This window comes from Aggregatibacter sp. 2125159857, from assembly GCF_017798005.1.
Lineage (GTDB): Bacteria > Pseudomonadota > Gammaproteobacteria > Enterobacterales > Pasteurellaceae > Aggregatibacter.
The window spans coordinates 1,323,879-1,439,221 of the sequence record NZ_CP072548.1 but is presented as its reverse complement, the minus strand read 5'-3'; the positions used below and the strand labels follow the sequence as shown (position 1 = coordinate 1,439,221).

Annotated in this window: 103 protein-coding genes, 3 tRNA genes, 5 pseudogenes and 1 CRISPR repeat array (1 of these 112 only partly in view); of the genes and pseudogenes, 68 read left to right on the top strand and 43 right to left on the bottom strand. The window is 41.8% G+C overall.

The features are described from left to right. The 4 genes in view from J5X96_RS07155 to dapD are tightly spaced (at most 38 nt apart) and all read left to right on the top strand, a layout consistent with a single transcriptional unit that may run on beyond the window. Positions 1-368, top strand: the 3' portion of a protein-coding gene (locus J5X96_RS07155) for an L-threonylcarbamoyladenylate synthase (RefSeq protein ID WP_021616807.1). Its footprint begins 256 nt before the window's first position; only the last 368 of its 624 coding nucleotides appear in the window; the start codon falls outside the window, past its left edge; it ends in the stop codon at positions 366-368. Positions 369-406: 38 nt separating this feature from the next. Next, positions 407-1,387 (top strand): 23S rRNA pseudouridine(2605) synthase RluB, encoded by a 981-nt coding sequence (gene rluB / locus J5X96_RS07150; protein WP_209362650.1) that lies wholly within the window; start codon positions 407-409, stop codon positions 1,385-1,387. Positions 1,388-1,412: 25 nt separating this feature from the next. Continuing rightward, a complete protein-coding gene (gene cysB / locus J5X96_RS07145) occupies positions 1,413-2,384 on the top strand; it encodes an HTH-type transcriptional regulator CysB (RefSeq protein ID WP_209362648.1) in 972 nt (323 codons plus the stop codon). Between the two features lie 34 nt (positions 2,385-2,418). Continuing rightward, positions 2,419-3,246: a 2,3,4,5-tetrahydropyridine-2,6-dicarboxylate N-succinyltransferase gene (dapD, locus tag J5X96_RS07140; RefSeq protein ID WP_209362646.1), complete on the top strand. Its 828-nt coding sequence runs from the start codon at positions 2,419-2,421 to the stop codon at positions 3,244-3,246. A gap of 715 nt (positions 3,247-3,961) precedes the next feature. Here the strand turns inward: dapD and lysM are convergent. Then, positions 3,962-4,405 (bottom strand): peptidoglycan-binding protein LysM, encoded by a 444-nt coding sequence (lysM, locus tag J5X96_RS07135; protein ID WP_209362644.1) that lies wholly within the window; start codon positions 4,403-4,405, stop codon positions 3,962-3,964. A gap of 137 nt (positions 4,406-4,542) precedes the next feature. Here lysM and J5X96_RS07130 point away from each other — a divergent pair, with 137 nt between their 5' ends. After that, a complete protein-coding gene (locus tag J5X96_RS07130) occupies positions 4,543-5,370 on the top strand; it encodes a neutral zinc metallopeptidase (protein WP_209362642.1) in 828 nt (275 codons plus the stop codon). A gap of 1,079 nt (positions 5,371-6,449) precedes the next feature. Here J5X96_RS07130 and J5X96_RS07125 read toward each other — a convergent pair. The 3 genes from J5X96_RS07125 to J5X96_RS07115 are packed head-to-tail and all read right to left on the bottom strand — an operon-like array spanning position 6,450 to position 8,210. Continuing rightward, positions 6,450-7,124 (bottom strand): DUF799 domain-containing protein, encoded by a 675-nt coding sequence (locus tag J5X96_RS07125; RefSeq protein ID WP_109432359.1) that lies wholly within the window; start codon positions 7,122-7,124, stop codon positions 6,450-6,452. Then, positions 7,121-7,531, bottom strand: a complete 411-nt coding sequence (locus tag J5X96_RS07120) for a DUF4810 domain-containing protein (RefSeq protein WP_006718155.1) — start codon at positions 7,529-7,531, stop codon at positions 7,121-7,123. Before J5X96_RS07120 ends, J5X96_RS07125 begins: the two co-directional genes overlap by 4 nt. A gap of 10 nt (positions 7,532-7,541) precedes the next feature. Beyond that, complete coding sequence (locus J5X96_RS07115) at positions 7,542-8,210, bottom strand: CsgG/HfaB family protein (RefSeq protein ID WP_032997867.1); 669 nt, start codon at positions 8,208-8,210, stop codon at positions 7,542-7,544. A gap of 200 nt (positions 8,211-8,410) precedes the next feature. Between J5X96_RS07115 and J5X96_RS07110 the strand changes: the two genes are divergently transcribed. The 11 genes from J5X96_RS07110 (at position 8,411) to truA (ending at position 21,849) form a co-directional block, all read left to right on the top strand. Further along, positions 8,411-9,115 carry a DUF6882 domain-containing protein gene (locus J5X96_RS07110; protein WP_209362640.1) on the top strand — a complete coding sequence of 235 codons (705 nt, stop codon included), beginning with the start codon at positions 8,411-8,413 and terminating at the stop codon, positions 9,113-9,115. A gap of 160 nt (positions 9,116-9,275) precedes the next feature. Next, on the top strand, positions 9,276-10,502 hold the full coding sequence (gene codB, locus J5X96_RS07105; RefSeq protein ID WP_209362638.1) for a cytosine permease: 1,227 nt from the start codon (positions 9,276-9,278) through the stop codon (positions 10,500-10,502). A 9-nt stretch (positions 10,503-10,511) separates the two neighbouring features. Next, a complete protein-coding gene (locus J5X96_RS07100; protein ID WP_209362636.1) occupies positions 10,512-11,774 on the top strand; it encodes a cytosine deaminase in 1,263 nt (420 codons plus the stop codon). A gap of 174 nt (positions 11,775-11,948) precedes the next feature. After that, positions 11,949-12,398 (top strand): YcgN family cysteine cluster protein, encoded by a 450-nt coding sequence (locus tag J5X96_RS07095; protein ID WP_209362634.1) that lies wholly within the window; start codon positions 11,949-11,951, stop codon positions 12,396-12,398. 128 nt (positions 12,399-12,526) lie between these two features. Beyond that, a complete protein-coding gene (locus J5X96_RS07090; protein WP_209362632.1) occupies positions 12,527-13,837 on the top strand; it encodes an NCS2 family permease in 1,311 nt (436 codons plus the stop codon). Positions 13,838-13,839: 2 nt separating this feature from the next. Beyond that, positions 13,840-14,196 carry a DsrE/DsrF/TusD sulfur relay family protein gene (locus tag J5X96_RS07085; RefSeq protein ID WP_209364789.1) on the top strand — a complete coding sequence of 119 codons (357 nt, stop codon included), beginning with the start codon at positions 13,840-13,842 and terminating at the stop codon, positions 14,194-14,196. A gap of 69 nt (positions 14,197-14,265) precedes the next feature. Next, entirely contained in the window at positions 14,266-17,928 is a 3,663-nt protein-coding gene (recB, locus tag J5X96_RS07080) for an exodeoxyribonuclease V subunit beta (protein WP_209362629.1), read from the top strand. After that, positions 17,928-19,910 (top strand): exodeoxyribonuclease V subunit alpha, encoded by a 1,983-nt coding sequence (recD, locus tag J5X96_RS07075; RefSeq protein WP_209362627.1) that lies wholly within the window; start codon positions 17,928-17,930, stop codon positions 19,908-19,910. Before recB ends, recD begins: the two co-directional genes overlap by 1 nt. Before the next feature lie 164 nt (positions 19,911-20,074). Beyond that, entirely contained in the window at positions 20,075-20,503 is a 429-nt protein-coding gene (gene rplM, locus J5X96_RS07070) for a 50S ribosomal protein L13 (RefSeq protein WP_006718336.1), read from the top strand. 17 nt (positions 20,504-20,520) lie between these two features. Next, entirely contained in the window at positions 20,521-20,913 is a 393-nt protein-coding gene (rpsI, locus tag J5X96_RS07065; protein ID WP_005557091.1) for a 30S ribosomal protein S9, read from the top strand. Positions 20,914-21,063: 150 nt separating this feature from the next. Next, the gene (gene truA / locus J5X96_RS07060) at positions 21,064-21,849 is read left to right on the top strand and encodes a tRNA pseudouridine(38-40) synthase TruA (RefSeq protein ID WP_209362625.1); all 786 of its coding nucleotides are present in this window, start codon (positions 21,064-21,066) and stop codon (positions 21,847-21,849) included. A gap of 101 nt (positions 21,850-21,950) precedes the next feature. Here the strand turns inward: truA and J5X96_RS07055 are convergent, their stop codons facing one another. Continuing rightward, positions 21,951-23,408 (bottom strand): DASS family sodium-coupled anion symporter, encoded by a 1,458-nt coding sequence (locus J5X96_RS07055; protein WP_209362623.1) that lies wholly within the window; start codon positions 23,406-23,408, stop codon positions 21,951-21,953. Positions 23,409-23,617: 209 nt separating this feature from the next. Between J5X96_RS07055 and J5X96_RS07050 the strand changes: the two genes are divergently transcribed. Continuing rightward, the gene (locus J5X96_RS07050; protein ID WP_209362621.1) at positions 23,618-24,394 is read left to right on the top strand and encodes an MmcQ/YjbR family DNA-binding protein; all 777 of its coding nucleotides are present in this window, start codon (positions 23,618-23,620) and stop codon (positions 24,392-24,394) included. Between the two features lie 83 nt (positions 24,395-24,477). Here the strand turns inward: J5X96_RS07050 and J5X96_RS07045 are convergent, their stop codons facing one another. From J5X96_RS07045 to J5X96_RS07015, 7 genes are all read right to left on the bottom strand, one after another. Then, complete coding sequence (locus J5X96_RS07045) at positions 24,478-25,899, bottom strand: surface lipoprotein assembly modifier (RefSeq protein ID WP_209362620.1); 1,422 nt, start codon at positions 25,897-25,899, stop codon at positions 24,478-24,480. 66 nt (positions 25,900-25,965) lie between these two features. After that, entirely contained in the window at positions 25,966-27,036 is a 1,071-nt protein-coding gene (locus J5X96_RS07040; RefSeq protein ID WP_209362618.1) for a Slam-dependent surface lipoprotein, read from the bottom strand. Between the two features lie 338 nt (positions 27,037-27,374). Continuing rightward, positions 27,375-28,214 (bottom strand): NADPH-dependent 7-cyano-7-deazaguanine reductase QueF, encoded by an 840-nt coding sequence (queF, locus tag J5X96_RS07035; protein ID WP_209362616.1) that lies wholly within the window; start codon positions 28,212-28,214, stop codon positions 27,375-27,377. Between the two features lie 90 nt (positions 28,215-28,304). After that, entirely contained in the window at positions 28,305-29,144 is an 840-nt protein-coding gene (locus tag J5X96_RS07030; RefSeq protein ID WP_209362614.1) for a DNA ligase, read from the bottom strand. A 161-nt stretch (positions 29,145-29,305) separates the two neighbouring features. Next, complete coding sequence (locus J5X96_RS07025; RefSeq protein WP_209362613.1) at positions 29,306-30,049, bottom strand: YdcF family protein; 744 nt, start codon at positions 30,047-30,049, stop codon at positions 29,306-29,308. A gap of 31 nt (positions 30,050-30,080) precedes the next feature. Continuing rightward, positions 30,081-31,046, bottom strand: coding sequence for a polysaccharide pyruvyl transferase family protein (locus J5X96_RS07020; protein ID WP_209362611.1), 966 nt, complete (start codon positions 31,044-31,046; stop codon positions 30,081-30,083). After that, positions 31,043-32,566, bottom strand: a complete 1,524-nt coding sequence (locus tag J5X96_RS07015; protein ID WP_209362609.1) for an oligosaccharide flippase family protein — start codon at positions 32,564-32,566, stop codon at positions 31,043-31,045. Before J5X96_RS07015 ends, J5X96_RS07020 begins: the two co-directional genes overlap by 4 nt. A gap of 136 nt (positions 32,567-32,702) precedes the next feature. Here J5X96_RS07015 and J5X96_RS07010 point away from each other — a divergent pair, with 136 nt between their 5' ends. The 20 genes from J5X96_RS07010 to J5X96_RS06915 all read left to right on the top strand — a co-directional run bounded on the left by J5X96_RS07010 (position 32,703) and on the right by J5X96_RS06915 (position 52,849). After that, positions 32,703-33,473, top strand: a complete 771-nt coding sequence (locus J5X96_RS07010; RefSeq protein WP_305852106.1) for a glycosyltransferase family 25 protein — start codon at positions 32,703-32,705, stop codon at positions 33,471-33,473. Positions 33,474-33,481: 8 nt separating this feature from the next. After that, a complete protein-coding gene (locus J5X96_RS07005) occupies positions 33,482-34,681 on the top strand; it encodes a hypothetical protein (protein WP_209362608.1) in 1,200 nt (399 codons plus the stop codon). Then, complete coding sequence (locus J5X96_RS07000; protein ID WP_209362606.1) at positions 34,674-35,555, top strand: glycosyltransferase family A protein; 882 nt, start codon at positions 34,674-34,676, stop codon at positions 35,553-35,555. The genes J5X96_RS07005 and J5X96_RS07000 overlap by 8 nt, the downstream gene beginning before the upstream one ends. A gap of 77 nt (positions 35,556-35,632) precedes the next feature. After that, positions 35,633-36,436, top strand: a complete 804-nt coding sequence (locus J5X96_RS06995) for a glycosyltransferase (protein ID WP_209362604.1) — start codon at positions 35,633-35,635, stop codon at positions 36,434-36,436. A gap of 1 nt (position 36,437) precedes the next feature. Next, complete coding sequence (locus tag J5X96_RS06990) at positions 36,438-37,556, top strand: lytic murein transglycosylase (protein WP_209362603.1); 1,119 nt, start codon at positions 36,438-36,440, stop codon at positions 37,554-37,556. A 22-nt stretch (positions 37,557-37,578) separates the two neighbouring features. Continuing rightward, positions 37,579-38,382, top strand: coding sequence for an exodeoxyribonuclease III (gene xthA / locus J5X96_RS06985; protein WP_209362601.1), 804 nt, complete (start codon positions 37,579-37,581; stop codon positions 38,380-38,382). Beyond that, on the top strand, positions 38,382-39,170 hold the full coding sequence (locus J5X96_RS06980; protein ID WP_209362599.1) for a TIGR01619 family protein: 789 nt from the start codon (positions 38,382-38,384) through the stop codon (positions 39,168-39,170). The genes xthA and J5X96_RS06980 overlap by 1 nt, the downstream gene beginning before the upstream one ends. A gap of 106 nt (positions 39,171-39,276) precedes the next feature. Further along, positions 39,277-40,338: a dTDP-glucose 4,6-dehydratase gene (gene rffG, locus J5X96_RS06975; protein WP_209362598.1), complete on the top strand. Its 1,062-nt coding sequence runs from the start codon at positions 39,277-39,279 to the stop codon at positions 40,336-40,338. Positions 40,339-40,418: 80 nt separating this feature from the next. Next, positions 40,419-41,291: a glucose-1-phosphate thymidylyltransferase RfbA gene (rfbA, locus tag J5X96_RS06970; protein ID WP_209362596.1), complete on the top strand. Its 873-nt coding sequence runs from the start codon at positions 40,419-40,421 to the stop codon at positions 41,289-41,291. After that, entirely contained in the window at positions 41,291-42,169 is an 879-nt protein-coding gene (gene rfbD / locus J5X96_RS06965) for a dTDP-4-dehydrorhamnose reductase (RefSeq protein ID WP_209362594.1), read from the top strand. Before rfbA ends, rfbD begins: the two co-directional genes overlap by 1 nt. 12 nt (positions 42,170-42,181) lie before the next feature. Further along, positions 42,182-42,757 carry a GTP pyrophosphokinase gene (locus J5X96_RS06960; protein WP_209362593.1) on the top strand — a complete coding sequence of 192 codons (576 nt, stop codon included), beginning with the start codon at positions 42,182-42,184 and terminating at the stop codon, positions 42,755-42,757. Continuing rightward, complete coding sequence (gene rfbC / locus J5X96_RS06955) at positions 42,754-43,299, top strand: dTDP-4-dehydrorhamnose 3,5-epimerase (protein WP_209362591.1); 546 nt, start codon at positions 42,754-42,756, stop codon at positions 43,297-43,299. Before J5X96_RS06960 ends, rfbC begins: the two co-directional genes overlap by 4 nt. Beyond that, positions 43,292-44,071 (top strand): ABC transporter permease, encoded by a 780-nt coding sequence (locus J5X96_RS06950; protein WP_209362589.1) that lies wholly within the window; start codon positions 43,292-43,294, stop codon positions 44,069-44,071. Before rfbC ends, J5X96_RS06950 begins: the two co-directional genes overlap by 8 nt. Continuing rightward, entirely contained in the window at positions 44,071-44,814 is a 744-nt protein-coding gene (locus tag J5X96_RS06945) for an ABC transporter ATP-binding protein (RefSeq protein WP_209362587.1), read from the top strand. The genes J5X96_RS06950 and J5X96_RS06945 overlap by 1 nt, the downstream gene beginning before the upstream one ends. Positions 44,815-44,822: 8 nt before the next feature. Continuing rightward, positions 44,823-47,282, top strand: coding sequence for a glycosyltransferase (locus J5X96_RS06940; RefSeq protein ID WP_209362585.1), 2,460 nt, complete (start codon positions 44,823-44,825; stop codon positions 47,280-47,282). 4 nt (positions 47,283-47,286) lie between these two features. Continuing rightward, complete coding sequence (locus tag J5X96_RS06935) at positions 47,287-48,240, top strand: glycosyltransferase (RefSeq protein WP_209362583.1); 954 nt, start codon at positions 47,287-47,289, stop codon at positions 48,238-48,240. Next, positions 48,233-49,108 (top strand): glycosyltransferase family 2 protein, encoded by an 876-nt coding sequence (locus J5X96_RS06930; protein ID WP_209362574.1) that lies wholly within the window; start codon positions 48,233-48,235, stop codon positions 49,106-49,108. Before J5X96_RS06935 ends, J5X96_RS06930 begins: the two co-directional genes overlap by 8 nt. A 9-nt stretch (positions 49,109-49,117) precedes the next feature. Further along, the gene (locus J5X96_RS06925; RefSeq protein ID WP_209362572.1) at positions 49,118-50,041 is read left to right on the top strand and encodes a glycosyltransferase family 2 protein; all 924 of its coding nucleotides are present in this window, start codon (positions 49,118-49,120) and stop codon (positions 50,039-50,041) included. After that, positions 50,038-51,456 carry an undecaprenyl-phosphate galactose phosphotransferase WbaP gene (wbaP, locus tag J5X96_RS06920; protein WP_209362571.1) on the top strand — a complete coding sequence of 473 codons (1,419 nt, stop codon included), beginning with the start codon at positions 50,038-50,040 and terminating at the stop codon, positions 51,454-51,456. The genes J5X96_RS06925 and wbaP overlap by 4 nt, the downstream gene beginning before the upstream one ends. Positions 51,457-51,511: 55 nt before the next feature. After that, positions 51,512-52,849, top strand: coding sequence for an NAD(P)/FAD-dependent oxidoreductase (locus J5X96_RS06915; protein ID WP_209362569.1), 1,338 nt, complete (start codon positions 51,512-51,514; stop codon positions 52,847-52,849). 41 nt (positions 52,850-52,890) lie between these two features. Here the strand turns inward: J5X96_RS06915 and J5X96_RS06910 are convergent, their stop codons facing one another. From J5X96_RS06910 to J5X96_RS06900, 3 genes are all read right to left on the bottom strand, one after another. Then, positions 52,891-54,204: a hemolysin family protein gene (locus J5X96_RS06910; protein WP_209362561.1), complete on the bottom strand. Its 1,314-nt coding sequence runs from the start codon at positions 54,202-54,204 to the stop codon at positions 52,891-52,893. A 597-nt stretch (positions 54,205-54,801) separates the two neighbouring features. Then, complete coding sequence (locus J5X96_RS06905; RefSeq protein WP_209362560.1) at positions 54,802-55,752, bottom strand: alpha/beta hydrolase; 951 nt, start codon at positions 55,750-55,752, stop codon at positions 54,802-54,804. Between the two features lie 71 nt (positions 55,753-55,823). Then, positions 55,824-56,159 carry an IS3 family transposase gene (locus J5X96_RS06900; protein WP_209362558.1) on the bottom strand — a complete coding sequence of 112 codons (336 nt, stop codon included), beginning with the start codon at positions 56,157-56,159 and terminating at the stop codon, positions 55,824-55,826. 277 nt (positions 56,160-56,436) lie between these two features. Between J5X96_RS06900 and J5X96_RS06895 the strand changes: the two genes are divergently transcribed. Beyond that, positions 56,437-58,464 (top strand): BCCT family transporter, encoded by a 2,028-nt coding sequence (locus tag J5X96_RS06895; RefSeq protein ID WP_209362091.1) that lies wholly within the window; start codon positions 56,437-56,439, stop codon positions 58,462-58,464. 78 nt (positions 58,465-58,542) lie between these two features. On the opposite strand, the gene J5X96_RS06890 is transcribed toward J5X96_RS06895, so the two are convergent. After that, positions 58,543-59,058, bottom strand: a complete 516-nt coding sequence (locus J5X96_RS06890) for an IS3 family transposase (protein ID WP_209362556.1) — start codon at positions 59,056-59,058, stop codon at positions 58,543-58,545. 212 nt (positions 59,059-59,270) lie between these two features. Next, positions 59,271-59,444 (bottom strand): annotated as a pseudogene (locus J5X96_RS06885) (transposase); the annotation flags it as partial. Positions 59,445-59,700: 256 nt separating this feature from the next. Here J5X96_RS06885 and J5X96_RS09785 point away from each other — a divergent pair. Next, positions 59,701-59,859 (top strand): annotated as a pseudogene (locus J5X96_RS09785) (IS200/IS605 family transposase); the annotation flags it as partial. Between the two features lie 112 nt (positions 59,860-59,971). On the opposite strand, the pseudogene J5X96_RS06880 reads toward J5X96_RS09785, so the two are convergent. The 4 genes and pseudogenes from J5X96_RS06880 to J5X96_RS06865 form a co-directional block, all read right to left on the bottom strand. Next, positions 59,972-60,175 (bottom strand): annotated as a pseudogene (locus J5X96_RS06880) (transposase); the annotation flags it as partial. Between the two features lie 55 nt (positions 60,176-60,230). Beyond that, positions 60,231-62,186 carry a site-specific recombinase gene (locus J5X96_RS06875; RefSeq protein ID WP_209362552.1) on the bottom strand — a complete coding sequence of 652 codons (1,956 nt, stop codon included), beginning with the start codon at positions 62,184-62,186 and terminating at the stop codon, positions 60,231-60,233. Positions 62,187-62,300: 114 nt separating this feature from the next. After that, complete coding sequence (locus tag J5X96_RS06870; protein WP_256436789.1) at positions 62,301-63,059, bottom strand: IS3 family transposase; 759 nt, start codon at positions 63,057-63,059, stop codon at positions 62,301-62,303. Further along, positions 63,056-63,436 carry a transposase gene (locus J5X96_RS06865; RefSeq protein WP_209362549.1) on the bottom strand — a complete coding sequence of 127 codons (381 nt, stop codon included), beginning with the start codon at positions 63,434-63,436 and terminating at the stop codon, positions 63,056-63,058. Before J5X96_RS06865 ends, J5X96_RS06870 begins: the two co-directional genes overlap by 4 nt. A gap of 205 nt (positions 63,437-63,641) precedes the next feature. On the opposite strand from J5X96_RS06865, the gene accD reads away from it, so the two are divergent. Both accD and folC read left to right on the top strand, forming a co-directional pair. Further along, positions 63,642-64,529 (top strand): acetyl-CoA carboxylase, carboxyltransferase subunit beta, encoded by an 888-nt coding sequence (accD, locus tag J5X96_RS06860; RefSeq protein WP_209362547.1) that lies wholly within the window; start codon positions 63,642-63,644, stop codon positions 64,527-64,529. A 2-nt stretch (positions 64,530-64,531) separates the two neighbouring features. Further along, entirely contained in the window at positions 64,532-65,890 is a 1,359-nt protein-coding gene (gene folC, locus J5X96_RS06855; RefSeq protein ID WP_209362545.1) for a bifunctional tetrahydrofolate synthase/dihydrofolate synthase, read from the top strand. Positions 65,891-65,950: 60 nt separating this feature from the next. Here the strand turns inward: folC and ttcA are convergent, their stop codons facing one another. Beyond that, positions 65,951-66,883 (bottom strand): tRNA 2-thiocytidine(32) synthetase TtcA, encoded by a 933-nt coding sequence (gene ttcA, locus J5X96_RS06850; protein WP_245193456.1) that lies wholly within the window; start codon positions 66,881-66,883, stop codon positions 65,951-65,953. Positions 66,884-67,071: 188 nt separating this feature from the next. On the opposite strand from ttcA, the gene J5X96_RS06845 reads away from it, so the two are divergent. Further along, positions 67,072-67,380: an HI1450 family dsDNA-mimic protein gene (locus tag J5X96_RS06845; RefSeq protein ID WP_209362541.1), complete on the top strand. Its 309-nt coding sequence runs from the start codon at positions 67,072-67,074 to the stop codon at positions 67,378-67,380. 82 nt (positions 67,381-67,462) lie between these two features. On the opposite strand, the gene J5X96_RS06840 is transcribed toward J5X96_RS06845, so the two are convergent. The 3 genes from J5X96_RS06840 to J5X96_RS06830 all read right to left on the bottom strand — a co-directional run bounded on the left by J5X96_RS06840 (position 67,463) and on the right by J5X96_RS06830 (position 70,447). Continuing rightward, positions 67,463-67,999, bottom strand: a complete 537-nt coding sequence (locus J5X96_RS06840) for an elongation factor P hydroxylase (RefSeq protein ID WP_021615240.1) — start codon at positions 67,997-67,999, stop codon at positions 67,463-67,465. An 18-nt stretch (positions 68,000-68,017) separates the two neighbouring features. Next, positions 68,018-69,019, bottom strand: a complete 1,002-nt coding sequence (gene purR, locus J5X96_RS06835) for an HTH-type transcriptional repressor PurR (RefSeq protein WP_209362539.1) — start codon at positions 69,017-69,019, stop codon at positions 68,018-68,020. Between the two features lie 333 nt (positions 69,020-69,352). Then, a complete protein-coding gene (locus J5X96_RS06830; RefSeq protein ID WP_209364787.1) occupies positions 69,353-70,447 on the bottom strand; it encodes a homoserine O-acetyltransferase in 1,095 nt (364 codons plus the stop codon). A 181-nt stretch (positions 70,448-70,628) separates the two neighbouring features. Here J5X96_RS06830 and J5X96_RS06825 point away from each other — a divergent pair, with 181 nt between their 5' ends. Next, positions 70,629-71,342 (top strand): vancomycin high temperature exclusion protein, encoded by a 714-nt coding sequence (locus tag J5X96_RS06825; RefSeq protein WP_209362538.1) that lies wholly within the window; start codon positions 70,629-70,631, stop codon positions 71,340-71,342. On the opposite strand, the gene cra is transcribed toward J5X96_RS06825, so the two are convergent. Beyond that, positions 71,326-72,312 (bottom strand): catabolite repressor/activator, encoded by a 987-nt coding sequence (gene cra, locus J5X96_RS06820; RefSeq protein WP_209362536.1) that lies wholly within the window; start codon positions 72,310-72,312, stop codon positions 71,326-71,328. The genes J5X96_RS06825 and cra overlap by 17 nt on opposite strands. A 474-nt stretch (positions 72,313-72,786) precedes the next feature. Beyond that, on the bottom strand, positions 72,787-73,266 hold the full coding sequence (gene ybaK / locus J5X96_RS06815) for a Cys-tRNA(Pro) deacylase (protein ID WP_021615247.1): 480 nt from the start codon (positions 73,264-73,266) through the stop codon (positions 72,787-72,789). A gap of 59 nt (positions 73,267-73,325) precedes the next feature. Here ybaK and J5X96_RS06810 point away from each other — a divergent pair, with 59 nt between their 5' ends. The 6 genes from J5X96_RS06810 to J5X96_RS06785 all read left to right on the top strand — a co-directional run bounded on the left by J5X96_RS06810 (position 73,326) and on the right by J5X96_RS06785 (position 79,265). Beyond that, complete coding sequence (locus J5X96_RS06810; protein ID WP_209362533.1) at positions 73,326-74,297, top strand: oxidoreductase; 972 nt, start codon at positions 73,326-73,328, stop codon at positions 74,295-74,297. Positions 74,298-74,415: 118 nt separating this feature from the next. Then, a complete protein-coding gene (locus J5X96_RS06805; protein WP_245193455.1) occupies positions 74,416-74,664 on the top strand; it encodes an ABC transporter ATP-binding protein in 249 nt (82 codons plus the stop codon). Positions 74,665-74,771: 107 nt separating this feature from the next. Continuing rightward, the gene (locus J5X96_RS06800; protein WP_209362531.1) at positions 74,772-75,497 is read left to right on the top strand and encodes a substrate-binding domain-containing protein; all 726 of its coding nucleotides are present in this window, start codon (positions 74,772-74,774) and stop codon (positions 75,495-75,497) included. Between the two features lie 187 nt (positions 75,498-75,684). Continuing rightward, positions 75,685-77,091: a YcjX family protein gene (locus J5X96_RS06795; RefSeq protein WP_209362529.1), complete on the top strand. Its 1,407-nt coding sequence runs from the start codon at positions 75,685-75,687 to the stop codon at positions 77,089-77,091. Between the two features lie 10 nt (positions 77,092-77,101). Further along, positions 77,102-78,196 carry a TIGR01620 family protein gene (locus tag J5X96_RS06790; RefSeq protein ID WP_209362527.1) on the top strand — a complete coding sequence of 365 codons (1,095 nt, stop codon included), beginning with the start codon at positions 77,102-77,104 and terminating at the stop codon, positions 78,194-78,196. Between the two features lie 97 nt (positions 78,197-78,293). After that, positions 78,294-79,265 (top strand): sigma 54-interacting transcriptional regulator, encoded by a 972-nt coding sequence (locus J5X96_RS06785; protein ID WP_209362525.1) that lies wholly within the window; start codon positions 78,294-78,296, stop codon positions 79,263-79,265. 156 nt (positions 79,266-79,421) lie between these two features. Here J5X96_RS06785 and hfq read toward each other — a convergent pair whose 3' ends face one another. From hfq to J5X96_RS06730, 11 genes are all read right to left on the bottom strand, one after another. Continuing rightward, positions 79,422-79,709 carry an RNA chaperone Hfq gene (gene hfq, locus J5X96_RS06780; RefSeq protein WP_209362523.1) on the bottom strand — a complete coding sequence of 96 codons (288 nt, stop codon included), beginning with the start codon at positions 79,707-79,709 and terminating at the stop codon, positions 79,422-79,424. A 115-nt stretch (positions 79,710-79,824) separates the two neighbouring features. Continuing rightward, the gene (miaA, locus tag J5X96_RS06775; protein WP_209362515.1) at positions 79,825-80,769 is read right to left on the bottom strand and encodes a tRNA (adenosine(37)-N6)-dimethylallyltransferase MiaA; all 945 of its coding nucleotides are present in this window, start codon (positions 80,767-80,769) and stop codon (positions 79,825-79,827) included. A gap of 2 nt (positions 80,770-80,771) precedes the next feature. Next, positions 80,772-82,619, bottom strand: a complete 1,848-nt coding sequence (gene mutL, locus J5X96_RS06770) for a DNA mismatch repair endonuclease MutL (RefSeq protein ID WP_209362513.1) — start codon at positions 82,617-82,619, stop codon at positions 80,772-80,774. After that, on the bottom strand, positions 82,619-83,929 hold the full coding sequence (locus J5X96_RS06765; RefSeq protein WP_209362511.1) for an N-acetylmuramoyl-L-alanine amidase: 1,311 nt from the start codon (positions 83,927-83,929) through the stop codon (positions 82,619-82,621). The genes mutL and J5X96_RS06765 overlap by 1 nt, the downstream gene beginning before the upstream one ends. A 14-nt stretch (positions 83,930-83,943) precedes the next feature. After that, entirely contained in the window at positions 83,944-84,420 is a 477-nt protein-coding gene (tsaE, locus tag J5X96_RS06760; RefSeq protein WP_209362509.1) for a tRNA (adenosine(37)-N6)-threonylcarbamoyltransferase complex ATPase subunit type 1 TsaE, read from the bottom strand. A 265-nt stretch (positions 84,421-84,685) separates the two neighbouring features. After that, on the bottom strand, positions 84,686-85,990 hold the full coding sequence (locus J5X96_RS06755; RefSeq protein WP_209362504.1) for a sodium ion-translocating decarboxylase subunit beta: 1,305 nt from the start codon (positions 85,988-85,990) through the stop codon (positions 84,686-84,688). Positions 85,991-86,000: 10 nt separating this feature from the next. Beyond that, positions 86,001-87,782 carry a sodium-extruding oxaloacetate decarboxylase subunit alpha gene (oadA, locus tag J5X96_RS06750; protein ID WP_209362502.1) on the bottom strand — a complete coding sequence of 594 codons (1,782 nt, stop codon included), beginning with the start codon at positions 87,780-87,782 and terminating at the stop codon, positions 86,001-86,003. A gap of 16 nt (positions 87,783-87,798) precedes the next feature. Continuing rightward, positions 87,799-88,065 (bottom strand): oxaloacetate decarboxylase subunit gamma, encoded by a 267-nt coding sequence (locus J5X96_RS06745; RefSeq protein ID WP_209362500.1) that lies wholly within the window; start codon positions 88,063-88,065, stop codon positions 87,799-87,801. A 230-nt stretch (positions 88,066-88,295) separates the two neighbouring features. After that, positions 88,296-88,371 (bottom strand) — tRNA-Lys (locus J5X96_RS06740). 49 nt (positions 88,372-88,420) lie between these two features. After that, positions 88,421-88,507, bottom strand: a tRNA-Leu gene (locus tag J5X96_RS06735). 1 nt (position 88,508) lies between these two features. Further along, a tRNA-Gly gene (locus tag J5X96_RS06730) sits at positions 88,509-88,584 on the bottom strand. Between the two features lie 293 nt (positions 88,585-88,877). Between J5X96_RS06730 and metF the strand changes: the two genes are divergently transcribed. After that, on the top strand, positions 88,878-89,762 hold the full coding sequence (metF, locus tag J5X96_RS06725; RefSeq protein WP_209362499.1) for a methylenetetrahydrofolate reductase: 885 nt from the start codon (positions 88,878-88,880) through the stop codon (positions 89,760-89,762). 62 nt (positions 89,763-89,824) lie between these two features. On the opposite strand, the gene rnd is transcribed toward metF, so the two are convergent. Next, positions 89,825-90,976: a ribonuclease D gene (rnd, locus tag J5X96_RS06720; RefSeq protein ID WP_209362497.1), complete on the bottom strand. Its 1,152-nt coding sequence runs from the start codon at positions 90,974-90,976 to the stop codon at positions 89,825-89,827. 308 nt (positions 90,977-91,284) lie between these two features. On the opposite strand from rnd, the gene pyk reads away from it, so the two are divergent. After that, on the top strand, positions 91,285-92,724 hold the full coding sequence (gene pyk / locus J5X96_RS06715) for a pyruvate kinase (RefSeq protein WP_033002350.1): 1,440 nt from the start codon (positions 91,285-91,287) through the stop codon (positions 92,722-92,724). Positions 92,725-92,889: 165 nt separating this feature from the next. On the opposite strand, the gene bioD is transcribed toward pyk, so the two are convergent. Next, complete coding sequence (bioD, locus tag J5X96_RS06710; protein WP_209362495.1) at positions 92,890-93,618, bottom strand: dethiobiotin synthase; 729 nt, start codon at positions 93,616-93,618, stop codon at positions 92,890-92,892. A gap of 307 nt (positions 93,619-93,925) precedes the next feature. Between bioD and asnS the strand changes: the two genes are divergently transcribed. Continuing rightward, entirely contained in the window at positions 93,926-95,329 is a 1,404-nt protein-coding gene (gene asnS / locus J5X96_RS06705) for an asparagine--tRNA ligase (RefSeq protein ID WP_209362493.1), read from the top strand. Between the two features lie 74 nt (positions 95,330-95,403). On the opposite strand, the gene J5X96_RS06700 is transcribed toward asnS, so the two are convergent. Continuing rightward, positions 95,404-95,907: a hypothetical protein gene (locus J5X96_RS06700; RefSeq protein WP_021615268.1), complete on the bottom strand. Its 504-nt coding sequence runs from the start codon at positions 95,905-95,907 to the stop codon at positions 95,404-95,406. A 66-nt stretch (positions 95,908-95,973) separates the two neighbouring features. Then, complete coding sequence (rplY, locus tag J5X96_RS06695; protein ID WP_021615269.1) at positions 95,974-96,261, bottom strand: 50S ribosomal protein L25; 288 nt, start codon at positions 96,259-96,261, stop codon at positions 95,974-95,976. Between the two features lie 213 nt (positions 96,262-96,474). Here rplY and J5X96_RS06690 point away from each other — a divergent pair, with 213 nt between their 5' ends. Continuing rightward, positions 96,475-97,080 (top strand): DedA family protein, encoded by a 606-nt coding sequence (locus J5X96_RS06690; RefSeq protein WP_209362491.1) that lies wholly within the window; start codon positions 96,475-96,477, stop codon positions 97,078-97,080. 183 nt (positions 97,081-97,263) lie between these two features. Here J5X96_RS06690 and glnE read toward each other — a convergent pair whose 3' ends face one another. Beyond that, positions 97,264-100,197: a bifunctional [glutamate--ammonia ligase]-adenylyl-L-tyrosine phosphorylase/[glutamate--ammonia-ligase] adenylyltransferase gene (gene glnE / locus J5X96_RS06685; RefSeq protein ID WP_209362489.1), complete on the bottom strand. Its 2,934-nt coding sequence runs from the start codon at positions 100,195-100,197 to the stop codon at positions 97,264-97,266. 241 nt (positions 100,198-100,438) lie between these two features. Here glnE and cas3 point away from each other — a divergent pair, with 241 nt between their 5' ends. The 15 genes and pseudogenes from cas3 to J5X96_RS06615 all read left to right on the top strand — a co-directional run bounded on the left by cas3 (position 100,439) and on the right by J5X96_RS06615 (position 115,227). Beyond that, a complete protein-coding gene (cas3, locus tag J5X96_RS06680; protein ID WP_209362487.1) occupies positions 100,439-102,730 on the top strand; it encodes a CRISPR-associated helicase Cas3' in 2,292 nt (763 codons plus the stop codon). 104 nt (positions 102,731-102,834) lie between these two features. Further along, positions 102,835-103,113, top strand: a pseudogene (locus J5X96_RS06675) (ATP-dependent helicase); the annotation flags it as partial. A gap of 115 nt (positions 103,114-103,228) precedes the next feature. Further along, positions 103,229-103,810, top strand: coding sequence for a hypothetical protein (locus tag J5X96_RS06670; RefSeq protein WP_204100896.1), 582 nt, complete (start codon positions 103,229-103,231; stop codon positions 103,808-103,810). Continuing rightward, positions 103,807-104,244, top strand: a complete 438-nt coding sequence (locus tag J5X96_RS09780) for a hypothetical protein (RefSeq protein ID WP_245193454.1) — start codon at positions 103,807-103,809, stop codon at positions 104,242-104,244. The genes J5X96_RS06670 and J5X96_RS09780 overlap by 4 nt, the downstream gene beginning before the upstream one ends. Continuing rightward, positions 104,207-104,752, top strand: a complete 546-nt coding sequence (locus J5X96_RS09775; RefSeq protein WP_245193453.1) for a Kiwa anti-phage protein KwaB-like domain-containing protein — start codon at positions 104,207-104,209, stop codon at positions 104,750-104,752. Before J5X96_RS09780 ends, J5X96_RS09775 begins: the two co-directional genes overlap by 38 nt. Positions 104,753-104,793: 41 nt before the next feature. Next, a pseudogene (locus J5X96_RS06660) lies at positions 104,794-105,198 on the top strand (DNA methyltransferase); the annotation flags it as partial. Positions 105,199-105,420: 222 nt separating this feature from the next. Beyond that, positions 105,421-106,098 (top strand): type I-C CRISPR-associated protein Cas5c, encoded by a 678-nt coding sequence (gene cas5c, locus J5X96_RS06655; protein ID WP_209362484.1) that lies wholly within the window; start codon positions 105,421-105,423, stop codon positions 106,096-106,098. After that, a complete protein-coding gene (cas8c, locus tag J5X96_RS06650) occupies positions 106,095-107,873 on the top strand; it encodes a type I-C CRISPR-associated protein Cas8c/Csd1 (protein WP_209362482.1) in 1,779 nt (592 codons plus the stop codon). Before cas5c ends, cas8c begins: the two co-directional genes overlap by 4 nt. Before the next feature lie 11 nt (positions 107,874-107,884). Continuing rightward, complete coding sequence (gene cas7c / locus J5X96_RS06645; RefSeq protein ID WP_209362480.1) at positions 107,885-108,751, top strand: type I-C CRISPR-associated protein Cas7/Csd2; 867 nt, start codon at positions 107,885-107,887, stop codon at positions 108,749-108,751. A gap of 15 nt (positions 108,752-108,766) precedes the next feature. After that, the gene (gene cas4 / locus J5X96_RS06640; protein ID WP_209362478.1) at positions 108,767-109,417 is read left to right on the top strand and encodes a CRISPR-associated protein Cas4; all 651 of its coding nucleotides are present in this window, start codon (positions 108,767-108,769) and stop codon (positions 109,415-109,417) included. Positions 109,418-109,505: 88 nt separating this feature from the next. Continuing rightward, entirely contained in the window at positions 109,506-110,132 is a 627-nt protein-coding gene (locus J5X96_RS06635) for a DUF4433 domain-containing protein (protein WP_209362476.1), read from the top strand. 13 nt (positions 110,133-110,145) lie between these two features. Next, complete coding sequence (locus J5X96_RS06630; protein WP_209362475.1) at positions 110,146-111,180, top strand: macro domain-containing protein; 1,035 nt, start codon at positions 110,146-110,148, stop codon at positions 111,178-111,180. A 75-nt stretch (positions 111,181-111,255) separates the two neighbouring features. After that, positions 111,256-112,266: a type I-C CRISPR-associated endonuclease Cas1c gene (gene cas1c, locus J5X96_RS06625; protein ID WP_209362473.1), complete on the top strand. Its 1,011-nt coding sequence runs from the start codon at positions 111,256-111,258 to the stop codon at positions 112,264-112,266. Positions 112,267-112,269: 3 nt separating this feature from the next. Further along, positions 112,270-112,563, top strand: a complete 294-nt coding sequence (gene cas2, locus J5X96_RS06620) for a CRISPR-associated endonuclease Cas2 (RefSeq protein ID WP_005702619.1) — start codon at positions 112,270-112,272, stop codon at positions 112,561-112,563. A gap of 192 nt (positions 112,564-112,755) precedes the next feature. Beyond that, positions 112,756-114,790: direct repeats of the CRISPR family, unit length 32 nt; unit sequence GCAGCCGCCTTCGAGCGGCTGTGTGTTGAAAC. A gap of 224 nt (positions 114,791-115,014) precedes the next feature. Beyond that, entirely contained in the window at positions 115,015-115,227 is a 213-nt protein-coding gene (locus J5X96_RS06615) for a hypothetical protein (protein ID WP_209362471.1), read from the top strand. The last annotated feature ends 116 nt before the right edge of the window (positions 115,228-115,343 follow it).

Genomic DNA, 115,343 nt, shown 5'->3' with positions numbered 1-115,343 from the left:
ATCGTTTAATTAAAAATAACACGCCCGGTCGTTATACGTTTATTTTAACGGCGACGAAAGAATTGCCACGCCGTTTAATGACATCGAAACGTAAAACCATCGGCATTCGTGTGCCGGATAATCAAATTGCGTTGGATTTATTGAAAGCCTTAGGCGAACCGATTTTGTCTTGTTCTTTGATGTTGCCGAATGAAGAACATATCACGCAATCGGATCCGGAAGAAATCCGTGATCGTTTGGAACGTCAGGTAGATTTAATTATTCACGGTGGTTATTTAGGGCAAGAACCCACCACAGTGGTGGATTTAACCGAAAGTACACCGGTGATTTTACGCGAAGGCAGCGGCGCCATTACACCATTTATTTAATCGATAACAGACGCTTGGGAAAGCGACAACGAGGATTTATGAAAGCCACAACACAAAAACGCACGTCAAATCGACCGCACTTTTCAGCCAATAATAAAGAAAAAACGATGGGAGCCAAACCCCGTCAATCCGTGACTAAACCTGTCAATAAATCCATGGCAGCAGAGGGCGAAAAATTACAAAAAGTATTAGCCCGTGCCGGACAGGGTTCCCGCCGTGAAATCGAAGCCATCATTGCAGAAAATCGCGTGAGCGTGGACGGCAAAATCGCGACCTTAGGCGATCGCATTAACGTACATTCTGGCGTAAAAGTGCGGATTGACGGCAATCTTATTAATCTCACACAAGCACAAAAAGAAGTGTGTCGGGTGTTAATGTATTACAAACCGGAAGGAGAGCTTTGCACTCGCCATGATCCGGAAGGACGCGCAACGGTGTTTGATCGCTTGCCGCGTTTAAACGGTGCACGTTGGATTGCGGTCGGGCGTTTGGATATTAACACGTCAGGCTTGCTGTTATTTACGACCGATGGCGAACTGGCTAACCGTTTAATGCATCCAAGCCGTGAAGTGGAACGGGAATACTCTGTGCGTGTTTTCGGGCAAGTGGATGAGGCGATGTTAGCGCGCTTAAAAAAAGGCGTGCAATTAGAAGATGGCCCGGCAAATTTTAAAGACATTAAATTTGTGGGTGGCGTGGGGATGAACCAGTGGTTTGATGTGACGTTGATGGAAGGGCGCAACCGTGAAGTTCGTCGTTTATGGGAATCTCAAGGCATTCAAGTCAGCCGCTTGATTCGTATTCGTTATGGCAATATTAAATTAATGAAAACCTTGCCGCGTGGCGGTTGGCAGGAAATGGCGTTAGATGAAGTGAATTATTTGCGTGATTTAGTGGGGCTACCACAGGAAACCGAAACAAAAGTTGATGCCCATAAACAACGCCGTAAACCGAAAGCCGGACAGATTCGTAAAGCCGTCAAACGCTATTCGGAACTCAGTAAACGTTATAAAAAATAGTGCTCATGATTAACGAGAGGAAACCATGAAATTTCAGCAACTTCGCTATGTGGTTGAGATTGTGAATCAAAATTTTAATGTGACGGAAGCGGCAAATGCCCTGTTTACCTCACAACCGGGAATCAGTAAGCAAGTTCGCTTATTAGAAAGCGAGCTTGGATTGGAAATTTTTGAGCGTAACGGCAAACATATTAAAGGGCTAACGCCTCCGGGAAAGCGCATTGTCGCCATTTCTCGAGAATTAATGATGAAAATGCAAGGCATTCGTTCAATTGCCGATGAATATACGAAGCCGGATCATGGGATGTTACGCATCGCCACAACGAATACGCAAGCACGTTATATGTTGCCATCGGTAGTTGAGCGTTTTTCCAAGCGTTACCCGAATGTGAGCCTGCATATTCACCAAGGTTCGCCTTCACAAATTTATGATGCGCTATTATCAGATGAAGTGGATTTGGCGATCACCACCGAAGCGCAGTATTTATTTGATGGGGTGGTCTTATTGCCTTGTTATTTATGGAATCGTTCCGTGATCGTAAGACCTGATCATCCCTTAGCGAAATGCGAACAGCTGACCATTGAAGAATTAGGCAAATACCCACTGGTAACCTATACGTTCGGTTTCACCGGCGTATCGGATTTAGATTATGCGTTTAATGGCGCCGGGATTTTGCCAAATATCGTCTTTACGGCAACGGATGCCGATATTATTAAAACCTATGTACGCATGGGATTGGGCGTGGGTATCATGGCATCCATGGCGCATACTGCAGCAGATACGGATCTCATTGCCATTAAAGCGGATCATCTCTTCCGCCCAAGCATGACCCAAATCGCTTTTAAGAACAGTGCGTTCTTACGTAATTATATGTATGATTTTATTACTTATTTTTCACCTCACTTAACCCGTGAAAACGTAGAAAAAGCAGAACGTCTGCACGATAATAATGCGGTAAAAAAACTTTTTGATAACGTCACATTAGATGTTTTATAACGTTTATTTAACTCACATTGATATAGGAAGAAAAATGTCAAATTTACAACAAATTATTGAAAACGCCTTTGAAAAACGCGCAGAAATTACACCGAAAACCGTTGATGCACAAACCCGTGCCGCCATTGAAGAAGTGATCGAAGGCTTAGATTGTGGCAAATACCGTGTCGCCGAAAAAATTGATGGCGAATGGGTCACTCACCAATGGTTGAAGAAAGCGGTGTTGCTCTCTTTCCGTATCAATGACAATCACATTATTGATGGTGCAGAAACCAAATACTACGATAAAGTTGCCTTAAAATTTGCCGATTACACAGAAGAACGTTTTCAACAAGAAGGCTTCCGTGTCGTACCTTCTGCTACCGTTCGTAAAGGGGCATACATTGCTAAAAACACAGTGTTAATGCCATCTTATGTGAATATCGGGGCGTATGTGGGCGAAGGAACGATGGTGGATACTTGGGCAACAGTCGGCTCTTGCGCACAAATCGGCAAAAACGTGCACTTATCCGGTGGCGTAGGGATCGGTGGCGTGTTAGAACCCTTACAAGCCAATCCAACCATTATCGGCGATAACTGCTTTATCGGCGCACGTTCTGAAGTAGTAGAGGGGGTGATTGTTGAAGACGGTTGTGTGATTTCCATGGGTGTCTTTATCGGCCAATCTACCAAAATTTATGATCGCGAAACCGGCGAAATTCACTATGGTCGCGTGCCGGCAGGTTCCGTTGTAGTGTCCGGTAGCCTCCCGTCAAAATGCGGTAAATACAGCCTTTACTGTGCTGTTATCGTGAAAAAAGTCGATGCCAAGACTTTAGGCAAAGTCGGTATTAATGAATTATTACGTTCTATTGAAGAATAGTTAAAACATAATAAAAAAAGATCGCACTTATACCATCAAGTGCGGTCGTTTATTTAAATGTTTTTAAATAATACTATAAGTGCGTAGCGTGCATCTTGATACACGACCAAATCACGCACGGAACCTTATTTAACTCTTTCGAATATTCACGATTTCGTGCGTAGCGTGCATCTTGATGCACGACCAAATCACGTACGGAACGTTATTTCACCCTTTCGGGCACTCACAATTTCGTGCGTAGCGTGCAACTTGTTGCACAACCAAACCACGCATGGAACGTTATTTCACCCTTTTGAGCACTCACAATTTCGTACGTAGCGTGCATCTTGATGCACGACCAAATCACGCACAGAACCTTTAACTCTTTCGAATATTCACGATTTCGTGCGTAGCATGCATCTTGATGCACGACCAAATCACGTACGGAACCTTATTTAACCCTTTCGGGTATTCACGATTTCGTACGTAGCATGCATCTTGATGCACGACCAAATCACGTACGGAACGTTATTTAACCCTTTCGGGTATTCACGATTTCGTACGTAGCGCGCATCTTGATGCGCGACTAAATTACGCATGGAACCTTATTTAACTCTTTCGAATATTCACGATTTCGTGCAACAAGTTGCACGCTACGATTCAATTAAAACACAATAAAAAAAGACCGCACTTATGTCATCAAGTGCGGTCGTTTATTCAAAAGTTTTTAATAACACTATAAGCTTTTCGGTAAACGAATTTTTTGCCCCGGGAAGATTTTATCTGCGTCTTTAATTACTTCTTTATTTGCCGTTACGATCGCCGTGTATTTATTGCCGTCACCGTAATGTTTTTCAGCAATTTTCCAAAGGGTATCGCCTTTTTGGATAACATAAAATTCATCATCGCCGGCAAGGCTTTCACCGTTTTTCACGGTCACGTCATCAATATTGACGTTACTGATACCGATGATGTTACCCGCCATTAATACCGCTTTTTCCAACGCATCAGCAGAGCTTGCCACGCCTGAAATTTTAGCCACGCCGTTTTCGACTTTCACCGCTACATCCGCAACGCCCGGGTTGTCTTCGTTAATGTGGTTGGTTACTGCGGCGGAAGCCTCTTCTTCTTTGCTAAAAATTTTTTTGCCAATATCGCCGACAAAATCAAATAATCCCATTTTCATCTCCTTGTTGATTGATTTAGGGAGCCACAACATACCCAATTCAGTTATATAAGTCTAGGAATAAAATGTTAGGCGGAAAAAAGCGTTCTAGATTAGAATAGCGCGAATTTAACTTAAAGATAGGAAAGCTTATGCGTTGGCAAGGTCGTAGAGAAAGTTCAAATGTGGAAGACAGACGCTCCTCGGGCGGTGGTTTCGGTGGCGGAAAACCGACCGGTATTTTGGGGCTGATCATTATTTTGGTCGGCGCTTATTATGGCGTGGATTTATCAGGCTTGGTTGGTGAGATGGAGGTGGGCACTACGCAAAGTTCACCTTTGCAATCACAGCAAGAAGACCAATTATTTAAACTCTCTAAAGTGGTGCTGGGCGACACTGAGGAAGTGTGGTCCACATATTTTTCCAAAAATAATCGACAATATGTAGAACCTCGAATGGTTATCTACAACGGCGTAACCTCAACGGCGTGCGGCACGGGGCAATCTGCCATGGGGCCATTTTATTGTCCAAATGATCAACGGGTCTATTTGGATTTATCCTTTTATAACGACATGAAAAATAAACTGGGTGCAGCCGGCGAATCTGCGTTTGCTTATGTGATTGCCCATGAAGTGGGGCATCATGTACAGAATTTATTCGGCACGTTGACACAAGTGCATCGTCTGCAAAGTCGTTCATCCCGCACAGAAGCAAATCAACTTTCCGTGAAATTAGAACTTCAGGCGGATTGCTATGCCGGCGTGTGGGCATCGCAAGCGGTAAAAAGCGGTTTATTTGAACGCGGCGATATTGAAAAAGCGTTTAATGCGGCGGAATCGGTAGGCGATGACCGTTTGCAAAAACGCAGCCAAGGTTATGTGGTTCCTGATAGTTTCACTCATGGCACTTCAGCCCAGCGTTTGCAATGGTTTAAAGTGGGGCTAACCAGCGGTAATCCGGCACAATGTAATCCCTTTTAGCGGTTGGCAGAAACAAAAAGTGCGGTGGATTTTTGAGGCGTTTTTTAATGCAGAAAACATATTGAAAACTGACCGCACTTATTCATCAAAAAGGCTGATATTGACGGTGTGTCGAAATCAGCCTTTGATTTGCTTTTATCTAACTAAAAATAGACAAAATGAAGTTATTAATAAAAAGAGATAAAAATCTTAGTCAAACGAAATTGATGCTTTTGGCTCGCGTCGGGAGAAGCGCGTTATCGTGGGTGAATGAGTAATGAAAAAAATTTTTTATATTACTTTATTTTCTTTCGGAGCTGCCTTGTTCTGTTTATTTGTGTCATTTGTTATGGGGAGGATGTTTTATAACTTTGATAATGGAATTACACTTTATCAAATTAATTTATTGTCATTTTTTAAAAACTTTAACATAAAGGATGTAGAGTTCTTTTTTCTTATGTTTTCAATTATCTTCTTTATTACATATATTCGATATAAAGATTATTAGTAATAGTAAAAATCTTAATTAAATGAAATTGATGTTTTGGGCTCGCGTTAGGAAACTAGCGCCATCATAGGGGGTAATAATGAATAAAATTCTTCGAATTATTATTTTTATAATACTGATTTTTTCATGTTGTTTTTTAGTTTTTTCATTAGGTTTAATAATATTTTTATTTATTATAAATGGTGGTTATATTTCTTTAGATGAGATAATGGAAATAATAGTTTTTTGCTCTAAATTGTTTTCATTGGGTTCTCCTTTGATATTATTATCAATATTTATTTCAAATAGAATTAGGAGATAGTATTTGGGAGGGGGTTTAAAAATATGTTCTGAAAAATATCCCCTAGATAGCGCGCGTTTCCTAACGCGTGCTTATATCTAACTAAAAATAAACAAAATGAAGTTGTTAATGAAAATAGTAAAATTATCATTAAATGAAATTGATATTTTAGGCACGCGTTAGGAAACGTGCGCCATTTTGGGAGCGATTTTTATTGAGTTTTAAAACCTCTCAAAAACCGACCGCACTTATTCATTAAAAAAGGCTGATATTGACAGTGTCGAAATCAGCCTTTGGTTTATCGAAAGGGGATTATTTAGGCATCTTTAATTGAGGATCTTGTCCGTATGATGGATGTCTTGGGCCGTAAAGCAAGCAGCCATTACAAGAACGACCTAACATATTTCCGGTTGCCCATCCTGCCACTTTATATCCTTTATCAGACACATTATTGGCAATCTGTTTAACGACTGCGGTTACCAGCATAGCAAGCGCGTTACCGTTGTTATTGCTTTCAGCATCGTCCGCATAGCCTTTGCCTTCCCATAATGTTTTACCATTGCGTAAGTCAACGAGTTTGCCACTCACTTTCACTCTGGTTACGCTGTCGAACACTTGGTAATTCACACCGTAGTCGTCCACATTAATGTAGAGCACGGCATCCGCACCAAAAATCTCGCGTAATTTTTGTGGGTTGACGTTATGAATTTCTTGCGCTTGTGTTAACCCGTTATTTTTAAAGGTTTGATAAACAAGAGCCGGTGGAAAAACATAGTAACCATTTTCAGCCAATGGCGAAATGGCTTGTGCCAACACAGCCGGGGAGCCTTTTACATCATTGGTGGTATCGGTTGGAAGCAATACAAGAATAGACTGCGGTTTGCTCTCTAAATAGTTGGTATAGTCATACGGCGTTGGCTTCATTGCAGAACACGCTGAAAGCAAAAATGCGCAAGCCATGGCTAAATAGAGTGAAATATTTCTCATTTTTTCTCTCCTTTTTTCGCTTTTTTATTTGCGCGATTTTCTTGGGCTGTCTCTACTTTTTTTCCTTTATTTAACAGGAAATTGATGTATTGCGTCGATTCAGGAAACAGGCTCATTTCTTTTTGATAAGATTCAGCCATTTTTCCCGGATTCCCTAATTGCCCATATAGAAGACCAATTTGTGCGTATAAACCGGGTGGCACTTTGTTACCGCCATCCAGTTGAGCCAGTTCTTCTAATTTTTGCAGTTGTTCTTGCGGATCACCTTCTTGTGTTAGGTGTTGATAAACAGAAGAAGGGTAAACATCACCATTCCAAGTGTAGAGCGAGTGTTGTTTGTGCCCTGATGAACAAGCCGTCAATACAGCGACGGCAGACAAACATGCAAGAAGTGTTAATTTCTTCATTATCTACCCCTTAATTAGCCGGTTTCCATTGACCCGCTTCAACACCTGAAACAAGGTTGTTTACCGCCTCACGAATGGCTAAATCTAACACTTTGCCATTGAGTGTTGAGTCGTATCCTGATGTACCGCCAAAGCCTAATACTTCACGGTTGGAAAGATTGTATTCGCCGGCACCTTGAACGGAATAAACCACTTCAGATGTTTGGGTATTGACAATATTTAAGGTGACTTTCGCGTAAGCCACTTGTTGTTTTCCGCGACCTAAAATGCCAAATAATTGTTGGTCGCCAACGGTTTTACGGCCAAATTCTGTTACATCGCCGGTAACCACATAATTTGCGCCTTTTAAGGTTTGTTTTTTACCTTTGATTTTTGCTTCTGCTGCAGTTTCAGACATATTGGTGCGATCTAACACACTAAAACGACCTGATTGTTGTAAATGAGAAACTAAAATCGTTTTTGCTTGATTTCCTAATTGGTCGACGCCATCGGAGAATACGCCATTTTGATAGCTTGAACGGTTGTCAAATTTACCGACAGAAATCGGTGCTTTTACGCCATGATAAGCCGTGTTGTAGCTGTTGACTTTTTGTACTTCTACGGTACGGGAGCCTTCAGTTGCACAGCCTGCTAATGCTAAAATACTTGCTGATAATAAAACCGGATAGAATTTTTTCATCATAGAATCCTTATATATTTATGAATAAAAAGTGACCTGAATATCAAGATCATTGCATTTTAAAGAATTTATTGTTCCTTCGCTATCAAATTTTCTGCGGAATTTATGTAAGTTAATCATCTTTTAGCGGTTTTTTATCAGATCTAAAAAATAATTTAAAAACGCACCGCACTTTATTAAACCAATCAGGAGAAACCTTCGTGTTATTTAAAAAAATATTCGGCATGATTCAATTTAGCGGCTATAAAAGTTTTTCAAGCTTATACGATCGCTATGCGATTATTGGGTTTGAAAAGCAGCTGGATTTCGCCGAACGAGTAGAAAATTTGGAGTGGAGCGTGGATTTGAAAACCGGGAAAATCACCTTCGGCGAGCAATATACTTATCCGGTTCAGGTGTTGGGGTCTTTTTCTTTTGAGAGTCAAACCTGGCTTTGGAGTTGGGCAAACCAAGCCGCCAATATTCCTGCGAAGTTGTTGGAACAAGCGAAAGAATTTCGTGCTTACGGCAAAAAATACAAAATTGACGAACTCACAAAACCCAACCGAGAACTTGCTTTAAATGACGTGCACAGTTTTGGATTGGTTGCGTTGGGGATGTTTGAGTCTGACGGCTATTACGTGGGCAATTTTGGTGTGGGTGCATTGTTGGTGACGGTGAAAGATCGCAGTTTACGCAAGACATTCTCTTTGGAAGAAGAACATTTGAGAATCTTGTCGGTTTATCCGCAATTCATTTCTTTATTTGAAATTAAAGCCCAGAAAAAAGTGTTACAAAATTATGTAACGGCAAAGGAATATCGCATTATCGAAAATACGGAAACCCATTTAATCGCCCGTCGTGGTGAAAAAGAAATTGTCGGTATTTTTGATGAAGAAGGGCGGTTATCGCAGCTGAAAGGGTAGTGTGAGAGGTAGTGCGGTCAATATTGACGATGTTTTTAAATTGAAAAAAACACGTTGAATTTTGACCGCACTTTTATTTTTTTTCATAAAGCAAACGTTTGCTTTTGGCTTAGCTAAGGATTAGAATTTGCCGATTTTTTTACTTTGAAAGGATACAAAAATGAGTTCTGAAAATTTTAGTTTGAAGCCCGTTCCACAACATGAACGTAAAGGTGCTGTGGCACTGACGTTTGTTATGCTGGGATTAACGTTTTTCTCTGCAAGTATGTGGACGGGCGGCACGCTGGGCACATCACTCACTTACCATGATTTCTGGTTAGCCGTGATCATCGGTAACTTAATGTTAGGGATTTACACGTCATTTCTTGGCTATATCGGTGCAAAAACCGGCTTAACAACCCATGTTTTGGCGCGTTATTCCTTTGGTGTGAAAGGCTCTTGGTTGCCATCTTTAATTTTAGGTGGCACCCAAGTGGGCTGGTTTGGTGTTGGTGTGGCGATGTTTGCGATTCCGGTGAATAAAGTTACCGGCATTGATGTGAACTATTTAATTTTAGGCTCAGGTTTATTAATGACCATTACGGTTTTCTTCGGTATTTCCGCACTGACCATTCTTTCCACCATTGCGGTGCCGGCAATTGCTGTGCTTGGTTCTTATTCGGTGTATTTGGCGGTAACGGATGCTGGTGGTTTATCTGTATTAGAAAATATCATGCCGAAAGACGACATTTCTTTACCAATGGCAATTACCTTGGTTGTGGGCTCTTTCATCAGCGCCGGTTCATTAACGGCTGACTTCGTGCGTTTCGGACGCAAAGCCAAACAAGCGATTTTAATCAGTATGATTGCGTTCTTCTTGGGCAACTCATTAATGTTCGTCTTTGGCGCCGCTGGGGCAGCGGTGACGGGGATGTCCGATATTTCTGATGTGATGGTTGCCCAAGGATTAATTTTGCCGGCGATTATTGTGCTTGGTTTAAACATTTGGACAACTAACGATAACGCACTTTATGCCTCCGGTTTGGGTTTCGCCAACATTACCGGCTGGAGTAGCCGTCCATTATCCGTGTTAAATGGTGTTATTGGTACACTTTGCGCCCTGTGGTTATACAACAACTTTGTAGGCTGGTTAACGTTTTTATCTGCCGCGATTCCACCGATTGGTGGCGTCATCATTGCTGACTATATTTTGCGTAATAAAGCCTATGCCAATTTTGAACAAGCAAAATTTGTCACCATCAACTGGACGGCAATTATCTCTGTAGCAATCGGGATTGCTTGCGGTAAATTCTTGCCGGGCATTATTCCGTTAAATGCCGTTATTGGCGGTGCAGTGGCTTATTTTGTGTTAACGCCGTTATTCGGTAAAAAATTGGCGTTTAAATAGGAGCGATAAATGTTAGTTAAAAATATTCATATTAATGGTCTTGAAGGCTTATGGCAGATTGTCATTGAAGACGGCAAGATTGCCCGCATTCTGCCTAACGAAGAACAGATTGATTTTTCCGGAGACATTTTAGACGGCGAACAGGGCATTGTGTATCCGCCGTTTGTTGAACCGCACATTCATTTGGATGCGACACAAACCGCAGGACAACCGAACTGGAACCAATCCGGTACCTTATTTGAAGGGATTGAACGTTGGGCTGAGCGAAAATCTTTATTGAGCCATGAGGATGTGAAATCCCGCGCGTGGAAAACCTTAAAATGGCAAATCGCAAATGGCGTGCAACATGTGCGTACCCACGTGGATGTGTCCGACCCAACGTTAACCGCACTTAAAGCCATGCTCGAAGTGAAAAAAGAAGTGGCTCCTTGGGTGGATCTTCAAATTGTTGCATTTCCACAAGAGGGAATTTTGTCTTATCCGAACGGCGAAGCCTTGTTGGATCAAGCCATGGCAATGGGCGCAGATGTAGTGGGGGGCATTCCGCATTTTGAATTCACCCGTGAATACGGTGTGGAATCTATGCACATTGCCTTCAATATTGCGCGTAAATACAACAAACAAATTGATATTCACTGTGATGAAATTGATGATGAACAATCCCGTTTTGTGGAAACGGTTGCCGCATTGGCATTGAAATATGAAATGGGCGACAAAGTGACGGCGAGCCATACCACTGCAATGCATTCGTACAATAACGCCTATGCCTCTCGTCTTTTCCGTTTGTTGAAATTATCCAAAATTCATTTTGTGGCCAATCCGCTCGTCAACATTCATTTGCAAGGTCGATTCGATACTTATCCAAAACGCCGTGGCGTGACGCGTGTGAAAGAAATGCTGAAAAACAAGATCAACGTGTGTTTCGGCCATGATGACGTATTCGACCCATGGTATCCGTTGGGAACCGCAAATATGTTGCAGGTGTTACACATGGGGTTACACGTTTGCCAACTCATGGGCTACGGACAAATTAACGACGGCTTAAAATTAGTGACTGAAAACAGTGCAAAAGCGCTAGGGTTGCAAGGTTATGGCGTGGAAGAGGGGAATGCCGCTAACTTTATCATTTTACCGGCAGAAAATGGCTTTGATGCAGTACGTCGTCAAGTGCCGACGCGTTATTCTATTCGCCACGGTAAGGTCATTGCAGAAACCAAATTAGCTGAAACGACCATTCATTTAAACGATAACGAACGCGTCACCTATCGTTAATTTGTTATTTTTGAGGATAAGTGCGGTCAATATCTGATGTGTTTTTTCCGTTGAAAAACATCGTCAATATTGACCGCACTTTTTTGTTTTTCTGAATCGCTCTCGCGGCATTTGTCACAGGCTGCGTTCCTCACTATAATTTCCGCTTTTAAAACCAAACCGGTAAATAATCCTATGCAATTAGAACCTGATTTCTGGCGACACAAAAACCTGCTTGAGATGAATGATGCCGAATGGGAGGCGTTATGTGATGGTTGCGGCAAGTGTTGCTATCGTAAATATATTGATGGCGAGGGCAAATATGAGCGTTTGTATTACACCCGTATCGCGTGCAATTTGTTGGATTTGGAAACAGGAAAGTGCGGTCATTATTTGAAACGTTTTGAGTTGGAAGAGGATTGCACCAAACTGACCAAAGACAATTTGCCCGAATTCGGTTGGTTGCCGACGACTTGCGCTTATCGTTTGCTTTATGAAGGTAAGCCGTTGCCGTCATGGCACCCGTTAATCAGTGGCGATCCTGAGAGTGTGAGAAAAGCCGATATCTTGATTCGACACGGCATTCATGAACGTGATGTGATTGATTGGTTTGACTTTATTTTAGATGAGGATGATGAGGCGTAAGAAGTGCCATGTCTTGACAATAAACCCGTCGCAGTCTTTCTGATCTTTTGCTAGAATCAGGGGGAAAAACACCTTTCTTATAACCTTGTTTTTCATCGTTTTTATTTTGTCTCTGATTGGAAATTACAATGGAAAATCAATCTTTTCTACAACAACTCTTTAAATTAAAAGAAAAAGGAACCTCCTCCAAAACGGAAATTATTGCCGGAATCACCACGTTTTTCACCATGGTGTATATCGTTTTTGTGAACCCGTCTGTGTTGGGGGATGCGGGCATGGATAAGCAAGTTGTCTTTGTGACCACTTGTTTAATCGCAGGCTTCGGTACGATTGCCATGGGGTTATTCAGTAACTTGCCTATCGCGTTAGCGCCGGCAATGGGCTTGAATGCCTTCTTTGCTTATGTGGTGGTCGGTAAACTTGGTTATTCTTGGCAAGTGGGCATGGGCACCATTTTCTGGGGTTCTGTTGGCTTATTGCTATTAACCATTTTCCAAATCCGTTATTGGCTGATGGCATCTATTCCGCTCAGTTTGCGTGTAGGTATCGGCGCGGGGATTGGTTTCTTTATCGCCTTAATTGGTTTCAAAAATATGGGCTTGGTTGTTGCAAATCCTGCAACCTTGGTTGCGTTAGGCGATCTACACAGTCCGCAAGTGTTATTGGGCATCCTTGGCTTCTTTATTATCGTGGTGTTAGCAGCACGCAATATTTATTCCGGCGTGTTAATTTCTATCGCAGCAGTCACCGCACTTGCATTGTATTTTGACGAAAGCGTGATGTTCCATGGTATCGTTTCCATGCCGCCGGCATTGACGCAAGTGGTTGGCCAAGTGGATATTGCCGGTGCCTTGGATACCGCACTTATTGGTATCATCTTCTCTTTCTTATTAGTGAACTTATTTGACTCTTCTGGCACCTTGCTTGGTGTCACCGACAAAGCAGGTTTTAGCGATGAAAAAGGGCGTTTCCCGAAAATGAAACAAGCCTTATATGTTGATAGTGCGAGTGCCGTTGTCGGATCGTATATCGGTACTTCAGCTATTAGTACGTATATTGAAAGTGGCGCAGGCGTATCGGTCGGTGGGCGTACCGGTATGACAGCAGTTGTTGTCGGGTTATTGTTTTTACTGACGATCTTCTTCTCACCATTAGCCGGCATGGTGCCTGCTTATGCCACCGCGGGCGCATTGGTTTATGTGGGTATTTTGATGGCATCCAGCTTAATTAAAGTGCAATGGGACGACTTAACAGAAGCGACTCCTGCCTTTATTACCGCGGCGATGATGCCATTTACATACTCCATCACGGAAGGAATTGCCTTTGGTTTCATCAGCTATTGTGTGATGAAAGTCGGAACGGGGCGTTGGCGCGAAGTGAATGCACCGGTTTGGGTGGTTTCCTTGTTATTCTTAATTAAATTTATCTGGGTAGGTTAATGATGCAAAAACTTCTTTTTATTTTAAATGAATCGCCATATGGCACAGAAAAAAGCTTCAACGCATTGCGTTTAGCCGTGAATTTACAGGAAGAACATGGCAAGGAAGTCGAAATTAAAGTGTTCTGTTTTGGTGATTCGGTGTTAAGCGGCATTGCCGGTCAGCACCCAAATGAAGGGTCTAACGTACAACAAGTTATGGAAATTTTGGTAGCACAAGGTGCGGAAGTTAAACTTTGCACAAGCTGTACCAAAGCGCGCGGTTTATCCGAGATAAAGCTCATTGACGGCGTGACTCGCGGCACCTTAGATGATGTTTCCAAATGGACGTTATGGGCAGATAAAGTCGTTAATTTCTAACGAGGCTATTGGGCGGATTGAGTTCCGCCCTTATTTTATTCAAAATTTTTCATTCGCTTAATCTTAACCATGCAACAACTCAATCCGATTTCTATCCCGTTAAATGCTGTTAGTCTAATTGAAGCCTCTGCCGGTACAGGTAAAACCTATACCATGGGTTCCCTTTATTTGCGCCTATTATTACAGGCAGGGGAAAATACGTTTCCCTATGCGTTGAACGTCGAGCAAATTTTAGTGGTGACCTTTACTGAAATGGCGACAGAGGAGCTGAAGCGCAAAATTCGCGAACGTATTTATGACGCCAAACAAAAATTGACGGCTTATCAGCAGACACAAGATTCGGCAGTATTTGGGCAAGATGATTTTTTACGCGAATTGGTTGCGACCATCACTGATTTACCGCTTGCCATTCAACGCCTGACCTTGGCGGAACAAAACATGGATTTGGCGGCGATCTATACCATTCATGGTTTCTGCCGTCGAATGCTTATGCAATACGCATTTAATTCAGGGATTCATTTCAACTTAGAATTAAGCGGTGAAGAAGATGAGTTGTTGTTGCGCTTGGCGCAAAAAATTTGGCGTGACCATTTTTATTCACAGCCTTATGCGGTTGTTGAATTTATTCAAAAAAATTTGGTTTCACCAAGCAATATTGTGACAAAAATCAAAAAATTTGCCGGAACCGAATTAAAACTTCCGGAAAAACGACCGCACTTTTTTGAGGGGACTTTCGAGGAATTTCTCTCAAAACTTACTGATTACTCGCAAGCATTAATCGCTCAAACTCAGGAATTAAAGCAAAAATGGCTAGAAAAAGAGGTGGAAATTACGGAGTTGATTGAAACAGAAATCAACACGAAATATAAGAATGCGAAAGAACAAAAATTAAACCGCCGCAGTTTCAACGCAGACAAACGCCCGAAATGGCTTGCCGCTATGAAGCATTGGGCGGAAAACAAAAAAGCAGATTTCCCCGATTGTTTTTACCGCTTCGGGCAAACGGCAATGGATGAACAGAAAGGCGAGGAAGCACAGGAAGCTTTGAGTCACCCGCTTTTCATCAAAATTGATGAGTTATTAGCCTTTTATGAACAGCAAACTTTACTGTCTCAAGCGCTTTGGTTTCATTATTTAGAAATGCTAAATGGGCAGCTGGCCGAATACAAACTCAACCACAGCGAAAAAAGTTTTCATGATTTATTGCGCTTGTTAAAAGATGCCTTGCACCATCCGAATAATACTGAATTTGCGCAGATGATTCGTTATCAATTCCCGTTTGCCATGATTGATGAATTTCAGGATACAGATGCGGTGCAGTATCAGATCTTTTCTAAGGTGTATGTAGAACCACAGCGATTAGATCCTGCGTCGGATAACGGCTTTATTATGATCGGCGATCCAAAACAGGCGATTTATAAATTCCGTGGTGCAGACATTTTTACTTACTTTAAAGCGGCTGATGAAGCGCAGCAGCGTTTTAATCTAGGAAAAAATTACCGTTCTCACCAAGATGTGGTGCAGTGTGTCAATCGATTGTTTGATTTTACCGAACAACCTCCGTTTTTATATGACAAGATTCAATTCCTGCCGGTCGCAGCCAAAGACGATCATCCGCAATTTTGGTTAAACGGTGAAACAGAACCTGCCGTGCGGTTTTATGTGGATGAAGCTTCCGTAAAAGAGAATATGGCAAAAGCCTGTGCCGTTTCTATCCAACATTGGTTGCAAAGTGCGGTGGAAAATACCGCTGATTTTCGTTCCGATAAAAAAGGTGTAGAAAAAACGTTAAAACCGGAAAGTATTGCAGTATTAGTACGTGATCGACATGAAGCTGCTTTAGTAAAAAAAGAGTTACGTCGCCTTGGCATTGCTTCCGTGTTTTTGTCTGAAAATAGCAATGTGTTTGATAGTAGAGCAGCAAAGGATCTGTTGTTGATTTTACGTGCCTGTCTTAATCCGTTTTCCGAACGCAATATTTTAAATGCCGTTGCGACGGCGATTTTTGCGCAAACGGCGGCAGATATTCAGTGTATTCGTTTAGACGAAAACCGTTGGGAATATTGGGTAGATAAATTTATTCATTATCAAAGAACGTGGCAAAAACAAGGTGTGTTAGTGATGTTGCACCAGTTATTCCTACAAGAAAAAATTACTGAAAAATTGTATCCCACTGTGGATGGTAAACGCCTGGTGACGGATTTATTGCATTTATCGGAATTATTGCAAGAAGCAGCAACGTTGAATGAAAGTGAAGCGGCATTGTTACGTTGGTTTGAAAAGCAAATTCAAGGGGAAGATCGACAAAATGAACAACAAGTGCGGTTAGAAAGCGAGTTGCAGTTGGTCAAAATTGTCACGATTCATAAATCCAAAGGGCTGGAGTACGATTTAGTTTGGTTACCATTTATTGGTTATGCCTCCAAATTTTGGCGTGAACATATTTCCACTTATTACGATCAGGAGCGGGATGAGGTACTGTGGGATATTGATGGTTCCCATGAGAAGGATGTAAAACAAGAGGATTTTGCCGAACAACTTCGTTTACTCTATGTGGCGCTGACCCGAGCGAAATATCAGTTAAACATCGCTGTGCCGAAAACCTTTGAGAAAAAGTGGAGTGCCTTGTTATATGTGCTCACACAAGGAGACATTCAAACGAATGACAATCCGACAGCCTACGATAGCTTGCCGCTATTAGAAAAGTTGGTTCAACGTGCCCCGCAGGGAAGTGTGCAGATTTCTGAAACCACGGCATTAAAAGCGCTAGATACTCCAATGCAGTCGGAGACTCAAGCGCCATTAAACGCGGCAACATTCACCGGTCATATTGAACAAAATTGGATGGTGACCAGTTTCAGCGCCATTGAGGCGATTCATCAAAATAAAAAATATTACAAAGAACAGCTGGCGGCAGAAAGTGCGGTCGCTTTTGAACCTGTTTTTGATGGCGGCAAAGATTATGATTTTAACGAGCAAGCGACAGAAACCATGGCGGAAAGCGTGAGTCATGAATCTGCCTATCCTTTCGGTTATTCGCCTTTTGATTTTCCGCATGGGATTAAAATCGGTACAGCATTGCACCGTTTCTTGGAAAAATATGATTTTGGCCAACCGTTGAATGAGGAAAAAGTCCAAAAACTCTGCCAATGGTTACAGTTAGAGGAAACCTGGTTGCCATCCTTACAACAATGGGTAAAGGCGATTTTAGATACGCCCTTAAGTGCGGATGATCCAACGTTGAAGCTGAACAATTTATCTCGCCAGCAATGTGTGAAAGAAATGCAGTTTTATTTGAAACTCAATCGGGTATTTGATGTGTCGGCATTTAATCGTGCGTTGCAAAAACATCACCATTTGCCATCGGAAGCGCTGCAATTTGATGCCATTAAAGGCATGTTACGCGGTTTTATGGATTTGGTTTTCTGCCATAACGGTAAATATTATTTGGTGGATTACAAATCGAATTTCCTGGGTGTCGAGCCGCAAAACTATGTTGGCAAAAGCCTTGAGCAAGCGATGCTAGCAAACCATTACGACTGGCAATATTTATTTTACACGTTGGCACTACATCGTTATTTGCAACAACGTGACGCAAACTATCAATACGAAACCCATTTTGGCGGTGTGTTTTATTGTTTTTTACGCGGCATGAACGGTGAAAACCAGGATGGCGTATTTTTTGATAAACCGGATTATGCGTTAATTCAAGCCTTGGAGAATTTGTTCTGATGTTAACTTTATTATCTCAACTCAAAGAAAAAGGCATTATTAACGCCGCTGACTATTATTTTGCCGAGTTTATTCATCGTAAACAGCAACCGTTTAATTATGCCCCATCTGTGCAAAACTTGGCGGTGTTGATGGCGGCATTGTGTAATTTCAATTATCGCCAAGGCAACACCTGCCTTTTGTTGAATCAGTCCACCGAACAGGATTTATTCGGTTTACAGGATTATTTCAACGAGCGCGTTTACTTAACGGAAATTCAGCAAAAAATTGATTATGTGCCGATCTCCCAATGGCAATCTACCTTGCAAAAGGCACAACATATCGCCTTTACTGATTCGCCATTACAGCAAATTGCGCCTTTGGTATTGCAGTTTAATTGCTTGTATTTTTATCGCGTGTGGCAAGACGAATTTCGAATTGCCGATTATTTCAAAAGTGCGGTCTGTTTTGAGCCTGTTTTTTCAGAGGGACAACTCACACAAATTGCCTCGATTCTTCATCGCTATTTTCAGGAAGAGCAGGGCATTGATTGGCAGAAAATCGCTGTTGCCATGGCGTTACGTCAGCGTTTTTGTTTAATTACAGGTGGGCCGGGAACGGGGAAAACAACGACCGTAACCAAGTTGCTTTTAACCTTGCAAGAACTGTATCAAAACGATTTGCGCATTAAATTGGTTGCGCCAACAGGTAAAGCGGCAGCGCGTTTAACGGAATCCATTGTGGATGCCGTGGAACGTTTAAAACAGGCATTTAAACAGGAACCAAATCAGCGGGAAATCATCGAAAATCTGCAAATTCCGATGAACGCAGAAACGATCCATCGTTTGCTTGGTGTGCGTTTTTTCAGTGAAGAAACCCGTTATCACACCGAGAATCCATTGCCGTTGGATGTGTTGGTGGTGGATGAGGCGTCCATGATCGATCTCACCTTAATGGCTAAATTGCTTAATGCGCTCAAACCGGAAACTAAACTGATTTTACTGGGCGATAAAGACCAACTTGCTTCCGTAGAAGCCGGCGCTATTTTGGGCGAATTAGGGCGATTCGTGAATGCGGCACAACCGACGTACAGCCCAAGGATGGCACAATATTTGCAGACAACAACGGGGATGACATTGCCATCAGAAGATAAGGTAAACGCCATTAGCGACAGTATTTGTTATTTACAAGTCAGTCGCCGTTTTGGGGCGAATCCGGAAGTGGGTGACTTGGCAACGGCGGTGAATTTAGGCAATGCGACCAAGAGTTGGCAGTTATTGCAACAATATCAGCAACATCAAGATAAGCATTGTGGCGTGTACTTAACGGATTTTGCGCATTATTTGAGTAATAAAGACGACGTGCAACAGCGTAAAGCTTGTGTGAAATTGATTGTCGATCGTGCCGCTGAAGAATACGCGCGCTATTTGCAACAAATTCCGTCAGAGGGCGTTCTTCATGAAGATCAAGTGCGGTCAATTTTTGCCGCGTTTAACCGCATCCGCTTTTTAACCGCATTACGCGTAGGCGAGTTTGGTGTCGAGCAGTTAAACCTCGCTATTGCAGAAAAATTGCGTCAAAAACGTTTGTTACAATTTCATCAGGAACGGGAGTGGTATATCGGTAAACCGATTATGGTTACGCAAAATGACAGCAGTGTCGGCTTGTATAACGGCGACATCGGCATTTATTTAGGCCATGGGCGAGTGTGGTTTGAACAAGGGCAAAATAGCTACAAAAAAGTGCTGGCAAGCCGTGTGCCGAATCATGAGACTGCCTTTGTCATGACCGTGCATAAATCTCAAGGTTCCGAATTTCCACATACGTTCCTGATTTTACCGTTAGAAAATAGCCCGGTCTTATCCAAAGAGCTGGTTTATACCGGTATTACGCGCACTAAAGATTTCCTCACGGTGTTTGCATTGCAGAGCGTGTGGGAAAATGCGGTGAAAAATCCGGTGCAACGACAAAGCGGATTAGGGCAGTTATTAGAAAAGTATTAGCTTTCTGGTGAAATTTTCTATATAATTGCCCGACCCTGTAAATGCTGCGGATTCCCACCGCGCATTATTTTGTCGAGATCGCACTCGAAGGGGTGAAGATTAAGATAACTGGTTGTGCTTTTTTAAGCACTGGGTATTAATATTATTATATTGGTAATTAATTAATGAAAACTTTTGTAGCAAAACCAGAAACGGTTAAACGCGACTGGTATGTAGTAGATGCGACAGGTAAAACTTTAGGTCGTTTGGCGACTGAATTAGCGCGTCGTCTTCGCGGTAAACATAAAGCTGAATATACTCCGCACGTTGACACAGGTGATTACATCATCGTTATCAACGCGGACAAAGTTGCTGTAACCGGTAACAAAGACAGCGATAAAATTTACTACTGGCACACAGGCTATGTAGGCGGTATCAAACAAGCGACTTTCAAAGAAATGATCGCACGCCGTCCTGAAGCAGTGATTGAAATTGCGGTTAAAGGTATGTTGCCAAAAGGTCCATTAGGCCGTGCAATGTTCCGTAAATTAAAAGTGTACGCAGGTGCTGAACACCAACACGCTGCACAACAACCACAAGTCTTAGATATTTAATCACGAGGTTTTAGGATATGGCAGAGAATCAAAACTACGGCACAGGTCGCCGCAAAAGCTCTTCAGCTCGTGTATTTATCAAACCGGGCAATGGTAAGATCACCATCAACCAACGTGAATTAGACGTATATTTCGGTCGCGAAACTGCTCGCATGGTAGTTCGTCAACCGTTAGAATTGGTTGAATTAACTGATAAATTAGACCTATACATCACTGTTAAAGGTGGTGGTATTTCCGGTCAAGCGGGTGCAATCCGTCATGGTATTACCCGTGCATTGATGGAATACGATGAAACCTTACGCCCAGCACTTCGTGCAGCAGGCTTCGTTACTCGTGACGCACGTCGCGTTGAACGTAAAAAAGTGGGTTTACACAAAGCACGTCGTCGTCCGCAATACTCCAAACGTTAATTTTTATACGTTTTTCCAAAAAGCAGAGAGCAATCTCTGCTTTTTTTATGTGTGAAATTCAGCAAAAGTGCGGTGGGTTTTTAGAATGTTTTTGAGATCCGCCAAGCCTTGTTATAATGCACGCCGTTTTAAGTAAAATCAGAGTAGAACATGAAAATTGCATTAGGTGTGGAATACGACGGAAAACAGTATTTCGGTTGGCAGAAACAAGAAAAAGTGGCCAGCGTACAGGCTGAACTGGAACGGGCGATTTCCACCGTTGCCAATGAAGACATCAGTATTTTCTGTGCAGGTCGTACGGATTCCGGCGTACATGCCACTGGGCAGGTGATTCACTTTGAAACGACTGCTCATCGTCCTGAGAAAGCCTGGAGTTTTGGTGTCAATGCGAATTTGCCCGATGATATTGCTGTGCGATGGGCGAAAGTGGTCGATGATGATTTTCATGCCCGTTTTAGCGCCACCGCCCGTCGTTATCGTTACATTTTATATTGTAATAAACTGCGTTCAGCCATTTTGCCGCAAGGCGTGACCCATTGCCATTTGGAACTCGATCATCAATTAATGCACCAAGCAGGGCAAGCGTTGCTCGGTGAAAATGATTTCAGTTCTTTCCGTGCTGCGCAATGCCAATCTAACACGCCGTGGCGCAATGTGCACCATTTAAACGTCAGTCGCCAAGGGCAATATATCATCGTGGATATTCAAGCAAACGCGTTTGTTCATCACATGGTGCGTAATATTGTGGGGAGCTTGATTGAAGTGGGTTGCGGCAATCAACCAGTGGAATGGTTAGCTTGGTTGTTGGCGCAAAAAGATCGCACTCTCGCCGCACCGACAGCTAAGCCGGAGGGGTTGTATTTAGTGAAGGTGCTTTATCCCGACCGATTTGCCTTGCCGAAAATGCCGATGGGGCCATTATTTCTCACAGATTAATTTAAAAATACTGAAAAAAGTGACCGCACTTTAGGTTGAAAAATAAAGTGCGGTCATTTTTTTATAAGAATTTTAGGTGAGTTCTAAAGCGCAATGCGGCTTTACCACCAACCTAATAGCTTCATCCATAACCCCCCGATACCAAACCAGATAATCAGTGATATGATGGAGGTGGCGAAACTAACGCCCCACCATTGGCCGGTTGAGTTATAACCGGAACCATAGAGGGCTGGGCCAGGGCCACCGGCGTATTGGGTTAAGCTCATTGAGAGGGTTGAGGTATAACCTAAGCCGAGAGCGGCAATAATCGGAGGGGTGCCAACGGCAATGGCTGCCGCAACGAATGCCAAGTACATGGCGGAAATGTGTGCCATGGCAGACGCGAAAAAGTAGCGAGTGTAGAAATACACTAAGACTAAAATCGTAAAGGCAACCGGCCAACTGAATGTCCCCACCGAGGAGGAAATATGGCTGGAAATCCAAGCAATAGCACCGTATTTATTTAATGCATTTGCCATCATCACCAAAACCGCAAACCAGAACATGGTGTCCCATGCGGTGGTTTCAGCAACGATATTTTTCCAACTCATGATGTTGGTGAGTAACAAAATCACCAAACCGATAAAGGCGGAAACTGTTGCCGGAATATGGAAGACCAAATCACCTACGGTCCATAAGAACAACAATAAGATGAAATCAAGCGCCAAAATCCATTCTGCTTTGCTCATTGGCCCCATATTATGTAATTCTTCACGCGCCATTTCTGCCATTTTTGGTGTGTCTTTGAGTTCTGGCGGGTAAATTAAATAGACGAAATAAGGCAACACGATCAAACTGATAATACCCGGCACGATCGCGCCTAAGAACCAAGTCATCCACGTAATTTCAACGCCTTGACCTTTGGCAAGTTCCGCGATTAACGGGTTGCCCGCCATGGCAGTGAGGAACATGGTACACACGATAGTGTCGATTTGTGATACGGCGATGGCAAGAAATGCACCGGCACGTCTGGCGGTTGGGCCGGGTTTGGAATCGTAGGCATCAGCGATGGACTGCATGATGGGATACATGATACCGCCACCACGCGCAGAGGCAGACGGAATCCCCGGGCCAATGACCACATCGGCTAGCGCGATACCATAAGCAACGCCCATCATTTTCTTACCGAAACGTGCGACGAAATAGAGGGCAATGCGTTTTCCCAAACCGGTTTTGATGACCGCGCGAGATAAAAACATCGCAATGGCGATTAACCAAATGGTTCCGTTGGAGAAACCGGATAACATGCCCACTTCCCCTTTGGCGGGAGATAACGGTGTTAAGCCGGTTAAACCGCTAATAACAAGCGCAACTAAAGTTGCTGCGCCCATAGGCATAGCTTTGGCGATAATTGCCACAATGGTTGCAACAAAGAGGGCAAGCATACCCCATGCTTTGGCAGAAAGACCTTCCGGTATCGGAATCAACCAAATTGCCATCCCGACAATCACTGAAAGCAGTAACCCTTGCCATTTGAAGCCCATTTTTACTTCAATTGGCGCAATTGTTTTCCCTTCCATATAACTCCTCCGAGTTTATTAATTAGAGTGAGATTGCTCTCTGCGGTGAATAATCCATTATTCATATGATTAAATTGAGTCCTTTCTCAAGGAATATAATATGCCTGTTGAACTAAAAAGCACAATAATGATGTGGAAATTAATGTCTTTTATTTTGAGGACTAAATTGGCGTAAAATGATGTTATCAAAGTAATAAGAGGAACATGGAATGGCTGAGCTAACCCAACAAGTTTTCGAGTATGTCTTCACCCAATATGGCACTAAACCGGAATATTTGTGGAAGACCCATCCAGATTATGCGGTGTTGCGTCATGCCGATAATCGAAAATGGTATGCCATTGTGATGAATGTCGAAAAATCGTCATTAGGGCTAAGCGGCGTAGGGAAATTACCGGTGATGAACGTGAAATGTTCCCCTGAAATGCTGAGCGTATTTTTGCCGCAACCAGGTTTCCTACCGGCGTATCACATGAATAAAAATCATTGGCTGACGGTGTTGTTAGATGGCTCTGTAGAAAAAGACACTATATTGTTTTTATTAAATGCCAGTTTTGATCTGACCGCTACCCGGCAAGTGAAGAAGCAACTGGGGATCGTCCGTTATACGGAATGGATCGTGCCGGCCAACCCGAAATATTACGATGTGGAGAAAGACTTGCGTGAAGGCGGAGAAATTTACTGGAAGCAGAGTAATAATATTGCGGTAGATGATATTGTGTATATGTACGTCACTGAACCTACAGGGGCGATTCGTTATAAATGTTTGGTGTTGGCGGTAAACATTCCCTACCACCAAAAACGAACGGATGATTTACAGGTGAAACGGGTGATGAAAATTCGCTGTTTGAAAGAATACGGTAAGACCCTCATTCCCCGCGCTAAAATGGCACAGTTCGGTGTCACTGCCGTACGCGGCCCACGGCATATGCCTTATGTATTAAAACAGGAAATTTCACTGTTGACTGGTGATGTTACCGAAAAGTAAAAACACATTAAAAATAAACCGCACTTTAAGCAAGATATGCAAAAGTGCGGTCATTTTTTCGCATGGATTTTCAACGCATTTGGCTAGAAACTACGCTCAACAGACAAAAACCATTCCCCACTTTTGCGCGAATAAAATTCAGGAATATTACTGTCAATTTTACGATAACGATAATTTAACTTAGGAATAAAGCCTTTCCATTGCAGTTGGTTATGCCATAGGCTGGCGTTAAAATCATACTCCTTATCTTGTCGTTTTTTCGTTGGAAAATAGAAGTTTTTTGCCCGAAAGTCACGTTTGACATACCGAATACTTAAGCGTGTTGCGAAATCCTTGATTTGCCAGACGGTGCCGAGATTAACACCGCGACGAAGCGAGGATTCTGCTTTGTCTTTACTGCGATCTAGGCTGCCTTCCACACCGCCGAAAAGTAACCAATTCGGCTTTGCTTGATAACTTAATGCCAGCGTTGCACCGTTAATATAGCCGTTATGACGGCGTGCAACATTGGCATCCGCATAGCGTTTTTGCGTGTGGGAAAGGGTCGCGGAAAATGTCCAAAGTGCGGTCAATTCACGACGTAAATCTGCGGTAATGCCATAATTTTGGCTATAACGTGGTGCGCCTAACCAATTTTGCTCAAAAAAGGGCGTCAATCCTAAAGATTGTAAGGCGGAACGATGACGATAGCCCAATGCGGCGTAAAGTGATTTTTCACTGTAGTCTTGATTATCCCAATAATGCACGCCACCAAACCGGCTGTTTAAGGTCACAAAATGATTGCCGGCGACATTGATTTCACGACTTAAGCCCAGCCCATAACGAAAACCGTGCGCTTTTTGTGGCAAAGAGTCTTTGTCTTTTTTAAAGCGTAGCGTGCCTAACTGAATATCTTGTTGGGATGACGCGTTATTCACGTTGTCGGTTTGGGTATATTGCCATTCTACATCCGCTTTCCAGCCTTGACGTTCTTTCATTGTCTCCAAATAACGTTTGGCGAATTGTTGCATAGGTGGAGATAAATCCGGCATAGCGCGCTCAAGTTCTGCTTTAGCTTGGCGATACTGTTTATTTTCAAATAACATCACGCCCAAATCAAAACGTGGATAAGCCAGTTCTGGCTTTTCATCAACAATCTGCTGATAAAGATGAATGGCTTGCTTATGGTTGCGCTCTGCCCGTAACATTGCGCCTAGGGCATAACGATATAGCGTAACATCGTGCTGAGGTTGCGATTGATAAAGGGGCAACGTTTGTTTCAAGATCCCCCATTGTTGTTTTACCACACTATAGTTGATCAGTTTTTCCAGTTTAGTTTGGGTATTGTCATCTTGATCGAATGTCATGGGCGCTGAAAGTGCGGTAGATTTCTCCGGCGTTTTTATCTGTGGCTCTTCCGTTTTCGGCACAATATTCTTTTCAAAGAAAACAGGCTGTGGTGCTTGGAAGGTTTCGGCTTGAGTAGCTAAGGGAAGTAGAATGATAAAATAGGGAAGTTTTTTCATAGTCGATTAGAAAGTAATGCCGTTTAAATCGAAGTTCAAACGGCATTTTTATATTAAAGGAAAAGTTTATTTTTGGATTTCACCACGTGTACCGCCGAAGCCAAAGGAATCAACATCTCCTAAAGTGACTTTACCGCCAATTTCCTCCGCGTCTTTACCAAAGAAATCTAAAGAGTACTTACCTGGCTCTCTACCATGTTGTGCATCAGCTGAAATTCTTGAGCCTGAAATCTTACCTTCTTTCAATTCAACATTAGGTCCGAAACCGGTAATCGTTCCTGAACCTGTTTTGTTCGTAAAGTTGACGGTGTAGGAAAGGTTACCTAGGTGCTCATCAACCTGCGTAGGTGGGGTAAACGGTTCTTGAGCAGGTTGCTGAAATATTCCGTCAAAAGCTTTTCCTGAATAGGTTGCAGTACCTTCTTGGGGAATTTTTGCCGGTTCGGTTTTTAGCCCTTTTATCTCAATTTTTGGGTTGGAAAAGTCAAGATTTTCAAGAGATCCTGTATTGTTATTATAACTTTGTTCAATTTCATAATCGGCAAGAATGACAGAGTATTTTTGGTTGTATACCATGTGACGCTGAAAGTGTTTCTGCGTCTCTTCCTCTGTTGGGGTGGTAACATGATCCGTATCATGGCGCATAATTTTGCCTTCTGGGTATGCATCGGCAGAAATGCCTTTTAGCTGATTAATTTCTTGTTCTAGTTTTTCAGCGGCTTCTTTAGCTTTACGATCCGCTTCGGCTTTGTCTGCGGCTTCTTTGGCTTTGCGATCTGCTTCGGCTTTTTCAGCAGCTTCTTTAGCTTTGCGATCTGCTTCGGCTTTGTCTGCCGCTTCTTTAGCTTTACGGGCTTCTTCAGCTTTCTGTTCAGCTGTTTCTTTAGCTTTGCGTGCTTCTTCCGCTTTTTGTTCTGCCTCTTCTTTTGCTTTGCGCGCTTCTTCCGCTTTCTGTGCTGCGGCTTCTTTTGCCTTGCGTGCTTCCTCGGCTTTTCGCGCATCAGCTACTTTTTTCTGTGACTGTTCGTTTTGAATATTCGGTTTGTTTGGTGTTGTATCGGTATTATTACCACCGCTTCCGCAAGCAGTGAGTGAGAATAAAATTGCTGCAGTAATGGTTGGTTTTTTTAAGTTCATGTAAAACCTCGATATAAATGTAGAATTAAAACTCTTAAGATTATAAGTTGATGTTAATGTGTGTGCAATTAATCAATAGTTATAATAGGTTATCGAATTAAGGTGGTAACTTATCTCCAGCCAATATAGCTGATTCAACTCATTTATGTGGTTTAGAGATTATGTACTTTAGAGAGTAGCAATCTTAAAAACGCTGTTCGGCAGTTGTCATTAATCCTCACTCATAAAGAGAAATTATTGGCACAAAAAGAGAAGATTACTGATGATACATAGGTAAAAAGAAGACCGCACTTTGAGCAAGATATTCAAAAGTGCGGTACGTTTTCAAAATGGATTGACTATTGTCTTGCCAATCTTACATTTTGTGGCAGTGGCTCAAAGTTGGAGCGATAAGGGTTAATGTCCAAACCGCCACGGCGGGTATAACGGGCGTAAACGGTGAGTTTTTCCGGTTTGGCGTACTGCATGAGGTCGCAGAAAATACGCTCGACACATTGCTCGTGGAATTCGTTATGTTGGCGGAAAGAAATGATGTAGCGCAATAGTTGTTCGCGGTTAATTTGCTTGCCGACATAATGAATTTGCAGGCTGCCCCAGTCCGGTTGTTGCGTGATGAGGCAGTTAGATTTGAGCAAGTGGCTGACTAACGTTTCTTCGACCAGATGATCACCGGTGCAATGATTCAGTAAGGCGGCATTAAAGGCATAATCCCGCACCTCTATATCCTGCGCATCAATGCAATCGCCCGACAAGGCGACAATCGGTTGCGCGGTGTAATCCGCCAGCGAATTTAACCGCACTTTGACTTCGCCTTGGGCGCAATCTTGCAGATCGCGCTGTAACGTTTGTTGGACGTCGGCGAAATCGGCGAATGTTGTTTGGTTAAAGCTGTTTAAATAGAGTTTAAAACTTTTGGATTCGATCAAATTTTCACTGCGAAAATCGATACTGATATCCGCAATCGCCACTTGCGGCACGCCTTTCGGGTTGAGCCATGAAATTTCGTATGCCGTCCAAATATCCGCACCAATCGTAAAAGGTTGCGTGGCGGTGATGTTGAGTTGATCGCGATTTAATCGGCGTGGAACCGGTTGTAATAAAGTGCGGTCGTATTTTTCCGCATACGTTGTTTGTTGACCGAGTTTAAGGGCATTGAGGCTTTTGTCTTGATAGTGCATAGGCAGCTTGCTGATCTTGTCGTTAAAATAAGGCTGGCATGATGCCATTTTAACTGTTGGAAGTCAAAAGACGCAGATTATTATGATGTCTTATTCTGCGTGGCGTTTTTCATCGGAAGAACTCACACGTCGCCAAAAGGTCGCAAATCTTGGTTTGCCTTTGTTTGTTAAGCCACGGTATTTATAGTTGATTTGTGAACCAATAGGCGGCGGATTCGTTCTATCCTCCAATTTGAATCCGGAACCAATTTTGAATTGACCATGGTGATTCTCGCAGGTAATTGATCCCATGACATTTTCAAATTGCCCTTTACCGGCATGATGAGACATCACCGTGCATTCTTCATCAAGTGCGGTCTTTAATTTGAGAATTTGTGAACTGCGTTTTCTTTCGTAAGGCGCATTGGGGTTACGAATCACGATGCCTTCGCCTTTTTGCTGTTCCACTTGTTGTAAGAATTGATAGATGTGTTGTGAGTTTTCAATAGGAATTTGTTCGATAATTTCGATGGGCGCTCTTGGATGTTGTGCCAAATAGGCTTTTAATTGCGCTAAGCGTTCAAATAAATTGCCTTCTGCATCAGGCACATCAAACACATGAAGTTTTAGCTTATGCCAACCTTTATCTTGTTGAGAACGAACAATCGAGGAAACTTCCGCAAATTGATCACGTTCGCTAAATAATTCGCCATCAATAGCAAAGGGCGGAAATTCCGCTAAAAAATCCTTTGGTGGCGATAGTGTTATTCCGCCTCGAGTAAAAAGTTGTTTGCCGTCCCAATAGCCACGGACACCATCCAATTTTTCGCTCATCACCCAGCCTGTCACATTTTGGTTTTTGTATGTCTCTAAAAGCATTAAGTCAGGTTTGTCCGCGTAACAAATGAGGTGAAAAAAGAAGAGGCTGAAAAAGAGGATAATTTGGCGCATAGCAGGTTCCATTAAATAAAAAGAACGTTACCAAAGCAATAAGCGTAGTGCGATGCGGTGTGTCATATTTTGCGAGATGGATCGAAAATCAAAAGAAAGGGGATAAAAAATACGCCCTATTTGGGCGTATTCGGCAAATCAAAGTGCGGTCGAAAATGAGATTATTTTTCTTTCCAATAACCGATCCACTCTTTCAGTAATTGCATATTTTTTGCCATTGCACCGGCTTGAGGTACAAAGTGCATCATGTTTAATCCGTAAGAGTCCGGAGTAATGCCTTCGCCTACGCTTGCCGGCAAGACATCAAAGCCTTGCTGTTGAAACAAGAGTTTTGCCCGTTGCATATGCCATTCATTCGTCACCAGAATGATTTTATGGATGCCTTCTTTTTCTAATAATTGACGGGTGTATAAGGCATTTTCTTTGGTGGTTAAAGATTTTTCTTCTAGCCATTTCGTCGGTACATTAAAGAAAGTCTGTAATTCTTCTGCAGAAACTTTGCCTTCTGAGGCTCCGGTTGGGCTGACACCGCTAATCAATAACGGCAGTTGCGTTTCTTTTTGTAAATAAGCCGCGTAGCGCAAACGTTCTAGTTGTGTGGCAGAAGATGCCAGTGGTGCATAGAGTTCTTTGCTATCACGCACACCGCCACCCAATAAAACAATGGCTTGAGCCTGTTTATAATCGTTTAAGGTTAAATGATCTTCGGTGACTAAGCTGTCTTTTAGCATTTGTACCGTATAGGGAATGCTGACCAGATAGAGCAACACAATGCCGAAAAAAGCACAAAGTCGGCTTAACATTTTGCATTTAAAGAATGAAAATAAAAGCGAGAATAGCCATAAAATCAAAATATTAAATGGCGGTAGCATCATGGCGGTGATGAGTTTTTTAAGTTCAAACATGATTTCATTCCATTAATCAATGCACGACATCTTATTTGTGTTGGGTGTAAAACGCAACAAAATCCAGTGCTTTTGTCCATAAATTGGCGTAGCCGGTGTTTTTGCCGTAAGAGTTATCGCAAACCACATTTGGAATTTCCAATAAACAGGAAAAAATATGTCCGTGCAGACGCGTCGTGGTGATGTTGTCATAACTTAGGAAGTTTTTTGCTACCCGTTGCACAATGCGTAAGGTATAGTTTTTCCAGTATTGATGAACAAGATCTTTTAACCGACTGATATCGTGCCGCTTGGCGAATTTAGCTAAACGCCAGCTTACTGCCAAGACGAAGTCATCCTGACCGGATAAAATGTCATCCCAATCTTTGATATGGCTGCCGGCAGGCAATTTTGCCGTAATATTTTTTTCGATATCGCTGGCTTCAATGTCTTTGCGTAAGAAATATAGCGATTGTCCGGTTTGGGTGTTTTTTGTCGGTAACGTGCCGTACAGTTCATGCGCCATGTCTGGTGATAAATATACGTTTGGTGAAAACTGTTTAAAGGTATTTGCCGTTCTTTCATCACGTGCCAGCAAATGACAATCTTGATGTTGCATGAAAAGTGCGGCGGATTTTTCCAACGTTTCTTGGCTTTTATAGAAAAGGGTTTGTGGTAACACAATCACCCGATTATTCGGGAACGTCCGTATAATGGTTTCCCGTAAATTTTGGTGCTGTGGATAAAGATCACCGAAATTACCACCGCCGTGTAATAAAATGGTGGTGTTTGGTGTAATTTTCTGTTTCAGTTCTTCGATGTCCATATCGAATTCACTGCGTTTTAAGGCCACATGAATATGATGATCCGTAAAAAACTGTTCTGTTCCGTGATAAATCAATAAATCGCCCACGTTTAAATGCAACGGGTAATCAAGATAAAAAACATCGTTTTTATCTTTAATTAAATCTGCAATCGGGGCTAACTTGTTTTTTAAATCAATGAGTTGTTGATTCATCTTTTTACTCTTTTTCTTAAATAGCTAAATAAAAAATCTTTTTCAGTTTTGTTGAGTCCCATTACGAGAATCACTGAAATTAACACAACTTCAAGCAGGATAGCTTCTCCTACGAATTCAAAGAATGAATAAGTGTGTTGGGTATCCGAGAAATAAATTAAGCCTAATAATAAGGCAAAAACCAAGCTGATATTTGTTAAGTATGAGACAAATTCTTTGCGATTAAATTTAATTTTTTTGTTTATAAAGTAGAGGCGATAAAGCTGCATGAAAAGTGCGGTGCAGAATTTTCCAATAAAGGCATAGACCGGATTGTAGCCTAACGTGAACAGATAATAGGCAAGCGGCACCGTGCAAAGATCGATAATCGCTAAGATAACGTTGTATTGTTTAATGGTTTTTGAGCCGATAGCTAACGCCGTCATCCAAAACGACCCCGCCATGGCACTAATAAGGGAACAAACAAGCGTGGCTTGTACCAGTTTATCGGTGTACATCGGCACATTATCGCCCAACCAGAGGGTCAGTAAGGTATGACTGAAATACAGCACCGGCGCGGATAAAATAGCGATTAAGTAGAAAGAATATTTTGAGGTGCCCAAGATCAACTTTTTATTTCGCTCATAGTCTTTTGCCGCATAGGATTGCACCAGTTGCGGGTTAAACGCCACTTGGAAGTTGTTCACAAAACTATACACGGCGGTATCCACTTGCGTCGCAATACCCACCGCCGCATTTGCGGCAACGCCGAAGAACAGGTTGGTCACCATATTCAGCCCTTGCGTTGAACCTACATAAGCCAGTTGCCCCACCAGCATCCAGCCGGAAAAGCTCATCATTTCTTTGGTGGTATGCCAATCTTTCTCAAAATGGAAACGGGTTTCCGTGTAGAAAGCCTTGCGTGTGAAACGAAAATAAAGGGTAAACACCAATAGGCTGACACACAACAACAAGAGGCTATAAGAAATCAGTTTGTCGTAGTGTTCGATATGCATCAAGATAAAGATCGCCGTCAGTTTAAAGGCGGTTTCTGCCAATCCTAGCCAAGCATAAAAAGCCATTCTTTCATGGGCAACAATCATGGCGTTAAAAGGCACTTTGATAATTTCAATCAAGGCAATGACCAAGGCGACCTGATAAACAATATTCGCCGCTTGCATACGTGCGGCAGGAATAATTAATTTATGATTAAGGAACCACAGCCCAACAGTTTCTGCCAATAGTACCACAACCAACATAATCAATAGGTGATTGAGAATACTGATGTTAAAGACTTTATTAATGCGCTTGCTGTCGTTTGAGGCTTTTTCGACGTTAATGAAACGTTGTGTGGTGGCGGTCATGGTGCCGTTAAAGAAGGAGAATAAAATCACCACGCCCATGACAATGTTGTAGATCCCGAAATCTTCCACACCCAATACGCGCAACACCACGCGTGAGATATACAGCATCGCGCCCATATTGAACAACATACGAATGTAAAGAAAGAGGGTGTTTTTAGCAATGGTTTTGTTGGACATCGGGAAAATCGAACTTGTGTTTTTGCCGTAAAATAGGTGGGGGATTATAGATTTCTTTAGTATAATCAGCAATCTTTTATGCAACTATTTCCCCTTAATAGCATCAAATGGGAAACGGATTTTAACTGAGATAATTATGAATAACTATTTGATTTCACTCGATAAAGATGTTCAGCGTCGTGAGCTGTTTTTTGCTCAACCCTATACTGCCGATTTCGCGGTTTTTTCAGCGATTAATACCATGCAAAAAGAATGGGATGCGTTGGCAGAGGTATTTAACCCAACGAAGTTTGAACAGCATTATGGGCGCAATGTCACAAAAGGCGAAATTGGTTGTACATTAAGCCATTTAGCGGTTTATCGCCAGATCGTAGAAGATCAAAATGTGATGGAAAATGACTATGCGTTAGTCTGTGAAGATGACGCCTTGTTCAATGCAAATTTGTCGCCAAAAACGACCGCACTTTTAACTGAAAAGTGCGATGCGGATATTGTATTAATCGGGCAATCAAAAATTGCGGACTTTGACGATGTAGAATTAGAGATTAATTATCCAACCACCTTTTCTTTTTTACGTCAAACCGTTGGGGATGTTACCGTCGCGTATCCGTATAAAAGTTATTTTGCCGGCACGGTGGCATACTTAATTAAAAAATCTGCGGCACGTACATTTTTAAAACAACTCGAACAGGAAAAACCGTTTTGGCTTGCCGATGATTTCTTATTATTTGAAACCCAATTCCAGATTAATAACAAGGTGGTTCGTCCGCTTGTGGCGATTGAAAATCCACAATTAGTGAGTAATTTGGAAGCGATTCGTGGTTCAAAATCTAATAATTTAGTGAAGAAATTAATGAAATATCCGCTCAAAAAAATCTTAGCGGTGAAAAAGAATTTAGGAAAATAACGTAAAAAATGACCGCACTTTTTAACCTTTTTTATCTTTACGATCCTTGGTTGTTCCATGTCGTACGAATGTCATTCGTTGCAGGCCTCGCCGCATTGGTTGTCTTGGCGTATCAGTACGTTAAAAAGCAGAAACCGCAAGGCATTATTTTGCCTTTAGACAGTCTTGCTGTTTTAGGCGGATTGATTATTTTCAGTGTGATTCCGTTATTGCTTAATGGCACAAAAGATCTTTCTGTCATCATCATGTATGTGAAAGCACTGATTTTATTTATCTTTGGTGTGGGGCTTTATAATGCCTTTTACGCCAATGCAAATGGTCAACAGAACGTGGTGCGTGATTTGCAAATTGGCGTGGTGGTGCAGTTTATCGTAGGCGTGATTGGCTTACTGGGCGTGTCATTTATGATTGATTTCTTACTTTCAACCAATGCGGTGTTGCCTGCACGCTTTTATGGTTCAGAGCAGGAATATCGCTTATATAACATCACCGCAACGGCCTTTTTCCAGTTGAGTTTATTCTATTTAATGCTGTTGCATTTTTTACTGGCTTACAACGCTAAACATAATACGCTTCCAAGTGTTTTAGTGTTTTTTATGCTATGTATTGGGTTGATTTCAGGACGTACATTCCTCCTCTTATCCGTCGTGAGCATTTTAGTGTATTTCAAATGGCGTTATGTGCCATCCCTAATAGCATTCGCCGTTTTAGTATTATTATTGGCCTATTTCTTACCAGAAAATCCTTATGTTGCACATGCTTTAGAGCCTGTGATTAATTTATTACACGGTGCAGGATTTGTCAGTTCGTCAACGGATACCTTGATGAAAAACCACCTCTTTATGCCAACACTCAAGCAGTTCATTTATGGCGATGGGATGTACATGACGGGTGAGTTAGAAGTTGGCCGTTATTATGGTCATACGGACTCTGGTTTCTTACGTCAGATTCTTTATGGTGGCGTGTCTTATGCCTTAGTGTGTTTTGCCGTGACATTTTATTTTGTCCGCAAAGTCGCCTTAAATTGGTTTGATGGCAGCTGGAAATTTATCCTTTCTGCCTTTGTGATTTTAGCGTTCTGTAACATCAAAGCAGACACCTTTGCTTTCCCTGGCATTATGTTCGTGATGTTGATGTTCTTATCGCTTTTTGGCACTCACGGTAAACAGCTTATTTTATTTAAACAAAAGGAGCCAAAAGATGTTTAGTATCATCGTGCCTTCTTATAATCGGAAAGAAGAAATTCCTGCCTTATTGGAAAGTTTAACCAAGCAGACTTCCTATAATTTTGATGTGGTGATTGTGGATGATTGCTCGAAAGAACCCGTTGAAGTCACACAATCTTATCCATTCTCGGTTAACCTTATTCGTAATGAAACCAATCAAGGGGCAGCAGAAAGCCGTAATATCGGGGCAAAAAATGCCTATCATGAGTGGTTATTATTTCTTGATGATGACGATCGTTTTGCAAATGATAAATGTCAGAAATTATCTGATGTGATTGCCGAGCATCCCGATGTGAATTTTATTTATCATCCGGCTAAATGCGAAATGGTCAATGAAGGTTTTACGTATGTGACTTCACCTATTGAACCACAGGAGATCAGCGTTGAACGTATTTTACTCGCCAATAAAATCGGCGGTATGCCGATGATTGGGGTTAAAAAAGAGCTGTTTTTAAAAATAGGTGGATTATCGACCGCACTTCGTTCTTTGGAAGACTATGATTTCTTGCTGAAGCTTGTACAAGATCCAACGTTTAAAGCGTACAAGGTGGCAGAACCATTAACTTACTGTACTTTCCATACCAAGCGTTCTAGCGTATCAACAGATACAACCAATACGCAAAAAGCGATTGATTATATCCGTGAAAATTATGTGAAAACGGCAGAGCAAGAAAAGCATTTTGCTATCAACGCACAATATATGTTGGCTTACCCACATATAATGAATTTATCCCGTAAAGCGGCTTTTTACTATTTTGAGATTTTTAAATTGACAAAAAGTATTAAGCAGCTAGTCATTGCCTTTGTGGTTTTAATTTCACCGAAATTGGCAATTAATTTGAAACGGTTTATGTAAGTAGCGTGCAACTTGTTGCACGAATTTTATTTTTATGTCGGTACTTTGATGCAACAAGTTGCATCCTACGGAGATATATGAAATTTTCAGTTTTAATGTCCTTATACATTAAGGAAAATCCACACTATTTAAGAGAATGTTTTGAAAGTTTAGTGGCTCAAACCCATCCAGCAGATGAGATTGTGTTGGTGTTTGATGGTGCGGTAACGCCAGAATTAGAAGCCGTGGTTTCTGAATTCGAAACCAAATTACCCTTAAACTTAGTGAAGTTGCCAAAGAACTTAGGCTTAGGCAAAGCGCTTAATGAAGGATTGAAACATTGCTCGTATGATTGGGTCTTCCGTATGGATACCGATGACATTTGTGTACCGGAACGCTTTGAAAAGCAAGTGGCATTTATTGAACAACATCCGGAAACGATCATTTTCGGCGGACAAATCGCTGAATTTGGTGACAATGTGAACGACATTGTGGCATATCGTCATGTGCCGACTGAAGCGCAAGAGATTGTAAAATTTACCCAAAAACGTTGTCCGTTCAATCACATGACGGTGGCGTATCAAAAAAGTGCGGTCATTAATTGTGGTGGATATGAAGATTTACAAGAAGATTATTACCTGTGGATTAAGCTTGTAGCACAAGGTCAAAACGTGGCGAATTTGCCGGATATTTTGGTGTACGCCCGTGTCGGTAACGGCATGGTAGGACGCCGTCGTGGTTTAAATCAAGCGAAAGCAGAATGGCGTTTATTTAAATTGAAATACCGTCTAGGCATTCAAGGCTTATTTTCCGGATTGTTTACGTTTGCCTTGCGCTTTGGTTCCCGCTTAGTTCCAACCGCCTTATTACAACGGATTTACCAAACATTTTTGAGAAAATAATATGATGAAATTGACAACCTTTTTAAAATTTTCTTCCATTTTGACCGCACTTTCGTTAGCCGGTTGTTCAAGTGATGTGACTTCTGCTGCATCGGGCAACGGGATTCATCGTGTAGATCTTCATGCGAGCTACAATAAACCGCGCACCTTAGAAAACTTTCAAGACTATGTGAATTTCTTGAAAGGCAAAGCCGCTGCAGAAGGCGTATCGGTGGCTGTATTAAATGCACAAAATAACATTAACTACATCCAAAAATCCGTGGATTTGGACGATCAACAAGCAGGACGAATTCGTAAACGTGATCCTAATGCACCGCCGGTAGTCAATCCCAATGGCACGACCAATTACTTAAATCGTGTGTTAACTCAAAACAAAGTGGATATTGCGGTCTCAAAATATTGGGCACAACTACCGCAACTGGAAAAAGCAAGCCGACGATTTGGCGTACCGAAAAATTATTTGATGGCGTTGTGGGGTATGGAAAGCAGCTTCGGCCATTATCAAGGCAAGTATGACGTGTTATCTGTGTTGGCGACCTTGGCATTTGATGGTCGCCGCGAAGCCTTATTCAGTAAAGAATTTATTGCTGCCATGAAAATGCTGCAACGGGATCATATCCAACGCCACCAAATGTTGGGTTCTTGGGCAGGTGCCATGGGGCAAACGCAATTCATGCCAAGTTCTTATTTGAATTATGCTGCTGATGGAAACGGCGATGGCATGAAAAATATTTGGACAGAACACTATGACGTGTTTGCTTCTATCGCCAATTATTTGCACACAGAGGGCTGGAATCCGAATTTGCCTTGGGGCGTTGAAGTGACCGTAAATCAGCCGATTGATATGGCACTCTCCGGCACGGAAGAGGGGAAACAGCGTCGCTTAACCGATTGGCAAAATCGAGGGGTTAGCCTGAAATTCCAAACACCGGAAACGCAGCAAAAATTGACCGCACTTTCTCAAACGGATCTGTGGTTGGTGAGACCAGATCGGGAATTAGGGCGAGCGTTTTTAGTATCAAATAACTATCGTACGCTATTGCATTGGAACAAGTCGAATTATTTCGCGATCAGTATCGGTATGTTTGCCGATAGAATTCAACAACGTGTAGGCGAGTAACACAATTAAATAAGGAATGAATATGAAAGTGATGTCATTTAACATCAATGGATTAAGAGCAAGACCCCATCAATTAGAAGAAATTATTAAGAAATATCAACCGGATGTCTTGGGGTTACAAGAAATTAAAGTGGCGGATGAAGTCTTCCCTTATGAGTTGGTGGATCATCTTGGCTATCACGTCAACCATTTTGGTCAAAAAGGGCATTATGGTGTGGCTTTGTTGAGTAAACAGGCGCCGTTATTGGTGAGAAAAGGGTTCCCGACCGATGATGAAGAGGCGCAAAAACGTATCATTATGATTGATTTAGCCACGCCGTTTGGGCAATTAACGGTGATTAACGGCTATTTCCCGCAAGGTGAAAGCCGTGAACATCCAACCAAATTCCCGGCAAAACAAAAGTTCTATGCGGATTTACAACGTTATTTGGAACAAGACCACAATGCACAAAACCCGGTGATCATTATGGGCGATATGAACATCAGCCCGTCTGATTTGGACATTGGTATTGGCGAAGAAAATCGCAAACGTTGGTTGCGCACCGGTAAATGTTCTTTCTTGCCGGAAGAGCGCGAATGGTATCAGCGCTTATATGCGTATGGCTTGAAAGACACTTTCCGTTATTTGAATCCGACAGTAAATGACAAATTCTCGTGGTTTGATTATCGCTCCAAAGGATTTGATGATAATCGCGGTTTACGCATTGACCATATTTTGGCAAATAAAGCGTTGGCAGCACATTGCGTGGATGCCGGGATTGCTCTTGATATTCGGGCGATGGACAAACCATCAGATCATGCACCTATTTGGGCGGAGTTTAAGTGATGCCATTAAAAAATCCTGAACAACATTGGCAAAATTACCGTACGGTTATCAATGGCAATATGGCCTCTTGCACCGTGAATTTAGATATTTTTGAACAATTTACCTCTGATAAATATAATAAAATTGTACAGGTTTCATTGCCTTATGAGGGGGATGAAAATACGCTGCCAACATTAGATGAACATCATCGAGTGGTTAAAGAATTATTCAAAATTTTGGTGCAAATTTCGGCATTGTCAGAATTGCTTTATGCTGGGCATATTTTCACGGAAGGCTATTTAAAGCTTTATTTTTACTGTGATGAAACCACCGCACTTTTCGATGTACTTGATCAATTTAAAGACGACATTGAAGAGATTACGGTGCAAGAGGATCCAAATTGGGATACCTACTTTGATTTTTTATTGCCATCACCGTTAGAAATGAAACTCAATATGACAGAAGAAATTTTGTCTATGTTGCTACAAAACGGCAGAGATCTTGCGGACACTTACCTTGTTGAGCATACCTTCCATTTCGCAGAAGAGCCACAAATGTTCCAGTTTATGGAAGAGGTCAATTTGAGCGATCTTTCCTACAATACGATAAGCTACAGCAGCGCCCCAATGATTTTTGAGGATGAAGATGACAACGAAGGGTTATATATCGTTAAAATCGAACAGGAAATGACGTTAGATAACGATGATATTTTCCGTTATGTGGAGCAGTTTGAACGATTGGCGGAAAAATTTTCCGGTGAATATGTAGGCTGGGAAAGCGATACGATAAGCCAAGGAAAGGTGAATTAATGGTGGTGAGGGATGTTTATAAATTTACGTAAAAAAAGAGGCATTCTTTTTTTTCAATGTTCCTGTATAATTAGTAGAACTTATAACAAAAAAGATGAGAAAAATTATGAAGAAAATTTTAGTTACCGGTGGTGCGGGGTTTATTGGTTCTGCGGTTGTTCGCCATATTATTGAAAATACACAAGACAGCGTGGTGAATGTCGATAAGCTTACTTATGCTGGAAATCTAGAATCCCTGGAATCTGTGGAAAATAATCCACGTTATACTTTTGAACAAGTTGATATTTGCGATGCTAAAGCATTAGCGCGTGTATTTGAACAACATAAGCCTGATGCAGTCATGCATTTAGCGGCAGAAAGTCATGTTGACCGTTCTATTGATGGGCCTGCTGCTTTTATTGAAACAAATATTGTTGGTACTTACACGTTATTGGAAGCCGCGCGTGCTTATTGGAATACGTTAAGCAATGAGAAAAAAGTAGCATTTCGTTTTCATCATATTTCAACAGATGAGGTGTACGGTGATTTAGAGGGAACAGATGATTTGTTCACTGAAACGACACCTTATGCACCTAGCAGTCCTTATTCTGCATCTAAAGCCTCTAGCGATCACTTGGTTCGCGCATGGTTGCGTACTTATGGCTTGCCAACGATTGTGACCAATTGCTCAAACAACTATGGCCCATTCCATTTCCCAGAAAAATTGATCCCATTAATGATTTTAAATGCACTAGATGGAAAGCCATTACCAGTTTATGGAAATGGTCAACAAATTCGTGATTGGTTATTTGTAGAAGATCATGCACGTGCATTATATAAAGTTGTCACGGAAGGTAAAGTAGGCGAAACCTATAATATCGGTGGGCATAATGAAAAAGCGAATATTGACGTGGTTCGCACTATTTGCCAGCTATTAGAAGAGCTTGTTCCAAATAAACCTAAAGGCGTGGTGAAATACGAAGACTTAATTACTTATGTGAAAGATCGTCCTGGCCATGATGTACGCTATGCAATTGATGCAACCAAAATTAATCAAGAATTAGGTTGGAAGCCACAAGAAACTTTTGAATCAGGTATCCGCAAAACGGTAGAATGGTATTTAAATAACAAAAAATGGTGGAGCCGTGTATTAGATGGCTCATATAACCGTGAGCGTTTAGGTAATTAATAATTTATAAGCGGTGAGTTTTTTTAAGGAAATTTATAAAGAATATAATAAAATCTAACCGCACTTTTAAAGGTACACTAATGAAAGGTATTATTCTCGCTGGTGGTTCTGGAACTCGTCTCTATCCCATTACTCGAGGAGTGTCTAAACAGCTTTTACCGGTTTATGATAAACCGATGATTTACTATCCACTTTCAGTATTAATGTTAGCGGGTATTCGCGATGTTCTTATTATTACTACCCCCGAAGATAATGACAGTTTCAAGCGCTTATTAGGTGATGGTTCAGACTTTGGGGTGAATTTACAATACGCAATCCAACCAAGCCCAGATGGTTTAGCCCAAGCATTTCTTATTGGTGAAAAGTTTATTAACGGCGACAGTTGTTGTTTAGTGCTTGGTGACAATATTTTCTATGGTCAGCACTTTAGCCAAATGTTGCAAGAAGCGGTAGCTCAACCTTATGGCGCAACGGTTTTTGGCTATCTAGTAAAAGATCCAGAGCGTTTTGGTGTAGTAGAATTTGATGAAAATTTTAAAGCGATTTCGATTGAAGAAAAACCCGCACAACCAAAATCTAATTATGCAGTAACCGGTTTATATTTCTATGATAATCGTGTAGTGGAATTCGCAAAACAAGTGAAACCATCCGAACGTGGCGAATTGGAAATTACTACCCTTAACGAAATGTATTTAAACGATGGTTCGCTCAATGTGAAATTACTTGGGCGTGGTTTTGCTTGGTTAGATACCGGTACTCATGAAAGCTTGCATGAAGCAGCTTCATTTGTGCGTACCATTGAAAATGTACAGGGTTCACAAGTGGCATGTTTAGAAGAAATCGCGTGGCGTAATGGTTGGCTTACTTCCGAACAAGTGGAAAAACTTGCCAAGCCAATGGCAAAAAATGAGTATGGTCAATATTTGTTGCGTTTAATTAAGGAGAACAAATAATGGCAAAATTTCTCATTACAGGAGCGCATGGGCAAGTAGGCTATTGTTTGGTGCAACAACTACAAGGTAAACATGAGATTCTTGCTTTAGATCGTGATGAACTGGATATTACAGACGAAAGTGCGGTTAAACAAGTTGTCAAAAATTTCTGCCCTGATGTGATTATTAATGCAGCAGCTCATACTGCGGTGGATCGTGCTGAAACGGAAATTGAGCTTTCTAAAGCAATTAATGTAAATGGCCCGCAATTCTTAGCAGAAGCAGCAAAAACCGTTGGTGCAGCCATTTTACATATTTCAACCGATTATGTTTTTGATGGTCAGCGAGCAGGTAAATACAAAGAAACAGACGCAACAGATCCACAAGGGGTTTACGGTAGAACTAAACTTGAAGGCGAGCAAGCAGTTGCAGTGGCTAACGACAAATTTATCGTCCTTCGCACCGCTTGGGTATTTGGTGAACATGGCAATAACTTTGTCAAAACGATGCTTCGCTTAGCGAAAACTCGAGATACCTTAGGTGTAGTTGCAGACCAAGTTGGTGGACCAACTTACGCAGGTGATATTGCGCGTGCTTTAATCCAGATCGCTGAAAAAATTATCAATGGCGAGACTGTTGAATACGGTGTTTATCACTTCACTGGAGAACCTTATGTCAGCTGGTGCGACTTTGCTAAAGCAATTTTTGCCGAAGCTATTTCGCAAAACGTATTAGAAAAATCACCGCTTGTGAATGCTATTACCACAGCTGATTACCCAACACCAGCCAAACGTCCAGCAAATTCTTGCTTGGATTTAACCAAGATTCAGCAAGTCTTTGGTATTCATCCAAGTGATTGGAAAAAAGCGTTGAAAAACATTAAAGCTTATGCAGAATAAAAAGAAGGAAATATGCTTGAGAAAATAGAGCGTTTAATTGATGAAATTAACAAAGTTCATTTAGCCTTTTCAAAAGATTATTTTGAAACCAATAAAATAGAAAAAGTTAATTTAAAACATACGCTGGCAAAAGTGCCTGTTGAGCATATTTTATTTTATCGCCTTAACTTACACGAATCGATCAACGATTATTTATATCGTGCAGATTTATATGATGTGCCTTACTTTTACCGTGTAAAAACATCAGAATCTATTTTAGATAAAATTGAACGATTCGAACAACGTAGTGAAGGCTATCCTGTTAATAGCATTTTAAATGATATTTTTGGCGCAAGGATTATTGTTGACTCCAATGATATTGCACAAGTAATGGAACGATTAGATCATTGGAAAGAAAAATACGGCTTAAAAAACTGGTATTTGCGTGATAAAGATGAATATGTTGGTATTCATATCTATTTCAAAAATGCCAGCAACTTTTATTATCCTTGGGAATTACAAATTTGGGATAAGAAGGATGCCGAAAAAAATATTCAAAGCCATCGAAAATATAAACGAAAATTTGTAAAAAATAAGGATTCTCAATGAAAGTTATTGATACTAAAATCACTGATGTAAAATTATTAGAACCTCAAGTGTTCGGTGATGAGCGTGGTTTCTTTATGGAAACCTTTCGGGACGAATGGTTTAAACAAAACGTGGCAGACCGTACCTTCGTGCAAGAAAACCATTCAAAATCAGTGAAAGGCGTATTACGAGGGTTACATTACCAAACTGAGAATACGCAAGGCAAATTAGTGCGCGTTGTTTCTGGTGCAGTGTTTGATGTAGCAGTAGATATGCGCGAAAGTTCTCCAACTTTCGGACAATGGGTAGGAGAGATCTTATCTGCTGAAAATAAACGTCAACTTTGGGTGCCAGAAGGCTTTGCTCATGGTTTTTATGTGTTAACAGCTGAAGCAGAGTTTGTCTATAAATGCACTGATTATTATAATCCAAAAGCTGAATATTCTTTGATTTGGAATGATGAAACTGTTGGGATTGAATGGCCTTTAGACGGGGAACCGAGTTTATCGGAAAAGGATTTAGCGGGGAAAACATTAAGTGAGGCTATTGTATTCCATGATTAATGAGCTCAAGCATCTTTGGGATTTTAATGAATTACTTAAGCAATTAGTTTTACGAGACATTAAACTTCGATACAGACGAAGTTATTTAGGATATATTTGGAGTGTACTAAACCCATTAATGTTAATGTTAGTTTTAGTGATTGTTTTCTCAAATTTATTCCGCTTTGATATCCCAAACTTTCCAGTTTATCTTCTTTCTGCACAAATTTTATTCAATTTTATGGTTGAAGCAACATCGTCAGCAACAACATCAATAACTGGAAATGGAACATTATTAAAAAAGACTTATGTCCCTAAATATATATTTACAATTTCTAAAGTAATAAGTTCTTTAGTTAATTTAGTTTTCTCACTAGCTGCATTACTATTAGTAATGGTTTATACAGATACAGAATTTTCGGTCCATTTATTTTGGTTACCATTAATATTATTGCAAGTATTTATTTTTAGTCTAGGACTAGGAATGTTTCTATCGGCAATAACTGTATTTTTTAGAGATATTCAATATTTGTGGGGAGTTTTCTTAACAATGTGGGCATATCTAACACCAATTTTTTATCCCATTTCAATTATACCTCAAGAATATCAAGAATTATATAAAAATGCCAATCCTATGTATTGGTATTTAGAACAATTCAGAGATATTATCTTATATGCACAAGAACCAAATCTTATTTCTATGCTTTGGGGATTTTCTCTGGCTTCAATAATTTTATTATTAGGAAGCTATTTTTTCTATAGAAAACAAAATAAATTTATTTTATATATATAATGAAAAACAATATTGTTATTAGCGTAGAAAACGCAACTGTAAGATTTAATAAATCTACATCTAATATTAGTGGCTTAAAAGAATATATCATCAAGCTACTAAAAAGAGAGTTAATGTTTCAAGAATTCATTGCTTTGAAGGATATTACTTTTCAAGTAAAAAAAGGTGAATCTTGGGGATTAATTGGAACAAATGGTTCAGGTAAATCGACATTACTAAAACTTATATGTGGAATTTTGCAACCATACAAAGGCACTGTTTCGGTTAATGGGAATATAGCTCCATTAATTGAACTTGGTGCAGGTTTTGATGGAGAGCTAACTGCAAGAGAAAATATATTTTTAAATGGCGCAATTTTAGGATATAAGAAATCTTTTATGGAAGAGCATTTCAATGAAATCATAGATTTTGCGGAATTAAAAGATTTTGTTGATGTTCCTTTAAAGAATTTCTCATCTGGTATGTCTGCAAGATTAGGGTTTTCCATAGCAACAATAGTAAAGCCTGAAATATTAATTGTCGATGAAGTTTTGGCAGTTGGGGACGCTGCATTCCAGGAAAAATGCAAGAAACGTATGACTGAAATGTTAGAGGGAGGAACAACATTATTATTTGTTTCTCATTCAATTGAGCAAGTTAAAGAATTGTGCCAAAAATCAATTTGGATTGATAAAGGGCAGGTTAAATTGCAAGGTGTTACGTCTTATGTAGCTCGAGAGTATACAAAATTTATTGGAAGTTAAAATTTAATATGTGGAAAATTTTATTATTAGATACAAAAAAACATAATCCCAATCATTATTTAATGTTGGGTATTGAGTATGCGCTAAAAAAGCATAAGGACGTAGAAAGTGTAACTGTAGCTCATTATGGAAATGCTATAAATAAGGCTATTGAAAATCAATGTAACTTATTTATTGCATTTGATGGTGAAGAAATTGAACCTATTATTTGCTCTCGATTAAAGCAAATTTGTAAAAAAAGTCTAGTATGGTATGTTGAAGATCCATATGAAATTAAAATTAATATAGAAAACTCTAAATACTTTGATTTAGTATTTACTAATGATAAGGGTAGCTTAGAAGAATATCCAGGTAAGGCATTTCATTTACCTTTGGCTGCTTCAGAAGAATTACATTATTTTCCAATAAGCAACGCTAATCGCTATGATTTATTTTTTGCTGGAACAGCTTGGCCAAATAGAGTAGAAACTCTAAAAATGATAGAAGAATGTTTCTCTGATATAAAATTAAAGCTAGCTTTACCAACTAATCAATATCTACCACCAATTAATTTAAGCTTAAACCCATCTGAATATAATTGGAAAACACCAAATAATGAATTTGCTCGTTTTTCTAATCAGAGCAAAATAGTATTATCTTTACATAGAAAATTTACAGCTTCTGATGGTAAAGAAGAAGCATTAACTCCTGGTCCAAGATTATTTGAATCAGCCTTAGCTGGTTGCTTGCAGTTAATTGATCGCAACATTCCTGGCGTAAATGATTATTTCGTTGAAAATGAAGATTATATTGCGTTTTCATCTCCTGAAGAATGTATTGATAAAATTGAATATTATTTAAAACATGACGCTGAAAGAAATAAAATTGCATTATCTGCACAGGAAAAAGTTAAGAAATTTCATTTATATGAAAATCGTGTAGATTATATCTTATCTAAAGTAAAAGAGATTCCAGAAGATAAGAATGAGATTAAATTATCTATCAAAAAAAATATACTTATTGTTGCTCATAATGTTTGTAAATTCAGCCCATTTGGCGGTGTTGAAATATATATCGATATATTAAAAGAAAAAATTAATGAAGATTTTAATTGTTTTTATTATGTGCCAAATAAAGATAAAGGTGAAGGCGAAGAGTATTTATTATTAGATGGTTATTATAATATTATTGAGCGCGTTTCTTTCTTATCTCCTTTGCCAACAATAAGTGAATATATGTTAAGTTGTGAGCAAAGAGAACATAAGTTTGCTTATATTTTATCTAAATATAATATAAATCTTGTACATTATCAGCACCTAATTCGACATATTCCATCGCTGCCATTTATTTCTAAGTCTTTAGGAATTCCTAGCATATTTAGTGTACATGATTATTTCCCTATATCACATCGATTTAATCTTTTAGATAATCAGGGGAAATTTGATTTTGATAATTTTAACTCAAATATTAATAGTGATATTTTATTAGCTGATTCTGAGGGAATTCAATTTGGAAGTCAGGAAAGTCGTATTGCATTTTGGAGTCAATTATTTAAGTCATTTAACTTAATTCATTATAATTCAAGTACAACGAAGAGATATATTGAAGAAATCTATCCTGAAAATACGCTTTTAAATAATACAGTAAGAGCTATACCATATAATGGTGATTTTTCAGAGATTGCTATCTATAATAATTCTATTTCCGAGAAAGAATATTTAGATATTCTTATTATTGGTAATTTTACAAGGGTAAAAGGTGCTGATGTCTTATTAAGAGTTTTTAATATGACACGAAATAGTAAATTAAGATTCTATGTTTATGGAAGAATAGATGGGGAATTCGCTCATGCTATAAATGTATTAAATTTCCCTCATGTAACATTCTATGGAGAATATAAAAATAGCGACCTAAAAAAAGTATTAACAGGAAAAGATATATCTTTACATTTATCAACTTGGCCTGAAACATTCTGTATAACTTTATCTGAAGTATGGGCTTCTAATATCGTTCCTATTGTTACCAATCTTGGCGCATTAGGCGAACGCGTTACGCCTGAATTAGGTTATAAAGTAAAACCTAATAATGTTGGGGAAGTTGTAGATTTATTGTTAAGATTGTCTGATAACAGAGAAGAAATCTTACTCAAAAAAGAAAATATAAATAAATATAGGGAAAATATAGAAAATAAGAAATCGCATTTCGAATGGATCATTGATGTATATAGAAAGTTAGCTAATACTAGCTATTACAATACTAAAGAACATAAAAATAAGATTGATCTATTTACTTGTAATATTCACTTTTCCTCTATATTTTGGGCTAAAAAAGACAATAATCTAGAAGTTATTCCAGTTGGTATACCTAAAAATCCATTACATTTAATGCGATTTATATTAAATTATACGAAACAAAACGGTATTAAAACTACGATTTATAAAACAAAAGCCAAACTTTGTAACAAACTGAACTCATTTAGAGGCAAATAATTTAATGAAAAAAATTCTTCTGACCGGTGCTTCTCCTGACATTATCAATCATAATACAGTTATGAGGGATTATGTTTGCGAAGGTATTGAACAAGTAATTGGAAAAAAAAATGTAAAAAATGTCTCTTTAGCATATGCTGCTAAGGAACAATTAAATAACCCTTCTGATGTGGTTTTAGTATTTGGTTCTTGTATGCCAGATTTATGTAACTATTCAGAATTAAAAATAGCATGTAACAAAACAAATGCTATATTAGTTTTTTGGTTACATGATGATCCATACGAGCAAGATTATAATTATAAGATTTTAGATATTGCTGACTTTATTTTTTCTAATGATAAGTGGGCATCAAAATTTTATGAACATAATAAGTGTTTTCATCTACCTATGGCTGCTTCTAAAAAAGCACATTTTAGAGAAGTTAATAATAATTGGACGTATGATGCTTTCTTCTGTGGTGTAGCGTTCCCAAATCGTATTCAATTTTTTAAAGATGCTGGGAAATATCTTTCAAAGTTAAAGACTACAGTTAAAGGAGCAGGTTGGCCAGAAGAACTTTCTTTTACAATTAATGAAAGAATAGATAACGCTTTATTACCAGATATGATGAATAAAAGTAAGTTTATTTTTAACTTAGGAAGACATTTAGATCTTGGTAACAAAAGATTTCAATTAACAGCTTCTACACCAGGTCCAAGAACATTTGAGGCAGCAATGGCAGGAACTGTACAGCTATATTATGTTGAATCTTTAGAGATTACTGAATACTATACTGATAAAAAAGAAATTTTATTATTTGATTCTATCAATGAATTGAAAGAAATTACTTCTAGACTACTAGATAAAGACCATGAATTGATGAATATTGCCAAAAATGCGCAAGAAAGGACTATAAAAGAACATACTTATAAAACTAGAATTGAACAAATGTTATCTATTATAAATAACCATGCTTAATTATGGTGTAATAATTTGTACCTTCAATGGTGCATCTTTTATATCCTCACAATTAGAAAGTATTTTATCACAAGCCATTTTGCCACAGAAAATTATTGTGTCTGATGATGGATCTTGTGATGAGACGATTTCTATTGTGAAAAATACCTTTACAAATGCTAATTTTACTAATTATGAGATTATACAAGGTCCGAGAAAAGGCGTGATTGCTAATTTTTTGTTTGCATTAAAATATTGTGAAGCAGACTTTACCTTTTTATCGGATCAAGATGATATTTGGCATACTAATAAACTCGTTGAGTTTGCCAAGATTGCAGAAAAGCAAAATAATGCTATGCCAACACTCATTTTTAGCGATGCACGTTTGATTGATGAACAAAATAATGAAATTTCGCCAAGTTTTTTTGCTTATCAGGCTTTAAGTGTCAAATGCTTAAGTGACGATTCGATTTTGTACAAAAACTGTGTGCAAGGCGCAGCCTGTATGATTAATCGTGCCTTACGTAATCTAGCACTAGATTCTTTATCTTATACGCAACTTTCTGAACTTTATATGCACGATTGGTGGTTGGCACTGTTAGCGCGCTATTATGGTGAAATACAATTTATAAATAAGCCTTTGCTAGATTATCGTCAACATTGCCAAAATCAAGTGGGGGTGTTTAACCATAAATTGCGTCTATTTTATTATTTTATTCGATTTAAGTCTTACTGGAGAAATATTCGTCAGGCAATCCGGCAAGTTAAAATGTTTGAACAATTTGCTACACAATATGGCAAACCACATTGTTTACCTCCTTCTTCAAAAAGAGAGTACCAAAGTGTGCCAAAATTAAAGCAGTGGCTATTATCCCTTTTGCTAAAATAAGGACGAAAAATGACCGCTCTTTCGTTTGCATTATGCGTACCAACCTACAATGCGGGCAATCAATGGCAAGATTGGATTCACGCCTATCAATCCCAATCCTTGAAAGCCAGTCAAGTGATTGTAATTGATTCCTCTTCTTTTGATGAGACAGTCAAATTATCAGAAGATGCAGGGTTTTGTGTACATTCGATTTCACTATCGGCGTTTAATCACGGGGGAACGCGCAATCAAGCGGTCAAATTTTCGGAAGATTTTGCAGATATTGTGGTGTTTATGACCCAAGATGCAATTTTGGCATCTTCTGATTCATTGGTTAATTTACTTGCGCCTTTTTCCGATCCTAAAGTGGCTGCTGTTTGTGGGCGACAGTTACCACATCATAATGCAACACCGTTAGCCGCTCATGCCCGTTATTTTAACTATCCGTCTGAATCAAAAGTGAAATCTCAGGCGGATATTTCTATACTTGGAATAAAGACAGCATTTATGTCAAATTCTTTTGCGGCTTATCGCCTATCCGTTTTTGAGGAATTAGGTGGATTTCCGGATGATACTATTTTAGCGGAAGATATGTATTTAACGGCAAAAATGATTTTATCGGGGTATAAAGTTGCCTATTGCGCGGAGGCAACAGTATTTCACAGTCATAACTATACATTAAAACAAGAGTTTCAACGTTATTTTGATACTGGTGTATTTCAGCGTGATCAGGCATGGATCCAACAAACCTTCGGTAAAGCAGCCTCGGAGGGGAAAAAGTTCGTGCTTTCAGAATTAAAATTTCTATCTAAAAATGCACCGCACTTATTACCTAAAGCGCTATTATCAACATTTGCCAAATGGGTTGGTTTTAAATTAGGTTATCATTATAAAAAGCTACCTTATGCATGGTGTAGGTGGCTAAGTATGCACAAGGGATATTGGAAAAAATGACAAAGGTGCAATATTCAACGCCTCTCATCAATAAGGCAAGTTTAATTCTGACAGATTGTTGTTCGTTTGTTTTTTCGATTGTTGTTGGTTACTGGCTTTCTCCATTAGATGATTTTTCTCGCGATGTCTTAGAATTTAAAGGATCTATTTATCGTGTCGGGTCTTTTATACTCGCTATGTTGGCTTGTATTGTAATTCTTTGGATATTTTATCGCCATTATACATATAGAAAGCCATTTTGGGATGAATTGAAAGATATTTATTTCTCTATTTTTGTTATTTCTTTTATTAATTTAGCATTATTAGTTTTTGCTAAGATTCATGATCCCACCGAAACTTGGATATCTGTCTATATCGTATTGTTCCTTTGCTTTCCAATTTTTCGTTTTTTTTGTAAGAAAATCCTGAAAATAATGAAATTATGGGAAATGCCCAGTGTCATTATCGGCACAGGGGGTAATGCATTTCGTGCTTACAAAGCTATTCAGCAAGAAACCAATTTAGGTTATAAAGTAAACGCGTTTGTATCTGACCAGAAAATAGGGGTTTTTGCTAAGCATGTCGATTTTATTTCTGAGCAAGTGTTTTTGACACAATTAAATCATTATGAAAAAGTATTTATTGCTTTAGAGAGTAATGAGTCGGACTTATTGGCTTACTGGGTAAAAAAACTGTCTGCTTTGAATTTTCGTAATGTATCCATTATTCCTGCATTACAAGGTATTCCTCTTTATGGTGCAGAAATTTCACATTTCTTTAGCTCAGAAACAATTGTATTACGTATTCCAAATAATCTTGCCAAACGCTCTACTCGCTTTGTAAAACGTTCGTTTGATATTATTGTTTCTGGAGTGTTATTATTTTTGCTTGCGCCGTTATTCTTCTGTTTATTTTTAATTATTCGAAAAGATGGCGGAAATGTTGTTTATAGCCAAGTGAGAGTGGGTCGTAACTGTAAGACATTCAAATGCTATAAATTCCGTACAATGGTTGTGGATTCACAACAAGCTTTGAGAGACATCTTGGCAAGAGATCCTGAAGCTCGTCAGCAGTGGAATAAAGAATTTAAACTTAAGAATGATCCTCGCATTACACCAATAGGTAATATTTTGCGTAAAACCAGTCTTGATGAATTACCTCAATTATGGAATGTGTTTAAAGGTGAAATGAGCCTGGTTGGCCCCCGTCCTGTCACAAGGTTAGAGTTGAAGTACTACGGAGATGATCTTATTTATTATAAAATGGTCCGACCGGGCATTTCTGGTTTGTGGCAAGTTAGTGGACGTAATGATGTAGATTATTCTACTCGGGTTTATTTAGATGCCTGGTATGTAAAAAATTGGTCTTTGTGGAATGATATTGTCATTCTCGCTAAAACGGTAAATATTGTATTGAGACGTAAAGGGGCCTATTGAGCTATTGTGTAACTTTTTTGTGTTTAGTTTAATTATTTTTATTTAGGAAAAACTTATGAAAAACATCGTTATCGTTGGTGGGGGAGCCGGTGGTTTAGAGCTGGCGACTTATTTAGGAAACAAATTGGGGCGTAAAAAGCGTGCAAATGTCACGTTGATCGATCGGAATCAAACGCATTTGTGGAAGCCCTTATTACACGAATTGGCGACAGGCGCCTTGGATGATGGGGTAGAGGCGTTGAGTTATCGTGCGCATGCGCATAATCATCATTTCCATTTTGAGCAAGGATCTATGGTCGGTTTAAATCGTCAACATAAATACGTAGAACTTGCGCCGATATATGGTGAAGACGGCGATATGATTGTGGTCTCCCGTCGTATTCCTTATGATTATTTAGTCATTGCTATCGGAAGTAAATCGAATGATTTCAATACGAAAGGTGTTGCGGAGAATTGCATCTTTTTAGATAGCCCGGCACAAGCAATGCGCTTTCAACAGAAAATGTTGGAATTATTCTTAAAATTCCGTGAAAACCAAGCGTTGGATGATATTGGCGAAGAAGAAAGCAAGCAGCAATTAGCGGAGGACGGCCACATTAATATTGCGATTGTGGGCGCCGGTGCGACGGGGGTTGAGCTGTCTGCCGAGCTATATAATGCCGCAGAACATCTGTCTTCCTATGGTTATGGCGAAATTGACAGCAGTCGTTTAAAAGTTACCTTGATTGAGGCAGGCCCGCGAATTTTACCGGCTTTGCCTGAACGCATTTCTAATGATGCAACAGAAGAATTAAGCAAGTTAGGTGTAAAAGTAAAAACCAATACCATGATCGTCGAGGCAGATAAAAAATGCTTGATTACCAAAGATGGTAGCCAAATTCCGGCAGATTTAATCGTGTGGTCAGCAGGTATTCGAACTTCATCCATTACCCAAAATTTTGATGGCTTAGAAATCAATCGAATTAATCAGTTAGTTGTGAAGAAAACCCTGCAAACGACAGAAGATGACACGATTTTTGCTATGGGCGATTGCTGTTTCTTTATGCAAGATGATGGAAAGCCTATTCCGCCGAAAGCGCAAGCGGCTCATCAAATGGCCAGTTTCTGTGCGAAAAACATTATTGCCTTATTTGAAGGGAAACTGCTGAAAGAATTTAAATATAACGATAAAGGATCGTTGGTTTCATTATCTGAATTTACCGCATTTGGTGCATTAGGTGGCAAATTAACCGGTGGTTCATCGATGACCATCGAAGGTAAAATTGCCCAATGGATGTACGTTTCCCTGTATCGTATGCACCAAGCGGCTTTGCATGGGTGTTTTAAAACCGGCTTAATTATTGTAGTCGGCCGTTTAAATCGTTTCTTGCGTCCATCCTTAAAACTACATTAATTCAAACGCGTCTTTAGGTTAGCCTGCGGCAAAATGGCAGGCTAATTTATCGTTGTTTCTTCCTGCGGTAAGTCTTTACGGAAAGACACCATCAGTTGGTCGATTTTGAAATTCTCGGTGTCGATAATTTCAAATTTATAGCGATCGAACAACACGAAATCGGTTTTTTTCGGGATTTTGCGTAGCATATACATCATAAAACCGGCGATCGTTTCGTAATTTTCATCATGTGGAAAGGCTTCAATATCTAAGGCGCGTTTCACATCTTCCAATGGAGTCGCACCATCAATAAGCCAAGAATCTTCATCACGGCGGATAATTTGTTCTTCTTCATTAGAAACCAATTCACCCATCACAATGCTCATCACATCATTTAACGTTACAATTCCCACAACCAAGGCATATTCATTCACAATGATGGCAAAATCTTCACCGGTGGATTTAAACAGTTCCAGCACTTCATATAAAGACAGCGTGTCCGGTACAAATAGCGGTTTGCGCAATAAGCGGTGGTCGGTTACCTGCACTTGTTCTTCTTTTAAGAATAAGGTGAGCAAGCTGTGCGATTCCACATAGCCAAGAATGTGATCTAAACCTTTATCGCAAATAATTAATTTAGAGTGCGAATTTTTTGTTAGGGTATCCAGCACCTGTTGACGATTAAAAGTGCGGTCTAAAAACACAATGTTTTCGCGCGTGGTCATGGTAGAGGTTACGGTACGCTGTTGCATATCGAAAATATTCTCGATGAGATAATGCTCTTGGGCTTTTAGCACACCGGCCTCAGCACCGGCATCCACCACGGCGACAATGTCTTCCGGCGTCATGCTTTCTACTCGTACCGTAGAGATTTTAAACAGACGGAAAATGATATTCGCTAACGAGTCGAAAATCCAAACAATCGGCTTCAGCAGGAAAATGCAAACTTGCATAATACGCACCGTGCGCAACGCCATTGCTTCAGGATTGAGCAGCGCCAAGCGTTTTGGCATTAAATCTGCGAATAAAATAAAAGAAGCCGTGACGATGATAAACGCCAGCCATGAAGCGGCACTTTCCTCCCAAGGCGCCTCCGTGTATTGATTAATGAAAGCTTGTAAATAAACACGAATTGTTGCTTCGCCAATCACCCCGCCCAGCACGGCAACCATATTCAAACCAATTTGTACGACCGTGATAAAACGCCCCGGTTGTTCTTGTAATTTCAATACCAACGCCGCTTTGGTGTTACCTTCGTTCACCATGTTTTGCAATTTAATGCGACGTGCGCCCGCCAAGGAAATTTCAGCGGAGGAGACGATAGCACTGATAATAATCAGCAGAATTAAAATGAAAATAGCAGACCATAAACTCATCATATTTTGACTCACTCTGACCTAATGGGAAAAATGATTGGATTGTATCATAACATCATGAAACACAAGAAATCGGTTGAGGGTTTTGTCAGCTTAGGCGGAGAAGAACAATGTGACGAATATGCAATGGCATTCGCGGAGCGCGTTTAAACGTACATAATCAGAAAAATAAAGCAAATTCGAATAAGAATGAATAGGACGAATAACAATCCGCATGTAAAACGTGCGGTTTTTAGGCTCCCCTATAAGGGCCTATACTTCACAAGTCCCTCAAGGGGCTTATGAAAACCAGTAACTGTGTTTATTTTCATATCACTATTTTAGTGAATCGTAGCGTGCAACTTGTTGCACGAAATCATGGATGCCCGAAAGCGTTAAATAACGTTCCGTGCGTGGTTCCGTCGTGTAACAAGATGTATGCTACGCACAAAATCGTAAATTACGTATCGAGGTTAATTATTCGTGCAACAAGTTGCACGCTACGAGGAAGGACTCCATACGCATAGCGTATAGTTTTTATAACCAGACTTTGGTTGGCTATAAATAAAGACAAAGTGCGGTGAGAAAGTACAACATTTTTTCACCGCACTTTGATGTTTAAAATTCACAATCCTTTTGTGTTTTACAGCGAGAAAAAAGCCACTTCAAACCATCTAATAAAGCAGGCATGACACTGGTCATATGGGTTTCTTCAGGATAAATTTTACTCACAATCGCTAACTTATCATTAGGCAGCCCATTCAGTTTTTCCGCTAAATTGTTGACTTGCGTCACCATGGCGCGCTGATCTAGCTGCTTTTGTCGTTGAGGATCTTGTTTCATATAGGGCGCCAATTTTTGTTCATATTCCCCAACGGTGAAACGCACGCCAATATTCTCTTTTATGTTTTGCAGATGTTCGGAAAATGCAGGGAAATCTTGCAAAATCCGTTGCTGATTCCACCAGATTGAAGGGCTGGCGATAAGATAGTTGCGGAATCCATTCGGGTGATTAAACAAACTATATAAACTAAATAAGCCGCCATAAGAATGTCCGAAAATGTTTTGTTGCGCCGTGTTAATTGAAAAACGACGATGTAAATCCGGTGCTAATTCTTCCTGAATAAAGCGATAAAAATTTTCCGCACCACCAAATTTTTTATTGGTTTTATCGCCGGTATTATCGTAACGCCCTGACGGCGGCGTATAATCTTGCGCGCGTTCTGCTGGATTAAGAAGTTGAGTATTCGGGTAGCCGATGCCGACGATTAAAAATGGCACGGCATTGGTTTCTTGCGCGCGCGCCATCATGTTTTGCGCCATGCTGGCAGCCGCCGGAAAAAGGGCATCGCCATCTAATACATAAAGGACGGAATAGCCGATATGCTTTACTTCTCCAACAGGCATCACCTGAATGCGATAATCTTTTTTCGTAAATTGGCTGTGAAGCATATATTCTTGCGCATTAGGGATGATCGCCGGTTCTAAATTGCCGGCAGAAGTCGCTTGATGCCCCTCGGCAAGATTAAAGAAGACACCACAAGAGAGTGCCAATAATAACGGTTTCATACGTGTTCCTTTGTGAGATTTTTGCGCTAGCGTAGCAAAATGATCTGCCCCCCAAAAGTTGGACAGGTTAGTTAACTTAAATATTGAGCTCGGTATTGCACCGGGCTCAATCCTTTTAAACTAAGTTTAGTTCGTTTTTGATTGTAATACACCAAATATTCTTCAATCTCAGCCTGTAATTCAGCGATTGAATGATAAGTCCGTGAGTAAAAACACGCTGATTTTAGTATCGCAAAAAAACTTTCAATCACCGTATTATCGTAGCAATTTTCTCGGCGACTCATACTTTGAACCGCTTTACCTTCCAACATCTTTACCCATTCTGCCGAGCCATACAATACGCCTTGGTCGCTATGAATAATCGGGCATTCTGTCGGTTTAATCCTACTAAGCCCTTGTTCTAACATCTTTTTTACCAATGAAAACTTCGGGCTTAACGATTTTTCTGGCCGCACTTTTTCTTTTACGCTATTTAAATTTTCGTTAATTTGAAAAAATAATGATATTTTGTTAGTATAAATTTCGCATTTGGAAACAGTTCACTCAAATCCTACTGAGCGTTTCCTTCAAAATCGCACTTCTCCGTGCTGTCATTTGCGATGGTTCCATCGCTCATTTTGGTCTTAAGACCTTATTTTATTTAATCTGATTTATTTTTATTCACTTGATTTTTAAGGAGAAAGCTTGTCTTTATCTAAATTTATAGAAAAACAAACGTCGTTCAATCCTTTAGTGATTGGTGCAACGTTATTTTTTGTGGTGTTACTTGTTGCGATGATTTTAATCGCACCGGAACAAACACAAACTTTATTAAATGCCGCCAAATCGGGTATTTTTGCCAACTTTAGTTGGTTTTACGTCTTAGCATTCTCAGTATTTTTGGGCTTTTTAGTCATTTTATCGGTCAGTAGCCTAGGTAATATCAAACTGGGTAATGATGAAGAAGAGCCTGAATTCGGTTTTCTCTCTTGGTTAGCGATGTTATTTGCTGCCGGTATGGGGGTGGGGTTGATGTTTTTTGGTGTGGCAGAGCCCTTAACACATTACTTATCTGACATTACTACGGGCACAGCAGAGCATAAACAACAAGAAGCCTTGTTACACACCTTATTCCATTGGGGAATTCATGCCTGGGCGGTGTATGGCACGATTGCGTTGGCATTAGCTTACTTTGGATTCCGTTACAAATTACCTTTGGCATTACGTTCTTGTTTCTATCCGTTATTGAAAGAGCGTATTAATGGCAAGTTAGGTGATCTTATCGACATTATGGCGTTACTTGCCACCTTATTTGGTGTTATCACGACATTAGGTTTTGGTGCATCACAATTGGGTGCAGGCTTACATCAATTAGGCTGGATTAGTGAAAATAGCTTCAGCTTGCAAGTTGTCGTAATTGCCGTGGTAATGAGTTTAGCGATATTTTCCGCGATTTCCGGTGTAGGGAAAGGGGTAAAAATCTTAAGTGAGCTGAATTTAACACTCGCTTTCTGTTTGTTGATTTTCGTCTTAGTGACGGGGCCAACACTTTATTTGTTATCCGCTTTTAGCGACAACATCGGAACCTACCTCAGCAACTTGGTACAATTAAGCTTCAAAACCTATGTTTATGAACAAGAACATACTGGCTGGTTTAGCGGTTGGACAATTCTGTATTGGGCATGGTGGTGTTCTTGGGCGCCATTTGTCGGTTTATTTATTGCTCGTATTTCGAAAGGGCGTACAATTCGTGAATTTATTTTCGGCGTGTTGGTGATTCCTAGCATGTTCGGTATCTTGTGGTTTACCGTATTTGGTAATACAGCCATTTGGTTGAATGATGGTGAAGCTGCAGGTACGTTAGGGCAAATGATTTCTTCGCCTGAAACGTTGCTCTTTAAGTTCTTAGATTATTTACCGCTTTCTGGCGTGACGGGCTTAGTGAGCTTGGTGGTGATTTCTTTATTCTTTATCACCTCAGCAGACTCCGGTATTTATGTATTAAATAACATTGCATCACGCGATAAAAGCCTTGCAGCACCTCGTTGGCAGGCCGTGATGTGGGGCATATTAATGTCAGTTGTCGCCATTGTTTTGATGCAATCAGGCGGTTTGGCTAATCTACAGGCAATGACACTATTAGTGGCGTTACCTTTCGCCATGTTGATGTTGTTGATGTGTTTTAGTTTATGGAAAGGCTTGAATGCGGATAAAAAATATTTTGATACCAAAGTTAATCCAACCAGTATTTTCTGGACGGGGGATAAGTGGAAAGAACGTTTGGAACAAATGATGAACCAAACGCAAGAAAAAGATATTTTACGCTTCCTTAAACATACGGTATTACCGGCTATGCGTGAGCTACGCCAAGAATTAATTGGTAAATATGAATTGAGTGTACAAATTAACACGTTATTTGAACAAGATGAGCCTGCAGTGGAATTGGTCATTCAAAAAGAATCGATGCGAGACTTTATGTATGGGGTGAAATCTATCGGTCGTGAGGTGTCAGAGCAATTAATTAATGATGATAACTTGCCACATATCCAGCATAGTATGACTTATGAGCCATACACCTATTTCTTTGATGGACGAGTGGGTTATGATGTGCAATATATGGATCAAGATGAATTAATTGCCGATATGTTGAAACATTATGAACGTTATTTAAGTTTGCTAGATGATGTTGGTCAAGAATTGATGGCACACGAGCAAACAGAACTGGCTGAATAATAAGACTAAAGTGCGGTTGAAAATCCTCTAAATTTTTAACCGCGCTTTGATCTGCCCCCCTAAAGTTGGACAGGTTAGTTAACTTAAATATTCTTCAATTACAGCCTGTAATTCAGCGACTGAATGATAAGTCTGTGAGTAAAAACACGCTGATTTTAGTATCGCAAAAAAACTTTCAATCACCGCATTATCGTAGCAATTTCCTCGGCGGCTCATACTTTGAACCGCTTTACCTTCCAACATTTTCCCCCATTCCGCCGTGCCATACAATACACCTTGGTCACTATGAATAATCGGGCATTCTGTCGGTTTAAGCCGACTAAGCCCTTGTGCTAACATCTTTTTTACCAATGAAAACTTCGGGCGTGTCGCAAAGTTATAGGCAATAATTTCTCGGTTAGCCAAGTCCATCAACGGTGAAAAATAAAGCTTTTCTTGCCCAACATGAAATTCCGTTACATCCGTTACCCATTTTTGATTGAGTGCCGTTGCTGTAAAATCACGATTCAGCAAATTCGGGGCAATATGCGATGTTTTTCCACGTTTTCCATGTCTTTTCTTACGTAAAATGGAATGAATACCTAACCCATTCATTAGTCTTAACACCGTCTTATGATTCAAATGGAAACCCATTTAGCGTAATTTAAACGTCATGGGGCGATAACCATCTCGCTTTCTGTTCTTTTTATACAGCGATAAGATAGCCTCTTTTACCTCGTGATAATTTCGCTTAATCTCTTTATAGTAAAAGCTTGAACGAGGCATTTTAGCCACACGAAGTAAATCATTTAATGCGTAGTTTGGATTCAATCTTTCAATGATTTTTCTTTTTTCTGTCGTTGTTTTTGACGGTCGAGCGCCTCCAACTCCTTTAGGTAAGCGATCTCCGCACGCGCCAAGGCGAGTTCTCGTTGTAACTTTTTAAACGCTTTAGGGGAAAAGTCTGTTGTTTCCGGGATTTCAATGTCTTTCTTTTTCATTATAGCCAGGCAAAGTCTGGCTATAAAAACCATACGCTATGCGTATGGAGACAAATAGCTTAAGCGATGAACAGAAAAAAATCCTCGCTATATAATGAACAAGGCTGACAACTAAAATTCAACATATAGGAGGATTATTTACCCCTCGTAGCGTGCATCTTGATGCACGACCGAATCACGCACGGAACGTTATTTAACCCTTTCGGGCATTCACGATTTCGTGCAACAAGTTGCACGCTATAATTCACTAAAATAGAGATATGAAAATAGACATTTCCGAGTGAAAGGATTTTTTGTCAGCATCGTGGGCTTAAATACAAAAGTTATGAAGATCTATATAAGGAATCAAGAAAAAGAAGATATGGTTCAAGATAATTTATCAACGGAAGAACATATTGACCCCTTTAAGGGGTAGTCAAGGAAGTAATTAGACACGGTTGTCAGTTTTCACAACCCCCTTGAGGGGCTTGTGAAGTATAGGCCCTTATAGGGGAGCCTAAAAACCGCACGTTTTACGTGCGGATTGTTATTTTTGACTTCACTATTTTCGGTGTTTGAAGGGTTGTGTGAGGCGATTTTACGCCATCAATCCCTCTTTCCCGAAATGCTTTTAGCCAATAAATGACGAGAGCGTGGGAAATTTTATGAAGTTTAGCCACCTCACGGATACCATAATCCTGCTCGGTGACGAGTTTGATAATTTCTAAACGAAATTGATAAGAGTAAGACATAATCTGCACCTCAAAATAGGTGTCTAGATTTTGGGGTGCAGATCACTTAAGCCGATTATTTATCTAATTGAACAGGAAGAAATAAGCTTAATGGACGTTTTCTCACAATTTGACAAACTTCATGCCAAATTGCCCACCAGCTATCAATTTCCGTATTTAAAGAGCGCAGTGCGACCCAAAGTGTCAATGAAAAACTGACCATTAAATTCACTAAACCAATCAGCAACACAAAAGCAATGCATTGTAAAAAGAATGGATAGGCAAATTGTCCACTGACTGCACTATATCCTAAATTCGCTGATGAAAATGCAACATGACGAATATCTAACGGGAGATGAGTTAAATATCCCACTAAACCGGTAAGCCCAAGTAACATACCAAAACAGAAGTTACCAATAAGCGAACCATAATTCTCATGCATATAATTAGCAAATTTAACGCGAGACTTCTCAGACATCAATTTTTTTAATAACGGATGTTGTGCTAAACGCATGCGCATATTCAAATAATTGCTACGATTATCAAAATAGCCAGAAATAATTCCGGAGCAGAATAACCATACACCTGCAATAGCTGCGAACCATAAAGAACCATCTAAAGGATCAATACGGTGTAATTGATAGGCTATTTTCTCTGAATTCATCAATGGCTCACCTGTTTGATGTTGATAAACAAAAGCAATTAATGCCGCTAATCCCATAGCAACTACTACATTGCCTAAAACGGCCACGCTTTGGGAACGAAATACATCCACTAATAACTGGGCTAATTTCATATTTAATGTTTTGCCTTGTGGATTTTTCTCTACTGCCTCAGCAAAACGAGCAGCTGTCATGGCTGGCTGTTTGGTTGCAACCGTGAAATGCAACATAAAGATCACCATAAAACCGAAGCCGTAATTTAAACCTTCGGCAAGACCTTTCCAGACTTTATCATCAATAATGCTGCCTAAATAGGTTTTAAATAGCGCCATCAGTGCAATTAATACACCACCACCTGCCGCAGAATAAAACATTGCCCAGTACTCTTTTTTATCTCGCGTAATGTAATGCTCGCCATGATCGCCCGCATTTTGGGTAATGCTACGTGAAATTAATCTTGAGCTTTGTTTCCATAATCGGGTGATGCTATGTTTTTCTGCTGCTGCGCGGGCAAAACAGCCGGTTAATAACAATATTCGTCGTGGCAAATAGCGATTTGAAACAAAAATCGCCATCAAGGTTTCTAATCGTTCTAAAGTCTGGGAAAGACGTTCTAATAAATACGCTGTATTTAAGGAAGACCCCACTACTGCCCCACGTTTCTGTAAGCCAATAATCAATGCCTTACATTGATCAAACATTACCTGTAAATGGCTATCATCAAAATCTATTGATTGGCGACGCGCCGCTACCCAATCAACCACCTCATGGTGTAAAGCAACAAAAGGTGAATCAGCATTTAACAGAGAGGGTTCCATTCGCATCAGCTCAGGATCCATATCTTCAGCTGCAATCCAAATTGAAAGCATCTCTATGGCAAATAGCCCTTCACTTTCAATATGATTTTTTAAACGTTCCCGATCTTTTTGTTCTGTATAACGGGTTAAAACGCCAAATATGCCTCGCCACGTTTTTAAGGGGACGGCATCAATCCAGCGTGCATCATTTTTATCGCTAAACAATAAATAAAAAATATCACGTAAATCATTAATATCTTTAAAAGACGGGTTAAAACGCTCATAAATACGCGTTTTCATTTCTTGCCCAAAACCGCCACGCGTAAGAATACCACTACTAATAAACAACGGGTAAAGGCGTAAACCACATAACCAACCACATAATAATTTCGAAACAGAACAGCCTAATTCTTTGTTGTTTTTTAAGATAAACTTAAATAAATGTAAGGTTGGAGAAATTTTTTCTGTGGGGCTATTACGTAATAATTGGCACAGCCCTTCCACAAGACCAAAGGCATCATTTTCCTCGACTTTATTACGCAAAAATTGCGGTAAGGTATCGATTTTAATCATGAGCTTCCCCCTCATATCGTTTATATTCAAAAGCGTGACATTATACAGCGCTATTGGATAAAGTAAAAATTAGCGGAAAAAGCGATCTGTCCCCCAAAAAGTTGGACAGGTTAGTTAACTTAAATATTCTTCAATTTCAGCCTGTAATTCAGCGATTGAATGATAGCTCCGTGAGTAAAAACACTCGGATTTTAATATCGCCAAAAAGCTTTCAACCACCGCATTATCGTAGCAATTTCCTCGGCGACTCATACTTTGAACCGCTTTACCTTCCAACATTTTCACCCATTCCACCGTGCCATACAATACACCTTGGTCGCTATGAATAATCGGGCATTCTGTCGGTTTAAGCCGACTAAGCCCTTGTTCTAACATCTTTTTTACCAATGAAAACTTCGGGCGTGTTGAAAAGTTATAGGCAATAATTTCTCGGCTAGCCAAGTCCATCAACGGTGAAAAATAAAGCTTTTCTTGCCCAACATGAAATTCTGTTACATCCGTTACATCCGTTACATCCGTTACATCCGTTACCCATTTCTGATTGAGTGCCGTTGCTGTAAAATCACGATTCAGAAAATTCGGGGCAATATGCGATGTTTTTCCACGTTTTCCATGTCTTTTTTTGCGTAAAATGGAATGAATACCTAACTCGTTCATCAGCTTTAACACCGTTTTATGATTCAAATTAAAACCCATTTGGCGTAATTTAAACGTCATGGGGTGATAACCATCTCGGTTTTTGTTCTTTTTATACAGCGATAAGATAGCCTCTTTTACCTCGTGATAATTTCGCTTAATCTCTTTATAGTAAAAGCTTGAGCGAGGCATTTTAGCCACATGAAGTAAATCATTTAACGCGTGGTCTGGCTTCAATCATTCAATGAGTTTTCTTTTTTCTGCCGTTGTTTTTGACGGTCGAGCGCCTCCAACTCCTTTAGGTAGGCAATCTCCGCACGAGCCAAGGCGAGCTCTCGTTGTAACTTTTTAAACGCTTTAGGTGAAAAGTCTGTTGTTTCCGGGATTTCAATGTCTTTCTTTTTCATCTTCATCTTTGGCTTCACTATTTTCGGGGTTTGAAGGTTTGTATAAGGCGATTTTACGCCATCAAGCCCTCTTTCCCGAAATGCTTTTAGCCAATAAATGACGAGAGCGTGGGAAATTTTATGAAGTTTAGCCACCTCACGGATACCATAATCCTGTTCGGTGACGAGTTTGATAATTTCTAAACGAAATTGATAAGAGTAGGACATAATCTGCACCTCAAAATAGGTGTCCAGATTTTGGGGTGCAGATCAAAGTGCGGTCAGTTTTTCTAACGTTTTTATCAGATAAAAATACTCGGGAAAATGACCGCACTTGATGACTAATCAGATCAGTATAAATTGCTATAAAATTTTTTAAAATTATGGTCTAATAGCCCACAATTTTTTGTTAATCAAGAGAAAAAGGTTAAATATGAGCTGGATTGATAGAATTTTTAGTAAAAGCACTTCGTCTTCTTCCCGCAAGGCCAATGTGCCTGAAGGCGTGTGGACAAAATGTACCTCATGCGAACAGGTGTTATATCGTGAAGAATTAAAACGTCATTTGGAAGTTTGCCCAAAATGCGGACACCATATGCGTATTGATGCGCGCGAGCGTTTATTGGGCTTATTGGATCAAGACAGCGTACAAGAATTAGCGGCAGAGTTAGAACCGAAAGATATCTTGAAATTCAAAGACTTAAAGAAATATAAAGATCGTATTAGCGCCGCTCAGAAAGATACCGGCGAAAAAGATGCCTTAATTGCATTTTACGGTACGTTATACAATATGCCGATTGTGGCTGCAGCCTCTAACTTTAGCTTTATGGGCGGCTCCATGGGGTCTGTGGTAGGGGCGAAATTTGTCAAAGCGGCAGAAAAAGCCATTGAAGAAAATTGCCCGTTTGTCTGTTTCTCCGCCAGTGGTGGTGCACGTATGCAGGAAGCCCTGTTCTCTCTGATGCAAATGGCAAAAACCAGCGCCGTGTTGGCTAAAATGCGTGAAAAAGGCGTGCCATTCATTTCCGTATTAACGGATCCAACGCTAGGTGGTGTTTCTGCCAGTTTCGCAATGTTGGGCGATATCAACATTGCCGAACCAAAAGCATTAATCGGTTTTGCCGGTCCACGTGTTATTGAACAAACCGTGCGTGAAAAATTGCCGGAAGGTTTCCAACGCAGTGAATTTTTATTGGAAAAAGGCGCAATCGACATGATCGTAAAACGTGCAGATATGCGTAATACCTTGGCGAGTTTGGTCAGCAAATTGATGAATAAGCCATCTCCTTTTGTGGAAAGCGAATTAATCACAGAAGAATAAATATGAACACAATTTTAAAAGCCACTTCGCCACTCGACGAGTGGCTTTCTTATTTGGAAAACAGTCATTTTAAAGCGATTGATTTAGGGCTGGAACGCATTAAATCTGTCGCCCAAGAATTGGATTTGCTCACGCCGGCACCTTTCGTGATTACCGTGGGCGGTACAAATGGAAAAGGTACCACTTGTCGTTTGTTAGAAACCATTTTATTGAATGCGGGTTATCGTGTTGGCGTCTATTCTTCACCGCATTTGTTACGTTATAACGAACGTGTTCGTATTCAGAATCAAGAGTTGGATGATGCACAGCACACGGCGTCTTTTGCCTATATCGAACAAAACAAAACGCAATCATTAACGTATTTTGAATTCAGCACCTTGTCTGCGTTACATTTGTTTAAACAGGCAAAATTGGATGTAGTGATTTTAGAAGTGGGGCTTGGCGGCCGCTTGGATGCCACGAATATCGTGGACAATGATATGGCGGTCATTACCAGTATCGATATTGATCACACGGATTTTCTCGGTTCTACACGCGAACAAATCGGATTTGAAAAAGCAGGTATTTTCCGCGCTAATAAACCGGCGATTATCGGCGAGCCTAACATTCCACAAACCATGTTGGCGCATGCGGAAACGTTAGGTTGTCAATTATTTTGTCGTCATCTTGATTGGGACTTTAGTCAACAAGAACTAGGTTGGACATGGCAAACCACGCGTGAAGACGAAAAAGTGCGGTGGGATTTGCTCGCGGATTTACCGTTTTGCCACATTCCGTTAGCCAATGCCGCAACTGCATTGGCGGCGGTGCAAAAATTGCCGTTTGAGATTTCTCTTGAAACCGTGAAAAAGTCGTTGCTTGAGGTGGAGCTCACCGGGCGTTTTCAAACCATGAAACCGGAAAGCTTAACGCATTTGGCGCAAATGGTTGATCGCGAAGTGGAAGACCTACCGCGTATGATTATTGATGTGGGGCATAATCCGCACGCAGCACGTTATTTAGCGGAAAAACTGAGCGCACTTAAAGCCCAATCTCAGGGAAAACTGGTTGCCGTTTGCGGGATTTTAAAAGACAAAGATGCGGTCGGTGTGTTGACGCCATTACTTCCACTGGTGGATGAATGGCATTGCGTCACGTTAGGGGGATATCGCGGGCAAGAGGGGAAAGCATTATTGCTCACCTTGCGACAAGTTGCCGAACAACAGCATTTGACGGTGCAGGGCAGCAGTGCCGATTCTGTGGCAGAAGGCGTGAAAAGTGCGGTGGAAATGGCGAATAAAAATGATACCGTGCTGGTCTTTGGCTCTTTTCATACCGTAGGTGAGTTTTTGACATTCAGTCAGCCATCAAGGTCGATATAAACAAAAATAGCACTGAGAAGCATATCAGTGCTATTTTTTTGCGTTTGTTTGATAGTGTTTTTATTTGACTTCTTTAAAGGCAATCATACCTTGTTCACTGAAATCAGCTTGATCGTCATCGTCAAATGTCATCGGGGTGATCTTTTCTTCATCAAATGCCGTGTCCCCTTCGATGCTATCAAATAACTGCCCCTGTTTTATCCCTTTAAAATCAAAGCATTTCGGATCACATAAATGTGAAAGGGTAATGTTTTGCATGGCGCTAAACATGGTTTCTAAACGGCCCGGATATTGGCGATCCCACGTATTTAGCATTTCTTTGACGACTTGACGTTGTAAGTTAGGTTGAGAGCCACAGAGATTGCAAGGAATAATCGGGAACGCTTTCGCGGTGGCATATTTTTCAATGTCTTTCTCTTTGCAATACGCCAGCGGACGAATCACAATGTGCTTGCCATCATCAGAAATCAATTTAGGTGGCATGGATTTTAATTTTCCGCCGTAGAACATATTGAGAAACAGTGTTGCCAACATATCATCACGATGATGTCCTAAGGCGATTTTAGTTGCACCTAATTCGGTCGCCGTACGGTATAAAATTCCACGGCGTAAACGCGAGCAAAGCGAGCAGGTGGTTTTACCTTCGGGGATTTTTTCTTTCACGATGCCGTAGGTATTTTCTTCAACAATTTTGTAATCCACACCGATTTTTTGTAAATATGTCGGCAGAACGTGTTCCGGAAAGCCCGGTTGTTTTTGGTCTAAATTCACCGCCACGATCTCGAAATTGACCGGTGCGTTTTGTTGTAGATTGAGCAAAATATCCAATAGGGTATAGCTGTCTTTGCCGCCGGAAAGGCACACCATCACTTTATCGCCTTTCTCGATCATATTGAAATCGGCAATGGCGTTGCCGACGTTACGGCGCAGGCGTTTTTGTAATTTATTGAAATTGTAATTTTGTTTTTTTTCGATTGAGTTTGCTGTATTCATTGTGTTTATTCGGTTATCTGGAAAGCGGCTCATTATATACGAAGCCTTAAGGTTTGTATAAATGAATTAAAACGATCTTAAAACACACCGCACTTGGTGTGAGAAATTAAGAAAACGACCGGTCTTGGGGCAGAATATGCTATGATTCCCCTCAATTTTATTAATGAAACTGAAATAGGACTGAACGAATGAAACTTGATCCTGATATGGCCATTGACATGGCTTACGATATTTTCCTTGAAATGGCACCAGAGAATCTTTCTCCGGCAGATATTCTGTTGTTTAACCTTCAATTTGAAGAGCGAGGTGCGGTTGAATTTGTTGAAACGGCAGATAATTGGGAAGAGGAAATCGGGGTTTTAATTGATCCTGAGGCTTATGCGGAAGTGTGGATTGGGTTGGTGAATGAGCAAGATGTGATGGATGACGTTTTTGCCAAATTCCTGATTTCTCATGAAGAAAAGGATCGCCAGTATCATATTATCTGGAAAGAATAATGGAAAAAAACACCGCACTTTTAGGCTTCAGAAAAGAAAGAATACGTAAAAGTGCGGTTAAAAATGAGAGAGAATCACTGAGTTAGATTTTGGTGACATCAAATTTGGCTAGGTCAATGGTATCTTCCGTACCATAGAATTTCGCCAGCGCCTGACGGAGTGTTTCGGCACGTTTCGGTAAGCCTGCTGAGGCATAATGTTGCACTTGTCGATAAACGGCGAGTTTAAACGGTTGGGTGTCGCCGGGCTGACCATTGAGATTATCCGAGCTTGCAAAATAACGAAAATTTGCCGCGGTAGCAAGAATCCATTCTAAGGCTTGTGGTTTGACTTCAACCTGCTCAAATAATCGTTGCTGTTCTTCCGTTCTGCCATCGGGTTCGTACCAATAGCCAAAATCCTCCAATTTGCGGCGTTCTTTTCCGGCGACTAACCAATGAGCAATTTCGTGTAGTCCGCTACTATAAAAACCGCGAGCAAAATAGATGGCATTATAGGGGCAAGTGTCATTTGCCGGCACATATAAGGGTTCATCGCCACCTTTAACCAATTTCGTGTTGTATTCTTGTTCAAAACATTGATTAAAAATCGCGATTAAATCGTTAATGTCATGTTCCATGCCTGTCTCCCAAAAGCTTTACGAGATTTTTTTCACTGATTTGCGAACGACCAGTTCGGGGTGGATTTCAATCGTTTCCCTCTGTTCAGATTTGTGGTTAATGCGTTCAAATAACAAATTGACCGCCTGAACGCCTAAGCGGGATTTGGATTGGTGAATCGTTGTGAGCGGTGGTGCATAAAAACGGGAGGCGTGAATATTATCATAGCCAATGATTGAAATATCATCCGGCACACGCAAGCCTTTTTCGCCAATAGCGGAAATTGCGCCTAATGCCATCACGTCATTGCAACAAAATACGGCTGTTGGCAAGGTGTCTTGCCGTAAAATTTTGTTCATGCATTCATAGCCGTCTTCCGGTTCAAAAAAACCTTCCATCACCCAATTGGGGTTGATGGTTAATCCGGCTTCTTGCATGGCGTGCACAAAGCCTTCGTAACGGGTTTTTGCTGTGGTTTTGGAGAGTTCACCGGCAATAATCCCAATGTGTTTATGACCATTTTCAATAAGATGTTGAGTGGCTAAATAACCGCCATTAAAACTGTTGTCTTGAATGATATCCGTATCAACATTCGGGCCCCAATCCATGACAACCATTGGAATGGTTTCAAAGTTAGTTAATATATTCAAGGAATCCGGCAAATACTCCGAACACATCACTAAAATGCCATCCACTCGTTTTTGAGCAAGCATATCCAAATGATTGCGGATTTTTTCTGCGTTATTTTGCGTGTTGCACAGAAAGAGCGAATACCCTTGGCGGTAGCAATGTTCTTCTACGGCGTGAATAATTTCCGCAAAATAAGGCGTTTCGCTGGTGGTAACAATCATCCCGATGGATTTCGTGGTATTAATTTTTAGGCTACGCGCCACCGCGCTTGGCGAATAATTGAGATCTTTAATGGCTTGTAAGACTAATTTCTCGGTATCCTCTGCAACAAAGCGAGTTTTGTTGATCACGTGCGAGACGGTGGTGGTGGAAACGCCGGCCATTTTGGCGACATCTTTGATCGTTGCCATAATTTGCTCCGTAAAAAAAATTTGAGCTATTATAAAGAGGGAAGGGGGATTGGTTAAGGGCGGAAAGGCAAAATTTTGTACTTTGTCACACTTTTTCAGATTAGGCTGGCGTTTTGCGTAAATTTTTTGTTAAAATGTGGCAAGTTTCATACTAGATCAATGATTAACGAGGTTAAAAATGGGTACTTTTGGTTATGCCATGATGATGGTTGTGTTGTCTTTAAGTGTTGTTGTGATTTTGGCCACATCAATTTTTTAGACAGAAAATCACGAAAAATAAACCGCACTTTAAGAGGAATTCAGCGGATTTCATCTTAAAGTGCGGTTTGTTTTTTATGTATTTAAGGCGTCGCCAGCCAATCCGTCGCGAATTTTCTTTTCAAAAAATGCGTAGTCTACCAAAAACGCATCATGCCCGTAATCGGAGGCAAATTCATGATACGTCAAGCGCACCCCACTTTGTTCTAATAATTGCTTACTTTTACGCAATTCCGGCAGCTTAAAAAGTTGATCGTTTTCTACCGCAACGAGGGTGTAAGCGGCTTTGATTCGAGAAAGTGCCGTTTTCAAATCGGCATACCCGATGCTGGGATCGTATAAATCTAACGCGCGCAATAAATGCAAATAGCTATTGGCATCGAATCGGGCAAGAAATTTCTGCCCTTGATAACTTAAATAGGATTCCACTTGGAAATAATCGCCCTGTAAATTCCCCTCCGCTTTGGTGGCACGCCCAAAGGCTTTATTTAGTTGTATGTCGGTGCGATAAGTGAGCATACCCAGCATACGCGCAATGGCGAGCCCTTTATCTGGTTTTTCGCCATCGTAATAATCGCCATTGTTGAAATGCGGATCATTAATGACAGCTTGTCGCATGACATGATTAAATCCGATGGCTTCTGCGCTGAAAGAAAGGGAAGAGCAAAGATTGACCACATTAGAGACAAAATCCGGGTAATCAATCGCCCATTGAGTGGCTTGTATACCACCGAAAGAGCCACCAATAATGGCGTGTAAATGTGGGATTTCGAGGGTATCCAGCAAGGCTTTTTGCACTTTGATTAAATCTTGCACCATCACAGAAGGAAATTGACTGCCATAAGGACGGTTGGTTTTTGGATTAAGCGAAGCCGGACCGGTAGTGCCTTTGCAGCCGCCGAGAACATTCGAACAAATAAAGAAATAACGGGAGGTGTCTAATGCCAAACCATCGCCCATAAAATTTTGCCACCAGCCTTCTTGATGTTGCTCTTTCGCAAAATAGGGTTCGGCATCACCGGTTAATGCATGACAAATCAATACCGCATTGCTTTTCTCCGCATTGAGCTCACCATAGGTTTGGTAGGCGACATCAATATGATCAAGTTGGCCACCTAAAAGGAGATCTAAGGGTTGCTGGGTAAAAAGCGTTGTTGTTTTAATTGTCATTGCTGGCATTTGGGTTATCAAGAATAGGCGCATAAACTACCGCTTGCCTTAGCGCTTGTCAAGGAAATTTAGCCATCTAAACATCTAGAAGTTTTGAAGTCTGTAGAAACAAAGATTACGCTTGAATTTCCGTGTTGTTTTGATTATTTTGTTAATAATCATTTTTATCTGAATCACATCAATGAAATTGGCTTTAAAAGAAACGTTACAAAACCTGTTTGACAGATTGCACATTAAGCGAATCGTGCGCTATTTGAGTGGATTTGTGGCGTTTTCTGTTTTTTTATTGATTATCGTAGATGCCATGATTGGTTATTATGTTCGGGAGAACATTTATTACGATATTGCCAAAATCCCAAATCGTCCTTACGGCTTAGTGCTTGGCACATCAAAATACTTTGCCAATAACGCATTGAATCTGTTTTATCATAATCGCTTGTTGGCGGCGCAACGTCTATTTGAAGCGAGAAAAGTGGATTATTTATTGTTAAGCGGAGACAATCGCACGCGTCAATATAATGAGCCACGAACGATGCTTAAAGATCTGAAAAGAATGGGCGTGCCGCCGGAATTTATTTATTTAGATTTCGCCGGATTTCGTACATTGGATTCGGTCGTTCGCGCCGATCAAGTCTTTCAGGCGCATTCTTTTACCATTATTTCGCAGAAGTTCCATTGTGAGCGTGCCTTGTTTATTGCAAAATTCCACAAGATCGACGCCATTTGTTTTGCCGCCGATTATCCGCAAGTGTCTTCTTGGGTGAGAATCAGAGAGTTTTTTGCACGCCTACAGGCGGTTTGGGATATTCTCATCGAAAAAGAACCGCACTTTTTGGGAGAACCGGAACCGCTTCCCCCACCACTTAGTATTCCTAGTATCAACAGTGATACTTAATGATTTTCCGCATTAAAGGCGTTGTGTTCACCGTGTTTTTATGTTTTTTCGAGAGCGCATTCAGCGCAAGATTTAACAATGATCGCGATATTTTGTCGTAATCTTGCACACTGCAAATCACGGCATTTTCCAATAATTCCAACATTTCAAAATGCCCAAAGGTCGCAATCATGAGTTGAGACGGAATATGACCTTGTCGCTGTAATAACACCAATAACACACCTTCTAACAGCGTAAAAGAGGTAGTAAAAATCGAGGTTGGTAATTCATTTTGATCTAACCAACGAGAAAATGCGGTGGCCGCATGGTTTTTATGGAAGTTATCCGTGTACAAATAGGTTGTGTTAATGTTTTTCCCGTCTAACGCCTGACGAAAGCCTTTTTCGCGGGCTTGGCTGATGGGCAATTCAGGTAATGCGCCAAAAAATAGAATGCGTTGTTGTTTGGCTTGCTTGAATAGCTCATGGCTTAACCGATAGGCATCGCCTTCATCGTCCGTTAAAAGATTCACGACATTGGGCGATAGAATTTGGCGATCAAAACCGATCACCGGAATGTTGGTGTGCTGGTAAAAATCTGTGTTGTAAGGTAATGCGGAAGAGACCACCAAGGCATCAATTTGGCGTTGTAACAAGTGTTTTACGCAGTCTTCTTCATTTTTAACTTTATCGTTAGAGCAAGATATCAGTAATTGATAGCCGATTTCTCTTAAATGATTTTCTAAATTGTTAGCAATTTTGGCATAACTGATATTCTCAAAATCCGGAATAATTAAACCGATGGTTTTACTTTTGCCTACACGCAGGCTGGCGGCCATTGCATTGGGTTTAAAATCATACTGTTTAATTAAGGCTTCCACTTTTTTGATAGTGCCATCACTCACACGGTATTGCTTGGCTTTTCCGTTTACAACATAGCTCACCGTTGTGCAAGAGACACCGGCAAGTTTGGCAATTTCATCTAATTTCACATTAACTCCTTATAAATGTCAGAAATAGAGAATTTGATAGGGTAAGGTAGAGTTTACGCTTTTAGCGCATGTAAAAAACAGACATCCATCACAGTTTTAGAAGTGCTGTATAAAGTGCGGTTCATTTTTGCACCTTTTGACAGAAAAACCGATAAAAAACTCAAGAATTATGTGTGAATCACGGAAAATGCCAGTCTTAAAGCGTATCGGTCATTTAAAATTTTATAAAAAATGATCGCACTTTATTTACCCCGTAGCGTGCAACTTGTTGCACGAATGATTAACCTCGATGCGCAATTCACGATTTCGCTCGTAGCGTGCATCTTGATGCACGACAGAATCAATCACGGAACGAAATAAAGTGCGGTGATTTTGGGAGGTATTTTTTCAATCAACGTATTATCAACCGTCAAGCACGTTATTCATTTCGTGCAACAAGTTGCACGCTACGGTTCTATAAAAAATGACCGCACTTTATTTTTCATCCAGAATGTCAAGAAACGGTGCATTGACTATTTTTGCCAAATCTTGTGGGGCGAGTTCTACGCTTAATCCGCGTTTGCCGCCGGAGACAAAAATTGTGTCAAAATTGAGGGCGGATTGTTCAATCACGGTGGCGACGCGTTTCTTTTGCCCTAATGGGCTGATGCCGCCTACCAAGTAACCCGTGCTTTTCTGGGCGGCATCTTTGTCTGCCATATCGACTTTTTTCACGCCTAAGGCTTTGGCGGCTTTTTTTAAGCTTAACATATGGCTGGTCGGCAACACGAAACAAGCCAGTTTTTTCTGATCACCGTTTTCGGCAACCAGTAAGGTTTTGAAGGATTGGTCTGGGTTAATACCAAGTTTTTCGGCGGCCTCATCGCCAAAATGGGTATTGTCAGGATCGTGATCGTAGTGATGTAGGGTAAAAGGAACGTTGTGCTTTTTCAGTAAGTCAATTGCCGGCGTCATTGTATTTCCTTGTTATAATTCAGTAGAATGTAGCCTTTTATTTTACTGCGGAGAGAAAAATGAGTACAAGATTAAATGTCGCCCTCGTCGCCGAATTTGATTTATGCGAGAAGTTAGCAGAAACATTAGAGCAGAGTTGTTTAGAAATTGAAAAGGTATCCGTCGTGGAACTTTTCCCTTTTGCCGAAGAACAAGGCATTCGTTTTAATAATAAAAGCGTGGCACAAATTGCGTTAGATGAAACCGAATGGTCGGATTTTGATTACGTTTTTTTCGCCGGCGAATTAGCGCACGCGACACACATTGCCAAAGCCGCGAGTGCAGGGTGCATGGTGATTGACTTGAACGGCGTATGCGCCACGTTAAATGATGTGCCGGTGATCGTACCAAGTGTTAATAACGAACAGCTGACTTCACTACAACGTAACATTGTTTCGTTGCCTGATCCGCAAGTAATCCAATTCATTTTCTCCGTATCACAATTAGCACGTGATGCAAACCTATCACAAGTGTTAGTTACGTCATTATTACCGGCTTCCTATATTAACAGTGAAACCGTCTCAAAACTTGCCGGTCAAACGGCGCAGTTATTAAACGGCATTCCGCTTGACGAAGAACAGCAACGTTTAGCTTTTGATGTGTTTCCATTGACAAAACACGCCGTAAATTTGGCGACGCAAGTGGAAAAAATCTTCCCTCAATTATCAAATGTGATTTTCCATCAAGTGCAAGTACCGGTGTTTTATGGCATGGCGCAAACAGTGACATTGTTATCCGACTATGAGTTGGATATGCAATCACAAATCAGCGCATGGCAAGACAATGCGTTGGTGGATTTCAATGAAACCCAATTATTCACACCGGTAACCAACGGCGAAGCAGAAGCCGGGGAAGCCGCCAAGTTACATATCGGCGGGCTTACAGCAGTGGAAAATGGCGTTCAATTCTGGCTAGTGGCAGACGAACAACGCTTTGATATTGCCTTATTAGGCGTGAAATTGGCTGAATTGGTGTATCAAAAAGGGTATTGATTGAAATTAAGTGCGGTTGTTTTTTCGCGCGTTTGAAATCTCTTCGCCTGTGATAAAGTGGTTTAGTCTATCAACCACTTTATTTTTTTAAGTAATGTTATCGTTCAACTAAAACACCATGGCTTCCGAATGCAAATTAATGCCATTGGATGAGCCGACCTCTGCTTTGGATTTAGCGAATCAAAATACTGTGTTATCGTTATTGCAACAGTGGGTGAAAGAACATAGATTAACCGTCATCATATTAACAACGCATCAACTGAATCATGTGGTTGCCGTGGCGAGTAAAGTTTTGTTAATGAATAAGCAAAACCTGTTATTTGGTCAAACTGATGATGTGTTGACGGCAGAGAATTTGACACAGTGATTTCATTTACCCATGTTGGTGCAGGAAGCACACTATCAAAACCATGAACTTACGCATTTTGTCCCTGTGTACGACAGCGTATTAAGTGGCTTTTATAGGATCAAAAAATGTTGAATTTAACGATTTTTAGCGCAGGCAGTTTTCGTCATGTTTTAAATGAGCTCGTGACGATTTTCAAGCAGAAAAACCCGGTGGAGGTTCATTTACATTTAGCACCGGCGGGGTTGTTGCGACAACGCTTGGAAGCCGATGAATACTGTGATATTTTTATTAGTGCTAATTTGCAAAATATCAACATCCTATCTGCCACGAAATGTATTTATAACCAGCAAATCCTCGCCTTTAATCAACTGATTCTTACCACCTTAAATACCGAACATTATCAACACCGCGATACATTAGATATTTTGTTTGATGAATCCTTGCGTTTGGCAACCTCCACGCCTATTGCGGATCCTTGCGGGGATTACACTTGGCACTTGTTTGAACTGTTAGAAAAAGCCTATCCCGAACCTGGTCGTTTATTAAAACAGCGTGCGATGCCGTTGGTCGGCGGTGAAAATAGTGCCGTGGTTATTCCGCAAGGTGAAATTGCTTTCAAGTATGTCTTACAGAATAATCATGCCGACATGATGATTGGTTACGCCAATTATATGTACAAATTAGCAAATGAAAATCTGCGTTTTCATCCTTTCCCACCTGAATTTAATATCAAGGCGACCTATTCTGCTGCGCAACTGAGTGAGAATGTGATTACCCGTTTATTTTTTCAGTTTTTAATGTCAGATACGGCAAAACGCATTATGTATCAACATGGCTTTTTGGCAGAATAAAAATATTATGGAAATTACGTATTAATCAGCGATGTGATTGATTCGCCTCATACGTCGCGAGCAAACCCTTCTCAAAATTCTTTTGTTTTGACCGCACTTTTCTTTTATTTCCAAGCAAATTAAGCCCATCTTCATTTTTTCGGTATAATGTCTCCCATTATTGACGTCATATATTAAGAAGACGAGTATGCTAAATCATCTGCAAAAAGAATTAAACGAGCTGGTTAATCGTGGCTTAGATCGTACTTTACGAATTGCCGTGACGGGGTTAAGTCGAAGTGGAAAAACCGCGTTTATTACCAGCTTAATGAATCAAATGTTACACATTAATCGAGTGGATAACGGGCATTTGCCACTCTTTGATGCTGCCCGCCAACACCGAATTCTGGCGGTACAACGCGTGCCTCAATTAGATTTATCGATCCCGCGCTTTGATTACGAAGGAAATCTGAATGCCTTGTCTCAAGACCCACCGATGTGGCCGCAATCTACCCGTGGCGTGAGTGAAACTCGCTTGGCAATTCGTTATCAACGAAGTGATGGTTTGTTGCGTCATTTGAAAGAAAAAGGCACGTTATATTTAGATATTTTTGATTATCCCGGCGAATGGTTGTTGGATTTGCCCTTATTGGATTTAGGGTTTGAAGAGTGGTCGTTGGAATTACAACGACAACTTAACGGCACACACGCAGCGTTGGCGCAGTCTTGGTTAACGAAAGTGGCCAAAATTCAGCTGACTGATGCCGCAGATGAAGACATTTTGGCGCAGTTGGCCAAAGATTACACCGATTATTTGTGGCAATGTAAGAAACAAGGGTTACATTTTATTCAGCCGGGACGCTTTGTGTTACCCGGTGAACTTGAAGGTGCGCCAGCCTTGCAATTCTTCCCATTATTGCATTTGAGTGCGTCACAATGGCAACAGCTAAAGCGTGAGGCGAAAAGTGACAGTTATTTTGCTGTATTGACTAAACGCTATGAGTATTATCGTCAGCATATTGTGAAAGGGTTTTACGAAAATTATTTTGAGACCTTTGATCGACAAGTTATTTTGGCGGATTGCTTAACGCCGTTAAATCATAGCCGACAAGCTTTTAACGATATGCAACAGGCGCTACATCAGCTCTTTCGCAATTTTCATTATGGCAAACGGCATCTTTTAAATCGTCTTTTCTCACCTAAAATCGATAAATTGATGTTTATTGCCACCAAGGCGGATCATATCACCACAGACCAGTTGCCGAATTTAATCGGTTTGATGCGTCAGTTAGTGCAAGAAGGCGGGCGTTATGTCGAATTTGCCGATATTGTGACGGATTACACCGCAATTGCGTCTATCCGTGCGACACAGCAAGTGGTGGTGAATCAAAATGGTCAATCATTTAAAGCGTTGCAAGGTATTCGTTCTTCTGATAAGCAGAAAGTGACACTTTATCCGGGCAGTGTGCCGGGAAGATTGCCGAGTGCCGATTTTTGGCAAAATCAGAAATTTGAATTCGACCAATTTGAACCGTGCCGTTTAGAACAAGGCGAAAATATACCGCACTTGCGAATGGATGCGGTGTTGCAATTTTTGTTGGGCGATAAATTGTAGGAGGCAGGTCGTGGAGAAAAAAGTGTTTACACAAAATGAAAGCGATATGAATGAGGATCTCAATGCGCAATCGGCATTTATCGCCAAACAGGAATTTCACGAAGCGCAGGCAGTACCTGACACAGAGGAGGCGAATGGGATTTTTGAAGGCGAATTGTTAGAACAACAATTTGAACAAAGTCTGCAACCGAAACCGCGTTGGTGGAAAAAAATATTAGGTGGCGTGAGTCTCTTATTTTTTGTCGCCTCTGTGGCACAATCGGTACAATGGCTGGTGGATGCCTGGCAACAAAATCAATGGATTTATTTTGCCTTTTCCTTGGTCGCTTGTGCCGTCATTTTACTCGGCATCTCGGCGATTGTCGGTGAATGGCGACGTTTGGCGAAATTACGCCATCGGGCAGAAATCCAAACACAAAGCCAACAATTGCTGAAAAGTGCGGTCAATTTTAAAGATGTTTTTTCATCTGCCGAACATCAACAGGCGGTCAGCTTATGCCAAGAAGTGAGCAAATTAGTTCATATTGATAGGCAAAACCCTGATTTTATGCAATGGCAAAAACAAATTCATGAAGCCTATTCCGCCCGTGAGATTTTGCATTTATTTAGTCAAAACGTGCTACAGCCCGTAGATAAACAAGCCAAAAAATTGATTACCAAAGCCTCGACGGAATCGGCTGCGTTGGTGGCAATTAGTCCATTGGCGTTGGTGGATATTTTTTTCATTGCGTGGCGCAACATCCGTTTGATTAATCAAATTGCACAGATTTATGGCATTGAGTTGGGCTATTTTAGCCGCATTCGTTTGTTGCGCATGGTCTTGGTGAATATGGCGTTTGCCGGGGCGACAGAATTGATTCAGGATTTAGGCGTGAATTGGTTATCGCAAGATCTGACGGCGAAATTGTCAGCGCGTGCCGCGCAAGGTATTGGCGTGGGCATATTGACTGCCCGTTTAGGCATTAAAGCCATGGAGTTTTGTCGCCCGCTTGCATTTCAATCAAATGAAAAGCCTCGTTTATCACAATTGCATAAAGAATTGCTCAGTCATTTAAGCAACACGGTATTTGATCAAGTAAAATTTAAGCAAAAAGATAAAGTGTAAATAATATAGCAAACTGTAAATAAAAGTTGCCAAAGGCGTTGGCGATTTTTCTTCATCAGGTTATTATTAAGGCCGTTTTTCAACTTCCGAGACGTATATGACAACTTCAAAAAACACCGATCCTTTTGCACAAATTGTCAGCCAAAATCCACGAATGCAAGAGGTGATTGAGAAAGCGAAAAAGTTTGCTTTGCTGGATGCTCCTTTGCTCATTCAAGGCGAAACCGGTACGGGCAAAGAGGTGATCGCAAAGGCGTGTCATGATTTTAGTGAACGACGTGATCATGCGTTTTTGGCTGTCAATTGTGCCGGCATTCCAGGGGAAGATGCAGAAACGGAAATGTTTGGGCGGCGCAATAAAGATGGCGAATTTATCGGTTTTTTTGAATATGCCGATGGCGGTACGGTGTTGTTGGATGGCGTAGAGGAATTGCCGTTGACCTTGCAGGCGAAGTTGTTACGTTTTTTGAGTGATGGCACGTTTCGTCGCGTGGGTGAGGAAGAGGAACATTATGCGAATGTTCGTGTGATTTGTACGGCGCAACAGCCGTTACAACATTATGTCGAACAAGGCAAAATGCGCAATGATTTGTTTCATCGGTTGAATGTGCTGAGTTTAACGTTGCCTTTGCTGCGTGAGCGTCAGGAAGATATTGCGCTGTTAAGCCATCAGTTGATTCAAGAAATTAGTGAAAAACTCGGCATTTTTCCACCGCACTTAGATGAGCATCTCTTGCGATATTTACAAGACTATCCTTGGCCGGGCAATCTTCGTGAGCTTTATAATGCCTTATATCGTGCCTGTTCTTTATGCCAAAACAACCGGTTGAAGATTGAGGATTTAGGATTAGCGCCACAAAATTCCCATGGGCAGGAGACAGCGTCGTTTATTGATGAATTTATCACAGAAGGCAGTACGTTGGATGAGATGGTTGGGCGTTTTGAGGCTGCGGTACTTCATAAATTTTATGCAAAATATCCCAGTTCCAGAAAACTGGCCACTCGCTTGGGGGTATCTCATACGGCAATTGCCAATAAATTACGTCAATACGGTATTGGAAAATCGTAGTTGGTTGCCTGAAGTTGTGAATGGCATGATCCGATAGGAGAGGCGGAGATTGGCGGAAGTGTGAAAAAAATGCGGTGAACACGTTAAGAATTCACCGAATTTTTAGTTTAAGTTAACACAGTCTGATACCGTTTAATGTAGTTCTATACTATTTAATTATTCTGCTGGATCATCCGTGTTGGTTTCTACAGAAGAAGGCGCTTGTTGGCTTGGTTGCTGTGGTGCGGTGTTATGATGTCCTACCGTACGTGCCGGCACAACCGTTGAAATTGCGTGTTTATAAACCATTTGATTGACAGTGTTCTTTAATAAAATCACGAATTGGTCAAACGATTCAATTTGCCCTTGTAATTTAATGCCGTTGACTAAATAAATTGAAACAGGAATACGTTCGCGACGTAGTGTGTTTAGATAAGGATCTTGTAGAGATTGTCCTTTTGCCATTTTTCTTTCCTTCTTTTTGTCAAAATGATGAATTAAAACAATACAGCAAGCTGTATGCCTCCGCGAATCAATATAGCAACAATTATATTGAAAGTCACTAGGCACGATGCCTGTTTTATGCTTTCGCTGACACCGAGGTTAATACTTTTTCAAGGGCTTGAGCCGGTTGCAAACTATCCAACCATTGAATCGGTGATGTCCAACCACGTAGCCAAGTAATCTGACGTTTTGCTAATTGGCGGGTGGCGCAGATACCACGAAAAACCATCTCATCGTGGTCATAATCACCGCGTAAATATTCCCACATTTGGCGATAACCCACACAGCGAATGGAAGGCAGGTTCTCGTTTAAGTCGGGACGACGGTATAATTTTTCGACCTCTTGCTGAAAACCAAGTTCAATCATGTTGTGAAAACGTTGCTCAATTCGAAGATGTAAGACCTCTCGTTGTTCCGGGGCAATCGCAAATTGCAGAATGTCATACGGCAAGGCTTCGCCTTTTTGTGCCGTTAATTCCGTTAAGGTCTTACCAGTTAAATAAAAGACTTCTAATGCGCGGTTAATCCGTTGCGAGTCATTCGGGTTAATACGTTGTGCTGAAATCGGATCGATTTTACTGAGTTCTTGATGTAACCCGCCCCAACCGATAAGTGCTGCTTTTGCCTCAATTTCCGACCGCACTTTTTCGTCGGCGGAGGGGAGGGGCGACAGACCTTCCAATAAGGCTTTGTAATACAACATTGTGCCGCCCACCAATAAGGGGATTTTGCCTTGTGCGCTAATCTCTTGCATTTCGCGTAAAGCATCTGTGCGGAAATTCGCTGCGGAATAACTTTCTGCTGGATCGCAAATATCAATTAAACGATGAGGTGCCAGTGCCAGTTCGGCTTTTGAGGGTTTCGCCGTGCCAATGTCCATGCCGCGATAAATCAGGGCAGAATCGACGCTTATAACTTCGACGGGCAGTTGTTGGCGCAACTGGATCGCCAAATCCGTTTTACCGGAGGCGGTAGGCCCCATTAAAAAAATCGCTAAAGGTTTGTGTTCTGAATGCTGCATAGTTAGCGGGTTAATTGAGTTAAATAAGGCTGCCAGTCAATTTCTACCAACAAATCTAACAGGCGAATTTGCTGCTGTTTCGCGAGTAACTGTTCTGTTTCAGTCAGTAAATTTACCGCATCGGCAAGCACGGTGATTGGCGGGGAGGCTAAAGGTGCCAAAAGTGCGGTCAAAAATTCAGGTAAATTTTCGAAAGATTGATTTAATAACGACACAATCATGTGTTGTAAGTTTTGTTGGCGCAAATGTGCCGATACTTTTTGTAACGTGATTTTGTGTTGCGCCGCCTCTTCCATAAAAACAAAGCCGATTTGCTCGAAAAAGGCTTTTTGTTGAAGCCATGCCTGCCATTGTGCATCTGATAAGCGGAAAATAATTGGAATTAACAATGGTTGAGAGGTTGGCACTAAAGTTAAATTCAGCGTTTGTTTGAGCTGTTGTAAACGCGCGAGCGATAACAAGTAAAAACGTTGCTCTTGCTGTAACAACAAGGCTTCATATTGAATTAATGCGAGTGCGTGCAAGAAATGGGTATTTGGCTTTTTGACTTCGGTTACGTTGGTTTGCACGTGTTTCTCCGAAGACGTCCACAACGCATTATGCGCCTCGAGTACCTTCGGTGTTATCGGCTCATGAGGGGACGAACCACTATAAAAGTGCGGTGGATTTTGACGCTGTTTTTGAGGTTCGTGATATCTGTTTTCTTGATGGGCACTGGCGGAATAAGTCGCTGGTTGAGCAAATATATTTTGTCCCGCAGCCGAGCGATTAGGTTTCGTTTGCGTGGAAACTTCCCATGCACCGGAGGGTTCTTCCACGCGATATTCTGTTGAAGGCGTGTTCAACGGCATTGGCTCGGAGGCTAACGCATTGGTGATGCCTTGGGTGATGAAATCATGTACCAAACGAGATTGCTGGAAACGCACTTCATGTTTAGTAGGATGGACGTTCACATCAACATCGTTGGGATTGAGATCAATAAACAGCACAAAAGCAGGGTACTGCTCGTTAGTTAAATAGTCGGCGTAGGCTTGTCGAATGGCGTGGGTAATGATTTTATCGCGAACCATCCGACCATTCACATAACAATAATTTAAGTCATTTTGCGGACGATGAAAGTGGGGCGTAGCGACCCAACCGGACAAATGGAGATCATCGTGTTTCCAATCAATTTGCAACGCATTCTGAATAAAATCATCACCACAAATCGCCGCAACACGCTTTAATTTTTGTTCATTCGTGACCGCACTTTTGTATTGGCGTAATACTTTGCCATTATGTGTGAGGGTAAAACTGATATTAAATTTGGCTAACGCAATACGGCGAATAACTTCATCAATATGAGAAAATTCGGTTTTCTCGGAACGTAAAAATTTGCGACGGGCGGGCGTGTTAAAAAATAAATTTGCCACCTCAACGGTTGTACCCACCGGATGGGATGCCGGTTGAATGGTGGTTTCCATGTCGCGGCCTTGGGCATAGACCTGCCAAGCTTCGTTTTGCTCTGCAGTACGAGAGGTGAGGGTTAAACGGGAAACGGAACTGATACTGGCAAGGGCTTCACCACGGAATCCCAAACTTAAAATGGCTTCCAAATCGGCAAGATCGGCGATTTTACTGGTGGCGTGACGAGCAAGCGCTAAAGCCAATTCTTCCTTGGCGATGCCAATGCCGTTGTCGCGAATCCGAATAAGGCTTGCACCGCCGTTTTCAATATCAATTTGAATTTTATCGGCACCGGCATCCAGGCTGTTTTCCACCAATTCTTTTACCACCGAAGCAGGGCGTTCGACCACTTCTCCGGCAGCAATTTGGTTGGCTAATTGTGGCGATAAAATACGTATAGTCATTATTTCTTCCCTGGATTATCGTCAAGCAGTTGGATTTTTTGTCCGCTTAACACTTTGCCATCTTTTAATTTCGGGTTTAATTTCAACAGCTTATTGGGTGAAATTTTATATTCACGGGCAATGGCGTAAAGGGTTTCATCTTGCTTGACAATATGATATTTCGGCATGGCTTGTTTCACATCCGACGGGTTGTTTTCGGACGTTTTAGTGGCTTTATCAGCAGCCGCACGTGAATTTTTTACGTCTTTTCTTTGTGCGCGTTTATTCGTTGACTCTGTTTTATTTGTCTGTGCTTTTTTATTCTCGGCTTCCGGTTTTGCGGTTGCCGGAATTTTAAGCGTTTCGCCAACGAATAATTCTTTCCGCTTTAATTTATTTAACGCCACAATGTCATTCGATGACACTTGATATTTTTCTGCTAATTGACTTAATGAATCACCGACTTTTACTTTATGGCGAATACCACCGTCTTTCACATCAAGTGCGGTGGATTTTTCCGATGTTTTTTCATTTTTGTCGGCAGTAACAATTTTAGGTTCATTTCTAAAATTTTTACGACGATATTCCACTAAACCGTTATAAATCGCTTTGGCAATTTGCTTGCGATAGGCGGAGGTGCTGAGCTTGAGTTCTTCTTCTGAATTCGATAAAAAACCGGTTTCCACCAAAATAGACGGAATGTCCGGTGAACGTAAAACGCCAAGGCTGGCATGGCGTGGTGTTGCACGATTTAGCGAGGCGATCTGGGAAAAATGGCGCAAAACAATGCTACCTAATTCATAGCCGACACGTTGACTGTGACCAAATTGTAAATCCAATACGGTTTGATCTAAATACTTTTCATTGTGGGAGGCTAATACGCGACCAGCACCGCCTAATAATTCTGAGCGTTTTTCATGATCTTCCAACCATTGTCCCATTTCATCGTTGGCGCGACGATTCGACAACACCCACACGGAAGCGCCTCGTAAATTGGAGGCTTCGGAAGAGTCGGCGTGAATTGACACCAAATAATTGGCTTTGTATTTTCGGGCAATTTCCGAACGTTCCGGCACAGAAATATAGTAATCACCGTTGCGGGTTAAGACGGCACGGAACGAGGGATCCTTATCCAACAAGGCTTTGAGTTCCTTTGCGATAGATAGCGTGACATTTTTTTCATAAATTTTGAGGTTACGCCCGATAGCCCCGGGATCTTTGCCACCATGACCGGGATCGATGGCAATCGTCCAAGTATTAGCTGAGGCGAGTGTCGCCCAAAAAAGAAGACCGTATATCAGAATAAATCTCATCATATTTGTGATTTTCATGTGCGATAACATTGCTAAGTAAGTTGTTGGATGATTTGTTGCCCCATTGTAGATTGAGCGACTAATTCGATATTTCGTGCATTTTCTGCATAACCAATATTAACCAGCAAATCCGGTGGAGACAGAAGATCTGCCCCTTTTTCTGCCCATTCAATTAAGCAAATCGTGTTGTCTGCGAAATAATCACGAATGCCCATAAATTCCAATTCTTCCGGATCAGCCAAGCGATACAAATCGAAGTGGTAAATGATTTTCTCGCCGATGGCATATTCCTCCACTAACGTATAGGTTGGGCTTTTCACATTGCCCGAATAACCTAATCCTTGAATCATGCCACGGCTTAAGGTAGTTTTACCTGCGCCAAGATCGCCGTTTAAATAAAGCGTAACGTTTTGCTGACTCGGAAGTCGGCAGATGGCGTTGATAAGCTGCTTGCCAAAAGCACACATCGCATTTTCATGAGGAATATATTGCGTAAATCTTTCTGTCATGGTGGTATTTACTGGGAAAAAATAGGGCTAGATTGTACCGCACTTTCACTGATTTATGTAGTTTTCCGGCGGCAAGTGAATGATTTTTCTTTGGTTTGTTGCAATAAACCTATCATGCCACGTATTGAAAGGAAGGTGCATCAATAAAAGTGCGGTTGTTTTTTGTAATGAATTGATGGGAAAGAAAAAAAGCACGCTAGAAAATAGCGTGCTTTTTTAGTTGGAATGAACCTAAAATGCGGTGCTTTTTTACCGTGTTTTTAATCTACATCATTGCACTCACATATTTCAGCATCACCCCAGCGGCGATGGCGGAACCGATCACACCAGCAACGTTCGGCCCCATGGCATGCATGAGTAGGAAGTTTTGGTTATCTGCTTCCAGACCGATTTTGTTAGAAACCCGTGCAGCCATGGGGACGGCAGACACACCGGCAGAACCGATGAGCGGATTAATTTTGTTTTTGCTGAATTTGTTCATCAATTTCGCCATTAACACACCGCTGCCGGTACCGATCCCGAAGGCAATCACGCCAAGAATTAAAATACCCAAGGTTTGCGGTTGTAGGAATTTATCGGCGATGAGTTTGGAACCCACAGATAAGCCAAGCACGATGGTGACGATGTTAATCAAGGCATTTTGCGTGGTATCGCTTAAACGTTCTACCACACCACTGACGCGCATGAGGTTACCGAAACAGAACATTCCAAGCAATGGGGCAGCATCCGGTAAAAGTAAACCAACGAGCAACAGCAAAATCACCGGGAACAAGACTTTTTCACGATTGCTCACATGGCGCATTTGTGTCATACGGATCTTGCGTTCTTCCTCCGTGGTTAAGGCTTTCATGATCGGTGGCTGAATCAATGGCACTAACGCCATGTAGGAATAAGCCGCCACAGCAATGGCGCCAAGCAATTCCGGTGCGAGTTTGCTGGTGAGGTAAATCGCAGTTGGACCATCCGCACCACCGATAATACCGATGGACGCCGCTTGTGGGAGCGTGAATTCGATAATACCGAAATAGTTCAATGCCAATGCACCGAGTACGGTCGCGAAAATACCGAACTGTGCCGCTGCACCAAGCAGCAATGTTTTCGGATTTGCCAATAACGGACCGAAGTCTGTCATTGCGCCTACGCCCATGAAAATTACTAACGGCGCAATGCCATAACCGATAGCCACTTTATAGAACAAAGCCAAGATCCCAGCGCTGTATCCCATGTCCATAGACAAGGCTTCCAGTTGATTTACGGTAGAGCCGGACGCTGTCGCAAGTGCAGTTTTAATGAGTGCCGGATCAGCGGCGACGCCTAATTTCGCCGCAATGACGGCAATTTGCTCCGGTGAACCAAGATGAAGCAAATTCTCCAATGCCGTCATGGCAAGCCCGGCTTCGGGAATGTTTGATAACAATCCACCAAAGCCGATAGGCAATAATAGCAATGGCTCAAACTTGCGCGAAATGGCAAGCCACAACAGGAGCAAGCTGATAGCGATCATCACCGCTTGCCCCCATTGTAAATGGAACAGTCCCATACCCTGAATTAATGCAATAATGCTATCCATAGGTAACTCCTTAGACGAGGTTCATGACGGTATCACCCACCGCGACGGCATCGCCGGCTTTGACACAAATACCACGCACGGTACCGGCTTGTGCCGCTTTGACTTCTGTTTCCATTTTCATGGCTTCAAGAATGAATAACACATCACCTGCAGCAACAGTTTGACCTTCTGTTGCCACCACTTTCCAAATGTTACCCGCCATTGGCGCAGTTACCGGTGTGCCACCACTGGTTGGTGCTGATGCGGCTTGCGGCGCAGCTGGTACTGTGGTTGTGGCTACGTGCGAAATGTCGCCGCCTTCACTGACTTTCACCACAAAGGCTTTGCCTTCTAATTCCACGGTATAAACGGCGGAACCGGACGCTGCTTTAGAAACAGGTTTATTTTCCACCGCACTTTCATTGCCGGTTGGTGCCGGTTCAAAGGCTGCAGGGTTGTTACGGCTTTCTAAGAATTTCCAAGCGATTTGAGGGAACAGCGCCACAATTAAAGCATCGTCTACAGCGTTGTCTGCTAATTTAACCCCTTTCGCTTTGGCTTGTTCGGCAACTTCAGCTTCAATTTTCGCCATTTCAGGCGCAATGTGATCGGCAGGACGGTCAGTCACCGGAGCGGCACCCTCTAATACGCGAGCTTGTAATGCGCTATCTACCGGTGCAGGCGTTTTACCGTATTCACCTTTTAAAATACCAGCAGTTTCTTTCGCGATGGTTTTATAACGTTCGCCTGTCAGCACATTAATGACTGATTGTGTGCCGACAATTTGAGAGGTTGGGGTAACAAGCGGAATGTAACCCAAATCTTTACGTACGCGTGGAATTTCTTCTAAAACCAAATCCAATTTGTCGGAAGCGTTTTGTTGTTTTAGTTGGTTTTCCAAGTTTGTTAGCATACCGCCCGGCACTTGTGCCACTAAAATACGGCTATCTACGCCACGTAGCTGACCTTCAAATTTGGCATATTTTTTACGCACATTACGGAAATAGGCAGCGATTTTTTCCAAACGCGGAATATCCAAACCGGTGTCATATTCAGTGCCTTGTAAGGTTGCCACCATGGATTCTGTTGCCGGGTGGCCGTAGGTGCCTGACATAGAGGAAATTGCAGTATCAATACCATCTACGCCTGCTTCAATGGCTTTTAACAGCGCCATTTCCGCCATACCGGTAGTCGAGTGGCAGTGTAAATGTAATTCCACGTCGAAACGTTTTTTGATTTCGCGCACTAAGTCTGCCGCCGCCATCGGATTCAAAATACCTGACATATCTTTAATCACTAAGCTGTCAATACCGATTTCCAATAATTGTTCGGTGGTATCAAGCCAGGTTTGCATGGTGTGTACCGGGCTGGTGGTATAACTTAATGTCCCTTGTGCATGACCGCCGAATTTACGCACGGCTTGCAACGCCGCTTTCATATTACGTGGATCGTTAAGCGCATCAAATACGCGGAAAACGTCCATACCGTTTGCTACGCAACGTTCGACGAAACGTTCCACCACATCATCGGCATAGTGGCGATAACCTAAGAGGTTTTGACCTCGTAACAGCATTTGTAACGGGGTTTTCGGACAGGCTTTTTTCAATTCACGCAAACGCACCCACGGATCTTCACCTAAAAAACGAATACAACTGTCAAAGGTTGCACCACCCCAAGCTTCTAACGACCAATAGCCGATATTGTCTAATTCTTGAGCGATTGGCAACATGTCATCGAGACGTAAACGGGTCGCGAAAAGCGATTGGTGAGCATCACGAAGTACCAGTTCGGTCATTTTAATTTTTTTAGTCATAGTAAAATCCTTATTTTTATTTGAACTGTTGGGTACGGCGATGGTGCGCGATAGCCGCTGCAATTACAGGGCGCAAACGCTCAAAATCGTCAGTAGGTGCCGCAGAAAGTGCGGTAGCATTTGAAGGCGTTTTGGGTGAGGGGAGAGGTTCGGGAAAAAAGCGGTTGATAAGTTTAGACATGAGTCCAATTGCCCAAATTAAAATGAGCAAAAAGACCAACACAAAGCCCATCCCTGAGAATATCAGATTAATTCCTTCACCGAAAAGTTCTGCTGAAGTCATTCGTCATATCCTTATATTTAATATGGGATTTTTATTTTATCTGAATTGTTTTAACAAAACTGTGATTGAGATCATAAATTAGAGACTTGAAGAAAGGTGGAATTTTATGTGTTTTTCAAGTGGGGTAGAGGGGAGAATGTGATTAAATTTAAAGCATTATAATAATGAGTATTAAAGTATTTTAATTTAGGAGATATTGACTTGAATAATAGATTTAGAGCTAGTGAATTTGGTGGGTCGTGAAGGATTCGAACCTTCGACCAACGGATTAAAAGTCCGCTGCTCTACCGACTGAGCTAACGACCCAACGATATGATTTATTTGGAGGGTTTTAAAGAATAGATTATCTTTAAAATGGTGCCCGAGGCCAGACTTGAACTGGCACGCCTCGAAAGGCGAGGGATTTTAAATCCCTTGTGTCTACCGATTCCACCACTCGGGCTTGGAGCGGGAAACGAGGCTCGAACTCGCGACCCCGACCTTGGCAAGGTCGTGCTCTACCAACTGAGCTATTCCCGCATAATTATCTAGCAACGCTAAACAACGTGGCGCATTTTACGCATTTATGAATGGGAGTCAAATGAAATTTCTAAAATTTAAATCAACTGCTTAAAAAAAACTCAATTCATGCTGTTTATGAAATAAAGACACAATTTTTATAACTTCTTTAGGTGATCTTTTTTAAATGACATTATCCTTAACATTTTTATGAATTAAATTCATAAAAATAATAAAATATTTAAAATTGACACATATGCGCTTTCCGTTTAACTTACGGAAGTAGTATTCTTGGCTATAAATAAGGGATTTTTATGAGTTATGCAAAAGAAATTGATAATTTAAACCAGCATTTAGCGAGTTTGGATGGCAAGATTAACGTTTCCTTTGAGTTTTTTCCGCCGAAAAATGAAAAGATGGAGAATCTTCTGTGGGAATCGATTCATCGTTTAAAAGTGCTAAAACCTAAGTTTGTCTCCGTTACTTACGGTGCAAACTCCGGTGAACGGGATCGTACTCACAGTGTTGTTAAAAATATTAAACAGCAGACAGGGTTAGAGGCTGCACCTCATTTAACCGGCATTGATGCCACACCCGATGAGTTACGCGCCATTGCCAAGGATTATTGGGATAATGGCATTCGTCGCATTGTTGCATTGCGCGGCGATATCCCTCCAGGTTATAACAAGCCGCCTTTCTATGCCTCAGATTTAGTGGCGTTATTACGTTCCGTTGCCGATTTTGACATTTCCGTTGCGGCATATCCGGAAGTGCATCCGGAGGCTAAATCAGCACAAGCTGACCTGATCAACTTAAAAAGAAAGATTGATGCCGGCGCAAACCATGTGATTACGCAATTTTTCTTTGATATAGACAGTTATTTACGTTTCCGAGACCGCTGTGCTTCTATTGGTATTGATACGGAAATTGTGCCGGGCATTTTGCCGGTAACAAATTTTAAACAGTTGCAAAAAATGGCGTCTGTTACAAACGTCAAAATTCCGGCGTGGATGGCAAAAATGTATGATGGCTTGGATGACGATCAAACTACGCGCAATCTCGTTGCCGCCAGCATTGCCATTGATATGGTACGTGTGTTATCTCGTGAAGGCGTGAACGATTTCCACTTCTACACATTAAACCGCAGTGAATTAACTTACGCCATTTGCCATCTTTTAGGCGTTCGGGCAAGTCTCTAAATCTCCTTAAATAAAGCGCCGCAGTTAAGTGGCGCTTTTACTTTCCATTTCTCTCTCGCAATTTAAAGGGTTTTCAGTACATTTAATAACGCATCGCCAAAAGGTTTTCGCCAACCTTGTAATAACTCTGGGAGATCCTCTTTAGAGGCGTTTAACCAATGCCATTTCATTAAATTTTCTAAGCTACGTCGGCTTGCAATTAACTCTTGCGGTAAGTTTTTAGGGGTAATTTCCTTGAGTTTCTGTTGCAAGGCTTTCAGGGCCGTTTTATAGCGCGGATCATCAGTTAACCGCTGAATCATTGGAGGATAATCCTTGGGATCGATACGCTTAACCTGTTCAAGCAACTGTAAGAGTTTTTTACCATGAATTCGCACTTCTGATGTGCTCAACCCGAGTTCTAACAATGCTGAGGTGCTTTTCGGATTATATTTTGCCACCGCCCATAAATTTTCTGAACGCACCACGAAATTTAACGCAAGATCCCGTTTCATGGCTTCTTGCGTACGCCATTTGGCGAGAATTTTTAATCGCACTAATTCCAATGAATTGAGCTTCCAAGCATTTGGAATCGCAAAATAAGCGGTGTCAGGATCTTTCCCTGAGTGTGCGCGTTTATTGAGCAAAAATTCACATTCATTTTTGACCGCACTTTGCCACTCGGTTTGTGCCAGTTGGGCTTGCATTTGTTGATATAACGGCAACAAATACCATACATCCGCTGCCGCATAGCGCAATTGGGTATCTGATAACGGACGAGCCAACCAATCGGTACGGGAAGCACCTTTATCAATTTCAATTTGGAAATAATGTTGCACCAATGTGGCAAATCCCGGTGAATTCGCAAAGCCTAAAAAATTAGCCATTACTTGGGTATCACACATCGGTTGGGGGAGTTGTTGGAAAGTGTGTTGAAAAACTTCCAGATCTTCTCCGCAGGCATGTAACACTTTGGTCACGTAGTCATCGGCAAGTAAGGCAATGAAAGGGGAAAAATCTTGAATCGTTGTTGGGTCGATGAGTGCTACCTCATCACCGGCGTAGAGCTGAACTAAGCCAAGCTGAGGGTAAAGGGTTCGGGTGCGAACAAATTCAGTGTCTAAAGCCACCGCACTTTGCTGTCTAGCGAATGCGCAAACCTCTGCCAAGGCGCTATCTTCAGTAATGAGTTTAAAGTGCGGTGGATTTTGGCATTCTTTGGGTTGAGAAATCATATGTCTATTCGATTATAAAGTCAGGGTTAAGCAATTTTAACATGTCGAGAGAAATTCGGGCGGGCACCTTAGCGTGGAATTTATGTCAGGTCAACCTTTCTTTAGGTATAAAAGGTAGCCAATGGTGCCGTGGTGTAATCATGAGAATGCGGTATGTTATGGGCAAATCAACCACGTCATTTCTAAAATGTGATCTCGATCTAATTTTATTTTAGGCGTATAATGCGACGCAGTTTTTTTATGTGATGATGAAGTCATCGCACATATTAATAAAAATTTTATAATACAAATAGTTACGGAGAATTTTAATGTCTAGAAGACTCAGAAGAACGAAAATTGTATGTACTATGGGGCCGGCAACCGACCGTGGTAACAATTTGGAAAAAATTATTGCCGCTGGGGCGAATGTCGTGCGCATGAACTTCTCGCATGGCACACCGGAAGACCATATTGCCCGTGCTGAGAAAGTACGCGAAATAGCGAAGAAATTAGGAAAAACGGTTGCGATCTTAGGTGACTTACAAGGCCCGAAAATTCGGGTATCTACCTTTAAAGACGGTAAAATTTTCTTAAATATCGGCGACAAATTTGTTTTAGATGCTGAGTTACCGAAAGGTGAGGGAACACAAGAAGTGGTTGGTTTAGACTATAAAACCTTACCTCAAGATGTCGTACCGGGCGATATTCTTTTATTAGACGATGGTCGCGTTCAATTAAAAGTGTTATCCACCGAAGGCGCAAAAGTTTTCACTGAGGTAACCGTTGGTGGACCTTTATCAAATAATAAAGGTATCAATAAATTAGGTGGGGGGTTATCAGCTGATGCACTAACTGAGAAAGATAAAGCCGATATTATCACCGCTGCCCGTATTGGGGTGGATTATTTGGCCGTTTCTTTCCCACGTTCCGGCGAGGACTTAAATTATGCCCGTCAATTAGCGAGAGACGCCGGCTTGAATGCAAAAATCGTTGCTAAAGTGGAACGTGCCGAAGCGGTAGCTACCGATGAAGCGATGGATGACATCATTTTAGCGTCTGATGTTATCATGGTTGCCCGCGGGGACTTAGGGGTTGAAATCGGTGATCCGGAATTAGTCGCCGTTCAGAAAAAATTGATTCGTCGTTCTCGTCAATTAAATCGTGTGGTGATTACTGCAACACAAATGATGGAATCGATGATCAGCAATCCAATGCCAACCCGCGCAGAAGTTATGGACGTGGCAAATGCCGTATTAGACGGTACTGACGCAGTTATGCTGTCTGCGGAAACGGCTGCTGGTCAATATCCAGCGGAAACAGTGGCGTCTATGGCAAAAGTGTGCTTAGGGGCAGAAAAAATGCCGGGAGCCAGCGTGTCACACCATCGTATAAATGTCGAATTTGATGATATTGAGGAAACGATTGCAATGTCGGCGATGTTCGCAGCGAATCATATGAAAGGGGTGAGTGCTATTATTGCCATGAGTAGTAGTGGTCGTACGCCATTGTTAATGTCTCGAATCAGTTCCGGTTTGCCTATTTTTGCGTTATCTCGTCACCAAGAAACCTTAAATTTGTGTGCGTTATATCGCGGTGTAACACCGGTGCTTTATGATGACATCAGCCGCACAATGGAAGGGGCGCAAAAAGCGATTTCCTTGTTAAAAGATAAAGGCTTCTTAATGGCAGGGGATGTAGTGTTATTAACTCAAGGGGCAGAATTTGCAGACAGCGGTTCAAATACCTGCCGTATTTTGACAGTAGAGTAATTGCTAAAGAAGGCTTAGTAAGTTTACTAAGCCTTCTGTTTTTGATGAAATCGATTAAATATGGTTAATTTTCACCGCACTTAATGTTCACTGCACTTAATTTTTTACCGCACTTAATCTTTTACCGCACTGAGTCTTCACCGTGTTTTCTGCTGTTTACCGTTTTTATGCGACCCATTCTGTTCGCATATACGTCAATCGGTCAAGCCCTGTAATAAAGTGGCTTAAGTCTTGTTCTTCAGGTCGATGAATATAGGCAATTTCACCGAGCAATGGCGCATCTATTTTTTGTTTTAACGTTTCAATAATTTCAGCATAATGACCGAGGCCGGGGTTAATTCGATTTGCAACCCATCCCAATAATGGCAGATTCTTGCTAAGTATTGATTGCACAGTCAATAAGGCATGATTAATACAGCCTTCTTTAATTCCCACCACGACAATAGTTGGCATATTGTGTTCAGCAACCCAGTCGGCAAAACTATAGTCTTTATTAATGGGCGTCAACCAACCGAAAGCCCCTTCGACAGCAACCGAAGAATATTTGGCGGATAGCCGTGCCAAATCTGCATTCAGCTTCTCGATTTTAACTCGTTGACTTTCTTCTGTTAAAATAGGGATCGTATGCAAGAACGTGTAACTATTGACTTCTTCATAGGTAACATTTTCGCTTGTGCTATTCATCAACGTTAGAACATCAGAATTATCTTTCGTTTCATAGTCACTTTCTTCCTGCAAAGACTTCAGCGAATATATCGGTTCATCTTGCCCGAATGCAATTGGCTTGTACCCAACGACTTGAATGCCCGCTTTTTGCAAAGCTTGCATGATTGCACGTGTTACAATCGTTTTGCCAACATTCGTATCAGTTCCTGTGATAAAAAAACTACTCATCATCATCCTCTTTTCTACTTTAGTCGTGAGATTCTAGATGAAAAAGGGTGATGTTATTTTGAGATAAAACAATATTTAATAAATTTATCGATCTTTTTGCATAAAATGCATGAAGATATCCCGATTATTTATGCTTTTATGTCATCAAAATAAATACGGATTAATCAGGAAGGATTTTGATCAAAATGAGGTGTGTTCACTATCCGCATTGCCTTAAAAAATAAAAGCATCAATAGATTTTGGTAAATTTTCTAACTTAAGGTAAACTAGTGCAGTTCTAGAAAAATGGATTAAATTTGAGGTATATATGACAAAAATTGCATCAATTGTAGATGTGCTACAGGGCAAAATCGCAATTGGCGAGAAAGTGACTGTACGCGGTTGGGTACGCACCCGTCGCGATTCTAAAGCAGGCCTATCTTTCCTTGCCGTTTATGACGGCTCCTGCTTTGCACCTATCCAAGCCATCGTAAATAATGATATCGTTAATTATGAATCTGAAGTATTGCGTTTAACTACCGGTTGTTCCGTCATTGTAACAGGGACAGTGGTTGAATCGCCGGCTGAAGGTCAAGCTGTTGAGTTACAAGCAGAGAAGGTGGAAGTCACCGGTTGGGTTGAAGATCCGGAAACCTACCCAATGGCAGCAAAACGCCATTCAATCGAATATTTACGGGAAGTTGCACACCTTCGCCCTCGCACGAATATTATCGGTGCCGTTGCACGTGTACGTCATTGTTTGGCTCAAGCCATTCATCGCTTCTTCCACGAGCAAGGTTTCTATTGGGTGGCAACGCCGTTAATCACCGCTTCCGATACGGAAGGTGCGGGCGAAATGTTCCGTGTTTCTACGTTAGATTTAGAAAACTTGCCACGCACAGATAAAGGTGCGGTGGATTTTAGCCAAGATTTCTTTGGTAAAGAATCATTCTTAACTGTATCCGGTCAATTAAACGGTGAAACTTACGCTTGTGCATTAAGTAAAATCTATACGTTTGGCCCAACGTTCCGCGCTGAAAATTCCAACACAACCCGTCACTTAGCAGAATTCTGGATGATTGAACCGGAAGTGGCTTTCGCAACGCTCGCCGACAACGCAAAACTTGCTGAAGATATGTTGAAATATGTTTTCCGTGCAGTCTTAACAGAACGTCGTGATGACTTGGAATTCTTTGCTAAACATGTTGACAGCGATGTCATTAATCGCTTGGAACGTTTCATTCATTCCGATTTCTCCCAAGTAGATTACACCGATGCCATTGAGATTTTATTGAAATCCGGAAAAACCTTTGAATTCCCGGTTTCTTGGGGAATTGACCTTTCTTCCGAACATGAACGCTATTTAGCGGAAGAATATTTCAAATCGCCTGTTGTGGTGAAAAACTATCCAAAAGACATTAAAGCCTTCTATATGCGTTTAAACGATGATGGAAAAACCGTTGCTGCGATGGATGTGTTAGCACCGGGAATTGGTGAAATCATTGGTGGTTCACAACGTGAAGAACGTTTAGATGTGCTAGATAAACGCATGGAAGAAATGGGCTTAAACCCTGAAGATTATTGGTGGTACCGCGATTTACGCCGTTATGGCACTGTGCCGCATTCCGGCTTTGGTTTAGGTTTTGAACGTCTCATTGTTTATGTGACAGGGTTGCAAAACATTCGTGATGTGATTCCATTCCCACGTGCACCACGCAACGCAAACTTCTAATTTCTAACAAGAAATAAAAATCCCCTTATTCGTTACGAAAAGGGGATTTTTTATGGAGATTGGCTTAAGCAGAATTATTGTGCTTTAGCATTTCCATTAAATTTTTTCTCTAATGCAAGGCTTTGCTCTTGTAGTTTCGCCATGGCATCTTTTAATTTTTCTGCTTTTGCTAAATAAGCTTTTTGTTGTTCTTCCGTTGGCTCGCTTAAGCTCACATTCGCTTGATCAACCAATAAATCGCTTGCTAAGCTAAGCACGGTTTTTGTTTGTTCTTTGACTTCATTAATTGAAGCAGATTGAATTTTTAACGATTCTAAGCTAGCAATTGTGTTTTTTACAGAGTTATTAAAGGTATCAATCGCTTCTTGGATCTTTTTATTGTCTTTGGCTTGTACCGCCACCATAAGATCTTGTTGGAATTTTTGTTGGGATTGTAGCTGTGTTTGCTCTTGGTTTCTGTTCCATTCAATTAACGCATTATAATCAGCCGTTTCAACTGCAGGATCTACCGCTTTATCACAAGCAGCCAAAAAAACAGCAAATAAAGCAACAGCACCAAATTTAATTAATTTTTTCATAATCTATCCTTTATGTAATAGTGGTATATAAAGAAAACTCCAGAGGCCATCTGGAGTTTTTATCAATTATGCACGTTTGAAGTCAATGTGCACAAGTTTCGGCTTAAATGGGTGACGTTGCATTGCTTGCACTTTCACAGCCACCTCTTTACCATCAATCACTAATGTGATGACGTCAGAATAGAAAGAATCATGCGCTTGCGCATTGTTTAGTTCATCATGACTTAAAATGATAGATACAGGCTCTTCCTTGCCACCATAAACGATAGCCGGGATTTGACCGTTGTGACGCAGGCGGCGGCTCGCACCCTTACCTTGCGCTGTACGAACTTCAGCGTTGAATTTAAATGCCATTTTAGTGTTCTCTTTTTAAAGATTTAAACGAATAAAAATCGCAGGCGACCCAGCGATTTCACAAAATTTGCTCAAAGTCTGAACTTTGAGGTTGGCGATTATAATAAATTCGTATAGGTAATGCAAACTCAATCAAGCACTTTTTCCTAGCCATATTCAGGCAAGATGGGATAAAATGGGTGGGTTATTTTTAGTTTTAGGGCGCTTTCATTCATGGAATTTCTGATTAATTTTTTTAGCAATTACGGTTATTTCGCCGTGTTATTTGTTTTGATTATCTGTGGTTTTGGCGTACCGATTCCGGAAGATATTACATTAGTTTCCGGCGGCGTTATTTCCGGTTTGGGATATGCTAATGTGCACATCATGTTGGTCGTAAGTTTACTTGGTGTGTTGCTAGGCGATAGCACGATGTATTGGCTTGGTCGCATTTATGGTACTAAAATGCTACGTTTTAGACCTATTCGTCGCTTTTTGACTTTAGATCGTTTGCGCATGGTACGTAGTAAATTCGATCAATATGGCAATCGTGTGTTATTTGTCGCACGATTTCTACCCGGTTTACGCGCCCCGATTTACATGGTTGCCGGAATTACCCGACGGGTGAGTTTTACACGTTTTGTATTATTAGATTTCTGTGCTGCGATTATTTCCGTGCCAATTTGGGTTTATCTCGGTGATTTCGGTGCCAGCAATTTAGATTGGCTACACGCACAAATTAAGAAAGGCCAATCAGTGATTTATATCTTAATCGCGCTCCTTGTGGTTTATCTTGTTTGGAAATGGTATAAAAATCGCAAGAAAGCCCAACAAAGTTAAATGAGTCCTGCGAGGGGATGATAGGGGATGAGGGTGTCTCCAGCAATGAGAGCGTAGAGTAGAGCCGCCGATTTTGATGACAAATCGGCGCTAACACGGCCTAAAAGTGCGGTCAGTTTTCAAAGTAATTTTTAATACGGTGATAAAAACGTAGCCGCATGTTACCCCAAAAAGAAACTTGTCTTATCCCAATAATTTCTTCCAAATCTCCCGCACAAACGCCCTTTCTGCACAAAATTCCGACCCGTCCACCACAGAGGGTAAACCGAGCAAATTCAAATGGTGAATACGATTGCGTAGCTCTACATAACATTGTTTCAAACGTTCGCTGTCGGCGTCAGAAATCACGCCGTATTCTGCCATGATTTCGAAAATCCGCACGTTATCTGACCAACGGGTGAGGGCGGGCTGTCGCGGCGAATGCGCCAACACCAAATATTGTGCGATAAATTCAATGTCTGTGATGCCACCTTGGTCGGTTTTAATATTGAATTGGGCATTATCATGTTTTGCCAAATGTTCATACATTTTTTCCCGCATTTCGCAGACATCGTGTTTCAGTTGAACTAAGTCACGCGGAGCAGAAAGCACGTTGTGGCGAATGGTTTCAAATTCGTCCCGCAGTTTCTGTTCGCCGAACACCGCACGGCTACGCACCAAGGCTTGTTTTTCCCAGGTCCAGGCTTCGTTTAGCTGATAGTTCTCAAAGGCGGCGAAAGAGCAACCAAGCAATCCTGCATCGCCCGATGGGCGTAGGCGCATATCTACGTCATATAAAATCCCGGCGCTGGTATTCATGCTGAAAATACTGACGATTTTTTGGGCCAAACGTAAATAAAATTGGTTGCTGTCGATGACTTTTTTGCCGCCAACGGTTTGACTGTTGTTGGCGGGATCGTATAAGAAGACGAGATCTAAGTCAGATTTATAGCCTAATTCAATGCCGCCCAATTTGCCGTAACCCACCACGAGGAAGTTTTTCTCTCCTTCCGCCAAATGTTCTGGCACACCAAAACGCACGGCGATTTGTTGCCATGCCAAATTGACCACCGCGCCGATAATCGCCTCAGCCAAATAGGTGAGATGATCGCTCACTTTCATTACCGGCAACACACCGAGAATATCGGCCGCGGCAATGCGGAGCAGGGCAGCGTGCTTAAACTGGCGCAAGCCGTCGATAAATTGTTCTTCGTCATCTTCGGGCTGGCGCAATAAATATTGCTGTAATTCTGAGGCGTACTCGGTAAAGTGCGATGGATTTCGTAGGGATTTTTGATCGAGCAATTCATCGAGCAAAATCGGGTGGCGCGCCACTTGTTCTGCAATAAATTTTGATTGGGCGCAAAGTTCGATAAGTTGTGTCAAGGCTTGCGGATTCTCTGCTAACAGTTCGAGGTAAGTGGTGCGCGTGAGGATTTTTTCAATAATCGTCAAAATCCGTGGCAGTAAAACAGGGCTGTTGGGCGTGTGTAAAACTTGTTCCAGCAGGTTTGGCATTAAGCGATTAAGCACTGCCCGCCCGCGCACACCAATGGCATAACGGGGCAATTCGTTGCGAAATTGCAACAGACGATCCAACACCGCATCTTGTTCCGCCTCCGGCACACCGTTTTGTTGTAAAATGCTGAGTAATTCTTGTTCGTCAAAATCCGTTTCGAGGAAATCTTCCCACGCATTTTCCGATGTGTTTTCCTCTTGCTCATCACCAATTAATGACTGAAAAACCGACCGCACTTTGCGCTGATGTTCTTGTAACACGGCGAGAAAACTCGCCCAATCGTGAATCGGGTAGGTGACGGGAACACTTTCTTGTTGCGCACCCCATTGGGTAAATTCCGCGCAGGCGAAGATTAAACGTTGACGATCCAATTCATTGTCTGGCAGTTGTTGGGTTTGTTGATCTTTGATGGCTTGCAGCACATTTTCCGCGCGACGTAGAAATAAATAGGCATGGTGCAAATCGGATTCCTGTTCGGTGGAAATTAAATTCAGCCTGCTTAGTTCCGGCAATAAATTCAGCAATTCGTGCTGCTGCAAGGCAATTTCCCGTCCACCGCGAATTAACTGGAAAACCTGCACGATAAACTCAATTTCACGAATGCCGCCCGCGCCCAATTTGATGTTATCGGTGAGGTTGCGGCGGCGCACTTCCCGTTCGATTTTTTGTTTCATCTCACGCAACGCCTGAATCACGCTGAAATCGATGTAGCGACGATATACAAACGGGCGCAATAAATTCTGTAAAACGGCAACATTGGGATCCGTTGATTGCGCACCTAAAATGCGACCTTTGATCATGGCGTAACGTTCCCAATCGCGTCCTTGATCCTGATAATACTGCTCCATGGCGTTAAAACTGAGTGCCAGCGCGCCGCTATCCCCAAAGGGACGTAAACGCATATCCGTGCGGTACACAAAACCATCGGCGGTGTATTGATCCAACGCGTTAATCAAGCGTTGCCCCAAACGGGTGAAAAACTTCGCATTATCCACGCTGCGGCGCGCACCCACGGTTTCTCCTTGGCTTGGATACGTAAAAATCAAATCAATGTCGGAAGAAAAATTCAGCTCAAAGCCGCCCAGTTTACCCATGCCGAGAATATATAGCTGCTGCGCGTTGCCCTGCGCATCCATCGGCGTGCCCATTTCTTCACAAGCCCGCGCATAAAGCCAATCGCGCGCACCAATAATCAGACTTTCCGCCAGTTGCGACAAGCGAATAAAAACCTGTTCCACCGTGGCGAAATTAAGACTTTGACAAACACTCAGCTTCACCATTTCACGGGCGCGAAACAGACGTAATTCCCGGTAAAGTTGCTCTTCCGTTTGCACATGCTGTAATACCTCATCTAACCGCTCGGCGTACTGGTCACAGTCCTCAAAGTGTGGTAGTTTTCCCCAACATTTTGCTAAAAACGCCGGCTGTTTCTGCCACGCCTCCGCCACAAAATCCGACATCGCCACCGCCACAGCCATTTGCCCGATATTCGTTGCGAGATCTTCTCTTTGTTGTTCGATTTGTTCAAACAAAGTGGAATCGAATTTTTCCGGAAAAGAGTGAATTAAAACCTCGGCGAGAGAATGGAGTTTATCGGCAAATTGAGCAACAAAAGACATGGTGAATCCTTATGAAAAATGGTGCGTAAACTTTAGCATGAAATGGGGCAAATTTCAGGGGGGAAAAAGTGTGATTGGGGTCTCAGAATGAAAAATCGGCGTTAGATGATATGTAATATTTTTGATACGCTCTAACCACGAATAAGTGTGATGTTATGTTTCTAAAAAATCTAAATTAATTCTTAAATAAACTACACTTTATTAAATAAAATAATATTGTATTTAACCTTAGGAAACCAAAATGTCCCAATCTGTTATTCGCTACGCCCATTCCGCGCAAGATGAACTCGGCAACCTCTTGCCTTACGAACATTGGCAAACCTTGCAAAGCCATTCAGTCAATGTTGGTGAAATGGCGGCGGAGTTTGCTCGGGTATTCGGTGCTCAGGAAATTGCCTGCCAGACGGGACGGCTTCATGACTTAGGGAAATATTCGGAAGCCTTTAATCACCGATTGCATGGTGACCCATCAGTTGATCATGCTACTGCCGGAGCCAAAATTGCTGTCGAGCGTTGGGGAAATGTTATCGGCAAGCTGATGGCGTTTTGCATTGCGGGGCATCATGCAGGGCTGGCAAATGGAAACGGTGAAGGTGATAACCGCCGCACGTTAAAACAGCGTTTGGCTTTGAAATTTGGCGAAGATATTCCCGCCCTCGATAACCTGTGGCAACAAGAAATCAAACTCCCTCAAACCCTGTCCGCACCGCCACTCAAATCCGACGCGCATCATCCTTTTTTCTCCTACGCCTTCTTCACTCGAATGCTTTATTCCTGCTTGGTGGATGCTGATTATCTCGACACCGAAGCCTTTTATTCAAACTTAGAAAACAACGTCGTCGAGCGCGGCGGTTATCCCGATTTAAACGCCTTACAACACAATTTCAATCAATTTATCAACGATTTCAGACGACGTATCGCCCAAACTTCAGAGCAAACCGAAGCCGAAAAACGCAATGCCGCCTTAAACCGCCTGCGCAGTGAAATTCTCGATCATGCCGTAGAACAAGCGGCACAACCTCAAGGGCTGTTTACGCTCACCGTGCCGACTGGCGGCGGTAAAACCTTCACTTCCATGGCATTTGCGCTGGAACACGCCAAACGGCACAGTATGCGGCGCGTGATTTACGTCATCCCGTTCACCAGCATCATCGAACAAAATGCCGCCGAATTCCGTAAAGCCTTTGGCGAATTGGGCGAACAAGCCGTGTTGGAGCACCACAGCACTTTCGACGACAGCGAACTGCAAGACGACGCCACCAAAGACAAATTGCGTCTTGCCTCAGAAAACTGGGACGCGCCGATTGTCGTGACCACCGCCGTGCAATTCTTCGAATCCCTCTTTGCCGACCGCTCCTCGCGCTGCCGCAAGCTGCACAACATCGCAGGCTCCGTCATCATCCTCGACGAAGCGCAAATGCTGCCGCTCAATCTGTTGCTGCCCATCATGCAAGCTATCAAAGAATTGGCGCAGAATTATCATTGTTCTGTCGTCATGTGCACCGCCACCCAGCCAGCCATGCAAGCCGAAAACGGCTTCTATCGCGGCTTTGAAAACGTGCGCGAAATCGCCCCAAAACCGACCGCACTTTTCGACAAACTGCGCCGCACCACCGTGCACCATATCGGCACAAAAACCGACGCCGACCTGCTCGCCAAACTTGGCGAACACCCGCAAATGCTCATTATCGTCAATAACCGCCGCCACGCTCGCAGCCTGTACGACCAAGCCAAACACCTTGACGGCACGTTCCACCTGACCACCTTAATGTGTGCCAAACACCGCAGCCAAAAGCTCGATGAAATCCGAGGCCGTCTGAAAAACGGCGAACCCTGCCGCGTTATCGCCACCTCCTTAATTGAAGCCGGCGTTGATGTGGATTTTCCGCTGGTGATGCGTGCCGAAGCAGGTTTAGACAGCGTTGCCCAAGCTGCAGGGCGCTGTAACCGCGAAGGCAAAAGGCTACCTGAAAACAGCTTTGTCTGGATATTCGCGCCCGAAGAACAATGGAAAGTCCCGCCTGAACTTGCCACCCAAGCCGCCGTTATGCGCCTGACCGCCGACAGCTTTTCAGACGACCTTTTATCCACCCAAGCCGTCGCCGCCTACTTCGCCGAGCTTTATCAATTAAAAGGCTGCGAACTGGACAATAAAAAAATTCTGAAAATGCACAGCAACGCCGGACAAAGCCTCGATTTCCCATTCCAAACCATCGCCGATAAGTTCCGCATGATTGAAAGCCACATGCAGCCGCTGATTATTCCGTTCGATGGTGAAGCCGAAAACCTCATCAGCAGCCTGTACCACACCGACCACATCGGCGGACTCTTACGCAAACTACAACCCTACACCGTCCAAATCTCCGAAAAAGCCCTCGCCGCTTTGTATAAAGCAGGACGTATCAAACCAATTAACGAGAAAAACTTCGGCAAACAGTTTTATACGCTGATCGGGCTGGATTTGTATGATGAGGTGGCGGGGCTTTCTTGGGAGGATACGGCGTTTTTGAAGGGGGAGAGTTTGGTGTTTTAAATTAACTTATAATTTATAGAATATTAATTTGATTTTTACCTTTAAAAGGCATATCCTTCCTGTGGCTTAAAAAGTAATTTGGAGAAAATTAAGACCATGTCCCAATCTCAACTGAGACACTACATCAAGCTCGATACTACTCCTGGTTTTTAACCCATCAAGCCGAGGGTGGCAGTATGGACTCGTTAGCAACAACATTGGTTGATGCCCAAGTCGATTTAAACCCGCATCAAGTTGATGCAGCTTTGTTTGCCTGCAAAAATCCGTTGTCGAAAGGTGTGATTTTGGCAGATGAAGTAGGTTTAGTAAAAACCATCGAAGCGGGCTTGGTAATATTGCAGCATTGGGCAGAACGCAAACGTAAAATTCTGATTATCACCCCAACCGTTTGATTGAAGAGCTGGAAGAACAGTTGAAACAGAAGGTTGAAGAGGAAGAATTGTTTTTTATTGAGTGGGAGATGGTGTGATATGAGTCAAATTGAAAGGAAAAATAAATATGGCTGATTCATCTTTAAGATTAAGACCATGGGTCTCGTTAATTCTTTTTATTAGTGCATATTCTCCATTAATGGTGATTATGGCAATTAAACAAATAGATTTGACAAGTCCAAACTATTTTAATTCTCCAGAAATCGGAATTGGCTTATTAGTTGCAGCAATAATTAGTAGCATCATTGTGTTGCAAGTGGTTAAAAGCGTCCGAAGTGGATTAATGGTTGTCGTGAGTAAGGCATCGAATAAGTCAGGAGATATGTTTGGATATACAATTCCTTATATGATGTCTTTTATGCGGATTGACTTAACTGATTGGCAAACAATATTGGCGATTATATTATTTTTGACTGTATTGTTCACTATGGCTTATCGAACACAAACAGTATTTATCAATCCTATCTTGGCTATTTTTGGATATATGTTGATTGATTGTACATTTAAGCGAGGGGAAAAGGAGGTGCAAGCAATGGTTATTACTAAGCAACCCATTAGCTATGGTGATACAGTTTGTTTGGATAGGCTTTCTCATTATCTATATATTCGTTCAAACTCTGACTATAAGAATGATAAGGAAAAATCATGAGCACAAACACTAAAAAACAAATTAAAGAAATACAAGCAGAAAATTTTAACGATTGGTCTGTATCATTCTGGCTGATAAAAAGAAAGGCTCCAACAACTATCAAAGAAGCTTCGTATCATGCTTGGCGTGTCGATATGGATAAAAAATTGCCTACTCGCTTTAAAGGCTACCTGAAAAATCAACTTCAAGGGAAAAAGTTTCATGTTGAGAAATATGATTATAGCAATGCAGACTGTGATGATGTATTGCTAACAGTTGATTCTGGTATCACAGATTTTGAAAAAGTTGAGGCGGAAATAAATAAAGGTTTTGATAATCCAAGAGTAGATAATCATAAAGATCTACTTAATTCATGGGCCTATGTTATTTTGTTTGAAAAAGATGATAAAAAATTGTATGCCTGGAAAAAAAATCAATACGGACACGCAGCCTAAAAAGGTGGCTTCAAAAGGGATTCTGTTTTTTATAAATAAAGAATTGGTTGATCCTGATGATAAAGAGGTTTTTGTTATTTATCCAAATTATGATTTTTTTGTTTATAAAAGAACAGTATTTATAGCGAGCAAAAAACAGTTTGAGAGTTCAATGAATTTTCGGGAAGGGATGAAGCGAAAATCTGCCGAAGTGATTGCTGATTTTAAAAATCTTGAAACTTTTAAAAATATAGAATTGATTGAGCAGTATGTTGGTAATAATCTACATCACTTACGAAAAATGGCTTCTATATTAAAATCTGGTTATTATAAACAACCTGATTATCTTAAAAAATTAATTGCTGTCAATAAAAAAGAAAAATGGGATTTGAAGGTGGAGAATGGGCAGATTGTAGTTGAAGAAGAAACAATAGATTTATTGTTAAAACTGCTTAATAACGATCGTTTGCGCTCACCCATCAATGATGAAATATTTGATGCTGCTGCAAAATCCAAGGTTAATAAATAAGGTGTAAAGTTATGACCAAACAAAAACTAGAACTCACCTGAATAGGCAAACACAAACGTCCGAAGTTAGAAGCGCGGATTTTGCTGGAAGACACGGAAAAGTCCTATCATACCAAAGTGCGGTCAGAATCGGCGGCGTTTGATAACCGATTGATTTTCGGCGACAACCTGCTTTCGCTTAAAGCGTTGGAGCAGGAATTTACGGGTAAGGTGAAATGCGTGTTTATCGAACCACCTTTTAACACTGGCTCTGCGTTTGAACATTACGACGATGGGGTGGAGCATTCTATTTGGATGGGGCTGATGCGCGACCGCTTGGAAATCATCAAACGCCTGCTTTCAGACGATGGTTCGCTATGGATTACCATTGACGACAACGAAGCGCATTATTTGAAAGTCTTGTGTGATGAAGTGTTTGGGCGGAGGAATTTTGTTGTAAATGCCATTTAGGTTAAGAAATCTGCTCCTCAAAATGATGCAAAATTGATTATGTACTGATTCCGTATGATGAAGTTGCCGAATCAAAAAAATTGGCAGATTTTTTAAGATTTGAGAAAAAGTCTGTCTAAAGCGGATCGCACTTAATAAAGTGCGCGGATTGAAACTAAAATTTATAGGTTATTAGTAAAAATCAGCCGCCTTCGGGCGGCTGTGTGTTAAGGAGTTTGTATGGCAAACCAAATCCGCCTACACATTTGGGGCGATTATGCCTGTTTTACCCGTCCGGAGATGAAGGTGGAGCGGGTTTCTTATGATGTCATCACGCCGTCGGCGGCGCGCGGGATTTTGGCGGCTGTGCATTGGAAGCCGGCGATTCGGTGGGTGATTGACCGGATTTATGTGTTGAAGCCGATTCGGTTTGAGTCGGTGCGGCGCAATGAGTTGGGTGGCAAGATTTCGGCGGGTAAGGTCAGCGGTGCGATGAAGCGTAAGAGCGTTGCCGATTTATATACGCTGATTGAAGACGACCGCCAGCAGCGCGCGGCGACGGTGCTTAAAGACGTGGCTTATGTGATTGAAGCCCATGCGGTACTGACGGTAAAAGCGGGAACGGATGAGACCGTTACCAAGCATATTGAGATGTTCAAACGCCGTGCGAAAAAAGGGCAATGCTTTCAGCAGCCTTGTTTGGGCGTGCGTGAGTTTCCTGCCGATTTTGCGTTGATTGACGAAGGCGAGCCGCTGCCGCCGTCGGTATTATCGGAAAACGAGGCAAACCGCGATTTGGGCTGGATGCTACACGATATTGATTTTGATCACGGCAACACGCCGCATTTTTTCCGCGCGGAAATGAAAGACGGCTTGATTGATGTGCCGCCGTTTTACGCCGAGGAGGTGAAAGCATGATTCTTGCGTCCCTTGCCCGCTATTACCGCCGTTTGGCAGCGGAAACCGATGACATGGGTAATCCGAAAGTGCCACCTTATGGTTTTAGCGAGGAGAAAATCGGTTGGATTTTGGTGTTGGATAAAGAAGGTCGTCTGAAAACTGCCGTGCCGAATCTGACCACCGATAAAAAGCCGCAGCCGAAACTGATGAGCGTGCCGCGCCCTGAAAAACGCACGTCGGGCATCAAGCCGAATTTTTTGTGGGATAAAACCGCCTACACGCTTGGCGTGGAAGCCAATAAAAACAAAGTCGAAGCAAAAGAAAAACCGTTTACGCCGTCTGAAAAAACTTTTGACGCCTTCAAGCAATACCATCACGATTTACTGAAAAACAGCGAAGACGAAGGTTTACAAGCCTTATGCCGTTTTCTGCAAAACTGGCAGCCTGCACATTTTGCTGCCGAAAATCTGCCTGCCGAAATGCTCGATGCCAACATCGCATTTTCTCTTGAAAAACCAACCGCACTTATCCATAAACGCGAAGCCGCGCAAAGCTTGTGGGCAGGTCGTCTGAAAAGCGACGAAACACTCGAAGGCTTGTGCTTGATTAGTGGCGATACAGCCCCGATTGCGCGGCTGCATCCTGCGATTAAAGGCGTGTTTGGCGGGCAAAGTTCCGGCGGTTCGATTATTTCGTTCAACAAAGAAGCCTTTGCCTCGTTTGGCAAGGAGCAAGGCGCAAATGCGCCCGTATCCGAACAATCCGCGTTTGCCTACACCACCGCGCTGAACTATCTGTTGCGCCGCGAAAATAATCACTGCCTGACCATCGGCGACGCCAGCACGGTCTTTTGGGCGGAAGCGGATGATAACGCAACTGCGCAGGCTGCCGAAGGCTTCTTCGCGCATGTATTCACGCCGCCGGATGACGAACAAGAAAGCGCCAAAGTTTTCAACGTATTGGAACAGATCGGCAAAGGTCGTCCGCTGCAAGAAATTGCGCCCGAACTCTCTCCCAATACCCGTTTTTATATCTTAGGGCTTGCCCCCAATGCCGCGCGGATTTCTGTTCGATTTTGGCTGGACACCACGTTTGGGCAGCTGGCGGAAAATTTGGCGCAGCATTGGCAAGATTTAGCCCTTGAGCCTTGCGCATGGAAAACGCCGCCGTCTATTTGGCGACTCTTATTGCAAACTGCCGTGCTGGGCAAAAGCGAAAACATCTCGCCCGTGTTGGCTGGTGAAATGACCCGCACCGTGATTTGCGGTACACCGTATCCCTTGAGTTTACTGTCGCAACTGATTACCCGAATCCGCGCCGATGGCGACGTGAACGGTCTGCGCGTGGCAATGATGAAAGCCGTATTAGAGCGGCGTTTTAGAAAAGGTTTTATCGAAGAAGGAGTTCCTATGAGTTTGAACAATGAAAGCCCAAATCGCGCCTATCTTTTAGGGCGGCTGTTTGCCGTGTTGGAGCGCATTCAATATCAGGCGTTGGGCGAATTAAACGCCGGCATTGCCGACCGCTATTACGGCTCTGCATCCGCCGTGCCGTTTTCGGTTTTTCCGCGCCTTTTGTCGGGTGCAAAACACCATTTGTCGCGCTTGCGTAAAGACAAGGCCGGCATGGCGGTGAATTTGGATAAAGATTTGGGCGAAATCATTGCCAAACTGCCCGAAACCTTTCCGCGCCATTTGAGCATTGACGAGCAAGGCCGCTTTGCCATCGGCTATTACCACCAAAAACAAAGCTATTTTGCTAAAAAAGAAACCGCTGAAACTATTGAAAACTAAGGAGCCAGAAAATGTCTGCTATTCAAAACCGCTATGAATTTGTTTACTTTTTTGACGTAACCAACGGCAACCCCAACGGCGACCCCGATGCGGGCAATATGCCGCGCCTTGATCCCGAATCCAGCAAAGGTTTGGTAACCGATGTCTGCCTAAAACGCAAAATCCGTAATTTTGTCGAAATCAGCAGCGAAAACGAAGCCAGTTACGAAATATACGTCAAAGAAAAAAGCGTGTTAAACCTGCAAAACAAACGCGCTTATGAAGCACTTGGTATTGAATCTGAAGCCAAAAAACTGCCAAAAGACGAAGCCAAAGCCCGCGACATTACCGCTTGGATGTGCAAAAACTTCTTCGACATCCGCACCTTCGGCGCCGTGATGACCACCGAAGTTAACAGCGGACAAGTGCGCGGCCCGGTACAACTGGCGTTCGCCCAATCCATCGACCCGATTGTGCCGCTGGAAGTTTCCATCACCCGCATGGCGGTAACCAACGAAAAAGACTTGGAAAAAGAACGCACCATGGGGCGCAAATACATCGTCCCTTACGCGCTTTACCGCGTACACGGCTTTATCTCCGCCAACCTTGCCGCCAAAACCGGTTTTTCAGACGACGACTTAGCCAAACTCTGGCAAGCCCTGACGCTGATGTTTGAACACGACCGCTCCGCCGCCCGTGGCGAAATGGCAGCGCGCAAATTGATTGTCTTCAAACACGACAGCGCACTCGGCAGCCAGCCTGCACATAAATTATTTGACGCCGTAAAAGTTGAACGCGTAAACGGCGAATCAGGTACGCCGGCAAGCGGATTTGATGATTACAAAATCAGCGTGGTTTCAGACGGCTTAAATGGCGTGAGTGTGGAAGAGTTGCTTTAAAAAACGTTTGAAAAAATGACCGCACTTTCAACCGAAACCCAAGGGGAAAATCAGGACACGCGCCTGATTCCCCTTTCCGCCCTGCAACACTACGCCTTCTGCCCGCGCCAATGCGCGTTGATTCACAACGAGCAGGCGTGGGCGGAGAACTATTTGACCGCGCAGGGGAGAGCGCTGCATGAGCGGGTAGATTCTGGCGAGCCGGAAACGCGCAAAGGCGTGCGTTTTGAGCGGACGGTGCATGTGTCGGCGGAGAAACTGGGCATCAGCGGTGTGTTGGATTTAGTGGAAGTGGACACGAAAACAGGTCGTCTGAAACCTGTGGAATACAAACGTGGCAAACCCAAACCCGATCCAATGGACGAAATCCAACTTTGCGCCCAAGGCTTGTGCTTGGAAGAAATGACGGGGCAAACCATCTCTGAGGGCGCGCTGTGGTATATGCAAACCCGCCACCGCGTCCCCGTCGTGTTTTCAGACGACCTGCGCGCCCAAACACTCGCTACCATTGCCGCCGTGCGCGAACTTCTAAACAGCGGCCAAACCCCGCCGCCCAACTACGGCAAACGCTGCAAAGCCTGCTCGCTGGTGGAAATTTGCCAGCCGGAGTTGTTGGGGAAACGGAATAGGAGTGTGGGGTATACGGAGGGGTTGTTTGGGGAATGATTTGATATTTTGAAAAATGGAAATTTGGTGTTTTGAATCATAGACGATAAAATAAACCTGAGGTATTGAATATAAAAAGGGAAATATGATGTCAATTAAAATTTATCATATTGTACATGCGGATAGATTAAGTTCCATTCTTGCTGACGGGTGCTTATGGAGTGATGCTGTTATTAGTCAACGTACAAACAATGGATCTATGATTGGGCTAAGTAACATCAAGCAACGTCGGTTACATAAAGCATTAAATAGTTATCCAGATTTACATGTCGGAGACTGTGTACCATTTTATTTTTGCCCACGTTCAGTCATGCTTTATTTGATTCATCGTAGAAATACTGAATTAGCATATCAAGGAGGACAAGAGCCCATAATTCATTTGCAGGCTGATTTTAATCGGGTTATTGCATGGGCAAATAGTCAAAATCCACCTATCCGTTGGGCTTTTACTAGTTCAAATGCGGGTTCTTATTATTTCGAAGATTTTAATAACGTAAATGATTTAAATCAAATTGATTGGCAAGCTGTTCAAGCTCGTAACTGGCAAGGACAAAAAGAAGGAAAACAAGCAGAATTTCTACTAGAAAATAAATTTCCTTGGCATCTAATAGAACATATTGGAGTACATCCAAGCCATTACACACAAGTTGTGAATGCACTGCAAGGACAACAGCATCAACCACAAGTAACCATAGAGCCTACTTGGTATTACTAACAGGAGATTTATCATGATTGAATTTAAAATGGGCGATATTTTTGAGAGTGATGCCGAAGCTTTAGTAAACACCGTAAATTGCGTCGGTATTATGGGACGTGGTATTGCGTTGCAATTTAAAAATAAATATCCAGAGAATTTTAGGTCGTATCAGCAGGCGTGTAAGCAAGAAATTGTCAAACCGGGGAAAATGTTTGTTTTTGAAACAGAGCAGCTTGTATTACCAAAATGGATTATTAATTTTCCTACCAAACGACACTGGCGAGGAAAAAGTCGTATTGAAGACATTGAAAGTGGACTGATTGACTTGGTAAATGTAATCCAAGAAAGAAATATTCATTCTATTGCAATTCCGCCGTTGGGAGCTGGCTTAGGTGGATTGGATTGGGAGCAAGTGCGCTTACGTATTGAGAATGCACTTGGTCATATTAAGAATGTAAAAATTTTTGTATATGAACCAAATGGCGCACCTGAAAGTAGCAAAATAAAACATTCTACAAAAATTCCAGAGATGACTGCTGGGAGAGCGGCATTAATTGAATTGATGAGTCGCTATTTAAAGGGATTATTAGATCCATATATTTCACTATTAGAAGTACATAAGTTAATGTATTTTATGCAGGAATCTGGCGAAAATCTTCGTTTAAAATATGTTAAACATCATTATGGCCCTTATGCTGAAAACTTACGACATGTTTTAAAAGCAATCGAAGGTTATTTTATTTCTGGATACGCTGATGGTGGTGATATGCCTAATAAACCATTAACACTTGTACCAGGAGCAGTAGAAGATGCACAACAATTTCTATCTAATCATTCCAATAGTTATGCCAATTTTGAGAAAGTTACTGAATTAGTTGATGGATTTGAGTCATCATATGGTTTGGAATTACTGGCAACAGTTCATTGGTTAGCTAAAAAAGAAGGAATTATAGAAAAAGATAATTTAATAAAAAACATTCACCAATGGAACGAACATAAAAAGGTGTTTACTCCTAGACAAATTGATATTGCTTATGATCGTCTGTTAGATAAAGGATGGATTTAAAATTAGCTTGATTTAGCTTAATTGATAATCTTCAGATGACTCCAAAAACTGCATTCAAAATCCAAGGAGTTTCCCATGCGCAAACTGCAAAACACGCTCTACATCACCACCCAAGGCAGTTATCTGCATAAGGAGCGGGAGACGCTGGTGGTGGAGCAGGAGCGTAAGAAGGTGGCGCAGTTGCCGGTGCATTCCATCGGGCTTTTCTGTTTTGGCAATGTGCTGGTGTCGCCGTTTTTGCTGGGGTTTTGCGGTGAAAATAATGTGAATTTGGCGTTTTTTACTGAAAACGGGCGTTTCTTGGGACGGCTTCAGGGGCGGCAGAGTGGCAATGTGCTGTTGCGTCGGGCGCAGTATCGGGTGTCGGAGCAAAATCCCGTGCCGATTGCACGCAATATCATTGCGGCGAAGATTCAGGCGAGTAAACGGGTGCTTCAGCGGCAGATTCGTAATTACGGTGAGAATGTGGCGATTCAAGGTGCGGTCGATTCTTTGAATATTTCGCTGCGGCAGTTGAAGGGCGCGGCGGAGCTGGACGTGGTACGCGGCATTGAGGGCGATGCGGCGGCACGTTATTTCGGCGTGTTCGGGCAGCTTTTGAGCGAAAAAAGCGGCTTTGCTTTTGACGGGCGCAACCGCCGTCCGCCTAGAGACGGGGTGAATGCGCTGTTGTCGTTTGTGTACAGCATTCTGGGCAAGGACATCAGCGGCGCGCTACAAGGCGTGGGGCTGGATCCTCAGATGGGCTTTCTGCACGCCGACCGACCGGGGCGCGACAGTTTGGCGCAGGATATTTTGGAAGAATTCCGCGCATGGTGGGCAGACAGGCTGGTGTTGTCGCTGATTAACCGAGGGCAAATAAAACCGCAGGATTTTGTTACCGAGGCGAGTGGCGCGGTAAGCTTAAAAGCCGATGCACGTAAGCTCTTGTTCCAAGCCTTGCAGGCGAAAAAGCAGGAGAAAATTGTGCATCCGTTTTTGGGCGAAGAAGTGGAAATTGGGCTACTGCCGCATATTCAGGCGATGCTGTTGGCGCGGCACTTGCGCGGGGATTTGGCGGAATACCCGCCGTTTTTGATGAGATAAGCTATGTTAATGCTGATTACTTATGATATTTCTTTTGATGATCCAAACGGGCAAGCGCGATTACGCCGTATTGCAAAACATTGCTTAGATTACGGCGTACGGGCGCAATATTCGGTCTTTGAATGCGATGTCACGCCTGACCAGTGGGTTATGTTGAAAAACAAACTGTTGGAAACCTACGACCCCACGTGCGACAGCCTGCGTTTTTACCATTTAGGCAGTAAGTGGCGTAATAAAGTGGAGCATCATGGGGCAAAACCGGCAGTAGATGTATTTAAAGATGTGCTTGTCATTTAGTTCGCTAACCTGTTGTTCTCATTAAAACCCTGATGGGATAGCGATCTTTATTTTCTTTAACAATTTGGATGAATTAATCTATTTGTATAACGACAATGTGGCCGTTATACTTACCAAACTCCTTATCATAAAATCAGTTAGCGAAATGCAATGTTTAATCCGCTGATTTTTCTTGCTTTTTTAGGTAGGGGGGCAGCCGCCTTCGAGCGGCTGTGTGTTGAAACTTTGATGTTACGCCTTACGCTTTAAACACGTTTGGCAGCCGCCTTCGAGCGGCTGTGTGTTGAAACAGTTTTACCCCATCTACTAGGATTGCCATCAACGGCAGCCGCCTTCGAGCGGCTGTGTGTTGAAACTGATTGTTATGTCATTAACTAACGAACAAATCATGCAGCCGCCTTCGAGCGGCTGTGTGTTGAAACTAGCTTGTCAACATTTAATTTTAATATTTTTGAAGCAGCCGCCTTCGAGCGGCTGTGTGTTGAAACATTAAGTGGCGTTTTTACACTCACAATCCCTGCTGCAGCCGCCTTCGAGCGGCTGTGTGTTGAAACCTTTCAATACTATATACACCCCACCTTTTATTGCGCAGCCGCCTTCGAGCGGCTGTGTGTTGAAACCATCGATAATCACCAAACCTTGCGTGCCTTTGAGGGCAGCCGCCTTCGAGCGGCTGTGTGTTGAAACCATTTTGCTGGCGTAGCGATTGAGTCCTGTTTTGCAGCCGCCTTCGAGCGGCTGTGTGTTGAAACTCTCTAGGCTTGCCGACATTTACTCGTTGCACGGGCAGCCGCCTTCGAGCGGCTGTGTGTTGAAACATATTGCCAAAGTAACGATTAACAAACTCCTCAAAGCAGCCGCCTTCGAGCGGCTGTGTGTTGAAACGATCGAATTGTGTTGACTGTGCAAGTTGTTGCAAGCAGCCGCCTTCGAGCGGCTGTGTGTTGAAACCCCTTTACGAACCATGGTGAGCAAGATAAATTTCGCAGCCGCCTTCGAGCGGCTGTGTGTTGAAACATGCGCTTCATTGCGCGCATAATCAAGCGTGATTTGCAGCCGCCTTCGAGCGGCTGTGTGTTGAAACTATTAATGTTACACCTGAGGAAATTATACCGTCGTGCAGCCGCCTTCGAGCGGCTGTGTGTTGAAACACCGATTTTCCCACAAAAATCTCAAAACTCTTAACGGCAGCCGCCTTCGAGCGGCTGTGTGTTGAAACTGAGATAAGTTACAAATACTCACCTTGCTTTCTGGGCAGCCGCCTTCGAGCGGCTGTGTGTTGAAACTAGTTTTTATTGACTAGTTAAACCCAAAAACATTGCAGCCGCCTTCGAGCGGCTGTGTGTTGAAACACAGCGGCGGTATTGGCGCCAAGTGTTACTGTTGCGGCAGCCGCCTTCGAGCGGCTGTGTGTTGAAACATTTTAGCCCTCGAGGAAGGCATACAGATGTTTAACGGCAGCCGCCTTCGAGCGGCTGTGTGTTGAAACACAGGTATTTACGACCAAGATGAGGCAGAACGCATGCAGCCGCCTTCGAGCGGCTGTGTGTTGAAACAACAGATCAGGTAACAAAGGAACTACAGTAGAAAGCAGCCGCCTTCGAGCGGCTGTGTGTTGAAACTTTTGTTGACCCTTGGGCGGCTCTATGCCGAAAGTGGCAGCCGCCTTCGAGCGGCTGTGTGTTGAAACTGCCAGCAACGGTCGATCACTTCTTGGCAACGGGCAGCCGCCTTCGAGCGGCTGTGTGTTGAAACAGCACCATAACAGATAGCGTAACCATAGCCTAATTGCAGCCGCCTTCGAGCGGCTGTGTGTTGAAACACTATACCCAAGGATCACAAAATCACAACACGGCAGCAGCCGCCTTCGAGCGGCTGTGTGTTGAAACTAAAGAACGTTTACAAGTAATGGCGATTGCCTTTCCAGCCGCCTTCGCGCGGCTGTGTGTTGAAACTTCGCTATTTCAGCTTTTGTTTTTTGCTGCTTGATCCAGCCGCCTTCGCGCGGCTGTGTGTTGAAACTAATTGTCAACACTTCTTTATTAAAAAGTTTAATCCAGCCGCCTTCGCGCGGCTGTGTGTTGAAACTTTTTTGATCGCCCCCCAAACAAGGCTAAAGGCGTTAACCAGCCGCCTTCGCGCGGCTGTGTGTTTAAACCTTAGAATCAATGCCGAATTTATTCTTAGTTTTGTCGCCAGCCGCCTTCGTGCGGCTTTGTGTTGAAATACGCCTATCATTTCGGCGTATAAATGGATTGGCGCCACTTTCTCGCGTTCTGTGAGCCATGTTTTCGTGCAACAAGTTGCACGCTACGAGGGATATTACATTTTCTAAGTCTTGCGTTGTCAGTTGTGTTTAAACATTTTAAAATCGTTTTGCTTGAGTTCAAGGTTAGTGTTGAATTTAATCTTGAATGTGAACGTGAGATTATTTGCCATGAGGAGATCTTTATGGAGAAAGAAACAGATATCCATTGGATTGGTTGGGTGATTGCACTGTTACCGTATGAAATCGGTTTGTTGTTTATGTTGTTTGGTTCAGCGACATTGATTCAGGTGGTGTTTTTCGGCACATTTTCGTACCTTGTCATCCTTGGTGTTATTGCTTTCTTCCGCAATCCTAAAGATGTCATACTGCTTTTGATTATCGGCTCAAAACTTTAAAAGTTGACCGCACTTTAAGATGCGCTGAGTACCGTATGATGAGTGTGATATTGTTGTGCGATTTATTGATGGATAATAGGGATAATGGCGTTGTATTTTAATTTTCTACATAACAT

Bases quoted from the DNA above. Each gene is read 5' to 3' on its own strand.
- rluB (WP_209362650.1), top strand. From the start codon at position 407: ATGAAAGCCACAACACAAAAACGCACGTCAAATCGACCGCACTTTTCA.
- cysB (WP_209362648.1), top strand. From the start codon at position 1,413: ATGAAATTTCAGCAACTTCGCTATGTGGTTGAGATTGTGAATCAAAAT.
- dapD (WP_209362646.1), top strand. From the start codon at position 2,419: ATGTCAAATTTACAACAAATTATTGAAAACGCCTTTGAAAAACGCGCA.
- lysM (WP_209362644.1), bottom strand. From the start codon at position 4,405: ATGGGATTATTTGATTTTGTCGGCGATATTGGCAAAAAAATTTTTAGC.
- J5X96_RS07130 (WP_209362642.1), top strand. From the start codon at position 4,543: ATGCGTTGGCAAGGTCGTAGAGAAAGTTCAAATGTGGAAGACAGACGC.
- J5X96_RS07125 (WP_109432359.1), bottom strand. From the start codon at position 7,124: ATGAGAAATATTTCACTCTATTTAGCCATGGCTTGCGCATTTTTGCTT.
- J5X96_RS07120 (WP_006718155.1), bottom strand. From the start codon at position 7,531: ATGAAGAAATTAACACTTCTTGCATGTTTGTCTGCCGTCGCTGTATTG.
- J5X96_RS07115 (WP_032997867.1), bottom strand. From the start codon at position 8,210: ATGAAAAAATTCTATCCGGTTTTATTATCAGCAAGTATTTTAGCATTA.
- codB (WP_209362638.1), top strand. From the start codon at position 9,276: ATGAGTTCTGAAAATTTTAGTTTGAAGCCCGTTCCACAACATGAACGT.
- J5X96_RS07100 (WP_209362636.1), top strand. From the start codon at position 10,512: ATGTTAGTTAAAAATATTCATATTAATGGTCTTGAAGGCTTATGGCAG.
- J5X96_RS07095 (WP_209362634.1), top strand. From the start codon at position 11,949: ATGCAATTAGAACCTGATTTCTGGCGACACAAAAACCTGCTTGAGATG.
- J5X96_RS07090 (WP_209362632.1), top strand. From the start codon at position 12,527: ATGGAAAATCAATCTTTTCTACAACAACTCTTTAAATTAAAAGAAAAA.
- J5X96_RS07085 (WP_209364789.1), top strand. From the start codon at position 13,840: ATGCAAAAACTTCTTTTTATTTTAAATGAATCGCCATATGGCACAGAA.
- recB (WP_209362629.1), top strand. From the start codon at position 14,266: ATGCAACAACTCAATCCGATTTCTATCCCGTTAAATGCTGTTAGTCTA.
- recD (WP_209362627.1), top strand. From the start codon at position 17,928: ATGTTAACTTTATTATCTCAACTCAAAGAAAAAGGCATTATTAACGCC.
- rplM (WP_006718336.1), top strand. From the start codon at position 20,075: ATGAAAACTTTTGTAGCAAAACCAGAAACGGTTAAACGCGACTGGTAT.
- rpsI (WP_005557091.1), top strand. From the start codon at position 20,521: ATGGCAGAGAATCAAAACTACGGCACAGGTCGCCGCAAAAGCTCTTCA.
- truA (WP_209362625.1), top strand. From the start codon at position 21,064: ATGAAAATTGCATTAGGTGTGGAATACGACGGAAAACAGTATTTCGGT.
- J5X96_RS07055 (WP_209362623.1), bottom strand. From the start codon at position 23,408: ATGGAAGGGAAAACAATTGCGCCAATTGAAGTAAAAATGGGCTTCAAA.
- J5X96_RS07050 (WP_209362621.1), top strand. From the start codon at position 23,618: ATGGCTGAGCTAACCCAACAAGTTTTCGAGTATGTCTTCACCCAATAT.
- J5X96_RS07045 (WP_209362620.1), bottom strand. From the start codon at position 25,899: ATGAAAAAACTTCCCTATTTTATCATTCTACTTCCCTTAGCTACTCAA.
- J5X96_RS07040 (WP_209362618.1), bottom strand. From the start codon at position 27,036: ATGAACTTAAAAAAACCAACCATTACTGCAGCAATTTTATTCTCACTC.
- queF (WP_209362616.1), bottom strand. From the start codon at position 28,214: ATGCACTATCAAGACAAAAGCCTCAATGCCCTTAAACTCGGTCAACAA.
- J5X96_RS07030 (WP_209362614.1), bottom strand. From the start codon at position 29,144: ATGCGCCAAATTATCCTCTTTTTCAGCCTCTTCTTTTTTCACCTCATT.
- J5X96_RS07025 (WP_209362613.1), bottom strand. From the start codon at position 30,049: ATGTTTGAACTTAAAAAACTCATCACCGCCATGATGCTACCGCCATTT.
- J5X96_RS07020 (WP_209362611.1), bottom strand. From the start codon at position 31,046: ATGAATCAACAACTCATTGATTTAAAAAACAAGTTAGCCCCGATTGCA.
- J5X96_RS07015 (WP_209362609.1), bottom strand. From the start codon at position 32,566: ATGTCCAACAAAACCATTGCTAAAAACACCCTCTTTCTTTACATTCGT.
- J5X96_RS07010 (WP_305852106.1), top strand. From the start codon at position 32,703: ATGAATAACTATTTGATTTCACTCGATAAAGATGTTCAGCGTCGTGAG.
- J5X96_RS07005 (WP_209362608.1), top strand. From the start codon at position 33,482: ATGACCGCACTTTTTAACCTTTTTTATCTTTACGATCCTTGGTTGTTC.
- J5X96_RS07000 (WP_209362606.1), top strand. From the start codon at position 34,674: ATGTTTAGTATCATCGTGCCTTCTTATAATCGGAAAGAAGAAATTCCT.
- J5X96_RS06995 (WP_209362604.1), top strand. From the start codon at position 35,633: ATGAAATTTTCAGTTTTAATGTCCTTATACATTAAGGAAAATCCACAC.
- J5X96_RS06990 (WP_209362603.1), top strand. From the start codon at position 36,438: ATGATGAAATTGACAACCTTTTTAAAATTTTCTTCCATTTTGACCGCA.
- xthA (WP_209362601.1), top strand. From the start codon at position 37,579: ATGAAAGTGATGTCATTTAACATCAATGGATTAAGAGCAAGACCCCAT.
- J5X96_RS06980 (WP_209362599.1), top strand. From the start codon at position 38,382: ATGCCATTAAAAAATCCTGAACAACATTGGCAAAATTACCGTACGGTT.
- rffG (WP_209362598.1), top strand. From the start codon at position 39,277: ATGAAGAAAATTTTAGTTACCGGTGGTGCGGGGTTTATTGGTTCTGCG.
- rfbA (WP_209362596.1), top strand. From the start codon at position 40,419: ATGAAAGGTATTATTCTCGCTGGTGGTTCTGGAACTCGTCTCTATCCC.
- rfbD (WP_209362594.1), top strand. From the start codon at position 41,291: ATGGCAAAATTTCTCATTACAGGAGCGCATGGGCAAGTAGGCTATTGT.
- J5X96_RS06960 (WP_209362593.1), top strand. From the start codon at position 42,182: ATGCTTGAGAAAATAGAGCGTTTAATTGATGAAATTAACAAAGTTCAT.
- rfbC (WP_209362591.1), top strand. From the start codon at position 42,754: ATGAAAGTTATTGATACTAAAATCACTGATGTAAAATTATTAGAACCT.
- J5X96_RS06950 (WP_209362589.1), top strand. From the start codon at position 43,292: ATGATTAATGAGCTCAAGCATCTTTGGGATTTTAATGAATTACTTAAG.
- J5X96_RS06945 (WP_209362587.1), top strand. From the start codon at position 44,071: ATGAAAAACAATATTGTTATTAGCGTAGAAAACGCAACTGTAAGATTT.
- J5X96_RS06940 (WP_209362585.1), top strand. From the start codon at position 44,823: ATGTGGAAAATTTTATTATTAGATACAAAAAAACATAATCCCAATCAT.
- J5X96_RS06935 (WP_209362583.1), top strand. From the start codon at position 47,287: ATGAAAAAAATTCTTCTGACCGGTGCTTCTCCTGACATTATCAATCAT.
- J5X96_RS06930 (WP_209362574.1), top strand. From the start codon at position 48,233: ATGCTTAATTATGGTGTAATAATTTGTACCTTCAATGGTGCATCTTTT.
- J5X96_RS06925 (WP_209362572.1), top strand. From the start codon at position 49,118: ATGACCGCTCTTTCGTTTGCATTATGCGTACCAACCTACAATGCGGGC.
- wbaP (WP_209362571.1), top strand. From the start codon at position 50,038: ATGACAAAGGTGCAATATTCAACGCCTCTCATCAATAAGGCAAGTTTA.
- J5X96_RS06915 (WP_209362569.1), top strand. From the start codon at position 51,512: ATGAAAAACATCGTTATCGTTGGTGGGGGAGCCGGTGGTTTAGAGCTG.
- J5X96_RS06910 (WP_209362561.1), bottom strand. From the start codon at position 54,204: ATGAGTTTATGGTCTGCTATTTTCATTTTAATTCTGCTGATTATTATC.
- J5X96_RS06905 (WP_209362560.1), bottom strand. From the start codon at position 55,752: ATGAAACCGTTATTATTGGCACTCTCTTGTGGTGTCTTCTTTAATCTT.
- J5X96_RS06900 (WP_209362558.1), bottom strand. From the start codon at position 56,159: ATGTTAGAACAAGGGCTTAGTAGGATTAAACCGACAGAATGCCCGATT.
- J5X96_RS06890 (WP_209362556.1), bottom strand. From the start codon at position 59,058: ATGAATGGGTTAGGTATTCATTCCATTTTACGTAAGAAAAGACATGGA.
- J5X96_RS06875 (WP_209362552.1), bottom strand. From the start codon at position 62,186: ATGATTAAAATCGATACCTTACCGCAATTTTTGCGTAATAAAGTCGAG.
- J5X96_RS06865 (WP_209362549.1), bottom strand. From the start codon at position 63,436: ATGTCCTACTCTTATCAATTTCGTTTAGAAATTATCAAACTCGTCACC.
- accD (WP_209362547.1), top strand. From the start codon at position 63,642: ATGAGCTGGATTGATAGAATTTTTAGTAAAAGCACTTCGTCTTCTTCC.
- folC (WP_209362545.1), top strand. From the start codon at position 64,532: ATGAACACAATTTTAAAAGCCACTTCGCCACTCGACGAGTGGCTTTCT.
- ttcA (WP_245193456.1), bottom strand. From the start codon at position 66,883: ATGAATACAGCAAACTCAATCGAAAAAAAACAAAATTACAATTTCAAT.
- J5X96_RS06845 (WP_209362541.1), top strand. From the start codon at position 67,072: ATGAAACTTGATCCTGATATGGCCATTGACATGGCTTACGATATTTTC.
- J5X96_RS06840 (WP_021615240.1), bottom strand. From the start codon at position 67,999: ATGGAACATGACATTAACGATTTAATCGCGATTTTTAATCAATGTTTT.
- purR (WP_209362539.1), bottom strand. From the start codon at position 69,019: ATGGCAACGATCAAAGATGTCGCCAAAATGGCCGGCGTTTCCACCACC.
- J5X96_RS06830 (WP_209364787.1), bottom strand. From the start codon at position 70,447: ATGACAATTAAAACAACAACGCTTTTTACCCAGCAACCCTTAGATCTC.
- J5X96_RS06825 (WP_209362538.1), top strand. From the start codon at position 70,629: ATGAAATTGGCTTTAAAAGAAACGTTACAAAACCTGTTTGACAGATTG.
- ybaK (WP_021615247.1), bottom strand. From the start codon at position 73,266: ATGACGCCGGCAATTGACTTACTGAAAAAGCACAACGTTCCTTTTACC.
- J5X96_RS06810 (WP_209362533.1), top strand. From the start codon at position 73,326: ATGAGTACAAGATTAAATGTCGCCCTCGTCGCCGAATTTGATTTATGC.
- J5X96_RS06805 (WP_245193455.1), top strand. From the start codon at position 74,416: ATGGCTTCCGAATGCAAATTAATGCCATTGGATGAGCCGACCTCTGCT.
- J5X96_RS06800 (WP_209362531.1), top strand. From the start codon at position 74,772: ATGTTGAATTTAACGATTTTTAGCGCAGGCAGTTTTCGTCATGTTTTA.
- J5X96_RS06795 (WP_209362529.1), top strand. From the start codon at position 75,685: ATGCTAAATCATCTGCAAAAAGAATTAAACGAGCTGGTTAATCGTGGC.
- J5X96_RS06785 (WP_209362525.1), top strand. From the start codon at position 78,294: ATGACAACTTCAAAAAACACCGATCCTTTTGCACAAATTGTCAGCCAA.
- hfq (WP_209362523.1), bottom strand. From the start codon at position 79,709: ATGGCAAAAGGACAATCTCTACAAGATCCTTATCTAAACACACTACGT.
- miaA (WP_209362515.1), bottom strand. From the start codon at position 80,769: ATGCAGCATTCAGAACACAAACCTTTAGCGATTTTTTTAATGGGGCCT.
- mutL (WP_209362513.1), bottom strand. From the start codon at position 82,619: ATGACTATACGTATTTTATCGCCACAATTAGCCAACCAAATTGCTGCC.
- J5X96_RS06765 (WP_209362511.1), bottom strand. From the start codon at position 83,929: ATGAAAATCACAAATATGATGAGATTTATTCTGATATACGGTCTTCTT.
- tsaE (WP_209362509.1), bottom strand. From the start codon at position 84,420: ATGACAGAAAGATTTACGCAATATATTCCTCATGAAAATGCGATGTGT.
- J5X96_RS06755 (WP_209362504.1), bottom strand. From the start codon at position 85,990: ATGGATAGCATTATTGCATTAATTCAGGGTATGGGACTGTTCCATTTA.
- oadA (WP_209362502.1), bottom strand. From the start codon at position 87,782: ATGACTAAAAAAATTAAAATGACCGAACTGGTACTTCGTGATGCTCAC.
- J5X96_RS06745 (WP_209362500.1), bottom strand. From the start codon at position 88,065: ATGACTTCAGCAGAACTTTTCGGTGAAGGAATTAATCTGATATTCTCA.
- metF (WP_209362499.1), top strand. From the start codon at position 88,878: ATGAGTTATGCAAAAGAAATTGATAATTTAAACCAGCATTTAGCGAGT.
- rnd (WP_209362497.1), bottom strand. From the start codon at position 90,976: ATGATTTCTCAACCCAAAGAATGCCAAAATCCACCGCACTTTAAACTC.
- pyk (WP_033002350.1), top strand. From the start codon at position 91,285: ATGTCTAGAAGACTCAGAAGAACGAAAATTGTATGTACTATGGGGCCG.
- bioD (WP_209362495.1), bottom strand. From the start codon at position 93,618: ATGAGTAGTTTTTTTATCACAGGAACTGATACGAATGTTGGCAAAACG.
- asnS (WP_209362493.1), top strand. From the start codon at position 93,926: ATGACAAAAATTGCATCAATTGTAGATGTGCTACAGGGCAAAATCGCA.
- J5X96_RS06700 (WP_021615268.1), bottom strand. From the start codon at position 95,907: ATGAAAAAATTAATTAAATTTGGTGCTGTTGCTTTATTTGCTGTTTTT.
- rplY (WP_021615269.1), bottom strand. From the start codon at position 96,261: ATGGCATTTAAATTCAACGCTGAAGTTCGTACAGCGCAAGGTAAGGGT.
- J5X96_RS06690 (WP_209362491.1), top strand. From the start codon at position 96,475: ATGGAATTTCTGATTAATTTTTTTAGCAATTACGGTTATTTCGCCGTG.
- glnE (WP_209362489.1), bottom strand. From the start codon at position 100,197: ATGTCTTTTGTTGCTCAATTTGCCGATAAACTCCATTCTCTCGCCGAG.
- cas3 (WP_209362487.1), top strand. From the start codon at position 100,439: ATGTCCCAATCTGTTATTCGCTACGCCCATTCCGCGCAAGATGAACTC.
- J5X96_RS06670 (WP_204100896.1), top strand. From the start codon at position 103,229: ATGGCTGATTCATCTTTAAGATTAAGACCATGGGTCTCGTTAATTCTT.
- J5X96_RS09780 (WP_245193454.1), top strand. From the start codon at position 103,807: ATGAGCACAAACACTAAAAAACAAATTAAAGAAATACAAGCAGAAAAT.
- J5X96_RS09775 (WP_245193453.1), top strand. From the start codon at position 104,207: ATGCCTGGAAAAAAAATCAATACGGACACGCAGCCTAAAAAGGTGGCT.
- cas5c (WP_209362484.1), top strand. From the start codon at position 105,421: ATGGCAAACCAAATCCGCCTACACATTTGGGGCGATTATGCCTGTTTT.
- cas8c (WP_209362482.1), top strand. From the start codon at position 106,095: ATGATTCTTGCGTCCCTTGCCCGCTATTACCGCCGTTTGGCAGCGGAA.
- cas7c (WP_209362480.1), top strand. From the start codon at position 107,885: ATGTCTGCTATTCAAAACCGCTATGAATTTGTTTACTTTTTTGACGTA.
- cas4 (WP_209362478.1), top strand. From the start codon at position 108,767: ATGACCGCACTTTCAACCGAAACCCAAGGGGAAAATCAGGACACGCGC.
- J5X96_RS06635 (WP_209362476.1), top strand. From the start codon at position 109,506: ATGTCAATTAAAATTTATCATATTGTACATGCGGATAGATTAAGTTCC.
- J5X96_RS06630 (WP_209362475.1), top strand. From the start codon at position 110,146: ATGATTGAATTTAAAATGGGCGATATTTTTGAGAGTGATGCCGAAGCT.
- cas1c (WP_209362473.1), top strand. From the start codon at position 111,256: ATGCGCAAACTGCAAAACACGCTCTACATCACCACCCAAGGCAGTTAT.
- cas2 (WP_005702619.1), top strand. From the start codon at position 112,270: ATGTTAATGCTGATTACTTATGATATTTCTTTTGATGATCCAAACGGG.
- J5X96_RS06615 (WP_209362471.1), top strand. From the start codon at position 115,015: ATGGAGAAAGAAACAGATATCCATTGGATTGGTTGGGTGATTGCACTG.